Below are 104637 nucleotides of genomic sequence, written 5' to 3' on the forward strand. Positions count from 1 at the left end.
TCGCGCACCGTGTCGGCGCGCCGCGCCGTCACCACGACCTGATGGCCGTTATGCAAGGCCGCCCGGGCGATTTCGCGACCGATACCGGTAGAGCACCCGGTAATCAACCAGCGAGCCATCTCAGTTGGTTCCCTCGGGCAGGCGACGAAGATAGGCCGTTCGGCGGGCCGCCAGCTGGGCCGCCCGTTCTTCGAAACCCACCGAACGCAAGTGCGGCACTTCGCTTTCCAGTGCGTCGAGCTTGACCACCCGCCCCCGCGCGCCGAGGTCTTCGTTCGGTCCGTCGGCGCCAAACTCGGCCATCCGCAGCGTCAATATCCCTTCGGTCAGGCCGTCGGAGTCGATCCAGTTCGCCAGTCCCGGATCGGTCGCGCAGATAACGTAGGTGTACGTGCCGTCATCGTTGGCCACGGACTGGGCCTTGTTCAGGCTGCCAGTGCGGTCGACGATATCTAACGTGGTGCCCCAGATATTGCTGAGCGGCACCGTGAAGTACTCGGCGCCGCCGTCGCTGACGTCGACAACGAACGCCTCATCCGGGCCGAGGTCGAACCGGCCCATCACATACACCTGGTTGCGCATGGCACCGACCTTGTCTGCGGTCCATGCGAGATTGAAGTGATTAGGCGGCATCTTGTAGATGCCATGGCTGAGCTTCCCGCTGAAGTCAGCGAAATACGCCATCATCGCCGCGGTGGCGTCGGCTTGCTCGTCGACGGTACGTGGCGGCACCGATGGGGCGGCGCCGATTCGCTCCACCGCAAGATGATTGGGATCGTCACGATCCCAATTCAGCAGCACATCACGGATATAGAACTCGTGCGCTGCCGCAGTGGACTGCACGTGGTTGGGCCGCCCGTTGGCCGGCTCCGAGTCGACGGTGATGGTAAAAGACCCATCGGAATCCACCTGCATCGTCCGCCCATTCAGAACGTCGACGGTTCCCATGTTCGCGTCCCACAAGGTGAAGTAGTTCTCGACCATCCGGTGCTCGCCGACGCGGCCGCGGATCTCGTAGCGTTCATCGCCTGATATCGGGATCACCCGGTAAACACTGTCGGGATTGTCGATACCCCAACGCGTTCCGAGGATGGCGCGGCCAGCGACCGGATGTGCCAGCCGGGTGATGCAAGTGACCTTGGGGCGCAACGTGTCCTGGTTGGACGACCATACGGCAGCCGAGAACATCACCTCGGCGAAGGCGGCCTCAAAGCGTGCCCGCATCGCGTCCGACGGCTTGGCACGGCCAAGCCAGTTCTCGGCGACACTGCGGTAGGCGGCCTTGACGGTCGGGTGTTCGGTCAACTCCAACGCGGCCAACTCGTGTTCGTGTTGGGTCGTCGTGGCAACCGGGTGGTCAGTCACTAACTCCTCCTTGTACTGCGGTACGTGGCCGGAACCGCGTGTTGTAGGCGGCGAAGCGCTCGTCGATCTGGGGCCCACGAAGACCGTAGGTTTCGAGGGTATAGGTGGGTCGGTTCGGCTCGCGGGGTCGGACGGCGAGCCATCGGTGCATCGCGTTTTCGGCATCGGCGGTCAGGTCCACGCCGACGGCCTTATAGACCCGAGCGACTTGGCGGACCGGGTCGGCCAGCAGATCGTCGAACTCGATGTCGGTGACACGGTCGGCCTCGTCTGCCCAACTGGCCCGGGTGGCCATGGCCTGGTCATTGGTCCCACCCATTCGCTGTAGCCACTCGGCACCGACGCGGTGCAGATCGACGGTGTCTGCGTGCATTGCGTGCAGGGTGGCGTTCAGACTCGCGCCGGAAGCTATGGTGTCGCGCGGTTCGCGATGCATGTGCACGATGTGTACGTCGGGAAACTGTGCGCGCAGCGTTGCCAGATAGCCGAGGTGCGCGGGCGATTTGAGCACCCAGCGCTTCGTAGCCGTGCCGCGTTGGTGCTTCTGCCATTGCAAGAACTGGAGCATGCGGTGCAAATAGCCGTAGGCGGGGCTGAAGTCCTGGGTGTCGATCCAGGATCGGTACACCGGCAGGTGCGCCCCGGATTCCGGTACGTGCGACAGGAAGGCATCGGATAAGAAGACGATTTCCTCTTCGGGCTCGCGCGCGTACATCGGGTGGATCGCGAACAGGTCAGGGGCCAGCTCACGTGTCTTCGCCTCGCGGGCTTCGCTGATCGCAATGCGCGGGTCTTCGCCGCGGAAGTGATAGCCCAGCTTCGGTGCGACTTCTACGACCTCCCATCCGTAGGCACACTGAAATCGCGGATCGGCGGCCAGTAGTCGCTGTACCAGTGTGGTACCGCTGCGCATCATGCCGGTGACCACGATCGGCGCGACGATCTCCTCGTCGGTGATCTCCGGATACCGTCGGATCCATTCCTGTGCCCGTAGCCGCATCCGCAGACTGTGCACGAGTCCTGACCGAAGAATGTATGCTCCGACCTCGTTCAGCGGCGCGGCTGTGTAACTGTCCAGCAGTACCTCCATCGGTTCCTCGAACGGTGAAGGGCCCCAGTCGGATAGGTTTTCCTTCAGCACGGCCGTCGACATCACCTGTGCTGCACCGAAGCCGGAGTTGGCCATCGGTTAGAACTTCAGGTGCCGGCTGGTGTCGCCGACCTGGTCGACGAACATGATGCGGGTGTCGAACCACCACATCCCGTCGATCCGGTGAAACGTGTCGCGATAGCGGCCGGTGACGATCACCTGTAGCGGCAAGTCGGGGGTTGCCTGCGTGACGGTGTAGTAGCAGCGGCTCTCTGCGGTCCCGGCGGTCTCGTCGACGATGATCTGCACATTGCTGGTGTTGTGCTTGGTCTTGGGCGTGCCGTCGTCATAGAGCCGAGTCGCCATCTCGTACATCTTCCGGACCCCAGCCGTACCGCTGAAAATGGTCTCCGGCGGGCCGTTCTCGATACCGCAGATCCGTCCGTGGGCGAACAATCCCGCCACTCCGTCCAGATCGCCCGCGTCAAGCCGCTCCGCGTAGGTATAAATCAGGTTCTCGATCAGGCGGGCGCTGTCGGTCATGTCACGGAATGGTGTTGCGGCAGCGGAGTTCGAACGACGTCTGCATCGACTGAGCCTCACATCCCAGTGAATCCTGTTTCGACGTAACTAACCAGCGACAGAACGCTCTGTCAATCCCGCGTCAGCGGCACGGAGCGACGCGGCTACTCTCGACACGTGGCTGCACAGTGGTCGCCGACGCGACTTGGAGATCTGACCGGCAAGCGGGTCATCGTGACGGGCGCAACCAGCGGCGTCGGCCTGGGTACCGCCCGTGCCCTCGCCAACGCGGGCGCGCACGTGATCATGGCGGTGCGCAACACCGAGTTGGGCGCACAACGCGCCGCCGAGATCGGCGGCGCGACGACCGTGCTCAAGCTCGATCTGGCCGACCTGTCCTCGGTACGGGCATTTCCCACACTGCTCGACGGCGACATCGACGTGCTCATCAACAACGCCGGAGCGCTGACCGACCATCGGGCCGAAACCGCCGACGGCTTCGAAATGACCATCGGCACAAACTTTCTGGGCCCCTTCGCATTGACCAATTTGCTGTTCGATCGACTGCGGTCACAGATCATCAACGTGGGTTCGGATGCTCATCGAGGCGCCCAACTGCGGGTCGAGGACATGCATTTACGTCAGCACAAGTGGACGGTGATGGGCGCCTACGCCCGATCCAAACTCGCGGTCATGCTGTGGGGCCTGGAACTGGATCGCAAACTGCGCGCGGCGGATTCACCGATCGTCACCCAACTGACCCATCCCGGCTGGGTGTCGTCAAACCTGTCGCAGGTCTCTGACAAACCGCTGCTGGCACTGGCGGATCGCGCCGTCAAGGCGGTCGCCGGCGTGTTCGGCAACGATATCGACGCGGGTGCGGCGCCCACGCTGTATTGCATCAGCGAACCCATCCCGCCCGGAAGCTACGTCGGTGTCGACGGCAGATTCGGACTGCGTGGTGGCCCGGTGCTGATCGGCCGCTCGGCCCTGGCGTGTGATTACGAGGCGGCCGCCCGGGTCTTCGAATTCGCCGAGCAGGAGACCGGCACCAAGCTGCCGGTCTGACCAAGCTAGCCGAACCAACGGTGGGTGACGTGGACGACAACACCATGTGGGCACATATCGACGCCGAGCGCGCAGGCGTCGCCGGCATGCTAGCGGACCTCTCGCCAGCACAGTGGATGACGCCATCGCTGTGCGACGGCTGGACGATTCGCGATGTCGCGGTGCATCTCACTCAGGCACACGTGAGCCTGGCTCGCGCCATCACGCTTGCCGTGCGATCGGGTTTTCGCTTCAACACCGCGACGTACCGCGCGGCAGTCGAGGATCCCCGGACCCCCGAGCAGGTTGTGGCGGCGCTTCGGGCGATGGTGGGATCGCGGCGGAAGCTGCCGGTCGCGTTCCCGCTGCTCGATGTCCTTATCCACGCCCAGGACATCGCCATTCCATTGGGGATAGAGCGGCCCATGCCGATCGATGCCGCGATCGACACCGTCGAACGCTTGTGGGCCATGCGGTTTCCCACTAACCCGCGACGGCAGTTCAGCGACGTTTCGCTGCGCGCAACCGATTGCGAATTTCAGGTAGGGCACGGGAAGCGCATCGACGGACCCATCAAGAACATCGTTCTTGTGCTTGGCGGCCGCAAAGCTGGGCTGACTGGATTGTCTGGTGCCGTCGACGCGATTCGATTCGACGTCTAGCGCTTCAGCTGAGCTTTGCGCGCACCCACTGGATGGTGCCGAGGTTCTTGGTCCGCACACTGACGAAGCCGCGGTCTTCCAGGAGGTTGCCGAGCTCGTCGTCGTCGAAGCCGTGGGCCCCGGCAGTGGGCAGCATCCGCAACAGCCGGCCGGCCCGCCCTGCGGTAGGGACCATCACCGCGAGTCGCCCGCCGGGCCGCAGCACGCGGCCCATCTCCGCCAAGGCCGCCGCCGGGTCCGGTATCAACTGCAGGACGGCCATCGAAACCACCGCGTCCACCGTGTCGTCGCGCAGTGGCAGTCGCTGTGCGTCGGCTCGCAGAAACCCAACTTGTGGCCCGGATTCGGCGCGCACCGCGCGTGTCAGCATCGGCTCGGACACATCGACCCCCAGCGCCAGTCCACCGGGGCCAGCGGCCCGGGCCAGCGAGGCGGTGACATTGCCCGGGCCGCTACCGACGTCCAGAGCAGTCCCGCCGGGCGGAATGTTCAACCACTCGACCGGGTGCTGCCAGGCTGTGAGCAGCCGACGTGCCACCGCCTGAGCGTTGTCATAGAGCATTGACCCGATCCGTGACGCCCACACCGCCTGGATCACACCGGTGTTCTTCGGTGCGACCGCTGCCGCAGGTTGGTTGCCGAGCAGATCGAGATAACCGTTGCCGACGTCGGGTTCGGCTGGGGGATCGATCAGCAACTCCAGCGCGCGGCGCAATGCCGGCGACAAGGCGTTATTGGAATCGGCCATTGGCAATCCTTCGAAAAAGAAACTCGTTCGCAGCCTACGCGCGGGGCCGGCCTCTGCCAGACTCACAACATGACCGCGGTGCATCGGTTGCTCGACGAGTACCGGGCCTCCGGACGCATCTTCACCGCGAGTGGAGTTTCGTCGTTCGTGCTCGACGACGGTCCCGGGGATGCGCCGCCAGTGGTGTGCGTGCACGGGGTGCCGGCGTCGGCGTATCTGTACCGCAAGGTGATACCAGCGCTGGCGCGGCACGGGATGCGCGGCATCGCCGTCGACCTGCCCGGGCTCGGCCTGGCCGACCGGCCGGACGATTTCGACTACAGCTGGAGCGGTCTTGGCCGGTGGCTGCTGTCGGCGATCAATGCGCTCGAGTTGGACCGCTTCCATGTGGTGCTCCACGACATCGGCGGACCCGTCGGCTTCGAGCTGGCGCACGCGGCGCCGAACCGGGTGCTGTCGATGACCTTGCTCAACACCATCATCGCCGTGGAGACCTTCCACCGACCGTGGCCGATGGAGCCGTTCGCACACCGCGGTCTCGGCGAAGCCTGGCTGCAATCGATGCGCATTCCGGGCGCCTTCGAGTCGATCATGCGACTGGTCGGGGTCAGTCGACAGGTGCCGATCAGCGAAATCACCTGCTGGAAGCCGTTGTTGTTCGGCGACGACGGCGGTCGGGCGTTTCTGAAGATCATGCGGGGCTTCGAGCTGACGCCGGAAAGCCAGCGCCGCTACCTGGGCGCCGTGCGCAATGTCGGGTATCCAGTCCAGATCATCTGGGGCGTGCGGGACCGCATGCTCAATTGGCACCGGCACGGCGTACAAGCCCAGCTGGCAACCGGCACCCAGAGCGTTACCTTGTTGCCCGCCAAGCACTTTCTGCAGGAAGACTGCCCGGAAGAGATCGCTGCGGGGGTGCATCGGTTCATCGAGCGGAGGACCGATGAACGTGGCGGCTAAGGCCATCGATCGGCTGGCCAACCCGACGCGCATTACGGATCTCGACAGGTTGCGCAGCGCCGTATCGGGTAAGACCGTCCTGGTGACCGGGGCGTCCTACGGCGTGGGCGAGGCCACCGCCCGGCGGCTAGCCGCCGCCCAAGCGACCGTGCTGGTGGTTGCCCGCTCGGCGGAACGACTGACCGATCTCGTCGCATCGATCACCGCCGGCGGTGGACGAGCATGCGCCTACCCGACCGATCTGACCGACGAGGCGGCCATCGACAGGCTCGGGGAACAGATCGCCGACGAACATGGCGCGCTGGACATCGTGGTGAGCAATGCCGGTAAATCGCTGCGCCGCTCGCTGCACCACCAGTACGACCGACCGCATGATTTCCAGCGCACCATCGCGATCAACTACCTCGGCCCGATTCTGCTTCTGCTGGCGGTGCTTCCGGCGATGCGTGAAGCCGGCGGCGGGCATATCGTCAACGTGTCCAGTGTCGGCGTCCGCGTCCCACCCGGGCCGCAGTGGGGCGCCTACCAGGCGTCCAAAGGAGCGTTCGACCTCTGGCTGCGCAGCGTCGCACCGGAATTGCACGCCGACGGCGTGGAGGTGACCTCCGTCTACTTCGGGTTGGTTCGTACCAGGATGATCGAGCCGACACCGATTTTGCGCAGGCTTCCGGGGCTGCACCCCGACCAGGCCGCCGACGTGATCGCAAAAGCCGTGATCCAACGGCCCCGCACGATCGCGCCGGCCTGGACCGGGCCCGCCGAATTGGCGTCGGTGGCGTTGGCCGGGCCGATCGATCGGGCCGCGCGGCTGTGGTCCCGTTACGTCGTCGATTCGGGGCAAGGCCGGCCATGCCGGTCCTAAGCGTGGTCGGAGGCGCCGGTCGCGCGCTGTTGCGCTCTCGGCTGCTGATCCCGCCCGGTCCGGTCGCAGCGGCCCGGCTGCTCAACGAGGCGCGGCGAGGCGGCACCAATCCCTTCACGCTGCTAGCGGTCACCTCTGCTCGCTGGCCGAACCGGACCGTGGTGATCGATGATGACGGCCCGGTCAGTTATCGCGAAATGCGTTCCAGCGTCGAGGCGTTGGCCGCGGAGCTGTATCGCCGCGGCGTGCAGCGCGGTCAGGCGGTCGGGATTTTGTGTCGCAATGGCCGCCGATTCGTCCAGTCGGTGTTCGCGGTCGCGCTGGTCGGCGCTGACGTGGTGCTGGTCAACACCGAATTCCGCAGTACGGCACTAGCCGCGGCGTTGAGCGCGCACGACATCCAAACCGTGGTCTGTGACGCCGAATTCATCGAACAACTGCGCGCTACCGGTGAGTCGGTCACGGCGGTCGACCCGACGGCGATTCAAGCTCACGGGTCTGGTTCGCGGCCCACAGTGGCGCGGGCCGGCCGGATCGTGTTGCTGACCTCCGGCACGACCGGCAAACCCAAAGGTGTGCCCCGGGCCCCGCGGATCAATCCAGGGGTGCTGGGCGTAGGCGTGACGATCCTCGATCGCACCGGGCTGCACACCGGAACGCGAATGGCGGTGGCCGTACCCATGTTTCACGGGCTGGGTTTCGGCATGGTGATACTGACTGTGGCCCTCGGCGGCACGATCCTCACCCGCCGGCGCTTCGATGCCGAGGCAATGTTGGCGCAGGCGTCGTTGTATCGCGCAGATGCGTTTACCGTCGTGCCGATCATGTTGGCGCGCATTCTGGAGCTGCCGCGATCCGTGCGAGCGCGAAATCCGCTGCCGTCGCTGCAGGTGGTGCTATCCAGCGGAGCGCGGCTCGAACCGGGCCTGGTGCGCCGGTTCAGCAAGGAGTATGACGACGTGCTCTACAACGGTTACGGGTCCACCGAGGTCGGCATCGGTGCACTGGCAACACCCGCCGATTTACGGGACAACCCCGAGACGGTGGGCAGGCCGTCCATCGGGTGCCCGGTGCGCATCTTCGACGACGACGACAAGCCCGTCGGTCCACAGGTCATCGGACGGGTCTACGTCGGCGGCGAGCTGACCTTCGAGGGCTACACCGGCGGATCGACCAAAGCCGTGCTGGACGGCATGACCAGCACCGGCGACATGGGTTATTTCGACGACTCGGGGCGGCTGTTCATCGTCGGCCGCCAAGACGACATGATCGTGTCGGGAGGAGAGAACGTCTATCCCCGCGCAGTGGAAAACGCGCTGGCTGAACACCCCGGCATCGCGGACATCGCGGTCGTCGGCGTGCCGGACGAACAGTTCGGTCATCGGTTGGCCGCATTCGTGGTGCCGCGGGAGGACAGCGACATCGACGAGCCGGAGGTGCGGGAGTATCTGAAAGACAAGGTCTCTCGCTTCGAGCAGCCGAGGGACATTCGCATCGTCGGCGCCATTCCGCGTAATCCGGCCGGCAAGGTGCTGCGAAACGAACTGCCGCAGGTCTAGTCGACGACGCGCAGCGGCGGCGGGGGCGCCTCGTCGTCTTCAACCGCCAGTTCGCCATCGGTGGTCTTGATCAGCCAATTGGGGGCCACCACCGAGACAGCAGTGGCCGCCGCGGTGGCACCGGCCACGCCCGTCCACGCCACCGGCCCCAACGGCGTGCAGCCGAAGAAGTGGCTGACGCCGGGGGTTTGGACCACGGCGACCAGCACGGCCGCGCTGCCCAGCGCCGTCGCCACCACCAGTGGGCTGTGCCGACGCGCCAGCAGCGTCTGCGCCAACTGTGTGCTCACCAGGGCAGTCAAACCCATTGTTGCGGTGCGTCTTTGAGTGCCAGGCGTCCAGCGTCCGATCGCCCACGCGGCGGTGGCACCGGCGGCGGTCACGCCGCCGCGGGTCAGGATCTGCCGCATCAGCGGCACGTCGAGCGATGGTGTCGGCTCGGTGAGTATCGCGCGCTGGTACGCGCGCCGCGTAACGTCCAGGTCCTGGTCGCTTTGATCGACGGTTTCCTCGGGCTGCGGGTACTGCGGGGTGACGGCCACCGCAAGGGCGGGGAACATGTCGGTGAGCAGATTCACCAGTAGCAGCTGGCGGGTCCCGACCGGCGCACGGCCGGTGCCCAACGCGGTCCCGATGATCGTGAACACCACTTCTCCCACATTGCCGCCAACCAGGATGGTGAGCGCATCGCGCACCGCGCCCCACATACCGCGGCCCTCGACCAACGCGTCGAGCAACACACCCAGGTCGTCTTCGGTCAAGACGATGTCGGCGGCGCCGCGAGCGGCCGACGATCCGCGTCCGCTGACCCCGATACCGACGTCGGCGACCCTGATCGCAGCGGCGTCGTTGGCGCCGTCGCCGACCATCGCGGTCACCTGCCCGCCGCGCTGTAGCGCGGTGACGACTTGCACTTTCTGTTCGGGGCTGACCCGGGCGAAAACCTGGACATCCGCGGCGAATTCAGCGCGGGCATCCTCGTCGAGAGCGGCCAGTTCGGCGCCGGTGACCACCCGCACGTCCTCTGGCAGACCAAGCTGGCGGGCAATCGCCCGTGCGGTGACCGGATGATCGCCGGTGATCAGCACGACTTTGCGCCCGACCTCCTGCAGCGCTTCGATCAGTGGTTGGGCCGACGGTCGTGCAGTGTCGGCCAGGCCGACGTAGCCGATCAACTCCAAGTCGCGTGCGGCAGCGTCGACATCGTCGGCGTCGGTATCGGCGTCGTCGGTCGCGTCGGCGTCCCAGTGTCGTCGCGCTACCGCCAGCACCCGCAGGCCTTGCTCGGCAAGGTTGTGCACCAGCGACTCGGCATGGCGGCGATCATCGTCAGGGTCGTCGAACCGGCAACGCGGCAGGATCTGCTCGGGTGCTCCCTTGAGCACGAGTGTCGGCGCATCCCCGTTCATGCTGCCGATCGCGGCAGCGTAGCCGCGGCTGGATTCGAACGGCACCTCCGCGATCGTGATCCATTCGGAATTCGCCTGTTCTGGAAGCGAATTCGCCGCGGATAGGACCGCTTCGTCGGTGGCGTGGGCGTGACCTTGCCCGTTCTGGGGCGTCGGGCAGGCCAGTGCGGCGGCCCGGATCACGCCGGCAGCCCGCGGGTCGGCGGGGTCCGGGAATGGGCCCTGCGGGTGAGTGGCGGCCGGTACGGCGCGGACCACGTGCAGATGGTTCTCGGTGAGCGTGCCGGTCTTGTCGAAGCAGACCGTCTCGACGCGGCCCAGCGCTTCGATGGTGCGCGGAGCTCGGACCAGCACTCCGCGCGCCGACAGCCGGCGCGCCGCCGCGAGTTGGGCGAGCGTGGCCACCAACGGCAGGCCTTCCGGGACGGCGGCCACGGCGATCGCGATGCCGTCGGCGACGGCTTGGCGCAGCGATGCCCGGCGCAACAACGCCAACCCTGTCACCGCGGCTCCACCGGCCAGCGTCAGCGGCAGCACCTTGTTGGTCAGCTCCCGCAGCCGTGCCTGCACCCCGGCCGCGGATTCGACGTCGGCGACTGCCGCGAGAGCGCGATGCGCGGCAGTGGCGACACCGGTGGCCACAACGATCGCGCGGGCATGTCCGGCCACAATCGTGCTGCCCTCGAACAGCATGCTGGCCCGGTCCTGATCGGCCGCGGCGACGGGTTCCACCTGCTTGTCGACCGGCAGCGATTCACCGGTGAGCAACGACTCGTCGACCTCGAGGTCCTCGGCCACCAGCAGACGCGCATCTGCCGGCACGACGTCCGGAGCGGCCAGGTCGATGATGTCGCCGGGCCGTAGCGAACTTGCGGGCACGGTGACGGTCCGGTCGGCGTGGCGCGCGGCCTCCAACCGGCGCCGCGACGTCGCCACCACCGGGACGACCACGCGGCGGGCGAACTGGTCCTGCTCGGCGAACAACTCGGCTGCGGCGTCCTCGGCGCGCAACCGCTGCACACCGCCGACGAGCGCGTTGACCGTCATCACCCCCGCGACCAGCAGGGCGTCGACGTTGCTGCCCACAATCGCCGACGCCGCGGCTCCCACCGCCAAGATCGGTGTCAGCGGATCGGACAGCTCGCTGCGGGTCGCGGCCAGCAACCGTCCCACGCCCCGGGCCGGCTGGCGCAGCGGCGCGAGAAGCGGGTTATAGGACAGGTCGTCGAGAACGCGCCGCCACGGCGGCGCGCCCGGTTCGGCGGTCAACGGCCGCGACCGACTGGCCAGCCGCGAATACACGATCTCGGGGTCCAGTGCGTGCCAGGCGGTCAACGGCTGCGGGGTGGGATCGGGCAGTCGCAGCACATTGCCGGCCGCCAGGGCCCCGGACATCAGCGCGGTGGCAGCGGCGGCGTTGACCGGATTGAGCCACCGCCGTACCGCAAGCGGGCTGCCGCCGCGCGGGTCGCCGGTGACCACCAGCAGCCCGGCCAGGGTGCTGCCGCCCTTGGCGAGTCGCACGGCCGATTCGCTGGCCCGCCGCGCTGCGGGAACGGCCGACAGGATCCGGACAACCGCGGCCAGATCGGTACCGGTGATGATGTCGGCGGTCCACGGGGTGGCCGCGGCGGGATCGTCGAGAGCCACCCCGACATCGGCGATCGCCAACGCCGCCAACGTGTCGGTCGACGCGAAGTCCCGGTGCAGCGCGGTGACCAGCAATACCGGTCCCCGGTCGGCACGCAGCTCACGTACCAGTGGCAGCAGCGGAGTCCCGCATGGATGGGCGGTACCCACGCTGGCGGCCAGGTCCTCGGTGCCGGCTACATGCCGAAGCACTACTCGGGTGCCCGTCCGCTGCGCGGTTTGCAGCAGCGGGATCGCGTAGGGATCGACCTCCCATGCCACGTCGACGCTGCCCACCTGCTCGCCGTCGACCACAAGATCGGCACGTTCGAGGCCCTCCGCCGGCGCCGCCGACGGCCCCCTGGCCGGAAGCCATCGCAGCCGCGCCCCGGTGGCCGGCAATTCGTCGGGGTCGGGATCGGGCGCCTGCTCGCCGTGCAGCAGCGCGTCGGCCACCTCATAGACCCGGTCGTCATCCCACCCGGCGGCATGGCCTTGCGCCCGCAATACGGCGCGGGCGTCACCGCGCAGCGCCGCGCCGTCGATGAGGATCACTTTGACCCGGTCGAGCCGCCGCAGGGCTCCCGGGTCGGGAACCAGCTGGCCGGCATTGGCCAACCCGCGGCCCAGGATCGCGGCAAAAGTCTGCCGGCCGAAATGCGCTGCTTTGGGGATGGCCGCCAGGATCGCGTCGGCGACCTCTTCGGCCCGTCCGCCGGCCAACAAGGCACCGGCGGCGGCGACCAGCGAGGCATTCGCCGCCTGATCGGCGTATTCCTCGACCGGCCCGGCCATGGCTCCCTTCGCGGTGTCGATCGCGGCGTCGATGGCGGCATCGACCACGACGTGCGACGCCTCGCCGGCAGCCGCGGCCGCCCAGTTGTGCCGCGGTACGTGTGAGCCGGACCCGGCCGATGAAATGACCGGAACAACCGGAGCCTGAGGCCGATCGGGTGAGGCGAGGTCGGGCTCGCGCTCGCGCCACGTGCGTCGATGCGCCGCCGCCTCGGAAATCTGCAACCCGCGTTGCGCCAAATCGAGCAGCGGTGTGCCCACCGATTGGCTCAGCCCGTGCGCCACTGCGGTCGAGGCGCTGAGCGCGATATCGGTGCCCACCCGCCCCAGCCGTGACTCCAACAGGGAAACCAACCGGGGTTGGTGGTTGATGACGGCCGCCGCGGCCTGGGCCGTTCGCGGTGCGGCCGGCAGGCGGCCCAACCACCCGGCCACCACCGCTCCGAGTGCCACCACATCCATCGCCGCGGCGGTCAACGGGAGAAGCAATGCCAGCGGGTCACCCGGATCGGCGAAGACCGCGGTGCGCGGTGACCGCGGACCGGCCGCGGCGCCGTCCACCGACGTTGCGAGAGTCTCGCGCACCGCTTCCCAGATGCGGTCACTGTCTGCGTAGGTCTTGTGTTCGACGACCAGTCGGCCCAGTGCGCCCTCGACATGGGCAGCAACGACACCCGGGATCGTGCGCACCGCGTTCTCCACCGCCGCGGCGTGTTCCTGCCAGCGGGTGAACGGCAGTAACGGATCCAGGTCAAGATGTAGCCGCCGCCCGGTGTGCCAGGCCACCGAGGGCTGGGCATCGTTCGGCTGCGCGCCGTTACCGGAGTCGCCCGTTCCGAGCACCCGACTCGTCGACTGACTCACCGATCGCACGACGGGGGCCGTCAGCATGTGAACCGCACCCGCCGTCATCGCCGCACCCTGCACTCCAGCCCGCAGCATCCGGCCTGCTCCGTCGGTCATGCCACCAACCACAGTGGCCACGCCCGGAACCCTCATCCCGCTACCCCTAGATCACATTTGCGCGCCCGTGAGAACCCACGACGCTTACCCCGCACTCTCCATAGATAGTCCTCGAGCAGCACATGTGCCGTTACAGCTCGACTCCGCCGTCAGTTCTTGACCCCCACGGTGATCAAATCCGAGAGGATCTTGGTCCACTTCGGCCGCCGCACCCGGTGTTGCTCACTGATGGTGAATCCGGCGTTCTCGAACAGCCCACGCATCTCCGGCGGTGACGGGTTGTGGGAGGGATTCCACCGGTTGGCCGACAGGCTGTGCAGCAGCAGCGGCTGTCGCGGGCTCAGCGTTGCGACCGCCGCCAGTCCGCCGGGCGCCAGCACGCGGTGAAACTCGCGCAATGCCGCCGGCTGGTCGAAGAAGTGAAACGCCGAGGTCGTCACGACCGCGTCGAGCGCACCATCGTCAAACGGAAGATGCTCGGCCGGTCCTTTCAGCCAGCGCACCCGGTTCGACCGCGTCCGAGCCTGCGCGAGCATCCCGTCGGACATGTCGACGCCATAGACTTCGTCGGGGCGCAGTTCACGCTCGATCCGGTCGGCCAGAACGCCGGTGCCGCAGGCGATGTCAGCCACTCGACGACAACGGTGGGCAACGAGCTGCTCGATCACCTCGTCTTGGGCCGGCCGGTAGACCCACTGCTGCAGCACTGGCAGGTTGTAGGCGGGTGCTGCGAAGCTCCAGAACCGGGTGACGGTCTCGTTGAAACCGCGTCGTCGAGCCGTGGCCATGATTCACCCTACCCAGGTGCGGAACTCGCCACCTCGCTGAGCCAGGCCAGCAGCCGTCGCCACAACAGCAGGCGCGTCGATGCCATGTTGTGGCAGTGCGCGCTACCAGGAACGATGAACGTGGTGATGTCGGGGCTGCGACTGTAGAACTGCGCCTCGACCCGCGGATCCGGTGAGACGTCGACCTCGCCGTAGCCGAGGAAAACCGGCACTGCTACCGACGCCGCTTCCTCGGCGGCCACGCCCGGGATCGCCGCAGCCGAAAAACAGCGCGGTGCAACCGATATCGTCGTTGAGGTATCTGCGGTCAACACCGCAGCCGGGACGTCGGCGAGGTGGAACCAGCTCTGTAGCCAATCGCGTGAGGTTTCCGTGTACTGCTCGGGAATCATTCCGGCGAACTGCTCGATGAGCATCGCGCGTCCTTGGGCGGTGCCGGCCGCCGCGATGAAGTCCGGGTCGAGGTTCAGTGGTGCGACATGCTGGTTGGTGCAGCCGAGGATGGCCAGCCCCGCGTAACTGGCGGCGGCGGCCTGCTGCAAGATCGCCAGATAGCCGCCCAGAGAATGCGCCACGGCGACGGGAGGTGCTGTGCTGTGGGTGATTTCGGGCAGGCCGGCGACCGCGCAGTTTAATGCCGCCGCGATATCGGCCAATGCGATGTCACGGGCCGGCCGGGTGCTGTCACCGGTGCCGAGCGGGTCGATCGCTACCACCGAACAGCCGCGCTGGACGGCGTAGTCGGCGAAGTTGTAGCCGAGATGGCCGGGCACGTCCAGGTGCCAATAGGCCCGGTTGTATGTACCGCCGGGCAAGCAGACCAGCACAGTTGGGTTCGGTGTGGCGGCGGAGTAATAGGTTGCGGCCAACGAGGCCGGTTCGCCGACCGCATCGGTCACATCGAGGCGCAGCGGATGCGCAACAGGGGGACACGACGGTCGCATGCGGGGATGCTATCGGGTATGGCGACCAACACCGATCGCTATCGCATCGCGCGGGACCACGTCCTCGCCGGTAATGGACCCGACGGCGCGTTTTCCTGGCCGCAGCTCACCGGCCGTTTCAACTGGGCGACCGACTGGTTCGACGCAATCGCCCGGGGCAACGACCGCACCGCGCTGCGGATCGTCGAAGAGCACGGTGCCGAGCAACTGATCAGCTTCGCCGAGTTGGCCGAACGCTCTGACCGGGTCGCGGCATGGCTGGACGGTCTCGGCGTCGGTAAGGGGGACCGGGTCATCCTGATGCTCGGCAACCAGATCGAACTCTGGGAATCGATGCTGGCCGTCGCCAAGCTCGGGGCGATCATCATGCCGACCACCAACGCGCTCCAACCGGCGGATGTCGCCGACAGAGTGAGCCGTGGCGCGGCGCGCGCGGTGATCGCAAACACCGCCGACACCGTCAAGTTCGACGACGCCATCGGCGGCTACACCCGGATAGCGGTGGGCGCTCGGGTCGACGGGTGGCATTGCTATGCCGAGGCCTCCAATCTGGGCGGTGTGCATTCTTTTACCGCACGCACCGACGTCAACGACCCGCTGTTGATCTACTTCACCTCCGGCACCACAAGCACACCCAAGCTGGTGCAGCATTCGCAGGTCAGCTATCCGGTCGGGCATCTGTCGACGATGGCGTGGATCGGGCTGCGACCTGGCGATGTGCACATGGCCATCGGTTCACCGGGTTGGGCCAAGCACGCCTGGAGCTGCTTTTTCGCGCCGTGGATCGCCGAGGCGTCGATCTTCGTCTACAACTATCACCGATTCGATGCCGCAGCGCTGCTGACTCAGCTGCGTCGCGGGAACGTGACGACGTTCTGTGCGCCACCGACGGTGTGGCGCATGCTTGTTCAGGTCGATCTGGGTGCCAGGCCCGACCAGCTGCGAGAGATCGTGGCCGCCGGTGAGCCGCTGAATGCCGACGTGATCGCGCAAGTGCAACGCGCTTGGGGACTGACGATCCGCGACGGTTACGGGCAGACCGAGACCACGCTGCTGATCGGAAACCTTCCGGGCCAATCCGTCAAGGCCGGTTCGATGGGACGCCCGCTGCCCGGTGTGCCGGTGGCATTGGTCGATCCCGTCAGCGGGCAGCCCGCCGACGAGGGCGAGATCTGCCTCCAACTGAGCGCTCAGCCGGTCAACGTGATGACCGGCTATCTTGGTGATGCGCAACGCAATACCGCGGCAATGGCCGGCGGCTACTATCACACCGGTGACGTCGCGCGTCGCGATGCCGACGGCGCTATCACCTACATCGGTCGCACCGATGACGTCTTCAAGTCGTCGGACTACAAGGTGTCGCCGTTCGAACTGGAAAGCGTGCTCGTCGAACATCCCGCGGTCGTCGAAGCGGCGGTCGTACCCCAGCCTGACGACACCAGGTTGTGCGTGCCGAAAGCCTATGTCTCGCTGGCCGTCGAATGGGAGGCCAACGCCGACACGGCCCGAGTGATCATGGAGCACGTGCGCGACCGTGTTGCCCCCTACCTGAAGGTGCGGCGTATCGAGTTCTTCGAACTGCCGAAGACCATCTCCGGCAAGATCCGCCGGGTGGAGCTGCGCCGCCGCGAAGAGGCCCTGGCGGGCGGGCCGATCACCACCGAATACCGCTACGAGGATCTAATCCGATGAAAGCCTATGACGCCGGTCCGACCGATGTCCCGATCCTGGAGGAGACAATCGGGGCTAACTTCGAGCGCACCGTTGCGACGAAGCCCGACGCCGAGGCGCTGGTGGACGTCACCGGCGATCGGCGATGGAGCTACGCCGAACTCAACACCGAGATCGACCTGATAGCACGGGGATTGATGGCGCTGGGCGTGGCGAAAGGTGAACGCGTCGGTATTTGGGCGCCCAACTGCGCCGAGTGGGTCATCGTGCAGTACGCCACAGCCAAGATCGGCGCCGTTCTGGTCAACGTCAATCCCGCCTACCGCACCCATGAACTGCGCTATGCGCTGAATCAGTCCGGCGTGCGCACCCTGATCGCGGCCACGGCGTTCAAGAGCTCGGACTACCGCGGCATGATCGAGGAAGTGCGCCCGCAATGCCGGGATCTGCAAGACGTTCTGTTTCTCGACACCGACGACTGGACCAGGTTGCGGGACGGGGCCGAACGGTGCACCGACCATGAACTGCGGACGCGGCTGCGCGCGTTGCGCAACACCGACCCGATCAACATCCAATACACCTCGGGAACCACCGGCTTCCCGAAGGGTGCGACATTGTCGCACCGCAACATCCTCAACAACGGATTCTTCGTCACCGAATTGCTCAGCCTGGGCCCGGCCGACCGGCTATGCGTTCCGGTGCCCTTCTACCACTGCTTCGGCATGGTGATGGGCAATCTGGGCTGCACCACCCACTGCGCCACGATCGTCATTCCCGCACCCGGTTTCGACGCCGAAGCGACACTGACCGCCATTGAACGCGAGCGCTGCACCGGTGTCTACGGCGTACCGACGATGTTCCTCGCGATGCTGGCTCACCCGGCCTTCCCCGGCACGGATTTGTCGTCGCTGCGCACCGGGATCATGGCGGGGTCGGTGTGTCCGGTCGAGGTGATGAAGCGCTGCATGGCTGAAATGAACATGGCCCAGGTCGCCATCGCCTACGGCATGACCGAGACGTCGCCGGTGTCTTGTCAGACCCTTATCGACGACGATCTGGACCGGCGCACCGCGACGATCGGACGTGCGCATCCGCACGTCGAAATCAAAATCATCGATCCCGACACCGGCGACGTCGTCGACCGGGGCCAGCCCGGCGAGTTCTGCACGCGCGGCTACTCGGTCATGCTGGGCTACTGGCGCGAGCAGGACAAGACAGCCGAAGTGATCGACGCCGACGGGTGGATGCACACGGGCGATCTCGCGGTCATGCGTGACGACGGCTACTGCCGCATCGTCGGACGCTTGAAGGACATGATCATCCGCGGCGGTGAGAACGTCTATCCCCGCGAAATCGAAGAATTCCTCTACACCCATCCCGACATCGAGGACGCACAAGTCATCGGCGTGCCCGACGACAAATACGGCGAGCAGATCTGCGCCTGGATCCGGATGAAACCGGGACGCGCCCCACTGGACGCCGCAGCCATCCGCGCCTTCGCCACCGGCAAGCTGACCCACTACAAGATCCCCCGATACGTCCACGTCGTCGACGAATTTCCGATGACCGTCACCGGCAAGGTCCGCAAAGTCGAGATGCGCGAGGAAAGCGTGCGGTTGTTCGCGCCCGAGTAAGCCTCCTTCCGCGAAGCCGAAGCCAGGGCTGCGATCTTGCCCCGATCACGACCCTGGCTTCTGTCTGGCGGTGCTCGCTTGGTTGACTTCTGGGATGCCGTTGCTGTCGCTGCCCTTTATTGCCGACCCCATGGCACGACTATTCGCCGCGGTGGCCGGTGGCACCACGCCGCCCGCGGAGCTGCGGTTCGACGACATCCCGGGACACACCAGGGACGCGGCGATTCCCAGCCGTCATGGACCACTCCCGGCGACGATCTACCTTCCATCCGCCGATGCCAGGCCGCCGGTATATGTCAATGTCCACGGCGGAGGATTCGCCGTCGGCCATCCCGAGCAGGACGACCCGTGGTGTCGCTACCTGGCTGCCCACGCCAAAGTCGTTGTGATCAACCCGGATTACGCATTGGCGCCCCAGCACCGCTTCCCCGTTGCAGTCGAACAGATCTACGACGTGGTGGCCTGGGCGGCGTCGCCTGACCGGGATTGGGACGGCACCCGGCTTTGCGTTGGTGGCCAGAGCGCCGGCGGCAATCTGGCCGCCGCAGCCGCCCGCCTTGCACTGGAAAACGGTGCTCCGAAGATCAAACTGCAAGTGCTGCACTACGCGCCGGTGGATCTGGTGACGCGGGCCAAACACAAGCACACACCCGCGGGTCGCAAAGCGGTCTTCCAGCCGTGGATGGGTGACATCCTGGACGCCGCGTATATCCCTGACCCGCTGCAACGGCGTGATCGGCTGGCGTCACCAGGATGGGGAACCAACGCCGACAACATCGCCGGTATCGCGCCCGCAGTTGTGGTCACCGCGGAATTGGACCGCCTGCGGGACGAAGCTATCCACTATGCGCGCAAACTCGAGTCCGCCGGTTCGCTGGTCGAGCACTACGACGTCGGCGGAGTCGACCACGGCTACAACATCCTTGGTGACTCAACGGACATCACCGCCAAGATGTACGACTTCATCGCAGGCCACGTCGTCGCCGCGGTAGGTTAGCCCATTGTGAGCTGGTGGATCACTCAGGTCGAGCGGACGCTGACCGAAGATGTGCCGGCGACGCCGGAGCAAGTTCGCGACTTCTATGTGGATCTGAACAACATCAGAACAGTGCACCCGCTGGTCGTTGCGGTACGCACGACACTGCATCGCGAAACCGACGACGGCTACGAACAGGTTTACCGGGTGACCGATCGAATCCCGCTGGGGCGGTTGAATCTACGTGTCAGTTACTGGGCACGGCTCCAGGTCCCCCGCCGGGGCGATGTGATCACCGAAGCGCGGCAGTTCCCGCGGGTTCGCCTGGGCGGCCGGGTGTCCTTTGAGTCGACGGCTACCGGCACTCGCGTCATCGAACGCATCCAGATCGCGGCGCCCCGTCCGCTGGCCGCGATCACCACGTGGGAAGCAGTCAATGCGCACATCGCGATGCTGGCGGGCATCCGCGACCACTTTCAGCCAGTCGCCTGAAGCGCCAGCCGCAGCTCGCGCTTCAGCACCTTGCCGTAGCTGTTCTTCGGCAACTGTTCTACAACCACATACCGCTTCGGGCGTTTGAAGCGCGCGATGCGCTGCAACAGATGTGCATCGAGTTCGTCGGCGTCTGCCGAGCCGACGACGAATGCGACCACGATCTCACCCCACTCCGGGTCCGGTGCGCCGACGACGCAGGCCTCCGACACCGCGGGGTGCTCCAAAAGCGCCTCCTCCACCTCGCGCGGATAGATGTTGCTGCCGCCACTGATCACGACATCCTTCGAGCGGTCACGCAGCGTGAGGCAGCCTCGCTCATCGAACGAACCCAGGTCACCGGTATGCAGCCAGCCGCTCTGCAACGTGTCGTGAGTGGCTGCCGCGTCGTTCCAGTAACCGGACATGACGACGTCGCCGCGGCAAACGATCTCACCGATTTCTCCGGTATCCGCGGGTGTACCGTCGTCGCGCAGCACTGCGACCTCCACGCCCGACCGCGGATATCCGACCGAACCCAATACCGCGTCGTCGACCATTGCGTAGTCAGTGCGGCGTAGGCCGGTGATGGTCATCGGGGATTCGCCCTGGCCGTAGATCTGCGTGAAGATCGGCCCGAACGCCGCGATCGCCTTCTTGATGCCGTCCACGTACATCGGACCACCGCCATAGATGATCGTTCGCAGCTGACTCGGACGCGCGCGGCCGGTGTCCGTCAGGCGCTGCACCATGGTCGGGGCGAGAAACGCGCTGCAACCCGGATGGTGGTCACCTAGATCCAGGAACTCGTCGGGGTCGAAGCCGCCGCTTGCCGGCACTACTTGGCGGGCCCCGCGCAGGACGTAGGCCGGGATGTAAAGCCCGGAGCCGTGTGACATCGGCGCTGCATGCACCAAGCTGCAGTTCTCGTCGGGGCTGTCGATGTCGGCGAGGTGGGCCAGAGTCATCGCGGTCAGGCTGCGATGGGTGAGCATGGCGCCCTTTGCCCGGCCGGTGGTGCCGCTGGTATAGAACAGCCAGGCCAATGCCGATGGATCTGTGTTCGGCGGCGTCGCGGCTGAAGCAGCTATACGATCCGAATAACCTTGGCCACCAATCGTTTCGATTGGAACATCGCCGCTCGGGGCAAGCTGGGCTGCCACGGTCGCCGAGGCGAAAACCTGGCAGATGCCGCCGTCGTCGAGAATCTGCATCATCTCCCGCGGGTGCAGCTTGTAGTTGATGGGGACAGCGATGCACTCGGCGGCCCAAATCGCGAATAACAGTTCGACGATCTCCGGACGGTTTTCACTGACAATCGCAATTCTGCTGCCGGACGGGCAGTGTGCCTGCAGCGAACCTGCCAACTGCAACACGCGTTGCCGCAGTTCTCGCCAGCTGCAGAAGCACCGCTCGCCGTGATAGACCGCCCCGCGATCCGGAAAGCGCCGCGCGGCTTGGTCCAGCAACGCGAACAGATTCACCGAGCCGTCCATTGCGAGGTCAGTGCGACCTCCGACAGGTATTTGGTGGAGGACCAGCCGCCATCGACCACGATCGTCTGGCCGTTGATGAAACTGCCGCCCGGAGAGCACAAGAACGCGACAGCACTGGCAACGTCGTCAACCGTGCCCAGCCGCTGATGCGGCGTCATCTCGAGGTTCATACGGCGGAATCGCTCGTCCTGTAGCCGCTGTTCGGTCATCGGCGTCTGGATCACCCCGGGCGCCACCGCGTTGCAACGAATTCCTTGCGACCCGTACTGGCAGGCGATGTGGGTGGTCAGCGCGGTCAGACCACCTTTCGCCGCCGAGTAGGGCCCGCCGCGAAGCCCGCCTACGACCGCGAACGTCGAGGTGATGTTGATGATGGCCGAGCCGGGCTGCATATGCGGCAGGACATCCCGGGCCAATCGGAACGGCGCACGCAGCATCACGCCCAGGAAGTAGTCCAATGTCGCGTCGTCGGTTTCGTGCAGCGGCGTGGGGCTGCCCACCCCGGCATTGTTGACCAGAAAGTCAATGTGCCCCCAGCGGTCGACAGCGGTATCCACGATGCGGCGCGGCGCGGCGTCCTCGGTCAAGTCGACGGCAACGGTGGCGATCTGGTCCGAATTTCCGACGGTGGTAGCCAATTCGGCGAGCTTGTCGGCGTTTCGCCCCGTCGCCAGCACGGCCATGCCCATCTCGGCGAATTTGGTCGCGCAGCCAAATCCGATGCCGCCGGTGGCTCCGGTTACGATCGCAACCCGCATGTCACTGCTCCGTACTCATCAGTGCCGCCTTGATCTGATGCTTCAACACCTTGCCCGCGTCGTTTCGGGGTAACTGCGCCCAGCTGACCACCTGCTCAGGCGCTTTGAACGTCGCCAGCCCCCGCTCCTGCAGAAAGTCGCGGAGTGCGGTGACGTCGGGCGCGGGTGGATCGGAGGGCACGATGACGGCGCAGGCGCACTCGCCGGTGCGGTCGTCGGGTAAACCTACGACGGCGACCTCGGCGATGCCGGGATGGGTGATCAGGATGTCCTCGATCTCCTTAGGGGCGATGTTTTCGCCGTTGCGGATGATGATGTCCTTGGCGCGACCAGTCACCACCAGGTAGTCATCATCGACCCAGTGCGCGAGGTCGCCAGTGCGGAAGTAGCCGTCGGCATCGAAAGCCTCGGCCTCGTCTTCGGCATGCAGATATCCGATCAGCATTTGCGGCCCGCGTGCGCGGATTTCGCCGTCGCGGAGCGTGATCTCGGCGAAGCCGGCGTGGCCGTCGGTAACCGCGGCCTGCTGGGCGTCGAGTGGCGAGCCGACCGTGGTCACGGGGACCTCGGTTGAGCCGTATACCCGGGTGACGACGGCCTGCTCGAAATAGGCTGCGGCGCTCTCGATCAGTGGCGGTGGCACCGATGCGCCACCGCAAACGAACAGCCTCAAATCCGGCAGCCGGGTATCGGCACGCCGCGCGGCCGCAAGTATCTGCTCCAAAAACGGTGTCGCGCCGGCAATGTGGGAACAGCGCTCGGCCTGCATCAGCTGCACGGCGGCGTCGGCGTCCCAGCGGTCCATCAGCACCGCTGTGGTACCCAGTATCAGCGGGCATTCGAAGGCGTAGATCGAGCCGCCGATGTGCGCGATCGGTGACGGCACCAAAAACGTGTCACCAGGACGTACTTGCCAGTAGTCACGGATCTGGCAAATCAACGCGTGCATCGAGTTATGACTGTGCAGAACGCCTTTCGGACGACCTGCCGTTCCGGAGGTGTACAGGACCATGCGTACGGCATCCGGGTTCAGCGCCGGCAGCGCGGCAGGTGGCGTCTGATGGTGCAGCAACGACTCGAACGAGGTGTGAGCACCGTCGCCACGCTCATGTACCGCGACCACCTGTGGGGGAGAATCCAACTGGGCCGTCACCCGATCCAGCATCGACAGATAGTCGTGGCGCTCGGACCCACTGGGCACGAAGACCATTCGACTGCCGCAGTCTTCGAGGATGAAGGTCAGCTCACGATCCCGCAGGGACGGCAGAATGGGGTTCACCACCATTCCGGCGATCGTCGCGGCCAGGTAGATGACCGTGGCCTCGTGCCAGTTGGGCAGCATGAACGACACCACGCTGCCGACCGGCATCCGCTCCACCATGGCCTGCGCGAGCGCCGTCGATTGGGCGTAGAGCGTCCGGCAGTCCAGCCGAGTTTGCCCGTCGACCACCACGATTCGTTGCGGTGTGCGCTGCGCGGCCTCGGCCAGCGAATCAGCCAGCGTGTCCGCGACCCACCACCCGCGGGCATACATGTCCGTCGCGCGCGCGTCGTCCCGGCGGATTGTTCGACCAGCGATCATGTTTGCGATCACCTTAGCCCCGGACACGTCGCATCGTCATCGAGTGGCGAAAGCGCGCTGCCGGGTGGGTATTGATGGTGACCTGCGCGACGTCGCCGTCCGACGTGGTGTAGGTGCGGTGCACTTCGAGCCCCGGTGTTCCGGCGGCGACATTGAGCTCGCCGGCCAATGCCGGTGAGATGAGCACGGCGGCGATCTCTTGGCGTACCTCGACGATGCTCAGCCCGAAGAGATCTTCGATCAGCGGGAAGATCGGACCGGTATGGCGTTGCAAGAGTCTGCCCACGGCGGCGAACGCCCGGTTGATGTAGTACTCGGTCCGGCAGACCGGGAACTCGGCACCCTCCACCTGACGGAAGCCGTACACGGCCAGCCATTCTTCTCCGCTGATCAGGCCGGTCCGGGTTGCCAGCTCGCCGTTGATCACCATCATCTTGGTGGAATCGATGGCGAATTGCGCTCCAGTGGCAAACGCCAGCAGGTCATTGATCGACACCACGTCTTGCATGTAGGAGTCGGAGGACGGCCGGGGAACGACGAGCGTGCCGGCTCGCGGCCGGGAGGCGACGAGGTTGTCGTCTCGCAGGCGTCTCAACGCTTCACGGATGGTGTACCGGCTGACCGAGAACCGTTCGCACAGTTGGTGTTCGGTGGGAAGCTGCGATCCAACCGGATAGACCCCGTCGACGATCTCTTTGCGCAGGGTCCGTGCGACCTGCAGATAACGATGGTCGGTTGGTTGAGTGTCAGGCATGGTGGTCCACTTGGCGCAGGGCGAGCACGCTGCCGTCGCCATCGGCTGACAGATAGAGCGTGCCGTCTGATCCGGCGGCGATACCGGCGAACGGGCCTTGAGGGCCGGAGAACGGTGGCATGCCCCGCAGCGGTTTGGGCACCACGCCCGCGGGCGGGCCGACCGGCAAGTCAGCGGCGATCGTGCGACGGCTGCGGTCCTGAAGATCGAACGCGATCAGCGCCTTGGCGCCGGCGTCGACGACATACAGCTGCCGGTCGTGCACCAGGATGCCCTGGGGCCGCTGTAGACCGTCCAGCATGGTTTCGGCGCGGGATCCGTCGAGCTTGACCACTCGCCCGGCACCCGCTTCCGAGACGAGGTAACCGCCGTCGGGTGCGATCGCCACACCGACCGGCTCGCGCAAATCGGAGCCGATCACCGCAATCTGGTCGCCGCGGATCGACAACACCCGCCCCGTTCCGAGTTCGGCGACCACGACGACGTCGTCACCGGGGCCGACCACCACGCCGTAGAGCTGATCGAATCCGTCGGCCAGCACTGCGGTTTCGCTGTCGCCCGGCCGATACCGCGCAACCTGTCCACCCGAGGTGGTGACGACAAACTCGCCCGGGCCCGTTGCCGTCACACCGCGCAGGAACCCCGGGTAGCCGGGGGTGAACAACATGCCCACGGTCCGCAAATCGCCGGCACGGCCCAACGTATAGAAATACGTGCCGTCGGCGATGTAGAGCTCGCCGTCAGCGCCGACGGTCAGATCCAATGGCCAATTCAATCCGCCGGGCAACACGGTCTGCGTCCGGCCACCGTCGAGGACTTCAGTGATCTCGCCGGTGAAATTCGAAACGAACAGCCGGTCGCCCACAAACGTCAGGTTGTCCAGGCCCGGGTTGAGCGTGGCCAGCACCGTGGAACCGCCGGTGCGCGGATCGATCCGCAGCACCTGGCCGCTGTGCACCTGAGTGGAGACGAGCTGGCCCTGGCCGTCGAACTTCACCGCATCCGGGACGCCGAGACCCGCGGCGACTCGCTGCGGCTCGCCGCCCTCGGGGTCGATCCGCCAGATCTCATTGGCGCCCATCACCGGGAAATACAGCAAGCCGTCCGGGCCGACCTCCATGGCATTGGGCGACGGCACATTCTCCAGCAGCACTCGCGGTGCACCGCCGTTGAGGTCGAGTTCGAGCAGCCGTCCCCCCTCGCGGCATTCGCCAATGAACAGCCGGCCCTGATGGAATGTGATGCCGTTGGCCGAGGGGATATCGTCCCGCAACACTCGGGTGCGCCCGTCGGCGCTGCGCGCACTGACCCGGCCGTCCATGACCTCGGTGGCGTAGAGATTGCCGCCCGGATCGAAGGCCACATCGTCGGGAGCAATGATGTCTCCGCCTTTGGCACTGACGGTGCTCAGTTGCCCGGACCCAATGTCAAGGGCGCTGATTTGGCTGCCGGTCACTTGCGCGATGTAGACCCGGCCGTCGGGGCCGGTGCGCAGGCCGTTGGCGCCGAACAGTCGACTCGGCGGCGTGAGCCGGTCCAGCGTCCAGCCTTCGGCGAGGCCGGGCACAGTACCGACCGGATAGCGGCCGTCTTGCAACGTCATCGGCGATGTTCTCCTGGTAGTCGGTGGCTGGAAGGCTAGCAACCACAATTGGTCCATACAAGAGGCTCGCTTGCCGCGCATTAATGCTGTTGATGTCCGGCCAAGGCAGCTTCGACCGCCATCCACCGAGCGCAAAACCGCATCCTTGACCACGCAGCACGACTGATGAATCATGTTCTGCGTAACTTAGAATCAGATTCTCAATGGGTAGCGGGAGAAAGCATCTTGTCCAGACAATTGGCGGTCAAAATCTGGCGAACCGGAGCGAGCTGACCATGGCCGTGAAGGTGTACGAGCGGATCCTCGACCTTTTCGAGGCAGAGGGCATCACCACGCTCTTCGGCATCCCGGACCCGAATTTCGTTCACCTGTTTCATGCCGCGGAAGAGCGCGGCTGGGATGTCGTGGCGCCCCATCACGAGGAATGTGCCGGGTTCATGGCCGACGCGGTGTCGCGGATGACCGGAAAGCCCGGCCTGTGCATCGGCACCCTGGGGCCGGGCCTGGCCAACCTGGCCGGATCAATGATGTGCGCAAAAGTCGAGAATTCGCCGGTCATCTTCTTAGGCGGGCAGCGGGCCCGCATCACCGAGCAGCGGGTGCGACGCGGCCGCATCCAGTTCGTCTCTCAGATCCCGCTGCTGGCGCCGTCGGTGAAGTACGCGGCCAGCATCGAATACGCCGACCAGACCGACGAGATTGTCCGCGAAGCGCTGCGCAGCGCACAGACGGGCACACCCGGCCCGGCCTACATCGAATACCCGGCGCACGTCATCCTCGAAGAACTCGACGTGCCGGCGCCGTTGCCGCCGGACGCCTACCGGCTGGTCAACCAGGGCGCCAGCGCGCAGATGGTCGACAAGGCGGTGGAGCTGATCAGAAAGGCCGATCAGCCGATTCTGTTGGTCGGCCACGCCGTGCAATGTGCCCGGGCCGGAGAAGCGGTGGAGGCGCTCGCCAAACTCGTGAATTGCCCAGTGATCCAGACGTCTGGCGGAACCGCGTTCATCAAGGGCATCGAAGATCGCACCTTCCCCTACGGGTTCTCGCCGTCGGCTGTCGAGGCGGTGGTGCAATCCGATCTGTGCATCGCCATCGGAACCGAGCTCGGCGAGCCGGTGCACTACGGCAAGGGCCGGCATTGGGCCGCCAACGACGGCAGCCGGAAGTGGATCGGCGTCGAACTCGATCCCAAAGCCATCGGCGTGAACCGGCGGATCGACGTCCCGCTGGTCGGAGACTTGCGGGCAATCGTTCCGCAGCTTGTCGAGGCCCTCAAGGATTCACCACGCAGCGCCTCAGCCGAACTCGACGACTGGGTGGCGCGGGATGCCGCACGCATCGCAGAGCTTGGGAAATCCGCCCCGTCTGGAACACCGTTGCACACCGCACGTTTCGTGGTCGAAGCGACAAAGGTCTTCCCTCAGGACGGGATCCTGGTCCGTGACGGCGGCGCCACGGTCATTTTTCAGTGGACCTATTCGCAGGCCAAGCCGCACGACGTCATCTGGAACCAGAACTTCGGCCACATCGGAACCGGCCTGCCGTATGCCGTCGGGGCGTCGGTTGCCGACGGAAAGAAGCGGCCGGTCATGCTGCTCACCAGCGACTCGTCTTTCATGTTCCATATCTCGGAACTGGAAACCGCTGCGCGCCTGGGTCTGCCACTGGTCTGCGTGGTGGGCGTGGACCACCAGTGGGGACTGGAGGTGGGCGTGTACAAGCGCACCTTCGGCCAGGGATCGCTCGAAACCGGCGTGCACTGGAGCAAGGATGTGCGATTCGACAGGATCGCCGAGGGCTTCGGCTGCCACGGTGAATACGTCGAACGCGCCGAGGACATCGGGCCGGCGATCGAACGGGCTTACGCCAGCGGCAAAGCCGGTGTCATCCACGTGCCGATCGACCCCAAGGTCAATTCCGAGGAGATGCCCAGCTACGACGAATTCCGGACCTGGTACGCCGAAGGAACCCAGTGATGCGTGAATACCTCAAGCTCTACATCGACGGCCAGTGGGTCGAGCCGGCCGAGCCGAACATCGTCGACGTCGAAAACCCAGCGACCGAACAGGTTTGCGGGCGGGTAGCGCTTGGCTCCAGCGCTGATGTCGACCGGGCGGTCGCGGCGGCCCGGCGGGCTTTCACCAGTTGGTCGGTAACCAGTAAAGAGGAAAGGCTCGACGTTCTGGTTCGGATTCTCACCGAATACCAGCAGCGCGCTGACGATCTCGCCTCGGCGATCACCGAAGAGATGGGCGCGCCGGCCACACTCGCTGCCGGTCCTCAGGTCGGGTTAGGACTCGGGCACCTGAACACCTCCATCGACGTGCTGACGTCGTACACCTTCGAAGAGCAGCGCGGTGCGACGCTGATCGTCAAGGAGCCGATCGGCGTTTGCGGCCTGATCACGCCGTGGAACTGGCCGATGAACCAGGTTGCCGTCAAAGTCTTCCCAGCGCTGGCGACCGGCTGCACGGCAGTGCTCAAGCCCTCGGAGATGGCACCGTTCTCGGCCCAGATCTTCGCCGAGATCCTGCATGCCGCAGGCGTTCCGGCCGGCGTGTTCAATCTGGTGCAGGGCGACGGCCCGGGCGTGGGCGTAGCACTCGCCGGTCATCCCGATGTGGACATGGTGTCGTTTACCGGCTCGACGCGGGCCGGCATCGAAATCGCCCGCAACGCTGCGCCCACCGTCAAGCGCGTCACCCAGGAGCTGGGTGGGAAGGGACCCAACATCGTTCTCGATGACGCGGCCTTCGCCGAGCACGTCAGCGCCGGCGTCACCAGCATGATGAGTAACTCCGGGCAAACCTGCAGCGCGCCGTCGCGCATGCTGGTGCCCAACACCCGGATGGCCGAAGCCATCGACATCGCCAGGGAGGCCACCTCGAAGCTCACCGTCGGCGACCCCGCTGCAGATGCCGCGTTGGGCCCTGTGGTTTCCGGGGCCCAGTACGAGAAAATCCAGGCGCTGATCCAGAAGGGTATCGACGAGGGCGCCACCCTGGTCACCGGCGGCACGGGACGCCCCGACGGACTGGAAACGGGCTACTACGTCAAGCCAACGGTTTTCGCCGAGGTCGGCAACGACATGACGATTGCCCGTGAGGAAATTTTCGGGCCGGTGCTGTCGATCCTGGGTTACGACAGCGTGGACCAGGCCGTCGAGATCGCCAACGACACCGAATACGGCCTCGCCGGCTACGTCGCCGCCGACGACGTCGAGAAGGCTCGGGCAATTGCGCGCCGGCTCAAGTCGGGATGGGTGGTGATCAACGACGGGTTCGATTTCCACGCGGGTTTCGGCGGCTACAAGCGCAGCGGCAACGGACGCGAATGGGGCGAGTTCGGCTTCGACGAATACCTGGAGACCAAGGCGATCCTCGGCTACGCACCCGAAACCGCCGGCTGAAAGCAAGCCATGGGTAACCTCCTGAATCTCGAGGGCCGCATCGTCGTGGTGTCCGGTGCCGGTGGTGGCGGTATCGGCACCACCGTGACCGCCATGGCCGCCGAGGTGGGAGCCACCGTGGTCGCGGTGAGCCGATCGAAAGAGAACCTCGATCAGCACATCGCACCGCTGGCACGACAAGGGCTTTCGGTCGTGCCGGTGGCCGCCGACGCGTCGACCGACGACGGCATTGCCACAGTCATCGACCAGGTGGGTTCCATCCCGGGTGAGCTGTATGGACTTGTCAACGTCGCGGGCGGCGCGGCGCCGTCGACGTGGATGCCGTCGACCCGGGTGAGCCGAACCGATTGGCGAGAGCTGTTTGCCGCCAACCTCGAAACCACGTTCTTCATGAGCCAGGCGGTGGCCGCGGAGCTGAAGAAACACAGCAGGCCCGGTTCCATCGTCTCGATCGCCTCGATCAGCGGCATGAACACTGCACCGTTTCACATCGCCTACGGCACGGCCAAGGCTGCGGTGGCGGCGATGACCCGCACCATGGCGGTCGAACTGGCGGCGGACGGCATCCGGGTCAACGCGGTCGCGCCGGGCGTCACCGAGACGGCGGCCTCACGCACCTACGTCGACGACGATCCAGACCGCGATCGTCGGGCGATTGCGATGGGGCGGCGCGGTCGGCCCGAGGAACAGGCCGGCGCCATCCTGTTTCTGCTGTCCGATCTGTCGAGCTACATCACCGGACAGACACTCCTCGTCGACGGCGGCCTGAGCCTCAAATGGAGCCATCTCGACGCGGACAACACCTCCCTGTTCCTCAAGGACGAATCGTTCCGCGCAGCGATAAAGCGTTGGGAAGATGCATGATACGAGTTCGAGAAGCGAGGACGCAGTGACGACCAACGGCGAAGAGCTGTCCGCGCCCGTGACGATCGGCGTGGACGCGTACATCTCGGAGCAATACGCGCGGGCCGAGCGTGACAAGCTGTGGCGGAAAGTGTGGCTGCAGGTCGGCCGGGTCGAGGAGTTGGCCGAGGTGGGCAGTTATCTCACCTATGACATCCTCGACGATTCCATCATCGTCGTGCGCACCGGGGCAGGCGAGTTCAAAGCCCACCACAACGTCTGCATGCACCGCGGCCGCCGCCTGATCGACACTCCACCGGGCGCGAAGAACGGCTGTGGGCGCGCGCGGAAGTCGTTCGTTTGCGGGTTTCACGGCTGGACTTACGGCTTGGACGGCGCCTGCACCTACATCCGCGAGCAACCCGACTGGCAGAACACGCTGACCGCCGAGAACACCCATCTGGCAAGCGTGCGGGTCGACACCTGGGGCGGTTGGCTGTGGATCAACATGGATCCCGAGTGCGAGTCGCTGATGGACTACTTGCATCCGGCCGCGAAAATCCTCGACCCGTTCGGCTTGGAGAACATGCGCTACAAGTGGCGCAAATGGCTGCAGTTCGACTGCAACTGGAAGGTCGCGATGGAGGCCTTCAACGAGACGTATCACGTCGCGACAACACATCCGGAGTTCAACAAGTTCGGCGAATTCAAAGGCTGGGCCAAGGCGCAGGGCAAGCACAGCAACATCGGCTACGAGGCTCCCGAAGAACTCGAGGCGACCAAGTCCAAAGTCCGGCTCGGCACCGGTGCGGACCCTCGCGTGTCGACCGCCGAAATGCAGCTCTACACACTGCAGGAAACCAATGCCACCACCACCCAGACGCTGGTGGATGCCGCCATGCGGCTGGTCGACGAGTTGCCCGAAGACACCCCGGCCGATCAGGTCCTCGAACACTGGTTGTCATCGGCGCGCCGTGACGACGCCGCCCGCGGTGTGGTTTGGCCGACGATCCCGCCCGACATTCTGGGACAGAGTGGAACCGCATGGCAGATCTTCCCGAACTTCCAGATCGGTCAGGGCCTGACCAGCGCACTGTGCTACAGCGCCCGCCCCGACCCGAGCTATGACCCGAACAAGTGCATCTTCGAAGTCGCGGTGTTCGAACTGTTCCCGAAGCGCCAAGAGCCGCAGACCGAATGGGTCTACACCCCGGTTGGTGACCCGAACTGGCTCAGTGTGCTACCGCAGGACTTCTCCAACATGGCCGCGGTCCAGCAAGGCATGAAGTCTCTTGGCTTCCCCGGCACCAAACCCAACCCGTATCGCGAACGCAGCACGGTCAATCTGCACTACCAGCTGTCGAAATACATGGGCACCGGCGAACCAGAGGAGCTCGTATGACCTGTGAGTCGACAGACACCCCGGATGACATCGACATCCCCGCGCTGCGCGAAAAGTATCGGCAGGAACGCGAGAAGCGACTGCGTACCGAGGGTTCCAAGCAATACATCGAGCTCGAAGACGACTTCGCCGGCTACTACGAAACCGATCCGTATACGCCGATCACGCCCCGCGATCCGATCAGTGAAGACATAGACGTCGCGGTATTGGGCGGCGGCTTCGGCGGTTTGCTCGCGGCTGCCCACCTGAAGAAGGCCGGCGTCGACGACGTCCGCATCATCGAGCTGGGCGGCGATTTCGGCGGCGTCTGGTACTGGAACCGCTATCCGGGCATCCAGTGCGACAACGAATCCTACTGCTACATCCCAATGCTCGAAGAGCTCGACTTCATGCCCTCGAAGAAGTTCGCCGACGGCGCCGAGATCTACGAGCATTGTCGGCGGATCGGCAAACACTTCGGTCTCTACGATTCCGCGATCTTCTCCACCCAGGTGCGCGCGCTGCACTGGGACGAGGAGCTCAAGCGCTGGCGGATCAGCACCAACCGCGCCGACGACATCCGCGCGCGGTTTGTCGTGATGGCTTCGGGTCCCTTTCACCGGCCCAAGCTGCCCGGTATCCCCGGGATCAAGGACTTCAACGGCCACAGCTTCCACTCGTCGCGCTGGGACTACGGCTATACGGGCGGGGACGCCGCCGGTGGACTGGACAAGCTGGCCGACAAGCGTGTCGCCGTCATCGGCACCGGCGCCACGGCGATTCAGATCGTGCCGTTTCTGGGCCGCCATGCCCAGCAGCTGTACGTGTTTCAGCGCACCCCGTCGTCGGTCGACGTGCGCAACAATGCGCCAACCGACCCCGAGTGGGTGAAGTCCCTACAGCCGGGCTGGCAAAAGGAGCGGCAGCGCAACTTCCACTCCTGGACATTCGAGGGGATGGCACTGGGACAGCCCGATCTGGTCTGCGACTTTTGGACCGAACTCGGTCGCAATACGGCGACACGGGTGCTGGCACTGGAGGACCCGGCGTCGATGACTCCGGAGCAGTTCATGGCGATTCGGGAGGAAGAAGACTACAAGGTCATGGAGCGGCTGCGGCGCCGCATCGACAGCATCGTCGAAGACCCGCAGACCGCCGAGGCGCTCAAGCCCTACTACCGGTTCCTCTGCAAGCGGCCACTTTCCAACGACGAATACCTCTCGACGTTCAACCGGCCCAATGTGACCCTGGTCGACGTGTCGTCGTCCAAAGGGGTGGAACGGATCACCCAGAACGGGCTGGTGGTCAATGACGTTGAGTACGAAGTCGATTGCATCATCTACGCCAGCGGCTTCGAGATCACGACCGAGCTCAGCCGGCGCTATTCGATCGATGCGATCGAAGGCCGCGACGGGTTGTCGCTGTTCGACTACTGGGATGACGGCTACAAGACACTGCACGGGATGACCAGCGCGGGTTTCCCCAATCAGTTCTTCACCGGCTTCACCCAAGTGGGCATCTCCGCCAACATCGCCGCCAACTACGAGCTACAGGGCGAGCATATCGCCTACATCGTCGCCGAAACCCTGGCCCGCGGCGCCACGACGGTGGAGCCGAGCCATGAGGCTCAGGACATTTGGGGTACGACGATCCGCGAGACCGCAATTGACAACTCGGCGTTCGACGCCCAATGCACGCCCGGCTACTACAACAACGAAGGCGGCGGCGGGGGAGAAGGCATTCGGTCACACCTCGGCGAGCCTTATGGACCCGGCTTCTACGCCTTCGGCGACTTGTTGGCGCAATGGCGCGACACGGGTGATCTCGACGGCCTCGTGCTGGGAACGTGAATGGCTGAACTGAGATTCGACGATCGGGTGGCCGTCGTCACCGGCGCCGGCCGTGGGTTGGGCCGCGCCTACGCCCTGCTGCTCGCGAGCAGGGGCGCCAAGATCGTCGTCAACGACACCGGCGGCAGCCTGACCGGCGACGGCGCCGATCCTGGCCCCGCCGATGCGGTGGTCGACGAAATCCGGGCAGCCGGCGGCGAGGCCGTGGCCTGCACCGAATCGGTGGCAACCGCCGCCGGCGGCCAAGCCGTCGTTGCGGCGGCACGGGATCGCTACGGTGGCATCGACATTCTGATCCACAACGCGGGCACCGTTCGTCGGGCATCGCTCGCGGAGATGACCTACCAGGACTTCGACGCCGTGCTGGATGTCCACTTGCGGGGTGCCTTTCATGTCGTGCGGCCCGCCTTCCCGCTCATGCGCGACGCGCACTACGGACGCATCGTGTTGACGTCGTCGATCGGCGGGCTGTACGGCAACCACGGCGTCGCCAATTACGCCGTCGCCAAGGCCGGCATCATCGGCCTATCCAACGTCGTCGCGCTCGAAGGAGCCGCGGACAATGTGGTCTGCAACGTCATCGTCCCGTCTGCGGTCACCAGAATGGCCGAAGGCCTGGATATTTCGGCCTACCCGCCGATGGATCCCGAGCTGGTGGCGCCGGTGGTGGGGTGGCTGGCTCACGAAGCCTGCTCGATCACCGGGGAAATGCTGATCGCCATCGCGGGTCGGGTAGCGAAGGCGGTCATCAGCGAGACCCCAGGCGTATACCGACCGTCGTGGTCGATTGAGGACGTCGGCGACCAGATGGCCGCGATCGGCGAGGCAGCCGCGCCGGTGACGTTTCCGGTGGTTCCGGACGGCCACGTCGATCACATTCGCTACAGCTTCGCGATGGCACAAGGAGCGCGTCATGCCTAGCGCCAACAACCGAACCGGTCCGCTGGCCGGCGTGCGGGTCGTCGATCTGACCGCGATGGTGATGGGACCGTATTGCACTCAGATCATGGCCGACATGGGTGCCGACGTGATCAAAGTTGAGCCGCCGGAAGGGGATAACACCCGCTACATCTCGGTCGGGCCCGAACCGTCGATGAGCGGCGTGTTCGTCAACGTGAATCGCGGCAAGCGCAGCGTCGTGCTCGACCTGCAGTCACAGCCCGGAAAGTCAGCGCTGCAAGCACTGGTCGCGACCGCTGACGTGTTCGTTCACTCGATGCGGTCCAAGGCGATTGCCCGCCTCGGGTTCGGTTACGACGACGTGGCTGCGATCAACCCAGCCATCGTCTACACCAACTGTTACGGGTATGGCCGGCGCGGCCCGGACCGGGATTTACCCGCCTACGACGACACCATCCAGGCGGCCTGCGGACTGCCGGCCGTTCAAGAACAACTGACCGGTGAGGCCAGCTATGTGGGAACCATCATGGCGGACAAAGTTGCCGGGCTGACGGCGCTCTACGCCACGATGATGGCCCTGTATCACCGCGAACGCACCGGTGAAGGACAAGAAGTCGAGATCGCCATGTTCGAGACGATGGCGTCATTCATGCTCGTCGAGCATGCCAACGGCGCGATGTTCGATCCTCCGCTCGGCCCGGCGGTCTATCCCCGCACGGTGGCGCCCAATCGTCGGCCGTACCGCACCAGTGACGGGTATGTCGCGGCGCTGATCTACAACGACAAGCACTGGTCGGCCTTCATCAACGCGGTGCGACCGCCGTGGGCCGACGCCCAATACGCCACGCTCGAGCGGCGGGCACGTCAGATCGACACCGTCTATGCGTTGGTGGCGGAAACACTCAAGGAGCGGACAACCGCCGAATGGTTGACGCTGTTCCGGGAACTGGAGATACCCGCGGCGCCGCTGAGTGCCCCCGCCGACCTGTTCGACAACCCACACCTGAGGACGGCCGGGTTTTTCCAGACGGTGGAAACGCCGCATGGGCCGGTGCGTTTTCCCGGTGTGCCCACTTGGTTTTCGCGTACCCCGGGCCGGGTCACCGGCCCCGCCCCCCAACTGGGTGCCGACACCGCCGACGTGCTCGATGAACTCGGCCTGGCTGCCGACGCCAAATAGCCTCGACCACCTCCTCGCGTTGACCTGAACTGGACGTTGAGGCCACGCGTGTCATTCCCGTGACGCGGTGCCGTCGCACCTAAACTGACCTTGATCCAGCAGGGAGGGGCAGCGACGTATCAGCGCCAACGACGGCACCGACGAGGCAGGCAGTCGGCGCGCACAAGAGGCCAGCATGGGACCGGCCGGGGAAGGCCCTGGGCCGGTTCGTTGTGCTGAGCGGCCTCGCTGGGTTGCCCCAATCCGGCGCGCCGCGCGGCTGGCGAGTACGCGCGGTAGCGATCGCAGCCGACGAGAACAGCGCCGCCCGGGAATTCCGGCGCTGGACGGCCTGCGTGCGATAGCAGTCGCATTGGTGCTCGCCGACCACGGCGGCATTCCCGGATTGGCCGGTGGGTTCCTGGGCGTCGATATCTTTTTCGTGCTCAGTGGTTTTTTGATCACCTCGCTGCTACTCGACGAGCTCGGCCGAACTGGCCGTATCAGCCTGGGCGACTTTTGGATTCGGCGGGCGCGGCGGCTATTGCCGGCGCTGGTATTGATGGTGCTGGCCGTCGCGGTCGCCCGGCATCTCTTTCCGCCCGACGCGGTTACAGGGCTGCGCGACGAGGCTGTCGCCGCATTCTTCTGGGCGGCGAACTGGATGTTCGTTGCGCAGCAGACCGACTATTTCACCCGGGGCGCACCGCCCTCACCCTTGCAACATGCCTGGTCGCTCGGTGTAGAGGAGCAGTACTACATCGTGTGGCCGCTGCTGCTGATGGGGCTGGCGGTGATATTGGCGGCGCGCGCACGCCGCCGAGGCAGGTTGGCCACCGTGGGCGGCGTTCGGCTGGCCGTTGTCCTGCTCGCCACGACCGGCGCACTGACATCTGCGGCCCTCGCCGTCCTGCTCGCCTCGGATGCGTCACGTGACCGGGTCTACTTCGGCACCGACACCCGGGCGCAGGCGCTGTTGACCGGCGCGGCCGCGTCGGCGCTTCTGGTGGGCGATTGGTCGTCGCTGAACCGCGGTTGGTCGCTGATCCGGACCCGTTGGGGCAAATGGGCCGCCCGACTGTTGCCGGTGATCGGCCTTGCGGCGTTGGCCGTAGCCGTCCACTACGCGACCGGCAACGCCCATGAGTTTCGCAACGGTCTGCTGGTGGCGGTGGCAGTGGCCGCCGTCCTGGTCGTCGCACCGGTGGCATTGGACCAGCGCGGGCCCGTCGCAACCGTGTTGTCTTGGCGTCCCCTGGTGTGGCTGGGCACCATCTCCTACGGCGTTTATCTGTGGCACTGGCCGATCTTTCTGGTGCTCAACGGCGAGCGGACCGGCTGGTCGGGGCCTGCGCTGTTCGCTGTCCGGTGTGCAGCCACGGTGGCACTGTCGGCCGCATCCTGGTGGCTGATCGAACAACCGATCCGCAACTGGCGACCGCTGCGGGTACCGCTACTGCCACTGGCCGGAGCTACCGCCACCACCGCCGCCGCAGTGACAATGCTGGTCGTTCCGGTCGGTGTCAAAACGGGCGGAGTTTCTGATAGCGGCCTGCCGCCCGGTATTTCGTCCGTCGCGGTCGTTTCACCGTCACCGCCGGGCGGCACTCGGCCCGCGCGGGCAGTAGCGCAGCGAGACCCGCGCCGGCCATTTACCGTATCGGTGTTCGGCGACTCGATCGGCTGGACGTTGATGCACTACCTCCCCCAGACCCCGGGCTTCGATTTCGTCGACCACACCGTCATCGGCTGCAGCATGGTGCGCGGCGGTCCCTACCGGTATCTCGAACAGACCTTGGATCAAAAAAGCGAATGCGAATCCTGGCCGAGCAGATGGGCCGCCCAGATTGCCGAGGACCAACCGGATGCCATCTTGCTGGTCGTCGGACGCTGGGAAACAGTGGATCGGGTGAATGAGGGACGTTGGACCCATATCGGTGACCCGGCATTCGACGCCTATATCGCCGGTGAGCTGGATCGCGCAATCGGCATTCTCAGCTCCACCGATGCGCCGCTGACGGTGGCTAACCTGCCCTACAGCCGGCAGGGCGAAAAGCGGGACGGTAGTCTGCATCCAGAGGATCAGCCCGAGCGGGTGGACCAATGGAACGCATTGCTGCGCCGCACTATTGGACAGCGTGCCGGTGTCGGAATCCTCGACCTGAACAAGAAACTGTGCCCCGAAGGCGTCTACACCGCCAAAGTCGACGGGATCCCGGTGCGTAGCGACGGCGTGCACCTGACCGCCGAGGGCGTCGAGTGGCTGATCCCGTGGCTCGAGGAATCGCTGCGGTAGGCGCTACTCAGTTAGGTACGGCCGCTGATCTCCATGCTGCCGGACTCGCGGGCAAGGAAGTTGACACTCATGTAGCCGTTGTCCGGGTGGCGCACATAATCCAGGTAAGGCTGGGTGTCGGCCATGTCGGTATTGTCAGCAACGAGAAGGCTTCCCGGTGACAGCTGGGGTTCTAGCAGCTTGACCACCGGCAGATACAGCTCCTTCCATCCGTCGAGCAACACGAAATCGACCGGCCCGTCAAGGCTCTTCAGCGTTTCGAGCGCGTCGCCGTCCAAGACGGTGATCAGGTCATCTAGCCCGGTTTCGGCGAAAGTCTGTTTTGCCGTCGCGATCTTGCTGGCACTGAGTTCGGTTGTGACGACTCGGCCGACACCGTTGTCACGCACCGCCGCCGCCAGGTGAATCGCCGAAATACCGAAAGACATCCCGAATTCGACAATGGTGGTCGGCCGGGCTGCCCGCACCAGTGCATACAGCAGCCGACCTGCCTCCGGTGTTACCGGGATGTAGAACTCGCTCATCGCGTCCGCGCGTTCTTGGGCGCCGGCGGACTGCCCGAAGTCACCGCGGCGTTCGCGCAACTTGGGCAGCTGATCGCTGGCCGCCGTGTACATCCGGTCGAGGGCAGCCGCGACGCCGGAATTCTGCAGGGTAGTAGCCATGGCCACGAGCGTAGGCGACACCTTTTTCGCCCTCCGTTTGACGGGCACCGGAGTTGGTGCCACCATGGAACGGCAGCATCTCGGTAGGTGAGGCGTCTGCACGGATATAGGCCACTGACCCCGAACGTCGAGAGACGCCCCGGGTCAGGACAGCTCTTCCCGGCTTAAGGGTTGAGCCCAAGTGGCTTCCGGATGGTGATCCGGATACGCCGTGCAGTGCCGAAGCTCCGACGAGAGGGATGCGCGTCCGCGGGTTTTCCGTCGGGCGTTCTTTCCTCGCTGTGCGTGCACTGTAGCGACACCCGCGTGTGTCCTGGCCGTGAGGAGGTGAGGGCGAGATGAGTCCCAGCGATAGTCCTTATCCGTATTCGATATCCATTTCGTCCCGACCCGGTCGCGGCATTCCTGCAGCCTGAGCCTCCCCCTGTGCGGGGTCTACTCCAGGCCGCCGGACAGCCTGCGGTCCGGCCGGGCTGCCGGCAGGAGATGATCATGGCATTTGTTGTTGCACACCGTATTTCGCCCATGCTGCACGCCAGCCGCCGGGTGACCGCTCGGTGGCGGGCACGCCGCAACCTGACTCCGCAGGAGCGGGCGAACCTGTATGTATCGCGGATGGCCCCGGCCGTCATCACGGCCTCTTTGGGTGGGCATCCGTCCCACGGCAACGCCTGCTGACACGTCGAATCGCACTGGCTACGGCGGCAATTGAAGCCGCCGGGTTAGCGCGCGGCCTGCAACTCAGCTGATCAGTTCTGCCAGAAAGGGAGACGCCGATGACGTCATCCTCCACTGAGGTACGCCGCGACACCGGCGCCGCGGTGGCCGTTGAGACCGCTGCGCTGGACTCCGCGCATGTCGGCGACATCGTCGGCGCGTTCGGGCGTATCGGCCGCCACGACAATGGAATTCGGCACAGCCGCTGGCAGCGGCTGCGAACGCTGATGGTCATCAGCGGGCCCGGGTTAATCGTGATGGTCGGCGACAACGATGCCGGCGGTGTCGCGACGTACGCGCAGGCCGGGCAGAACTACGGGATGGGCCTATTGTGGACTCTCGTACTGCTGATCCCAGTGCTCTACGTGAACCAGGAGATGGTGCTGCGGCTTGGTGCGGTCACCGGAGTCGGGCATGCCCGGCTGATTTTCGAACGGTTTGGGAAGTTTTGGGGTGCGTTCAGCGTCGGTGACTTGTTGTTGCTCAACGCGCTGACGATCGTCACCGAATTCATCGGTGTCGCATTGGCTCTCGGGTTTCTGGGCTGTCCGAAGGCTGTGGCGATCCCCGCCGCCGCGGTGTTGCTGTTCGCGGTGGTGGCCGGCGGCTCGTTTCGGCGGTGGGAGCGGCTGATGTTCGTGCTGATCGCCGTGAACGTGTTGATCATCCCGATGGCGCTGATGGTGCATCCGACGCTGGATGTCACGGCCCGCGGACTGGTGCCGCAGTTTCCCGGCGGGATGAACTCCACGGTGTTGCTGCTGATCGTCGCGATCGTGGGCACCACCGTGGCGCCGTGGCAGCTGTTCTTCCAGCAGTCCAATGTCGTCGACAAACGCATCACGCCCCGCTGGATCCATTACGGCCGCGCGGATCTGATCCTGGGCATTGTCGTGGTGATGGCCGGCGCGGTAACGCTGATGGCTTGCACCGCCTTCGGGTTCGCCGGAACCAAGCATTTCGGGCATTTCACCGACGCGGGCGCGGTCGCGTCCGGCCTGTCACACCACGTCGGCGGCACGGTCGGGGTGCTGTTTGCGATCGTGTTGTTGGACGCGTCGCTGATCGGCGCTAATGCGATCGGGTTGTCCACGACCTACGCCATCGGCGATGCATTCGGCAAGCGGCACTCCCTGCACTGGAAGATCTCCGAAGCACCGCTGTTCTACGGTGGCTATGCCACCATCCTGGCGGTTTCGGCTGCCGTCGCGTTCAGTCCCGACCATATCCTCGGTCTGATCACCCAGGGTGTGCAGGCGCTCGCCGGTGTCTTGTTGCCGTCGGCGACCGTCTTCCTGGTCCTGTTGTGCAATGACCGGCCGGTGCTTGGCCCCTGGGTAAACAGTGTGCGGCAGAACATTTTCGCGTGGACGACGGTGTGGTCTTTGGTGTTGCTGTCACTGGCGTTGACGGCCTCGACTCTTTTCCCGGGCCTGCCCACTGCTGTGCTGAAGGCCGGCTTGCTCATCGGCGCGGTAGCCGGGGTTTTAGGCGGCGCGACGGTGATCGCTATTGCGCGCCGTTCCGCCGATCAGCGCACCGCGGAATCGGTGGCAGCCACGTTCGGTGGGTTGAGCACCGGCGAAGTCGAGGAGCTCGACGACATCGGTACGCTGACGCGCGCCGAACGGCACGCCGTCCATCGTGAGTACCGCGCGAACTGGCGCACACCGGCATTGACGACGCTGGCGCGTCCGGTCATGTCACCGGCCAGGAGGGCCGGGTTGTTCACCCTGCGCGCGTACCTGGTGGTCGCGGTGGCGCTGGTTGTCGTCAAAATCGCCCAGGCGGGTATGGGCTGAGCAGCGCGGGCATTGACTGTGAAGTGACGGCGGAAATTTCGCCGAAATCCCGCCAACGATTCACACTCAATGCTCGGGACGCACCGCGCCCGCCGACTGCTGCGGCAGCAGCACAATCTTGCCGTGGGTATGCCGCTGCTCGAGCTGTTCGTATGCCTCGGCGACCCGGTCGAGGGGATAGGTCGAGGCGATGTCGAAGTCAATCGCACCGCTGACAACCAGGTCCGCCATTTCCGCCAACACCGCCGGTGTCGACGCGTCCATGCTGCCTTCGGTTTTCGCGCCGACTTCCGCTGCCTTGGCGAACGAAATGATGGTTTCGATCCGCTCCGGTGCCACACCGAGATCGACGGCCAACTGGACATAGTCTGGCCCGAACAAGTCGATGAACGCGTCGATTCCGTTCGGCGCGGCGTCTTGCAGCCGAGCGGCCAGCCCCTCGCTATATCTGATCGGAGTCACGTCGTGGGTGCGTAGCCAGTCGGCGTTGCGTTCCGAGGCGATACCGAGCACTCGCGCTTTGCGTAACGCCAGGAGCTGCACTACCAGGCTGCCCACTCCTCCGGCGGCCGCAGACACCGCAACGGTTTCACCCGGTTCCGGCGCGACTGCCCGAACGGCGGCATAGGCGGTCACACCAACGACGTACAGCGAACCGGCGACTTCCCACGATAATTCGGTGGGTTTGGGAATCAGCTGGTCCACCGGGACGACGGTGTGGGTGGCCTGGCTGGATCGGCGCAAGCTGAAGCCCAGCACCTCGTCCCCGATCGCGAAGTCGGTCACCCCGGTTCCCAGACCGGCCACCACCCCGGCCAAGTCACTGCCTTGGCCGGAGGGAAACGTCGCGGGGAACATCTCATGCATTGCTCCGACCCGGATGCCGGCCTCGCCCGGGTTGATCCCCGCGGCGCGCACTTCGACGAGCACCTCGCCATTGTCCGGCGACGGCATATCGATCTCAGCCACGTACAACTCTTCACGCCCGCCGTAGCGGTCGAAACGAACAGCGCGTGCTTTCTCAGATGGCATCGTGGACTCCTGCCTAGCGCTTCCCTCTGGGGCGCGAACCGGTCATGCAAGGGTTCGCCGATCGCTTCAACGGCGTTGCCACCGAACCCAATTTCGGGCTGTTCTGATCAGGCCACCACTTCGATCGGGTCACCGATGTGCACGGTGTCGAAGTACCAGGCGGCATTGTCCGGGCTCAGGTTGATGCAGCCGTGGCTGACGTTGGCGTATCCCTGTGAGTCCACCGACCACGGCGCGGAATGCACGTAGACGCCGCTCCAGGTGACGCGCACCGCATAGGAGGCCGTGATCTTGTAGCCGTCCGGCGAATTCAATGGAATCCCGATGGTGCGCGAATCCATCACGACGGTGCGCTCTTTGCCCAGCGCGGTGAACGAACCGATCGGTGTCGGGCGGCTGGGCTTGCCCATCGACGCCGGCATCGTGCGCAACACCTCGCCGTCGACGCTAACCGTGAATGTATGCGCGGAAATCGAGGCGACGGCCAGCACTTCCGAGCCAGTCTCGAAGCCGGTCGACAGGCCGTGCACGTCGACGGCCACGTGGCTGTGCGACGGCCAGTAACTGTCGGGAATGAATTGGACGGCGTCGTCGTCCACCCAGTGGAAATGCCCGCTCGTGTGCCTGGGCGAACTGACTTTGATTGTGCGCTCGATGGCGGCGCGGTCGGTGACCGGTCCGGTGAACGTGACGACGATCGGATGAGCCACACCCACCGTTTGACCGTTGGCAGGCTGGATGGACGCGACGCCGACGGCGGGGTTAGGCGGCGCAATCGCGGCCATGCTCGGGCTGGCCGAGCCCGCCACCCCCATCGCGGCAACAGCCACCGTGGCCAACACATATCGAACCGCTTTACGCACGGTCTTCACCCTCCGAGATGGTGCGATCGACCGCACCGCATTTTGTTTTCATACATCTACCCGTCCAGGGTACCCAGCAAACCCAATACGAGCCCGACATCAGCCGTTATGCAGGCCTGACCGCAGGGCGGTAAACCGCTCGCAAGGTCAAGGCGGCCCGCGGACTCGATATCGAACCCGTCGGAATAGTCGCTGTACGCACGCCCTGTGTTACACCGAAGGTTATGAGCGATCCGTACACGTGTCCGCGGCCGGGTTCAGCGGCGTTGGTGCTGATCGATGTGCAGCGTGACACCTATGCCGACGGCGGGCAACTGCGCGTCGCAGGAACCCGGGAAGTGATCCCGGCAATGGCCCGGCTGGCTGCGGCGTTTCGCGAACGCTCGCTCCCGATCGTCCATGTCGTCCGGCTTTATCGGCCGGACGGTTCCAATGTCGACCTGGTGCGGCGGCAGTCAGTCGAACAAGGTGCCCAACTCCTGGCGCCCGATAGCGCGGGCTCGCAGATCGCACCGGAGTTGTTACCCAACGCCGTTGAGTTGGACCACCACCTGTTGCTGCGCGGCGGCCTCCAACGACTGGGCACCTATGAGCACGTGATGTACAAACCCCGGTGGGGCGCTTTCTATCAAACCAAGCTCGAACAACATCTGCGCGACAGTGGCAGTGACACAGTGGTTTTCGCGGGCTGCAACTTTCCGAACTGTCCGAGGGCCTCCATCTACCAGGCGTCCGAACGCGACTTCCGGGTCATGTTGGTGTGCGACGCAATGTCTGGCCTCTACGACCGGGGCATCGAGGAATGCCGTCGGATAGCTGTTGATGTTCGAGATTCGTCGGCGACGTTGGCGTGGCTCGACGGAGAGCTACCGTGACTCTCAACAAGCTGGTCGGCTCGGTCGCCGAAGCGGTCGCCGACGTCCCCGATGGCGCCAGCCTGGCCGTCGGCGGCTTCGGGTTAGCCGGTATCCCATGGCTTCTCACTGAGGCACTGCTGAGCCAGGGCGCTGGCGACCTGACGATCGTCTCCACCAACTGCGGTGTCGACGGCGCCGGCCTGGGGCTGCTGTTAGACGCGCATCGGATCAGCCGGGTGATTGCCTCGTATGTGGGCGAGAACAAAGAATTCGCCCGCCAATACCTGGCCGGCGAACTCACCGTCGAGCTCACCCCGCAGGGCACCCTCGCCGAGCGGTTACGCGCCGGCGGCAGCGGCATCGGCGCGTTCTTCACCCCCACCGGCGTTGGAACCCTGGTCGCCGACGGTGGGCTGCCGTGGCGCTATCACGTGGACGGCAGCGTCGCATTGGCCTCGCCGCCCAAGGAAGTCCGCAGCTTCGGCGGCAAGCAGATGGTGCTCGAAGAGGCGATCGTCACCGATTACGCGCTGATTCGCGCCGCGGTTGCCGACAAGGCCGGCAACTGTCGGTTTCACGCGGCGGCCCGCAACTTCAACCCGCCGGTCGCGATGGCGGGTCGTGTCACCGCCGTCGAGGCCGAGCGGATCGTCGATGTCGGCGAACTGCGCCCCGACGATGTGCACCTGCCGGGTGTCTTCGTCCATCGGGTTGTCGCACTGACCCCAGAACAGGCTGCGCGCAAATACATTGAGAAACGCACTGTCCGGCGGGCGGGGCCGCAATGACCTGGACCCGCGATGAAATGGCCGCCCGCGCCGCGCAGGAACTGCGCGACGGCGATTATGTCAACCTTGGCATCGGCCTGCCGACCCTGATCGCCGACCACATTCCCGACGGCGCCGACATCACGTTGCACGCCGAGAACGGCATCCTGGGCGTCGGCCCGTTCCCGTTCGAGGAGGACGTGGACCCGGATCTGATCAACGCAGGCAAGCAGACTGTCTCGGTCCTTGCCGGTGCATCGTTCTTCGATTCCGCAACCAGTTTCGCCATGATCCGCGGCGGCCACGTCGACGTCGCCGTGCTGGGTGCGATGCAGGTCGCGATGAACGGCGATCTGGCCAACTGGGCTGTCCCCGGGTCGATGGTGAAGGGGATGGGCGGTGCGATGGACCTGGTCGCCGGCGCCCGTCGGGTCATCGTCCTCATGGATCACGTCACCAAAACCGGTGCGGCCAAACTGGTTTCCGCCTGTCAGTTGCCGCTGACCGGGCGTGGTGTGGTCACCCGGATCATCACTGACCTGGCCGTACTCGACGTGTCAGGCACCGGCTTCACGGTGGCTGAACTGGCGCCGGGCCTGGAGATCGCAGACGTCGCCGCCAAGACCGACGCGCCGGTGTTCTAGCCGGCGGCCTTCACCCGGGTAGCCGCTGACTCCGGCATCGGTTCATAGCGGGCGAACGACCGGGTGAAAGAGGCAGCGCCGTGCGACAGCGAGCGCAGGTCGATGGCGTAGCGGGTCAACTCCACTTGTGGCACTTCGGCTTTCACTACCGTTCGGTCGTTGCCTGCGGTGTCGGTACCCAATACGCGGCCGCGCCGTCCCGACAGATCACTCATCACCGCGCCGACGAGATCGTCGGGCACCAGCACCGAGATCTCGTCGATCGGCTCGAGCAGAGTCACTTTGGTCGCCGCAGCGGCTTCCTTGAGTCCCAGTGAGCCGGCCATCTGGAACGCAAAATCCGACGAGTCGACGCTGTGTGCCTTGCCGTCGAGCAGCGTGACCCGGATGTCGACGACCGGGTAGCCGGCGTGCACTCCTTTTTCCATCTGCGCGCGGACCCCCTTCTCCACGCTCGGGATGAACTGACGCGGCACTGCGCCGCCGACCACTTTGTCGACGAACTCGAAGCCCGAGCCCTCTGGTAGCGGTTCCACCTCGACGTCGCAGACGGCATACTGGCCGTGCCCGCCGGACTGCTTGACGTGGCGGCCGTGGCCTTTTGCCTTGCCGGCGAACGTTTCCCGCAGCGGCACCCGCAACGCCACGGTGTCCACCGTCACGCCGTAGCGGTTGGCCAGGCCGTCGAGCACGACGCCGGCGTGTGCCTCGCCCATGCACCACAGCACGACCTGGTGGGTCTCGGGATTCTGCTCGATGCGCAGGGTCGGATCCTCGGCGGCCAGCCGGCCCAGTCCGACCGACAGCTTGTCCTCGTCGGTCTTGGCGTGCGCTTGGATCGCGATCGGTAGCAGTGATTCGGGCATGGTCCAAGGTTTGAGCACCAGCGGTTCGGCTTTGTCGGAGAGGGTGTCGCCGGTCTCTGCCCGGCTGAGCCGGCCGATCGCGCACATGTCGCCGGCCAGTACGACCGGCGCGGGCCGCTGCTGTTTGCCGAGCGGAAACGACAGCGTGCCGATGCGCTCGTCCTCGTCGTGGTCGAGGTGGCTATTCCCGTCACCAAAAAAAGATGCAAAATGGCCCGACACGTGAACCGTCGTGTCGGGCCTGATGGTCCCGGAGAACACCCGGACCAGACTCACCCTGCCGACGTAGGGGTCCGACGTCGTCTTCACCACCTCGGCAAGCAGTGGCGCATCGGCGTCGCAAGTCAACGTGGCGTGCGAGGCGCCCTGCGGGGTAAACACCTCCGGCAGCGGATGTTCCAGCGGGGACGGGAATCCGCGGGTGGCGATCTCCAGTAACTCCAGCGTCCCGACGCAGGTTGCGCTGCACACCGGGATCACCGGGAAGAACGAACCCCGCGCGACCGCCTTCTCCAGGTCGTCGATGAGCACCGACTCGTCGATTGTCTCCCCGCCCAGGTAGCGCTCCATCAACGATTCGTCCTCGGACTCCTCGATGATCCCCTCGATCAGGGCACCCCGGTGTTCCTCGATCTGATCGGCATACGCGGGGTCCGGTGAATGGGTGGTTCGCTTGCTGCCGTCATACTCGTAGTGAGTCTGCGACAGCAGGCCGATAAGACCGCTGCCGGCCGGCAGGTACAGCGGTAAAACCTTGTCACCGAACGCTTCTTGAGCAGCCGACAGCGCGTTCTGGTAGTTGGCGCGGGCATGGTCGAGCTTGGTGATGACCACTGCACGCGGCATACCGACCTGGCTGCACTCCTGCCAAAGCGACTTGGTCGGCTCGTCGAGAGCCTCGTTGGCGGCGATCACGAACAGCGCGCAGTCCGCGGCGCGCAGACCGGCCCGCAACTCGCCGACGAAGTCGGCGTAGCCGGGAGTGTCGATGAGGTTGACCTTGATGCCGTCGTGTTCCAGCGACGCCAGGGCAAGCCCCACCGAGCGCTGCTGGCGGATCTCGGCCTCGTCGTAGTCGCACACCGTGGTGCCGTCGGCGACGGTTCCGGGTCTGGACAGCACACCGGACGCGACAAGGAGGGATTCGACGAGGGTCGTCTTGCCGCCGCCGGACGGGCCGACCAGCACCACATTGCGTACGGCGGCCGGACTGTCCGCGGTGGGCGCTGATCCGGCTCCTTGGGAAGTATTCGCCTTGTCTGCCATGACGGGTTTCTCCTCATACGCCGCGCCTCGGGCCTACTAGGTCACCATTCTCTTTGCGTCCGCGCAGCACAAGAGGAGAATTCAGGCGTGCCAGCTGCTCCAGCGGCTCACCGCAACCGCGATAACCGGACCGTTCAACGGAACCGATTGATACTGGGAGTATTTGGCGCGCAGCAGGTTGTAGCCCAGCTGTAGCGTGTCGTCGTCGCGGTGGATCGCCGCGATTCCGTCGATGCGGACCCACCACAACTGTGCCCAGTCGTCGCTGTAGTGGTCGGCGAGCACACTCACGTGTGGGCTGTTCTCGATGTTGGCCAGTCGGCGCAACCGCGTCGTGCTCTTCGGCTTCGCGTCGACGGCGGTGTAGACGACCTCGTCGCGCACCGCGAACACCACCGGCACCAGGTGCGGCGTCCCGTCAGGTGCGACCGTGGCCAGCCGGGCGACCGGCGCGCCCGCGAAGCGGGCCTTGGGGTCGAAGTCGACCACCAGGCCAGCCTAGGGGTGGGCTAGGCCGCTCACCAGCAAACCGTCGCGATCGCCGAGACCGGCCTGGGCCGTTTGCCCGGACGGTGCCGTGGTTACTCCCTATCGCGTGTCTTGGACCCGGATGCGGGCTACGGTGAAGTGGACTAGTTCGCGCCGTCGCAATCCGACGCTCGAAGAATTCGGGTGGGTGTCCACCTTGCAGGAGGTATCGGGATGAGCGGATCACACCGCCGAACGCCCTGGTGGCGGTCGTGGTTACTCGAGGTGGCGGCGGTGGTGGGACTGGTCGCTGCGTTGGCGGCTCCGGTAGCGCCGGCCTATGCCACGCCGTTGGCGCCGCCCGGTCCGTCGGCGCCGCCGGCCGACCCGTTGGCGACTGTCTCGCAGGTGGGGCCGCAGATCGTCGACATCGACACGAAGCTGGGATACCAGAGCGCGGTCGGCGCCGGGACCGGCATCGTGATCGATCCCAGCGGGGTGGTGCTGACCAACAACCACGTCATCGCAGGTGCGACCGACATCAGCGCCAGAGCCATCGGCAACGGGCAGACCTATCCGGTCGAGGTGATCGGCTATGACCGCACCCAGGACATTGCGGTATTGCAACTCGGCGGCGCGGCCGGATTACCGGTCGCCAATATCGGTGACTCGTCGGCGGTCAAAGTCGGCGATCCGGTCGTCTCGCTCGGCAACGCCGGTGGTGTCGGGGGAACGCCGAGCGCCGTGTCCGGCAAAGTTGTCGCGCTGAACCAAACGGTGTCGGCGTCCGACTCGTTGACCGGTAGCTCCGAGACGCTCAACGGTTTGATCCACGTCGATGCTCCCATCCGTCCCGGCGATTCCGGGGGCCCCACGGTAAACACCAATAACCAGGTGGTCGGCATCAACACCGCCGCATCCGACAACTACAAACTCGGCGGCGGTCAAGGTTTCGTGATTCCGATCAATCAGGCCATGGCCGTCGCCGGGCAGATCCGCTCGGGGGCTGGGTCGCCGACCGTGCACATCGGCCCGACGGGTTTCATGGGTGTCGGGGTCAACGACTCCAGCGGCGGTGCGGGCGCGGCGGTGCTGCGGGTGGTGTCGAATGGTCCTGCCGCCCAAGCCGGGATCAGCCAGGGCGACGTGATCACTTCGATCGACGGCGCCCCGGTCAACTCGGCGACCGCGTTGACGAATTTGCTTGACCAGCATCATCCCGGCGACACCATCAGTGTGGGTTTGCAGAATGGTGGTACTCAGCGCGCGACTAACGTGACGCTGGGGGAAGGGCCGCCCGGCTGATATCAGTGCAGCTGACACATCGTCGGCGGGGCTCAAATATGGGGCGCTGCAGATGATTCCGTGCGTCCGACGGAGGGTACGCATAAGACTGTGGATTTGACGAAAGAGGCACAAGAACACGATCCGTCCGAGGGCAGCCGCGTCGAGGCGGGCGTCGTCGAGCATCCCAGTGCTGACGATTTCGCCGACGCCCGGGTGATGCCCGCTGACCCAACGTGGTTCAAGCATGCAGTGTTCTATGAGGTGTTGGTACGGGCGTTTTACGACGCCAACGCCGACGGCTGCGGCGACCTGCGGGGCCTCATCGACCGGCTGGACTACCTGCAATGGCTCGGCGTCGACTGCATCTGGCTACCACCCTTTTACGACTCCCCGTTGCGCGACGGCGGATACGACATCCGAGACTTTTACAAGGTGCTTCCGGAGTTCGGCACGGTCGACGATGTGGTGACGCTGGTCGATGCCGCTCACCGGCGGGGTATCCGGATCATCACCGACCTGGTGATGAATCACACCTCCGACTCGCACCCCTGGTTTCAGGAGTCCCGGCGCGACCCCGACGGACCGTACGGTGACTACTACGTCTGGAACGACACCAGCGATAAATACCCCGACGCGCGGATCATCTTCGTCGACACCGAAGAGTCCAATTGGACTTTCGATCCGGTACGGCGCCAGTTCTATTGGCACCGATTCTTCTCCCACCAGCCGGATCTGAACTATGAGAATCCGGCCGTGCAAGAGGCGATGATCGACGTGCTGCGTTTCTGGCTGGACCTCGGTATCGACGGGTTCCGGATGGACGCCGTGCCGTACCTCTTCGAGCGGGAGGGCACCAACTGCGAGAACCTGCCCGAAACTCACGCCTTTCTCAAACGCGTCCGCAAGGTGGTCGACGACGAGTTTCCTGGCCGGGTGCTGCTGGCCGAGGCCAACCAGTGGCCCAGTGACGTTGTCGAATACTTCGGCGACGCCGGCACCGGTGGCGACGAGTGCCACATGGCGTTCCATTTTCCGCTGATGCCCCGCATCTTCATGGCGGTCCGGCGCGAGTCGCGGTTCCCGATTTCGGAGATCCTGGCGCAGACGCCGCAGATCCCGGACATGGCGCAGTGGGGCATCTTCCTGCGCAATCATGACGAGTTGACGCTGGAGATGGTCACCGACGAAGAGCGTGACTACATGTACTCCGAATACGCCAAGGATCCGCGGATGAAGGCGAACGTCGGCATCCGCCGCCGCTTGGCGCCGCTGCTCGACAAGGACCGCAATCAGATCGAATTGTTCACCGCGTTGCTGCTGTCGCTACCCGGCTCACCGGTGCTCTATTACGGCGATGAGATCGGCATGGGTGACGTCATCTGGCTGGGGGACCGCGACGCGGTGCGCACCCCGATGCAGTGGACACCGGACCGCAACGCCGGCTTCTCCGCCGCCAACCCCGGCCGGTTGTATCTGCCGCCCATTCAGGACCCCGTTTACGGATACCAAGCCGTCAATGTCGAGGCACAGCGGGACACCTCGACGTCTCTGCTCAACTGGACCCGCACCATGTTGGCGGTGCGCCGGCGGCACGAGGCTTTCGCCGTCGGGACTTTCAACGAGTTGGGCGGGTCCAACCCCTCGGTGCTGGCGTATGTGCGGGAAGCCGATGACGACGTCGTGCTGTGCGTCAACAACTTGTCGCGGTTTCCGCAGCCCATCGAGTTGAACCTGCAGCACTGGGCTTCCTACACGCCGGTCGAACTGACCGGGCAGGTGGGTTTCCCGCCCATCGGTCAGTTGCCCTACCTGCTGACCTTGCCGGGCCACGGGTTCTATTGGTTCCAGCTGTCTGAGTCAGAGGAGACGCCATGAATTTGCCGTTCGCCCAATGGCTTCCCCAACAACGCTGGTATGCCGGACGTCGACGCGAGATCGTCGCCGCTGACCCCAGCCGGATCGTCGGCCTGCGCGATGACCTGGACCTGGTACTCGTCGACGTCACCTACACCGACGGTTGGTCGGAGTGCTATCAGGTGATCGTCAACTGGGGCAGCGGACCGGTTGCCGAATACAGCGCGGTCGCCACCATCGGCACCGACAACGATCGCACCGCCTACGACGCGCTCTACGATCCGGACGCGGGCCGATTTCTGCTGTCGCTGATCGATTCCTCGGCGACCCGCGGCGAGGTGACCTTCGCCAAAGAGCCGGACGTCAAGCTGCCCCTGGAGGCGTGGCCACGGGTGGCAGACGCCGAGCAGAGCAACACCAGCGTGATTTTCGAGCAGGACGCCATCTTGAAGGTGTTCCGCCGGGTCAGCAGCGGCATCAACCCCGACATCGAGCTGAACCGCGTACTGGGCCGCGCCGACAATCCGCACGTAGCCCGATTGCTGGGTTCCTACGAAACGCAGTCGGACGGTGAGCCCTGCCCGCTGGGCATGTTGACGGCCTACGCGGCCAACTCCGCGGAAGGTTGGGCGATGGCCACCGCCAGCGTGCGTGACCTGTTTGCCGAAGGCGACCTGTACGCCCACGAAGTCGGCGGCGACTTCGCCGGCGAGTCCTACCGGCTCGGTGAGGCGGTCGCGTCGGTGCACGCCACGCTGGCTGAGCAGCTCGGCACCTCGCATGCCGCGTTCCCGCTGGAGACGGTGCTGGAGCGGCTGGCGACGACGGCTGCGACGGTGCCCGAACTCGAGCAGCACGCCGCCGCGATCGAACAGCAGTTCCGCGAGCTCGCCGGGGAGACCATCACTGTGCAACGCATACACGGCGACCTGCATCTGGGGCAGGTCCTGCGCACCCCGGAGTCGTGGCTGCTGATCGACTTCGAGGGGGAGCCGGGTCAGCCGCTGGAAGAGCGGCGGGCGCCGGACTCCCCGTTGCGCGACATCGCCGGTGTGCTGCGGTCATTCGAGTACGCTGCCTGCGGTCCGCTGGTCGACCAGGCCGACGACAAGCAGCTCGCCGCCCGCTCCCGCGAGTGGGTGGAGCGCAATCGCAGCGCATTCTGCGACGGGTACGCGGCCGCGTCTGGCGTCGACCCTCGCGCTTCGGCGGCGCTGCTGGCGGCCTACGAGCTGGACAAGGCGGTGTATGAGACGGGCTATGAATCCCGGCACCGGCCAGGCTGGCTACCCATCCCATTGCGGTCGATCGCCCGGCTGACCGCCGCCTGACGCGGCGATCGCAAACTCGGCGGAGCCGAGTGCAGCGGGTCGCCGTTAAACCTACGCGATCGCAAACTCGGCGGAGCCGAGTGCAGCGGGTCGCCGTTAAACCTACGCGATCGCAAACTCGGCGGAGCCGAGTGCAGCGGGTCGCCGTTAAACCTGATCCGCCCGCGCTGCGCGCAGTTCACTTATCTGGAAAAATGTCCACCGTGATCAATGTGCGCCAAATGTATGACAGCGAGGCCAAGTTGTCGTGGGTCTTGTCCGCCTTGGCCGGACTGTTGGGAGCGACGGCGTTTTCCCACTCCGCCGGATACTTCGTCACGTTCATGACGGGCAACGCCCAGCGCGCGGTCATGGGGTACTTCGCGGAAGAAGAATGGGCAGCGTCATCGCCATGGCTGGCAGTGTCGGCCACACTGCTGATGGTGTCCTTTGTCGTAGGCGTGGTGAGCGCGACGTTGTGCCGGCGCTACATCTGGCCGGCACAGCCGCACGGCGCGACCTTGCTGACCACGCTGGCGCTGGTGTTCGCTACCTTGCTCGACCTCATTCTGATGGGCGGCCCCGAGCTTCCGTTGCCGTTTCCTCCGATCCTGGTGGTGACCTTCGCTGTCGGCACATTGAACACCACCTTCGTCGACAAGAACGGCGAAACGTCGATCGGTTTGAGCTACATGACCGGGACGCTGGTGAAGCTGGGACAAGGAATCGAACGCCACATCACCGGGGGAAAACTCACAGACTGGCTGGGATATTTTCTGCTGTTTGCCAGCTTTGTCGCCGGCGCTGCGGTCGGCGGGTGCATCAGCCTGGTCGCCGGCGGCACCTACATGCTGGCGATCGCCAGCGTGGTGTGCGCACTGACCAGTGCATACACATTTTTCTATGCTGGCCGTCGCGCCCTGTGGACTTAAAATCGCGAAATCGCTGCCGCCAGGTGCATATTCGGTGCGGGTGAGCGCAATATCTTTTCTCAGGTGCGGCGCGGGATGACCAGTCGTCCGCCTGTGACGAGGGATGCGGATTGCTTGAGCCGTTGCGCCCGCACGCTGATGTCGTAGCCCCCGACATCGGCGATGGCCGAGAGGTTTTCGGTCAGGTAACGGTAGAGATCGTCGGCGTCGCGGCAGATCACCACGGCCATCAGGTTATTGCGGCCGCCGACGGCAGCGGCGAAAGCGACCTCGTCATGAGCTGCAATCTGTTCGCCCACGCGGTGGATGTGTTGTGGTGCAATCGTGAGCCACAACATTGCATTGAGGTGAAAACCGAGTCGCTCGCCCAACACGTCGACGTCATAGACCAAGGTGCCCGCGGTTTCCAGCGCCGCAACGCGCCGAGCTACCCGTGCCATCGACCATCCGGTCCGTTCGGCCAAGAGTGCCTGCGTGGCGCGGCCGTCTTCGGCGAGCGCGTCTAGGAGCGGACGGTCCTGGGCGGTAGGTGTGATCAGCCGCCCCGGCACTACCTGAGTGATCGGTTCGCCCAGGATCTGATGCGCCTGCTCGCTGCTCAGCTTGTGACCGTAGCCGGTCCACTGTGCTGTCGCCGGTTGGCCGAATGCGTGCAGAACGAGGTCGACGCTGACGTCGATCACGGAGGTGGTTCGTGGAAGTTGTTGCAGCAGCAGGCCTTCCCGATTCTCACCGACCGGCGCGCGGATGACGCAAACCAGCTCGGTCCAGCCCGAGAGGATATTGGCATGGGTGACCTCTGGGCGCCGCGCCAGCGCGTCGCCCAGCTGGGATATGCGGTCGGGTTTGGCGCGGATGCGGGCAATCCACTGTGCTTCGCCGTAGACCTGGGGGTTCACCAGTCCGACGACGCGCACCACGCCGGCGCGACGCAACCGCTGGTAACGGCGGGCGACGGTTTGCTCGGATGCCCCGACGACCCCGGCGATGCGGCGAAAAGACACCCGCGGCGACAACTCCAGCGCGTGGAGGATTTGCGCGTCTAGAGCGTCTGACATGCACAAAGTATGCGATATTTTCGCGTTCCGCGAGGATTTATCTCGGTTTCGAGCGCGCACATAGGCATTGCGGTGCCGTCGCTGCAAGTCTGGGTTGGGGTGGTCGAGCGACACTCAAGCCTGATAACGAAAGGACTGCTATGCAAATCGGAATCGGCTTGCCGAATCATGTCGCCCGCGTGCGCGGCTCGTTGATTTCCGAATGGGCACACCACGCCGAGCAACGCGGATTCGCCAGCGTGGCCAGCATCGACCGCGTGGTTTATCCCAGCCTCGACTCGATCGTCGCCCTGTCCGCTGCGGCCGGCGCTACCCGCGACATCGGCCTCGTCACCAACGTCCTACTGGCCCCGCTGTATCCCGCCACATCGTTGGCGAAGCAGCTGGCCAGTTTGGCCGACATTGCCGGGAACCGGCTCACACTGGGTCTAGGGGTGGGCGGTCGCACCGACGACTACACGGCCACCGGCGCGGACTTCCATCAACGCGGGCGAGTTTTGGACCGGACCGTTGAATTGATGCGTCGTGCCTGGCAAGCCGACGTGGTCATCGGTGACGTACCACTGTGCCCAGCGGCTGTGCGGATACCCGTATTGTTCGGCGGGGCGTCACCAGCGACCCTGCGGCGAGTGGCCACGGTGGGGGATGGCTGGGCCGCCGGCGCGGTCCGCGACTATGCGAATCAGTCGTCATTCGCCGACGAGGTGCGCGATGCCTGGCGAAAGGCGGGTCGCGCGGGTAAGCCGTGGCTGAATGCCAGTGTGAATTTTGCGTTCGGCGACGCGGCGACAGTGGAAGGCGCGTACGCCAATCTGCGCAGCTACTACGGCTTCGTGCCCGAGTATGCCGAGCGCAACGTTGCGGACATGCTGACCTCGGCGCAAGACGCCGTGAGCACCGTGCGCGCCTACCGCGACCTCGGCTTCGACGGGCTGCTGTTTCACCCGAGCGTCGCCTCGCTCGACCAGCTCGATCACCTCGCCGACGCGGTGCTGTGAACGCCAGAAATAGATCGGCAGCAGCGCCGGGGGTGCGCTGCTGCCGATCGTTAGGCGGTTGTGTCAGGCCGGGTTTGGTGCCCCGTTCAACACCGCCTGGATGTCGGGCTTCATGGCCACCAGTTGACTGTTCCAGTAGCCCCAGTCGTGTGTTCCGTTGGTCGGGAAGTTGAACACACCGTTTCTGCCGCCCGCGGCCGTGTAGTTGTCGCGGAAGGCTTCGTTGGTGCGCAGCGTGAAGCTCTCCAGGAACTTGGCCGGCATGCTGTCGCCGCCCATCTCGTTGGGTGTGCCGTTACCGCAGTAGACCCACACGCGAGTGTTGTTGGCAACCAACCGCGGAATCTGGACCATCGGGTCGTTGCGCTTCCAGGCCGGATCGCTCGACGGACCCCACATGCTGTTGGCGCTGTAGCCACCCGAGTCGCTCATCGCCAGCCCGATCAGCGTCGGCCACCAGCCCTCGGATGGGTTCAGGAAGCCCGACAGCGACGCCGCATACGGGAACTGTTGGGGGTAGTAGGCCGCCAGGATCAGCGCCGAACCGCCCGACATCGACAACCCGACTGCCGCGTTGCCAGTCGGCGAAACACCCTTGTTGGCCTGCAGCCATGCCGGCATTTCGCGGGTCAGGAACGTCTCCCATTTGTAGGTGTAGTTCTGACCGTTGCCCTGCGACGGCTGATACCAGTCGGTGTAGAAGCTCGACGTCCCGCCGACCGGCATGATCACCGAAAGACCTGACTGGTAGTACTCCTCGAACGCTGGAGTGTTGATGTCCCAGCCGTTGTAGTCGTCCTGGGCGCGCAAACCGTCGAGCAGGTAGACCGCGTGCGGCCCGCCGCCCTGGAATTGCACCTTGATATTGCGGCCCATCGACGGCGAGGGGACCTGCAGGTACTCGACCGGCAGGCCCGGTTTGGAGAACGCCCCCGCGGTCGCCGAGCCGCCGACGGCGCCGACCAGGCCGGGCAACAGAGCTGCCCCGATGGCCGCGATCGTCAGCCGACGCGGTAAACGTGTTGCCGCGTCACGCAACTTCTCAACGAACTTCATAGCTCCTACCTATCCCAACTTTTATCTGCCGCAACATGCGGTCGAATAGCTGTCCGTCGCAGTCAAACACAGCAATGCGGCGTGTCCGGTTTGTCGCCACGGGGTGTGATGTCGCGGTTAACTAACGATTGAGCCTCGGCGCGGACTCGAAGATAACGATTACATTGCGGCGCCGGTGCCAGCCGCAATTCGTGCTGGTGGCAAGGTCTTTCGGTGGACGACGCGCCGAGCTACGTGTGCACCGGGTGCAAGACCACATCCGTCAAGGCGCCGTTGCTTGCGGTAGCGGTCATGTATGTGCATGTCGGTTGACGGCGCCGATCCGTCGGCGAACCGGGATTCAACAGTCGCAGACCGGTTTTCGTCGTGGTGTCCCACGGGATATGACTGTGGCCGAATACCAGCACGTCGGTGTCTGGATACATCCGCGACATCCGCGCCTCCCGGCCGGCTGTGGGACCGGTCTCATGGACCACCGTGAACCGCAAGCCGCCGAGCACCACGTCGGCACGTTCGGGCAGCCGCGCGCGTAATGGCGGCCCGTCGTTGTTTCCCCAGCAGCCCACCAGGCGAGCCGCTGTCGACTCCAGCTTTTCCAGCAGGTCAACTGCTACCCAATCGCCGGCATGCAGGACGACGTCGGCGGCTCTCACCTCTTCCCATATCCGTGCCGGCAGGTCGCGGGCGCGCATTGGGACATGCGTATCGGCGAGCAGCAGTAGCTTAGTTGTCGTCGCTGCGGGCCTCCGCTCCGGTTTCGCCGACGTCGAGGGCGTCATCGGGGTCTGTCCGCCCGACGTACGTGCCGTCGTTCTTCTCGTCGCCGGCCCGTGAGCGACCCTCGTGCTCTTCGGGCTCCACGTCCGATTCGTTCTTATGGCCCTTCGATTCGGCCATGTCGTCGTCCTTCCACTGCCCTTGCACTAGTCAACAGCGTGACTACCCGCGTCGGAATCCAACCGAAACACCCAGAGCATGGGATGCCAGTATTGAATGGCACCCCAAGCAGAGGAGACCACCGCATGCGCACCTTCGAGTCAGTCGCCGACCTCGCCGCCGCAACGGGGCAAAGCATCGGGCAAAGCGAGTGGGTGACCATCACTCAAGAGGACGTCAACCTGTTCGCCGATGCGACCGGGGACCATCAGTGGATTCACGTCGACCCGGAACGAGCGGCCAGTGGGCCGTTCGGCAAAACCATCGCCCACGGGTTCATGACGCTGGCTCTGCTGCCTCGGCTCCAACACCAGATTTACACGGTCAACGGCATCAAGCTCGCCGTCAACTACGGCCTGAACAAGGTTCGGTTCCCGGCACCGGTGCCGGTCGGGTCCAAAGTTCGTGCCCAGAGCACGTTGGTCGGTGTCGAGGACCTTGGCAAGGGTGCGGTACAGGCGACGATGTCGACCACCGTCGAGATCGAGGGGTCCGAAAAGCCGGCGTGCGTGGCCGAGAGCATCGTTCGGTACATCTCGTAGGCTCAGGCCATGGACGCTGAACTGGCATCCTGGCTAGCCGCCGGGCAGCATTTCGACTACCTCGGCTTTGACATCTTCTACCGCATGGCAGGCAGTGGGCCTCCACTGCTGCTGATCCACGGTTACCCGTTCAACTCCTTTGACTGGGCACCGATCTGGTCGACACTGACGCAACGTTTCACGGTCGTCGCACCGGACATGATCGGCATGGGCTTCTCGGCAAAGCCCATCGCTTACGAATACTCGGTGCACGACCACGCCGACATGCACGAGGCGCTGTTGGACCGCCTGGGAATCGGCAACGCGCACATCATGGCGCACGACATCGGCGACTCGGTGGGCCAGGAACTGTTGGCTCGTCACGAGTTTGGACAGCCCGCCTATGGCGAGTTGAGCATCGACTCGATCACCTGGCTCAACGGTGGCATGTTCGTCGAAACCTACACGCCGCGGGCGGCGCAGAAACTGATGTCCCGAACTCCGTTGGGCGACATCTTCAGTCATGTGCAGAATAGTCCGCTGTCTCGTCGGCTGCTGGAACCGACGCTGCGCGAGATGTTTGGTCCGCACACCAAACCGACACGGCACATGATGGACGTGTTCAATCAGATCTTGGATTACAACGACGGCCGCCGCGTGCTGCATAGGGTCGGCCGCTTCATCAATGACCGCTACACGCATCGGAATAGGTGGGTACGTGCGATGCGCCAGACCGCGGTCCCGATGCGTTTGATCGACGGGCCGGTCGACCCCAACTCCGGCGCGCACATGGCGCGCCGCTACGCGGAGGTGATACCCCACCCCGACGTGGTGATGCTCGCCGACGACATCGGGCACTGGCCGCAACTCGAAGCCCCCGATGCGGTGCTGACCCACTTTCTGGCCCACATCGACCGCGTCACCACCAGCAGTTAGAACTCGGCGACCGCGTGCTCGAGACGTTGCGCCAGTCGGGCCTCAGCTTCGGCTCGCCTGGTGGGCAGATGCTGCGACGGGAAAGGCGTTGAGACCGGCTGATATTCGCGCAGCGTACGGCGGGCGACCGTCATCTTGTGCAGTTCGGTGGCGCCGTCGGCGATACCCAGTGACTCCGCGGCCACCATCATTTTGACGAACGGCATCTCGTTGGAGACGCCCAGCGCGCCGTGCAGGTGCATCGCGCGCTGCACAACATCGTGCAGAACCTGGGGCATGGCTACCTTCACCGCCGCGATGTCGCGGCGCACCTTCTGGTAGTCGTGGTGTTTGTCGATCAACCATGCGGTGCGCAATACCAGCAGCCGGAATTGCTCGATCTGAATCCAGCTGTCGGCGATCTTTTCCTGGGTCATCTGCAAGTCGCCCAGCCGGCCCAGCCGGGTCTGGCGCGATACCGCCCGCTCGCACATCATGTCGAAAGCACGCCGAGCCAGTGCGATCGTGCGCATCGCATGATGAACCCGGCCGCCGCCGAGTCGGGTCTGCGCAATCGCAAACGCCTGCCCTTCGCCGCCGAGCACATGGTCGGCGGGCACCCGGACGTCGGTGTAGCGGACATAACCATGGCTGCCGTGTGAATCGGTGCCGACACCCACGTTGCGGACGATCTCCAGTCCGGGCGTCTCGGCCGGGACAATGAACAGCGACATCTTGTCGCGGGTGCGGGCGTCGGGATTGGTGACCGCCATGACGATGAAAAACGTGGCGTGTTTGGCGTTGCTGGAGAACCATTTCTCGCCGTTGATCACCCAGGAGTCGCCATCACGCTCGGCGCGGGTGACGAACATCCCCGGGTCGGACCCGCCGTGCGGTTCGGTCATCGAGTAGCAGGAGCTGATTTCGCCGTCGAGCAGCGGCTGCAGATAGCGTGCCTTCTGCTGCTCGGTGCCGAAGAGCGCGATGATCTCGGCATTGCCGGAGTCGGGCGCCTGACAGCCGAACACCGACGGCGCCCAGCGGGAACGGCCGAGGATTTCGTTGAGTAACGCGAGCTTGACCTGCCCGTAGCCCTGGCCGCCGAGTTCGGGAGTCAGATGGGCGGCCCACAGTCCCTGGTCCTTCACCTGCTGTTGCAGCGGCCGCAGGATCGCCATCGTCTCGGGGTTCTTCTTGTCGTACGGATCGAGTGCGACCAAATCGAGCGGCTCGAGTTCGTCGACCATGAATTCTTCGACCCAGTCCAGCTTTTGCTGATATTCCGGGTCGGTTTCAAAGTCCCACATCGTCAGCCTTTCGGAGGGTCAGGTGTGGCGGGTGTAGCGGTCCCGCAACTTGGCCAGGGTCGCTTCGATGCCGGCGGCATTACGTTTGGCCAAGCCGGCTCGCTCATAGAAGTGCAGCCGGTCCTTCACCGGTCCGGTGTCGCGGTAGTCGAACGTCTCCGTCACTTGGGTGATCGTCGGCGAGATCGCGGCGAACTCCCATCGCCAGTGATGCCCGGCCGGATGCGACCACTCGACAAGGCGGTCCCGTTCGACGGCGGTCACAGTGCTGGTGAGCCGGTAGCGCAGTCCCCAGAACCGCACCTTGGTGGAGAATCGCGCGCCTGGCGCCAGCTGACGAGGACCGTCAACACCGGCACCGACGGTTCCTGAGCCGTCCAACTCCTGATGCCGCCGCGGATCTGCAACCAGCGCGAACAATTCCGCCGCGGGGGCGTGAACCTCGACGGTGCGGCTGACCTGAGCGGGTCCGGTATCGACGGGAGTGATGGTCATGATTGCTGCCGTCCTGACGGTACATCCATCTGGTGGCCCGCCGCTAACCTGGTCCGGTGACGATGCAGGCACGCCCGGCACACAAACCCGATATCCCTGCGCTGGGACAGACTCTGGGCCGCGCGTTCTACGACGATCCGGTCGCGACGTGGATCATGCCCGATGACAGATTGCGGGCGGGACGGCTGCACGGGTTTTTCGCCGCGATGACCCGGCACCATCACCTCACCGGCGGGGGCGTCGAGGTCGCGTGTGACGGGCCTGCTATCGGCGCGGCGGCGCTATGGGATCCGCCCAATCGGTGGCAGCACTCGCTTCGTGAGCAACTGGCGATGTTGCCGTCGCTGGTGCGCGGCTTCGGCTTGCGGCTGACGGTTGGCCGCAGGCTCGCCGAACTGCTGGACTTGATGAAGCGCCACCACCCGCAAGAGCCGCACTGGTACCTGGCCACCATCGGAAGCGACCCCACGGTCCGCGGTCGCGGGTTCGGCCAGGCCCTGATGCGTTCGCGGCTGGATCGCTGCGACGCCGAGCACTGTCCGGCGTATCTGGAATCAAGCAAACCGGACAACGTGCCGTACTACGAGCGTTTCGGCTTCACCGTCACCGGTGAGATGGTGCTACCCAACGGCGGACCCACGCTGTGGCCGATGTGGCGGGCACCACAGTAGTGGGACTATCCGCCGAATCGGCATAGCCCGTTTAGAGCGCGGAGCCCACGGGCAACCGTTGGCCATGCCTACCGACCAAGCCGGCGACCTCGTCGACCCATCGGATTTCCCGGAAGAAGGCGGTCCCGGCGACACGCTGAACCCGAGCGAATCGACCGACTCCGACGAGGTCCGCAACGACGACGGTGACATCGTCGTCGACCCGCCGGAGCAGTGGAGCGAGGCCGACAAGTTCGGAATGACCGAGCGCGAGGAGGAAGAGGGCGAATCCCTCGACGCCAAACTCGCTGCCGAAGAACCGGATGTGCCCGGCGGTGCAGCTCTCGATGACCGGGGCCCGCACCGCGCACACCGGGGCCAGATCGATGACACACCGGAGGACGGCGACTCGCTTTACGACGTCGTCGACGAGTGAGCGGCTCAAAGGCTGCTCGTTGCCACGCCATCTGCCGGCCGCGTCGTGTCCTGCAGCGTCACCCGAAATTGCATCGCCCGATAAGGCCAACCGTGGGCGGTGTTCCACTGCGACACCACCAGCCCGACACCGCGTGCCACATCCAATTGAGAACCGGGCAAGACGTACCCGCCGTACAACTGCGCGACGCGGTTGCCCGCATGATCTTCGGAGTCCCAGGCGCACCCGATGACCGGCAGCTGCAGCGGTGAATTCCCTACTGCGGTAGGAGAGTCGATCACCCGGTAGCCCAACGCGTACTTCGAGGACAGGAAACCACCAAGGAGCCATTTGCCGGATGTCAGCCGTCGCAACGACAGCTCACCCCAGGTTTCGCCGTCCGGAGTGATCGGAGTCGGTGCATTGCCCCACGACCAGCGACCGTCGCGGCGGCCCCACGAAGAGTACTTGGACCGTGTGCCGAGGTGGGCCGGGCGAACCCGTCGCAAGATGATGCCTTTGTCGCGCTGAAACCCGGTGGAGACGACATACACCCAGCCGTCGTCGGGATCGTAGTCCCAGGACCAGCATTGTGCGTGACCGTCATGGAGGTCGGCCGGGAATCTCGTGCGGTCGCCCAAGTGCCGCCAGGAAATGCCGTCGTCGTCCGATTTCCAGATCTCCGTCCAGACGACGTTGCCGAAACCGCGGTTGACGATCGCGTGCAGATACAGGGCATCGCCTACCCGCAGCAGATCCGACGGGATCACCGTGCTGATGCCCCGGCGCGGCGCGGCACCGTCGCGGTGCGTGTAGTGCCACAACTGGCGGGCATAATCCGGGTCGGTGCCCCCGGCGCGGTGGTATCGGATTCGGTGAGCAGCGTCTCCGGTACCGATCAGGATCACCGGTGACCGCCAATCACCGAGGCCAACCTTGTTGCCGGAGAAGGTATCTCCGAACACCGACACCAATGCGCCGTTGGGTGCCAGTACTGACGCCCCCAAGTCGGCGCACGTCACGCCCCACCGGTCGGTGATTGCGGGGCCGGTGATGTCGGCCAGCTTGCCGTCCGCCCGCCGTCGCGAGCTCACCTCGACCACGGGGTGACTGGCCTTTCTCGGCGCTGGCCGTCGACGATGACGTCCACCTGTTCGTCGAAGAAGGCGACACGGTCTCGCACGGGCTCGGCCTCGCCCAGCGGTTCGTGGTAGGTCCAGGCCACGTCCGGTGGGCCGTCGGGCACCGAGAAGTACGACGCCCGGCCCTTGTAGGCGCAATAGGTGACGGTCTCACTGGGCCGGAGGTCGGCGACGACGTCGGCGCGCGGCAGGTAATACCGGACCGGCAGCAGCGTCTCGAACAACAGCAGTGGTCGCGACGAAGCGGCCAGCACTTTGCCCTCGGACTCGATCCGGATATGCCGGGTACTGGCCAGGATGTCGATGCGTTTGAACGGGTCGTGCGGGTGAGCGACGATGGGCTCGTCCTCTTCACGCCACTGGAAGGCATTGAAATCGAGGATGAGATAGCCGGCTAAATCAGCGTCGTCCGGTTGCGACGCGGCCGCTTTGGCGCGGGCGCCGTCGACGACGACGTCGAATGCGGTGCCCGCCGGTTCCAACTGCGCCACCACATCTGATTGGGGCAGCGCGTACGTCGGGACCACTCGGCCCGGCTCCCACACCAGCCATCCGTTGCGTGTGTCGGCGACCAGTTGATCAGCGAGGTACACCGCAAGTCGCTTTTCGGTGGGCTCGTAGCGCAGGGATTCGAGGGTGCTGCCCAGCAGATCGCGCATTTTGATTGCCATGGACCCATCATCACCCGGCGACGCACCGCTCAGGGGCGGCTGCGCCAGCCCGCGATACCCACTGCAATCATTCGCAACTGCTTGACTGCGGTCCGGCGGATCTCGTCGATGGCATCGGCGCCCTGGGCGTCCTCGATCGCCTCGGCGATCACGATCATCGAGTTGACGAACAGGGTGGCCAGCACATTGAGGTCTTCGGTGCTCCACGTGTTCGGCCCATTGAAGCGGGCGAGATCGGTGGCCAGTTCGGAGGTGAGCAGCCGAAGTTCGGTGCGAATCGCATAACGCAGCACGGTGACGCCGCTGGAGCGCTCCCGATAGATGAAACGCCAGTGCTCGCGCTTTTCGGTGATGCTGGCGATCACGATCTCCACCGACGACTCGATCACCCGGTTGGGATCGAGTTTGCCGGCCCGGGCGCCACGCAGCATGTCGCGCAAGGTTCGAAACGACTCATCGATCAGCACCAGGCCCAGCGCTTCCATCGACTCGAAGTGACGGTAGAACGCAGCCGGCACAATCCCGGCCTCCCGGGTCACCTCGCGCAGGCTCAGGCTGCCGAAGCCGCGGTCGCTGAGCAGTTTGAGCGCCGCGGCGATGATGGCGCGCCGAGTGGCCTCCTTGCGTTCTTCGCGGGAGGGACTTTCCCGGCTCCGGCCGCGGCCCGACCGGTGCGGCCGCGAACTGGGCGTACGGTCGTTCACCGTGTGAACCCTACCACAATGCAGCTGAAATACTTGACGACCTGCAGCAACCGGCCGCACGGTGTACATATGTTCACTCAAACTTCGGCCCGAGCTATTACCAAGCGGGTTTTAACTTCCGACCTGGCTGACTTGCTCACCGGTCCGCACGGCGTCGACCGGTACACCGAACTGCTGACGCCGACCTGGACGCGGGGCGAGGCCCGCGCCAAGGTCATCGACGTACGGCGGACCACTCCGCGCAGCGTCACCCTCGTCCTGGCGCCCAACGCGGCGTTTCGCCAAACTGCCCGGGCACGAAACGCCGGCCAGTACGTCAACGTCACCGTCGAGGTCGACGGCCGTCGGCACACCCGCTGCTATTCCCCGGCCAATGCCGAGAACACATCGCACCTCGAGCTGACGATCGGTCATCACGACGGCGGGGTGGTTTCCTCCTACCTGTACAAGCACGCCCGCCCCGGCATGGTGGTGGGCTTGGGAAGCGTCGGCGGTGACTTCATCCTGCCGACGCCGCGGCCTCGGCGCATCCTGTTCATCTCCGGCGGCAGCGGCATCACGCCCGTGATGGCGATGCTGCGCACCCTGATCGCCGAGGGACACGACGGGGAGATCGCGTTCCTCCATTACGCACGCACCCCTGAGGAGGCCTGCTACCGCGATGAGCTCGCCGCGACTCCGCGGGCGCGGGTGCTGCACGGCTACACCCGATCGGGTGTCGGCGACCTGGACGGCCGGTTCGGACCTGAACACCTGGCGACCGCGATGGCCGAACCCGACGCGGTGTTCGTCTGCGGGCCACCGGCTTTGGTTGCCGCAGTGCGAGAGCACAGCGCAAACGTGTACTCGGAAAGCTTCGTGGCACCAACAGTTGACGCGCCTACCCGGCCCTCCGGTGGCCGAGTGGCGTTTGCGGACAGCGGGATTGAGGTCGTCGACGATGGCCGGCCGTTGCTGGAGCAGGCCGAGTCGGCCGGCCTCACGCCACAAAGCGGATGCCGGATGGGCATCTGTCACACCTGCACACGCCGGAAAAGCTGCGGCGTCGTGCGCAACCTGACCACTGGAGCGGTGTCGACCGGTGCCGACGAGGACGTGCAGATCTGCGTATCGGTTCCCGTCGGCGACGTCGAGATCGATCTGTAGACCGATAAGGAGCAGTCATGTCACAGCCCAGGATCACCCTGACTCCCGAGCAGGCCGAGGAATTCGGCCGCGAGCTCGACGCGATCAAAGAGAGCGTGATGGCCGATCTCGGCCAGCGCGACGCCGACTACATCCGCCGCGTCATCAAGGCGCAGCGCGCGCTCGAGGTCGGTGGACGCGCGCTGCTGTTCGCCGGCATCCTGCCGCCGGCCTGGTTGGCCGGTACCGCGATGTTGGCGGTGTCGAAGATCCTCGACAACATGGAAATCGGCCACAACGTCATGCATGGCCAGTACGACTGGATGCGCGATCCGGCGATCTCCGGGCGTACTTTCGAATGGGACACCGCCTGCCCGGCTGACCAATGGCGGCACTCGCACAACTACATGCACCACACCTACACGAACATCGTGGACATGGATCGCGATATCGGCTACGGCATCTTGCGGATGAGTGAGGACCAGCCGTGGCAGCCCTACTTCCTGGGCAATCCCGTCTACGCGTTTCTGCTGATGGTGCTGTTCCAGTACGGCGTTGCGCTGCACGAGCTGGAGACCGAGCGGATTCGGGCCGGCGAGATCAGCCTGGCCGACAAACGCGAAATCCTGCAGGGCATTTGGCGCAAGACCCGCCGCCAGGTGCTGAAGGACTACGTCGCCTTTCCGCTATTGGCGGGGCCGTTCGCTCCGTTCGTGTTCGCAGGTAACCTCTCGGCCAACCTGATCCGCAACGTCTGGTCCTACATGATCATCTTCTGCGGGCACTTCCCGGACGGCACGCAGGAATTCTCCATCGAAGAGACGCAGAACGAGTCCCGCGGCATGTGGTACTTCCGGCAGATTCTTGGCTCGGCAAACCTGACCGGCGGCAAGCTCTTCCACCTGTTATCCGGCAACTTGTCGCATCAGATCGAGCACCATCTCTTCCCCGACATGCCAGCTCGGCGCTACGCGGAGATTGCGCCGCAGGTGCGTGAGATCTGCCGGCGCTACGGCATCCCCTACAACGCGGGTTCGCTGCCACGGCAGTTCGCCACGGTAGTGCGCAAGATCGTCAAGTTGGCTGTGCCGCCGAAGAAGCACGACGCCATGGCCACCCCAGCGCCCGTCGCCGCCTAACGTGAAATTGCGTCCAGGGTTGTGGTTTTCGACAAATCACAGCCCTACGCGCAATCTCGATGCCTGATACGCTGCCAACCCATGGTCGCTATGCCCGCACTCGACGGCGTTGAGCACAGGTTTGTCGACCTGGCCGACGGCGTCACCATCCACGTCGCCGACGCCGGCCCGGCCGACGGGCCGGCGGTGATGCTGGTTCACGGCTTTCCACAGAACTGGTGGGAGTGGCACGCGATGATCGGGCCATTGGCCGCCGACGGCTATCGGGTGCTGTGCCCGGATCTGCGTGGTGCGGGCTGGAGTTCGGCTCCGCGTTCGCGCTATTACAAAAGCGAGATGGCCGATGACTTGGCGGCTGTGCTGGACCAGCTGGGGGTGGGGCCGGTGAAACTGGTCGCTCACGACTGGGGTGGTCCGGTCGCGTTCATCATGATGCTGCGCCATCCGGCAAAGGTGACCGGGTTCTTCGGGCTCAACACCTCGGCGCCCTGGGTGACGCGCGACCTCACGACAATCACCGACGTGTGGCGGTTCTGGTACCAGATCCCGATCGCGCTGCCAGTCATCGGGCCCCGAGTGCTCGGCAGCCCGAAGGGCCGCTACCTGCGGACAATGCTCGGGTGGGGCGGCTCGGCAGTACCCAAAGACGATGTCGGCATGTACGTCGAATGCATGCAGGAACCGGGGCACGCGGTTGCGGGGTCGCGCTGGTATCGCACATTCCAGACCAGCGAAATGCTGCAATGGCTGCGGGGCGAATACGACAACACCCGGGTCGACGTCCCGGTCCGCTGGCTGCACGGCACCGACGACCCGGTGCTCACGCCAGACTTGCTTCGCGGCTATGCCGACCGCGCAAGCGATTTCGAGGTCGAGCTGGTCGACGGCGTTGGCCACTGGATCGTCGAGCAGTGCCCCGATCTGGTGCTGGACCGGCTGCGCAAATTCCTTAAAACGTGAGCGGGGGCACTGCTCAATCGACGCCGATGGTCACCTCGGTCGCCTTGATGAACACCGTTGCGGGCTGACCGGCCGCCAGACCGAGATTGACCGCGGCGTCTTTGGTGATCGAGGAGGTCACGACCTGATCGCCCCCGTCGAGCCGAACTTTCACGGTTGCCATCACAGCGCCGAGGTCGACATCGGCGATGGTTCCCTTGAGCTGATTCCTGGTCGATAGCCGCATCACGGGCCTCCCATTCATCGGTAATCTTCGACGAAGCCTAAGCGGGCGCACCGGCCGACGTTAGCGTTTCAGCGGCGCGCGCCCAGCAACGCCACCGATGCGTCCACTGCGGGTGCGACGATCTCGCGCACATCGTTGCCGTCTTCGACGGCAAGCGCAGTCAGTTCCCGCAGGCCGCCCAACAAGATCACCGCCATCGACGGTGTCAGTGGTGCCAGGTCGGAGCGGCGGAATCCGGCACTGCCACTGAGATCGACCAGCAGAGTCGTCAGCAGTTCGAGTCCGCGCCGTTGGACCGGACGGGCGACCGCGCCAAGCGAGGGAAACTCCCGAATCCAACTCAACGTGACTGCCGGGCGCGACTCGATGTGGCTGACATAGGCCTCGACAGCCTGCCGAATCTGGTCGCGCCAGTCGGCATTCGGATCGACGGCCGTCCGGATATCGTCGGCGAGCTTCTCGTTGTCCGTATGCAACAGTTCGAGGAAACACTGTTCCTTGCTGGGAAATTGGTCATAGAAGGTTCGCTTCGACGTGCGGGCATGCCGGACGATGTCGGCGACGGTGGTGGCGCGGTAGCCACGCTCGCCGATCGAGGCGGCAAGGCCATCGAGTAGCCGACGCCTGAACGGGTCGATATCGAGACAAGCCGCGTCACGGACTGCTGCCGTCACCACCGCGCCTCCTCTCGGTGAGCCCTTGCCAGTCGTTGGTACCACACGGTACCGTACCGAAGTACGCCCGCGGTACCCGTGCGTACCACGCCGATGTTGGGAGTGCACCAGTTATGAGCTCCGTACAGAGCGAAGCGACCGCCGCGCAGCAGGCGGCCAAAATCCCGCCGGGGCCACGTATCCCAAAAACTCTGCAGGGCAGCGCATTTGTCATCTCACGGCGCCGGACCGTGCAACAGATGGCACGGCGTTACGGTGAGATCTTCAGCCTCAACGTCCCGGTGTACGGCCGAACCGTGGTGGTGTCCAACCCGCAGTTGGCAAAGCAGGTCTTCACCACTAATCCAGACGATCTCGGCAATATCCAACCCAACCTGAGCCGGTTCTTCGGCCCCGGTTCGGTGTTCGCCCTCGATGGTGATGACCACCGCGTGCGACGCCGACTGCTGGCGCCGCCGTTTCACGGCAAGAGCATCAAGAACTACGAGAGCATCATCGAAGAAGAGACGCTGCGCGAAACAGCCGACTGGCCCGAAGGCCAGGCGTTTCCCACGCTGCCATCGATGATGCGCATCACGCTCAACGCCATCCTGCGCGCGGTTTTCGGCGCCGAGGGCGCCGAGCTCGACACGTTACGACGCATCTTCCCGCCATGGATCACCCTGGGCTCGCGATTGGCAACGCTGCCCCAGCCATCTCGGACCTACGGGCGTTACACGCCGTGGGGGCGGCTGGCGGAATATCGGCGCCAATACGAGGCGGTCATCGACAAGCTGATCGCCGACGAGCGTGCCGACCCGAACTTCGAGAAACGGAACGACGTGCTGGCGCTGATGCTGCGCAGCACCTACGAGGACGGGACAGCCATGTCGCGCAGTGATATCGGCGACGAACTGCTGACACTGCTGTCTGCCGGACACGAAACCACCGCCGCGACGCTGGGCTGGGCATTCGAACGACTGAGCCGGCATCCCGACGTGCTGGCGGCGCTGATGGCAGAGGCCGAGAGCGACGACAACGAACTGCGTCAGGCGACGATCCTCGAAGTGCAGCGCAACCGGACGGTCATCGACCTGGCCGGCCGACACGTCTACGCGCCGGCTTACGAGCTTGGCGAGTGGGTCATTCCGCGCGGTTCGTCGATTCTGGTCAGCATCGTGCAGCTGCACACCAACCCTGACGTCTTCCCCAACCAGGAGCGCTTCGACCCGCGCCGCTTCATCGACGCCAAGCCGTCCAGCTTCGCCTGGATTCCATTCGGCGGCGGTGCTCGGCGCTGCGTGGGCGCCGTGTTCGCCAACATGGAGATGGATGTTGTTTTGCGAACCGTGTTGCGGCACTTCACGATTGATACTACCGATGCTCCGGGCGAACCATGGCATTCCCGCGGCGTTGCCTTTACGCCGAAGCGCGGCGGACAGGTCGTGGTGCGGCGGCGTTAAAATTGGCGGTCATGACTGCCGAGGCCAACGAGCTCCTAGACATGATGAACGGCGCGATGGCCAACACCATCCCGATCGCGCACAAGATGGGTGTGAAGGTCGTCGAGGCCCGACGAGGCTACGCGGCCACCACCGTGCCCGTCGAGGGCAACGGCAACCATTTCGGCGTCATGTACGCCGGAGTATTGTTCACCGTCGCCGAAGTCCTCGGCGGAATCGTCGCCCTGACCACCTTCGACAGTGCCAAGTACTTTCCACTGGTCAAAAACGTCGACATCCAGTTCGTCGGTATGGCGCGCTCAGATGTGCGCGCCGAGGCCGGCCTCGATGACGAGACAATCGCACATATCGATGCCGAAGCAGCCGAACGAGGCAAATGCGACTTCACGCTCGAGGCTGTGGTGACCGACTCCGACGGCCAGACCGTCGCCACCACCCGCGGGCTCTACCAATTACGCGCGCACAGCAGATAGTTCTGCTCGGCAAGCTACCGCTCGACGCCTGCCGTTCGTGGCAGCTTCCAGCCGGGGCGCGCGAAGTGGCAGGTGTATCCGCCGGGATAGCGCTCCAAGTAGTCCTGATGCTCCGGCTCAGCCTCCCAGAAGTCGCCGGCCGCGGTGACTTCGGTGACCACCTTGCCCGGCCACAACCCGGACGCGTCGACGTCGGCGATGGTTTCCAATGCGATCCGCTTCTGCTCCTCGTCGAGGTAGAAGATCGCCGACCGGTAGCTGGTCCCGACGTCGTTGCCCTGCCGGTTTTTAGTGGTCGGGTCGTGGATCTGGAAGAAAAACTCCAGCAGCGTGCGGTAGTCCGTGCGGTCGGGGTCGTAGCTGATTTCGATGGCCTCGGCGTGGCCTGGGTGGTTGCGGTAGGTGGCGTTGGCGTTTTCGCCGCCGGTGTAGCCCACCCGCGTCGAGATCACGCCGGGCTGCTTGCGGATCAAATCCTGCATGCCCCAGAAACAGCCACCGGCCAGGATCGCTCTGTTATTACTCGTCATGGTTGCCCTCCTGATTCGAGCATAGGAACCGCTCGACAAACATCAATAGAACGTGTTCTAGTTTTGGCGTGACAACCCGCATCTTCACTCGCGACGAACTCTCCGCCGCCTTCCAGACCTTCGAGCAGACGGTCGAGCGTGCCGCCGAGACGAAGGACTGGGACGCCTGGGTGGAGCACTACACGCCCGACGTCGACTACATCGAGCACGCCGCCGGAACGATGAAAGGCCGTGACGAAGTGCGCGGCTGGATCCGTAAGACGATGACGACGTTCCCGGGCAGCCACATGACCGCTTTCCCGTCGTTGTGGTCGGTCATCGACGAGGCAGGCGGCCGGATCATCTGCGAGCTGGACAACCCGATGGCCGACCCCGGTGACGGCACGATTATCAGCGCCACGAACATCTCGATCATCACCTACGCCGGCGACGGGCAGTGGTGCCGTCAAGAAGACATCTACAACCCGCTGCGCTTTGTCCAGGCGGCGCTGAAGTGGTGCCGAAAAGCGCAGGCGCTCGGCACGCTCGACGCTGACGCCGCCAAGTGGATGGATCAATACGGAGGACAAGCATGAACGCACAGCCGAAATTGGTGATCGGCGCCAACGGCTTTCTGGGCTCGCATGTCACCCGCCGGCTCGTGGCCGACGGTGCCGACGTGCGGGCCATGGTGCGGCCGACTGCCAACACCCGCGCCATCGACGACCTGACCGTCAGCCGCTTCCACGGCGACGTCTTCGACACCGCCACGCTGCGCGAGGCGATGGACGGCTGTGACGTCGTCTACTACTGCGTCGTCGACACCCGGGCATGGTTGCGCGACCCGTCGCCGCTGTTTCACACCAATGTCGAGGGGCTGCGCAACGTACTGGAAGTCGCAAGGGACGCCAACCTGCGGCGGTTCGTCTTCACCAGTACCTACGCGACGGTAGGACGGCGACACGGGCACGTAGCCACCGAAAACGACCAGATCGGTCGGCGACGCGTCACCCCCTACGTCCAATCGCGGGTCCAGGCCGAAGATTTGGTGCTGCAGTATGCGTCGGAAGCCGGTCTGCCCGCTGTGGCGATGTGTGTCTCGACGACCTATGGCAGCGGTGACTGGGGCCGGACCCCACATGGCGCCTTCATCGCCGGAGCGGTGTTCGGCAAGCTGCCGTTCCTGATGAACGGCATCCAACTGGAAGTCGTGGGTGTGGACGACGCCGCCAGGGCTTTGATTCTGGCCGCCGATCGCGGACGCGACGGTGAGCGGTACCTGGTCTCCGAACGGATGATTGCGTTGTCGGATGTCGTGCGCATCGCTGCGGACGAAGCCGGTGTGCCGCCGCCGCAGCGCTCGATCTCGGTGCCGGTGCTCTATGCGCTGGGCGCGATGGGCAGCCTCAGGGCCCGCCTCACTGGTAAAGACGCCGAACTCAGCCTGGCGTCGGTGCGGATGATGCGCGCCGAAGCCGAAGTTGACCACAGCAAGGCGGTCCGCGAACTGGGTTGGGAGCCAAGGCCAGTCGAGCAATCCATCCGCGAGGCGGCACGGTTCTGGGCTGAGTTGCGGAATGCCAAGGGCAAGAGCACGACTGCGGGCTGAACACCACGCCGACCGCTGTTCAAAGCACTCGCAGCCCCGGTATGCGGCTAGCGTCGGATGAGTGACCACCGGAAAAGTCCGTGCTGATCTGAGCGGCGCCCCACAGACGATGCTGGCGACCTTGTATGCCAAGGCGTTGGACGCCGACTTCGACAATCCGATTCTGGGGGATCGCTATGCCAAGGCGATCGTCGAACGCATCGACTACGACTGGACAAAGACCACCATCACCGCGCGCCGGGCCCCGTCGGTGACGACCCGCTCCGCGCATTTCGACAACTGGACGCGGCAATTTCTGGACGCACATCGGCGAGCGGTGGTGCTGCACGTGGGCTGCGGTTTGGACAGTCGGTTCTGGCGGGTGCGGCCCGGCCCCGAGGTCGACTGGTATGACATCGACTATCCCGATGTGGCCGCGCTACGCAGTCAGCTCTATCCCGCGGGCGACCACTACCACGTCGTCGCCGCCTCGGTCACCGATCCGGCCTGGTTGGCCGGCATTCCCAGCGACCGGCCCACCCTGATGATCGGCGAAGGCCTGACCATGTATCTGACCGAGCACGATGGCACCGCGCTGCTGCGTCGGGTGGTCGAGCGGTTCGGCCGCGGCGAGCTGCAGTTCGACGGGTTCAACTGGCTCGGCATCAAGTCACAGGTGCTCAACACCGTCGTACGCCGGTCGGGATCGACATTGTCGTGGGCAATCAACGGGCCCGACGACATCGTTGACGCTGTCCCCGGAGTGCGGCTGTTGGCTTGCCAACGCTGGTTTGAGTCCTCCACGTTCGCACAGCTCCCACGCTCATCCCGGTTGATGGGCAAGGTCATGTCGCTGGTTCCGGCGGTGGCGAACATGGCGCAGTATCACCGATACGCATTCGGAACGGCCTGACACCGGGGGAATCTTCTCCGCCATCAGATGTTGCAACTCCTATCCACACCTGAGGAGATGTCACCATGAGCCACCGGCCTGTCTTGGAACCCACCGCCGGGCACCCGATCACGATTACGCCGACCGCGGGCCGGGTCCGCGTCCGGGTCAACGGGGAGATCATCGCGGACACAGGCGCAGCGCTTGGATTGCGAGAAGCCACTATCCCTGTGGTGCAATACATTCCATTTGACGACGTGGTGCAGGAGCTGCTGACCCGCACCGACACCACCACCTACTGCCCGTTCAAAGGTGACGCCAACTACTACAGCGTCACGACCGCGGCCGGCGACACAGTCGACGACGTGATCTGGACCTACGAGCAGCCCCATCCCGCGGTCGCGGAGATCGCCGGTCATGTCGCGTTCTACGCCGACAAGGCCGACATCAGCATCGAAGCCGACTGAGGCGCGTTATGGGCCGGCGGCGGCGAACACCTGCGCCGCCAACCGGGTGTCGCTGTATTCGCGCAACGACGTGATCAGCCCGTCCCGCGTTTCGACGATGAAAACGAACGGGCTGTCGTAGCGCACCCCGTCGGAGGTGATGCCGTCGCCCTGCGCCTCGATCACCACGTTCTCACCGTCGTTGAAGCACCGGATGAGATCGAAGGTGAGCTGGAGGTTGTGTTTGCGTCGTTCGACCTCCCGCCGGAGCGCCGCCTGGTCCACCGTTTTTCGGGTGATGATGCTCCAGTAAGTGAAGTCGTCGCTCAGCAGCGTGAAGCACTCGTCCACGTCGCCGCCCTCGGAGAGGCATTGCAGAAACATCCACGCCAGCTCGGCTTGCGGATCGTCGAACGGGGTGGTCATCAGGCCATCCTGACTCGGAAGACAGCAAGGGGTCAATTGTCCACGGCGGAACCTATGATTCATGCGAAGTGAAAAGCGCTCGCACAATCACATTCCCGGGTGTGGTCAGCCCGGGAATCACGCTGGCACCGCTGCGTAGAGGGCCGGGCGATCCGTGTTTTCAGATTTCCGAGGACGGTGCGATCTGGCGGACCAGCCTGCTGTCCAGCGGGCCTGTCACGGCGCGGATCAGTCGGGCAGCTTCGGATGCCGTCGATTGCACGGCATGGGGAAGCGGTGCCGCGGAGTTCCTCGACGCGCTGCCGGCCCTGCTGGGCGCTGACGACGACGCGTCGGATTTCCAACCGCGCGACCCCACGGTCGCCGCAGCCCACCGGCGTGTTCCGCACCTGCGGCTGGGGCGCACCGGGCAGGTGCTCGAAGCGCTCATCCCGGCGGTCCTCGAGCAGCGCGTGCCCGGGGCCGACGCGTTCCGGTCCTGGCGGGTATTGGTGACCAAGTTCGGCACGCCACCACCGGGACCGGCACCGGGCCGGATGCGGGTGCCGCCGTCCGCCGAAGCGTGGCGGCGCATCCCCTCGTGGGAGTTTCACCGCGCCAACGTCGACCCCGGCCGGGCCCGTACCGTCGTCGGCTGTGCACGGCGGGCGGCGTCGCTGGAACGGCTGGTGTCACGACCGGTGGCGCAGGCCCGCGAAGCACTGACCTCGCTGCCGGGCGTCGGTGTCTGGACTGCGGCCGAGACCGCTCAGCGAGCGTTCGGCGACTCCGATGCGTTATCGGTGGGCGACTATCACATTCCCAAGATGATCGGCTGGACGCTGCTCGGGCACCCCATCGTCGACGACGTCATGGTCGAGTTGATGGAGCCAATGCGCCCGCATCGGCACCGGGTGGTCCGCATACTCCAAGCCAGCGGATTGGCTTACGAGCCGCGGCGCGGGGCGCGGCTTCCGGTGCAGGACATCCGCTCTCTTTAGCCGCCCCGAGCAGTCGAAACGGGCGCTTGCGCGTTATCGCACAAGGACGCCGGTGGTTACCCGCGACGGTCATCGGGTATCCGGGGCCGGAAGTGACCGTGTCCGAACGACCTAAGGGAGCAATCGATGACGCAGTTCACTGTGCCCGGCCTGACCGACAAGCAGGGCGCACAGGTCGCCGAGTTGCTGCAGCGGCAGCTGAGCACTTACAACGATCTCCATCTGACCCTGAAGCACGTTCACTGGAACGTTGTCGGCCCCAACTTCATCGGCGTGCACGAAATGATCGATCCGCAAGTGGAATTGGTGCGCGGCTATGCCGACGAGGTGGCTGAGCGTGTCGCGGCCCTTGGTGGCTCCCCGCAGGGCACGCCGGGTGCGATCATCCGCGACCGCAGCTGGGACGACTATTCGGTGGGGCGTGACACCGTGCAAGCACATCTGGCCGCGCTCGACGTGGTCTACACCGGCGTGATCGAGGACGTTCGCCGAGCCATCGACGAGACCGAGGAGCTCGACAAGGTCACGCAGGACATCTTGATCGACCACGCCGCCGAGCTGGAGAAGTTCCAGTGGTTTGTGCGGGCGCACCTGGAGAATTCCGGCGGCAAGCTGGCGCACGAGGGTTCTCCCACCGAAAAGGGTGCCGCCAGCGCGGCGCGCAAGAAGACCTGACCGATGGAATAATCGGACCGCAGTCCGGTTATAGCGGGTAGCTCTGCGTCAAGGAGGTACCGTTGCCCGCCGTAACCACCGACACCCTGACCCTGCCGCGCGTCTCCGCCGCGGCGCCCACTGACACCGAACGCCCGGTGCGGTCGATCACCTCCGGCCCACGAGGTTATGAAGGCGAGGGGTTTCCCGTCGTCAGGGCGTTCGCCGGGGTCAGCATGACGGCACTGGATCCGTTCGTGCACATGGACCAGCTGGGCGCCGTCGAGTACCTGCCCGGCGAACCGAGAGGCACCGACTGGCATCCGCACCGTGGATTCGAAACGGTCACCTACATGATCGACGGCCGGTTCGCCCACCAAGATTCGCATGGCGGCGGCGGTCTGATCAGTGACGGCGCTACCCAGTGGATGACGGCGGGGTCGGGCATCCTGCATATCGAGACACCGCCAGCTGAACTGGTCGAAAGCGGCGGCGCCTTCCACGGCGTTCAACTGTGGGTGAACCTGCCGAAAGCGGACAAATTCGCCGCGCCCCGCTATCAAGCCATCGAGGGCGGCGACGTCAAACTGTTGGCGTCCGACGATGGCGGAGCGCTGATCCGCATCATCGCCGGCGACGTCGACGGCCACCGCGGTCCTGGCCGCACTCATACGCCGATTACCTTGGCACACGCCACAATCGAGCCTGGTGCCCAGCTGAACATCCCGTGGAACCGCGACTTCAACGCATTGGTCTATGTGCTGTCCGGGCGGGGATCGGTTGGACCGCAGGGACACCCCATCCAGCATGGTCAATTGGCAGTCCTGGGCCCCGGCGATCGGCTGACCGTTACCGCCGCGACGTCCCAAGACGCGCCCGCGCCGGCGTTGGAGGTGCTGATCCTGGGCGGCCGTCCGATTCGAGAGCCGGTGTTTCACTACGGACCGTTCGTGATGAACACCAAGACAGAAGTGATCGAGGCGCTCGAGGACTTCCGTGCCGGCAAGTTCGGCACCGTTCCACCCGACGCCTTGATGCCACACGTGCCCCGGCGCCCCTCGCTCGGCTAACTCCGGCCGACCTCGACCATGCGGTGCCGCGACCTGCAGCTGGCAAACTGATCGACACCGGCGAACGTCGATCCTCAACTGCCCGGCCGTACCGTCGTTCGGCAAGCGCCGATGCCACCGTCGCGAGCTAGGGTGCTCATCGGCAGACGTCGTTCGACGCGCTTAGAAGCGGTTTGGGTGTGCGGACCGCCCGTCGCCGCGGGAAGCCGGCAGTGTGAACTGGTGGCACAATCGAGGATGTGCCGCATCCCGCGAGCCGGGGGCCCGGTCGTCCCCCTGCAGCGAAAGCGGCCGACACCCGTAAGCGCATCGTGCTTGCGGCTCGTGACGTGTTCAGCGAACGCGGATATGAGGCCGCCACCTTCCAGGCCATCGCGCTGCGCGCCGATCTCACCCGGCCGGCGATCAATCACTATTTCTCGAGTAAACGAGCCCTGTATCGCGAGGTCGTGGAGCAGACCAACCAGCTGCTGATCGAGGCGGGCTTCGCGCGGGCGCAGGGCGAGACGACGTTGACCGGGCGGATTTCGGCATTCCTCGCTGCCGCGCTCGAAGCAGACTCCGAAAACCGTTCGGCAGCGCGTTTTTTGGTGACGTCCGCGCTGGAATCGCAGCGCCACCCGGATCTGAAAAGCACTGACGAGGATTCGATGCGAAGCATCCGCGAGTTTCTCGCCCGGATAAGCACCGACGCGATCGAGGCCGGCGAACTCACCGCCGATACCGATCCCGAGGCGCTGACCGAGGTGCTGCTGGCGGTGCTGTGCGGCGTGGGGTTCTACTCCGGCTTCGTGGAAACCGCCCACGAGATGCACGCGGTCATCACCGGGTTGGCGCGGCTGTTGTCCGGCGCGCAGTGGCGCCAGCAGTAGGCGTGCGGGCAGTGATATAACGCACAGCGGCATATAGGTTGCCTAACTTATTAGGTAGCATGGGCCGCGGCATGACTGATCTGGGCGAAGCGCACTGTGCACGAACCGCAGGGGATAGCTGGGACATCATCGAAAGTGTCGGCGCCACCGCGGTAATGGTCGCCGCCGCCCGTGCTGTCGAGACCGGATCGGCCGATCCGCTGATTCGCGACGAATTCGCCCGCGTGCTGGTCTCAGCGGCGGGGGCCGGCTGGATGCAGTTGGCCAGCCCGGATCTGGATTGGATCGGCGACGACGAGCCCGGCCGACGAGCGCACCGAGTAGCTGTCGATTACCAGGCTGTTCGCACCCATTTCTTTGACGAGTACTTCGCCGGCGCTGCCCGGGACGGCATCCGGCAGGCGGTGATCTTGGCCGCCGGGCTCGATTCGCGCGCCTACCGGCTGGATTGGCCGGCGGGCACCACCGTCTATGAGATCGATCAGCCCAAAGTCCTGCAGTACAAGACCAGCATCCTGGAATCGGCGGGTGCGGTTTCCCGCGCTGTGCGCCAGCCGGTCGCAGTGGACCTGCGGGACGACTGGCCGGCTGCGCTGGATGCAGCCGGCTTCGACCGCACCCAACCCACCGCATGGCTGGCCGAGGGTTTGCTGCCCTACCTGCCCCCCGATGCCCAGGACCGGCTTTTCGAGATGGTCACTGCGTTGAGCGCACCCAGCAGCCAAATCGCCGTCGAAGTATTCAGCTTTGACGCCACCAACGAGCGGCGTCGGGCAGCCCGACGCGCGCGCTGGGCGCGCATGCAGCGGCTCGGTTTGGACGTCAACGTTGAAAGCCTGACCTACCGCGAAGGCGACCGTGCCGACGCCGCGCAGTGGCTGAGTGACCACGGCTGGCAGGTCCGCGCGGTGAACAATCGCGACGAAATGACCCGGCTAGGCCGACCGGTACCCCAAGACCTGCTCGAAGAGAGCATCGTCAGCACCCTGGTGCGCGCGCGACTCACGCCCACCAGCTGACCGACCAACGCATTCGCAGAAACGGAACCACGATGAGCACCTTGCGCAGCCACGACGACACCTGGGACATCACCACCAGCGTCGGCAGCACCGCCGTGATGGTGGCCGCCGCCCGAGCCGTCGAGACGGACAGCCCTGAACCACTTATTCGTGACCCCTACGCGAAACTCCTTGTCGCCGGCGCGGCCACCGGGGTCTGGGAAGCCATGCTCGATGATTCGATGGTCGCCAAGCTTGAGGCCGCCGACCCGGAAACGGCAGCGATCTTCCACCACATGCGCAGCTACCAGGCGGTACGCACCCACTTTTTCGACGCCCACTTTGCCGGCGCAGTGGCCGCCGGAATCCGGCAAGTCGTGATCCTGGCCTCCGGGCTGGACTCCCGCGCCTACCGGTTGGACTGGCCGGCCGGTACCACGGTGTACGAGATCGACCAGCCCAAGGTGCTGGCCTACAAGTCCGCGACGCTGGATGCGCACGACGTCGCGCCCTCGGTGGACCGTCGGGAAGTGCCGATCGACCTGCGCCAGGACTGGCCTGCCGCGCTACGCGGCGAAGGCTTCGACCCGGCGGCGCCCACAGCCTGGTTGGCCGAAGGACTGTTGATGTATCTGCCCGCCGACGCCCAAGACCGGCTGTTCGCGCAGATCACCGAGCTGAGCGCACCGGCAAGCCGCATCGCTGCCGAAACCGCGGCCCGCCATGGCGACGAGCGGCGCCAGGAAATGCGGGAGCGGTTCGAGCGGGTGGCCGACGAGCTTGGCTTCCAACAGAGCGTCGACGTCGGGGAGCTGATCTACCACGACCCGAATCGTGCCGATGTCGCCGAATGGCTGGGCGGCCACGGCTGGCAAGCTACGTCGCAGCACTCGCTCGACGAGATGTCCCGACTGGACCGAACGGTGCCGGGCGTACCGATGGCTGACGACAAGGACGCGTTCTCGTATTTCGTCACCGCCGAGCGCGGATAGGCCGCGGCTGGCGGGCACCTGTTGCCCAACCGTCCGGTTGATTAGGATTGGGCTTCCGCCGGTCAGGAAGGGGACGCCTGTGACCACCGAAGCCGCCGCAAATACCACCACGACGCCAGGCAGTGATGTCGCGCAGACGGTCGCTCGCCTGCGGGAAACGTTCTCGACTGGACGAACCCGAAGTCTGGAATGGCGGCGCAGCCAGCTGCGTGGCCTTGAGCAGATGATGACCGAAAACGAGTCGACGATCGCCACGGCGCTCGAAAAGGACCTCGACCGCAAACCATTCGAGGCGTGGCTGGCCGACAGCGCATCCACCGCCGGCGAGGCGCGGTACGCCGCCAAACACGTCAAAAAATGGATGCGGCGCAAGTATCGGCTCCTCGAGCTCGCGCAGCTGCCCGGCCGCGGCTGGGTGGAGTACGAGCCCTACGGCACGGTGTTGATCATCGGCGCCTGGAACTACCCCTTCTACTTGACGCTCGGACCGGCTGTCGGAGCGATCGCGGCCGGAAACGCCGTGGTACTCAAGCCGTCTGAAATCGCGCCGGCTTCGTCGGCGCTGATGTCCGACCTGGTGCCGAAATATCTGGATAGCGACGCGATCGCGGTGGTTGAGGGCGACGGCGCGGTCAGCCAGGAGTTGATCGCCCAGGGCTTCGACCGGGTATTGTTCACCGGCGGCACTGAGATCGGCCGCAAAGTCTACGAAGGCGCGGCACCGCATCTGACGCCGGTCACACTCGAGCTGGGCGGCAAGAGCCCGGTGATCGTCGCAGCCGACGCTGACGTCGACGTCGCGGCCAAGCGGATCGCCTGGATCAAATTGATGAATGCCGGCCAGACCTGCGTGGCACCCGATTACGTGTTGGCCGACGCGAAGATCCGCGACGAGCTCGTCGACAAGATCGGTGACGCGATCACGAAGTTCCGAGCTACCGAACCGGCCGGAATGCGCATTGTCAACCAGCGTCAATTCGACCGGCTGACCGGCTATCTGGCCGACACCAAGGGAACGGTCGCTTTGGGCGGCGTGTTCGACGCGGCGGCTTTGCGCCTTGCGCCCACGGTGGTCGTCGATCCGGACCCGGACGAACCGCTGATGACCGGCGAGATCTTCGGTCCGATCCTGCCGATAATCTCGGTTCAATCCCTGGACGACGCAATACGTTTCATCAACTCACGGCCCAAGCCGTTGTCGGCGTACCTGTTCACCAAGACCCGGGCCGTCCGTGAGCGGGTGATCTCCGAAGTGCCGGCGGGCGGCATGCTGGTCAACCATCTGGCATTCCAGGTGACCACCGCCAAGCTGCCGTTCGGCGGAGTCGGCGCCTCGGGCATGGGTGCCTACCACGGACGTTGGGGTTTCGAGGAATTCAGCCACCGTAAAACGGTGCTGACCAAACCGACCCGACCCGATGTGTCGAGCATGATCTACCCGCCGTATACAGAGAAGGCGTGGAAGTTGGCGCGCCGACTGTTCTGAGATAACCAACATCCGAATTAGAGCGCCTGGCGACGAGGCGGGCCGTGCTGCGGCCTGAGAAGTAGCCGGGAAATCGATCCGAAAGGAAGTCCATGCCTGGAGTGCAAGATCGTGTCATCGTCGTCACCGGAGCCGGCGGGGGACTAGGGCGGGAGTACGCCCTGACTCTTGCGCGCGAAGGCGCCAGCGTCGTCGTCAACGACCTCGGCGGAGCCCGCGACGGTACCGGCGCAGGTTCTGCGATGGCCGACCAGGTGGTCACCGAGATCAAAGACGCAGGCGGGTGCGCGGTCGCCAACTACGACAGCGTTGCCGAGGAGAGCGGCGCGGCCAACATCGTCAAGACAGCGCTGGACGAATTTGGCGCTATCCACGGCGTGGTGAGCAATGCCGGGATTCTGCGGGACGGCACCTTCCACAAGATGTCGTTCGAGAACTGGGACGCCGTGCTCAAGGTGCATCTCTACGGCGGGTACAACGTGATCCGGGCGGCGTGGCCGCACTTCCGTGAGCAGAGCTTCGGCCGGGTGGTCGTGGCGACCTCGACCAGTGGCTTGTTCGGCAACTTCGGCCAGGCCAACTACGGGGCGGCCAAGCTGGGCCTGGTGGGTTTGATCAACACGCTGGCGCAAGAGGGCGCCAAGTACAACATTCACGCCAATGCGCTGGCGCCGATCGCCGCGACGCGGATGACCCAGGACATCCTGCCGCCCGAGGTCTTCGAAAAACTCACACCGGAATTCGTGGCGCCGGTGATTGCCTACCTTTGCACCGAGGAGTCGGATGACACCGGGTCGGTGTTCATCGTCGGCGGCGGCAAGGTGCAGCGCACGGCGCTGTTCCAGAACGACGGCGTGACCTTCGAGAACCCGCCGTCGGTCGACGACATCGCCGGGCAGTGGTCGACGATCACCGACCTGTCGGGAGCGCAGCAGGCCAAGTTCTCGTTATAAGCAGCTGGCCGTGAAAGCCTGTGTAGTACGCGAACTCTCAGGCCCATCGGGCATGGTGTATACCGACGTCGATGAAGTCAGCGGTAACGCGGACACGGTGGTCGTCGACGTTCACGCCGCCGGGGTGTGCTTTCCCGATTTGCTGTTGAGCAGAGGCGAGTACCAGTTGAAGCTGCCGCCGCCGTTCATCCCCGGCATGGAGGCGGCGGGTGTCGTGCGGTGGGCGCCGGAGGAGTCCGGTGTCCGGGTGGGCGATCGGGTGTCGGCGTTCGGGGTGCTCGGCGGTTTCGCCGAGCAGGTGGTCGTGCCAGTCGACAACGTGATACCCAGCCCCGCGCAACTCGATGACGCCGAAGCGGTGTCGCTGCTGGTGAACTACAACACGATGTATTTCGCGCTGACTCGTCGAGCGGCGATGCTGCCGGGAGACACGGTTGTGGTGCTCGGTGCGGCCGGTGGGGTGGGCACCGCAGCGATTCAGGTGGCCAGGGCGATGGGCGCTGGCGAGGTGATCGCCGTCGTTCATCGAACTGGTGCAATGGAATTCGTCGAATCACTGGGTGCCGATGTGGTCTTGCCATTGACCGATGGTTGGGCGCAGGCGGTGCGCGACGCCACGGATGGTCGTGGCGTGGACATCGTCGTCGATCCAGTCGGCGGCGCGGCTTTCGATGACGCCATCCGAGTCTTGGCCGTCGACGGCAAGCTATTGGTGATCGGCTTTGCTGCGGGCGGCATTCCCACCGTCAAGGTCAATCGGCTACTGCTGCGCAACGTCAGCGTGGTGGGCGTGGCCTGGGGCGAATACCTCAACAAGGTCCCAGGCTCTGCCAAGCTGTTCGCCTGGGGCCTTAATGAGTTGGTATCGCTGGGGCTCAAACCGCCCCCGCCGCAACGCTATCCGCTGTCGGATGGGCCTGCCGCGCTGCAGCGCCTAGCGGACGGCGGCGTGCTCGGCAAGGTGGTTTTGGAGCCGTAGTGAGCACCGCCGGGGTGGCCTTGGTCGCGCTAGCGATCGCCATCGGCCTCATCGGCGTCATCGTGCCGCTGCTGCCAGGGTCGGCGCTGGTATTCGCGGCTATCGCGGTGTGGGCTGCGGTCGAGCGGACGGCCACGTCGTGGGTGACACTTGGCGTCGTTGCCGCGCTGCTGGGTGTTGGCATGGTGGTCAAGTATCTGTGGCCGGTGCGTCGGATGCGCCGTGCCGAGGTGGCGACGTCGAGTCTTGTCGTCGGTGGCTTGCTCGGCATCGTGGGTTTTTTCGTGATCCCGGTACTGGGGTTGCCGATCGGCTTCGTGGGCGGCATCTATCTGGCTGAGCTGACGCACGGCCGCGACCGGCGAACCGCATGGGTAGCCACCGTGCATGCATTGAAAGGCGTGGCGCTGTCCGTGGGTGTGGAACTGACCGCCGCGCTGCTCGCCACTGTGGTGTGGATTGTCGCGGCCGCTTTCTGGTGAGCCGCAGCGGGCGCAGTTCGTGAGTATCAGCAGGGTATGGGCGGGTGCCGAGACTAATTGGAAGTAGCGTATGGCCTGGGTCGACCGAGCTCAATCTCGCATCGGAGGTGCTGTAGATGCTGTCGTCCGGGTCGATGGTGGCCGGATACCGTATCGAACGCATCTTGGGTGTCGGCGGGATGGGCGCGGTGTATCTGGCCGCCAATCCGACCCTGCCGCGCTTGGACGCACTCAAGGTGCTCTCGCCCGAGCTGTCACGTGATCGTGATTTCCGGGCCCGCTTCACCCGTGAGGCCGATGTGGCCGCCGCGCTGCAGCATCCCCAGATCGTGTCGGTGTACAACCGCGGGCAGACCGATGACGGCCAACTGTGGATTGCCATGCAATTCGTCGACGGCACCGACGCCGACGACGCGCTGCGCGCTGGAACGATGACACCGCAGCGCGCCGTGCACATCATCACCGAGGTAGCCAAAGCTTTGGACTTCGCCCACGAACGTCACGTCGTGCACCGCGACGTCAAGCCGGCGAATTTTCTGCTCTCCGGGCCAGTAGGCGCCCACGAGCAAGTGCTCTTAGGCGATTTCGGAATCGCGCGCGCCCTCGACGACGTCGGTCTGACCGCAACCGGGTCAGTGATGGCCACTATCGCCTACGCGGCGCCGGAAGTGTTGTCCAGCTGGCGGTTTGACGGCCGTGCCGACATCTACTCGTTGGGATGCACACTATTTCGGCTTCTGACCGGCAAAACCCCGTTCTCCGGCAGCAATGGGCCGGCCGCGGTGATGCTGGCTCACCTGCAACGGCCGCCGCCACGCGTCACCGACTTTGTGCCCGGGTTGCCGCCGGCCCTAGACCACGTGGTCGCCACCGCGATGGCGAAGGATCCCGGTGCCCGATTCGCCTCCGCGTCCGACTTGGCCCACGCAGCCGCAGCCGCGCTGCGCGACCCCACGCTGACGGTACGAGTGCCGCTACCGGCGGTGCCGACCGCCGACGTCGTCTCCTACCCGCACATGCAGGGCGACGGCAGCGCACCGTGGTGGCAGAACGCGGCACCGCGCACCACGCACAGCCCCGTCGCACCGCCACCCCAACGGCGACGGCGCACCGCCATCGGCGCCGGCATCGGCGCGGTGGCGCTGGCTGCGGCAACAGCGGTCGCCGTGGCGGTGTGGCCGGATGCCCACGACAGCACCCCGCGTGGCTCCGCCGCGCAGCCCCCTACGACACCAGCGCCGACATCCGTATCGGCGCCAGGCCTCCAGCCCGCCGCCACCGACATCGACCCCGACCAATTACGCCCCATCCTGCTGACTGCCGCCGAGCTTCCCCAATCCGGCGGCGCACCGATGGCGCTCGAGCAAGACAACACCGGCCTGGCAGACGACGCCGGCACCGTCTCCCCGGATGACCAGCAGTGCCTCAACGCGTGGGTGCCCGCCCAACAGTCGGTGTACCACGCAACGCGATCCGCCCCGAATGTTGTCGTCACCGGGGCCGCGATCCAAACCCTGCGCGGTATCAACCAGAAACCCTGGCAAGATGGCGTGGTCCAAGCCGTGGTGTCGTTCGCCACCGCAGATTCGGCCAACGCCTTTTACGTCCGCCAACGCGGCGCAGTGGAGCTGTGCGGCGGCAAGACAATCACCGTCCTCCCGTCCGGCGAGGCGCCGCAAACCTGGGAGTTCACCCACCCAGTGACCACCACCGGCGTTTACACCATCACCGCCGCTTTGCAGGGCGAGAATGGCACCTGCCAACACGGGATAATGCCGCGCGGCAACGTAATGATCGACATCCGGCAATGCCGGGCCAGCGGCGGAACCGACGTCGCCGCCTTGGTTCTCGCGACCGCCGCCAAGGTGCCACACCAGTGAGGAGGCGCCCCATGTCCACGAACGCCCTCGGACTTACCGGAGTTGTGCTGTGCGCCGCTGCGATCTCGGCCGCGTGCGCGCACACCACCGACGGTGCCCCAGTCCTGCCACATGTCCGCACATCGGCGCATGCCGGTGCACCCAACCCGACGACGTCGCCAGTGCCGGCAGCTGCCACCTCTGACGAAGAGCAGATTCGCCGAACCGTCTTGGCTTTCGGAGATGCGTACAACACCGAGAATTGGGACGTCTACACCGAATTGATGTGTGCGCCGATGCGTGCCCGATTCACCGGTACGGTGATGGATTACCTCAAAAAAGATCGGACCAACACCGGCGTTACGACGGTGTCCATCACGTCGGTCTCCGTCGACGGCGATAACGCCACAGTCGGCATGGATTCGCACAACGAAGCCCTAGGATCGGCATCGGTCAACATGCAGGTGAAGCGCGAGGAGGACGGGTGGAAAATCTGCCAAACCTACTGATGACCGCCATAGAACGCCCACTCAAGCCAGAAGACGGGTGGAAGGCGTGCAAGTTAAAGTAGCAGCGACACTACCTGTACGCCTTGGTCTTTCGGTGCTGTCGAGTGCGTTCTTTGTCGCGGTGGTCGGCTGCAGCAGCACGACCGCCGGTGTGGCTACCACACCGCCCGCTCCACCGGTCAGTTCGGTCAACGCGTCGCTGCTGGACCCGGGCCGATTTCCGACGAAGCCGCAACCGCCAGCCGGCGCCGCCGGCTCTGAACAGGCTGGGCGCCTCGCAGAGGGTCGCCGCATGGCTAACTACACAGTCGGGCCCTGGCAAGTGGATCCCGCCCTGAACTCGCACCTAAGCGGAGACGTCGCCGTCATCGACAGCTACGACCAGGTGGGCCAGGTGCTGTGGCCGTGGGTTGCCGGCGGCGCCTGGGGGCAACCCTTGCTCGTGGGATTCACCTCCGAGCGCCACAGCGCTGCAGGCCCGCAAAAGTCACTGCGCAACGCCGTGCTGCGCTTCGCTGACGACCGCGCGGCATCGGCTGTTGCGCAAAGCTTTCACGACAAAGCCATGTCTTTTCCCCGCCTCGAAGACTCCATGCCCGTCGTGACCGAACCCGAGCAGGCCACCCCCATACCCGCCCATCCCGACGCGCACGGCGCACTGATCACCTACCAGCAAGGCGCCGAACGACTCCAGGAGCTGATCGTAGCCACCGCACATGGCCCCTACGTCCTCGTCCAAGTCATCCACTGCGCAGCGACGCCAGACTGCCCAGCACAACTAGCCGCACACACCCTCGACTTGCAACTTCCGCTGATCGACTCCTTCACGCCCACCGACCCCACCCAGTTCGCCACGTTGCCGCTCGATCCCACCGGCCTCGTAGCGCGCACCCTTCCCCTGCCACCTGACGAGGCCACACCCACGACAGGAGCCGCCTACGAGCCAGCGGGTGCGCTGCACTTCGAAAACGACCCGGCCACCGTCGGGCCGGCTCTCAACGCCGCCAAGGTCGACGAGGTGTCCATCAACCGCGCGACGATCTATCAGGCCGCCACCCCCGAAGCGGCTCAGACGCTGCTCCAGGTTTACAGCGACACGCTGTCCGCAACCAAAGCCGCCAAACCCGCCGACGGTGTGCCCGGCCTCCCGCAGAGCCGCTGCACGCTTATACCAGGAGCCGGCGGACTCATTCCGCACCACTGGTGTCTAGCCACCGTCGAGAATTACTTGATCAAAACCGTTGCACGCCAACTGGACACCGCCCACCAGCAAGCCGCCGCCCAGTACCGCATCCTTGCCGACAGTTAGATCCCGCAATCAGCCCAGCAGTGTTTCGCGAAGCCGATCGACGTCAGACTCGGTGATGCCCGCATCACGCAGATAGCCATCCAACGAGCCGTAGGTCTCGTCAATCGTGCGGCGCGCCGCATCCAGATACTCCTCGCGCACACCGAGCACCTCATCGGAAAGTCGCGCTTCGGTGAATGTCATGACCTCGGGCGTCAACTCGCCCTCCGAGCGCTGCTGGATCATTTCCAGGATCCGTCCTCGAAGCTGCGGCGCGGCGTCGTTGCTGCGCAGGTAGTCGGCCAGCACCGCGTCTCGGTCGATACCGATCGCTTCCAACACCACCGCGACCATGAAGCCGGTGCGGTCCTTGCCGGCGAAACAATGCGCCAGCACCGGGCGCCCGGCGGCCAGCAGCATGACGACCCGGCGCAGCGCCGGCTGCGCGCCGTTGTAGGTGGGGAACCGCCGGTACTCGTCGACCATGTAGCGGGCAGCCGCGTCGGCGACGGACTCTTCGCCCGGCTTCTCGGTCATCATCCGCTGCCACGCATGCTCGTGTGGCGCAGCGCCGTCCGTCTCCTCGGCGCCGAGGTCGGGGATTGGCAGCAGGTGAATGTCGACGTCGCCGGGCACCCGGCCCGGACCGCGGCGTTCGACTTCGCGCGGCGAACGCAAATCGGCGACATCGGTGACGCCCAGCCGGCGCAACGCGTCACGCCCGGCATCGTCGAGCCGGCTCAGCTCACCGGAGCGGAACAACCGGCCGGGACGCACTCCGGCCGACACCGCGACGTCACGAAAGTTGACCGCGCCGGACAGCTCACGAATCTCGGTGGTCACTACGTAACCGCCGCAGCGAAAGCGCTCTTCTCGCGACCGATTTCGGCCCGCGCGATCGATCGCATGTGCACCTCGTCGGGTCCGTCGAAAATGCGCATCGCCCGATGCCACGCGTAGAGTCGGGCTAGTGCGGTGTCCTCGCTGACCCCGGCTGCTCCGTGCACTTGGATGGCGCGGTCGATGACATTGCAGGCCACTTGCGGTGCCACCGCCTTGATCTGCGACACGAGCAAGTGGGCCGCCTTATTGCCGTGCTGGTCGATGGTCCACGCCGCCTTCTCGCATAAGAGCCTGGCTTGGTCTATTTCGTTGCGGGACGCGGCAATTGCCTGCTGGACGAGACCTTGGTCGGCCAGTGGACGGCCGAACGCGATCCGGCTGTTCGCGCGGTGCACCATGAGCGCCAGCGCACGTTCGGCTCCGCCGAGCGCACGCATGCAGTGGTGGATGCGGCCCGGCCCCAGCCGCGCTTGAGCGATCGCGAAGCCGCCGCCTTCTTCGCCGAGCAGGTTCGTGACGGGAACCCGGACGTTGTCGTAGATGATCTCGCAGTGCCCGGGCTGGTCCTGGTAACCGAAAACCGATGTCGAGCGGAGCACCGTCACACCCGGTGTATCGGTGGGAACCAGGACCATCGACTGTTGCTGGTGGCTGGCCGCCTCAGGGTTGGTGCGGCCCATCACGATCAGAATCTTGCAGCGCGGATCGGCTGCCCCGGACGTCCACCACTTACGGCCATTGATCACGTAGTCGCCGCCGTCGCGCATGATCGAGGTCTCGATATTGCGGGCGTCGCTGCTGGCGACCGCCGGCTCGGTCATCGAGAACGCGCTGCGGATCTCGCCGGCCAGCAACGGCTCCAGCCACTGCTTGCGCTGTTCCTCGGTGGCGAACAGATGCAGGGTCTCCATGTTGCCGGTATCGGGGGCCGCGCAGTTGAGCGCCTCGGGCGCGATCTCGAGGCTCCAGCCGGACAACTCGGCCAGCGGGGCATACTCCAGGTTGGCCAGGCCCGACTCGGCCGGCAGGAACAGGTTCCACAGGCCCGCGGCTTTGGCCTTGGTTTTCAGTTCCTCGATGATCGGTGGAACGGTGTGATCGTTCGGACCGGCTTCGTGGCGGTAGCGGTCGTACTCGGCCTCGGCTTCAAAGACGTGCTCGGTCATGAAGTCGGACAGCCGCTTGTGATAGTCGCTCGCTTTGGCTGACATCGCGAAGTCCATGCCGTCACGATAAGCCACGGTGACCTGGCGCGAGCAGACGCATAGGTCCCCGGACACGCTGAGAAAAAGGGGCGTTTGCGTCTGCTCGCGGTCGAAGCAGGATGGACGTCATGACCGAGACACGTCCCCCGTTTCCGCCGTTCACTCTCGAAACGGCGATCCAGAAGGTCCAGTCCGCCGAGGACGCCTGGAACACCCGCGACCCGGAGAAGGTCGCCAGCGCCTACACGGTCGACTCGCAGTGGCGTAACCGCGACGAGCATGTCGTCGGCCGCGACGAGATCGTCGCGTTTTTGACCCGTAAGTGGCAGCGCGAGCTGGACTACGTGCTGCGCAAGAGCCTGTGGGCTTTCCAGGGCAATCGCATCGCCGTCCGGTTCCAGTACGAGTGCCGCGACAACGCCGGCCAGTGGTATCGCAGCTACGGCAACGAACTCTGGGAGTTCACCGACACCGGTCTGATGGCGCGGCGGGAAGCCAGCATCAACGACGTCGCGATCGAGGCGTCGCAACGCCGCTACTTCGGTCCCCGCCCAGAAACGGAGCGCGGCCAGGACATCCCGCTCTGGTGATGCCGCCGCCGTCTGCTCGCAGGGGGTCCGCGACGGCCAGTTAGGGTGAGGGCCGATCCACTGGGGTAGGGCAAGTACAAGGAAGCCGATGGCAGAAACGCAGACGACGGTCGGGGTGGTCGCCGAATCCGGGGCCGACGAGCGGCGGGTAGCGCTGGTGCCCAAGGCGGTCGCACCGCTGGTGAAAAGCGGCGTCGCCGTGGTCGTGGAGTCGGGCGCGGGTGAGCGGGCGCTGCTTCCCGATGATCTGTACACCGAAGCCGGCGCCACCATCGGCGACGCCTGGGCCGCCGACGTCGTCGTCAAGGTCGCACCGCCCAGCGCCGACGAGGTAAGCCGGCTCAAGAGCGGGCAGACCCTGATCGGCTTCCTCGCCCCGCGCAACCCCGACAACCAGGTCGAGGCGCTGACGAAGGCCGGCGTCCAGGCGTTCGCGCTGGAATCGATCCCCAGGATCTCCCGGGCGCAGGTGATGGACGCACTGTCGTCGCAAGCCAATGTCGCCGGCTACAAGGCGGTGCTGCTGGCAGCCTCGGAGTCGACCCGGTTTTTTCCGATGCTGACCACCGCGGCAGGCACGGTGAAACCGGCCACCGTGCTGGTGCTCGGGGTGGGCGTGGCCGGCCTGCAAGCACTGGCGACGGCCAAACGGCTGGGGGCCCGCACGTCGGGCTACGACGTGCGGCCCGAAGTGGCCGACCAGGTCCGGTCGGTGGGCGCCCAGTGGCTCGACGTCGGGATCGACGCGTCCGGCGAGGGCGGCTACGCCCGTGAGCTCACCGACGAAGAGCGCGCCCAGCAGCAGAAGGCGTTGGAGGAGGCGATCAGCGGGTTCGACGTGGTGATCACCACTGCGCTGGTGCCGGGCAAGCCCGCGCCGCGGCTGGTGACCGCCGCCGCGGTGGAAGGGATGAAGCCCGGCAGTGTCGTCGTCGATTTGGCCGGTGAGACCGGCGGCAACTGCGAGCTCACCGAACCGGGCGAAACCGTCGTCAAAGAGGACGTCACGATCGCGGCTCCGTTGAACTTGCCGGCGACGATGCCCGAGCACGCCAGCGAGCTCTACAGCAAGAACATCACCGCGCTGCTGGAACTGCTCGTCAAGGACGGTCAGCTGGCCCCGGACTTCGACGACGAGGTCGTCGCGGCGGCCTGCGTGACGCCTTCTGGAGAGGACAGCTAGATGTACGACGAACTGTTGGCCAACCTGGCGATCCTGGTGCTGTCCGGATTCGTCGGGTTCGCCGTGATCTCCAAAGTGCCCAATACCCTGCACACCCCACTGATGTCGGGCACCAACGCCATTCACGGCATCGTGGTGCTCGGTGCGCTGCTGGTGCTCGGGCGTATCGAGCACCCGACGCTCGCCCAGCAGATCATCCTGTTCGTCGCGCTGGTGTTCGGAACGCTGAACGTGATCGGCGGTTTCATCGTCACCGACCGGATGCTGGGCATGTTCAAGGGCAAAAAGCCGGTGCCGGCCAAGTCTGAGGAGTCGGCGGCGAAATGAACTACCTGATCATCGTCCTCTACATCATCGCGTTCTCGATGTTCATTTACGGTCTGATGGGCTTGACCGGCCCCAAGACCGCGGTGCGCGGCAACTGGATCGCCGGGATCGGTATGGCTATCGCGGTGGCCGCCACCCTGGTCCTGATCCGCCACACCGATCATTGGCCGCTGATCATCGCCGGTCTGGTGCTTGGTGTCGTGCTCGGTGTTCCGCCGGCGCGGCTGACCAAGATGACCGCGATGCCGCAACTGGTGGCGTTCTTCAACGGCGTCGGTGGCGGCACCGTGGCGTTGATCGCGCTCTCGGAATTCATCGACACCACCGGGTTTTCCGATTTCCAGCACGGTGAGGAACCGACCGTGCACATCGTGGTGGCGTCGCTGTTTGCGGCGATCATCGGGTCGATCTCGTTCTGGGGTTCGATCATCGCGTTCGGCAAGCTGCAGGAGATCATCTCCGGGCGGCCGATCGGGATCGGCCGGGCGCAGCAACCGCTGAACTTGCTGCTGCTGGCGGCGGCGGTCGCCGCCGCGGTGGTGATCGGGTTGCACGCCCATCCCGGCAGTGGCGGCGTGCCGCTGTGGTGGATGATCGGCCTGCTGGCCGCCGCCGGTGTGCTGGGTCTGATGGTGGTGCTGCCGATCGGCGGCGCCGACATGCCCGTGGTGATCTCGATGCTCAACGCGATGACCGGGCTGTCGGCGGCCGCCGCCGGGCTGGCGCTGAACAACACCGCGATGATCGTCGCCGGCATGATCGTCGGCGCCTCCGGGTCGATCCTGACCAACCTGATGGCCAAGGCGATGAACCGCTCCATCCCGGCGATCGTCGCGGGCGGGTTTGGCGGTGGCGGAGCGGCCCCGGGTGGCGGCGACGGCGGCGACAAGCACGTCAGGTCCACCTCAGCAGCCGACGCCGCGATCCAGATGGCCTATGCCAACCAGGTGATCGTGGTGCCCGGCTACGGGTTGGCGGTCGCCCAGGCCCAACACGCGGTCAAGGACATGGCCAGCATGCTGGAAAACCGCGGAGTGGAGGTCAAATATGCGATCCACCCGGTGGCCGGCCGGATGCCGGGGCACATGAACGTGCTGCTGGCCGAGGCCGAGGTCGACTATGACGCGATGAAAGACATGGACGACATCAACGACGAGTTCGCCCGCACCGACGTCACGCTGGTCATCGGCGCCAACGACGTCACCAACCCGGCGGCCCGCAACGAGGCGTCCAGTCCGATCTATGGCATGCCGATCCTCAACGTGGACAAGTCCAAGTCGGTGATCGTGCTCAAGCGGTCGATGAATTCAGGATTCGCGGGCATCGACAACCCGCTGTTTTACGCCGAGGGCACCACGCTGCTGTTCGGGGACGCCAAGAAGTCCGTGTCAGAAGTGACCGAAGAGCTCAAAGCGCTCTGACGAACAGCCGCAAAGAATCCCTGTGTCGCATCGAAACAGGGGCTTTTGTGTCGGTTGGCGGTGCTTAGACCGGGGGATAGGCCGGCGGCGGGTAGCCGTTACCGTCGACGACGCCGCGCAGACCCCAAGGCACATACCGGAAGAAGAACTCGACCTCGTCGGAAAAGTCGTAGTCGGGATTCGGGTCCATCTGACCACCTCTTCGAGTTGCCTCTTGCTTCGTGGAGCAGTCTAGTCCCATCGGTCAACGTCGCGACAGCCAACACTTAAACTGTCCAACTAGTTGATTGACACCCGGAGACCCTCCGGACCTGCTGATAGTGAGTAGACATGCCATCCGAGAACGGGCAATCCCGCCGCGAGGAGCTGCTGACCGTGGCCACCAAGCTGTTCGCTGCGCGCGGCTACCACGGCACCAGGATGGACGACGTCGCCGATGTGGTCGGCCTGAACAAGGCAACCGTGTACCACTACTACGCCAGTAAGTCATTGATTCTCTACGACATCTACCAGCAGGCTGCCGAGCGCACGTTGGCCGCTGTGCACGACGACCCGTCGATGTCCGCGCGCGAGGCGCTGTATCAGTACACGGTGCGCTTGCTCAACCAGATCGCCGCCAACCCGGAAGGGGCGGCGGTGTATTTCCAGGAACAGCCCTATATCACCGAGTGGTTCACTGAAGAGCAGGTCGCCGCGGTCCGCGAGAAGGAAACCCTGGTCTACGAGCATGTGCACGACCTCATCGACCGCGGGATCGCCAGCGGCGAGTTTTACCCGTGCGACTCCCACGTGCTGGCGTTGGGCTACATCGGGATGACGCTGGGCGCCTACCGATGGCTGCGGCCCAGCGGACGCCGCACGGCCAAGGAAATCGCCGCCGAATTCAGCACCGCGCTGCTGCGTGGCCTGATCCGCGACGAGACCATCCGCGCCGAATCACCGCTGGGTGTCAAAACCGAAATCGAAACAGCCGGTTGAAGTTTTTGACCGCCGGGATCACGCCCAGCAGTTGATACAGCACCCGCTGCGGCTTCAGCGGGATCGGCGCATAGTCGACGATCGGATAGGTCTCGACGAGGCTCAACCGCGGATTCCATTGGCTGAATTCGCGGCCGTCCCTGGTTCCTGACTTGACGATCCCCGAGGTGAAGATCTTGGACATCCGCGGCCCCCATGGCGACCCCAGGTCGGCCAGCAGTTCTCCGCAGGAGAACCGATCGATGACTCGCTGGGTCAACGCTCGCACTTCGGCTTCGGTCAAATACATCAGCAGCCCTTCGGCGATGATCAGCCCGGGACGATTGGCGGGTACCTCGTCGAGCCAGTCCGGGTCGGTCACCGACGACCCGATCATCCGGTAGCCGTCGCTGTCGTCGTACAACCTGCGCCGCAGGTCGATGACCTGCGGGACGTCGACGTCGAACCACTGCACGGCAGCCGGCGGCCGCAGCCGGAACACTCTGGTGTCCAGGCCGCAGCCCAGGTGCAGTACCACCGCATCCGGATGACGGGCCAGGAAATCGGCCGTCCAGGTGTCGAGCTTCTTGGCGCGCAGCGCGACGAGGAACTGGTTGCCCCACGGGTGAAGTGACCGGTGCATCCGGGCGAAGTCGTAGTCGATCCGGTCGACGGCCTCAGCTGCCGCCCGGTCACCCAGAACCGGCTGCGCCAACCGGCTTTCGTAGGCGCGCAGATACAGCGTGCACAGGTTGGTCCACTCCACCGATCCCCATGGCACTGCAGTGAAGTCGATCTTGTCCGACATACCCCTCCATCTTGAGGGGTCGGCGCGCATCGTCGATGGCCGACCCGCAGACTGATTGCCATGGCTGAAATCTTCGGGTTGGACGGAAAGGTCGCCGTGGTGACCGGCGGCGGCCGCGGTATCGGTGTGATGATGGCGCGCGGCCTGCTGCAGGCCGGCGCAACGGTGTATCTGTCCAGCCGCAAGGAAGCCGAGCTGGAGGCGGCCGTCGCGGAGTTGTCCGCTCACGGCGCGGTCCATGCCGTCCCCGCCGATCTCGGCACCTCCGAGGGGGTGCAGGCGCTCACTGCGGCGCTGGCGGGCCGGGAGGACGCGATCCACGCGTTGTTCAACAATGCCGGCGCGGCGTGGGGAGCGCCGTTCGCCGAGTTCCCGGAATCCGGCTTCGACAAGGTCTTCAACGTCAACGTCAAGGGACTGTTTTTGTTGACCCGCGCACTGGTGCCGATGCTGACCGCGGGGGCAACCGATGACGATCCGGCGCGGGTGATCAACACCGGCAGCATCGATGGGATCGTGGCCCCCGAACGCGGCAGGGACAACTTCTCCTACAGCGCCAGCAAGGCTGCCGTGCACATGCTGACCACGCATCTGGCCGGTGAATTGGCGCCGCGGATTCTGGTCAACGCAATCGCGCCCGGCCTCTTCCAATCCCGGATGACCAAGGAGTTGTTGCGTGCCGGACCGGCCGCGGTGGGCTCGCTGTTGCCGCTGGGGCGGATCGGCCAGCCCGACGACATGGCCGGCATCGCGGTATTTCTCGCCAGCCGCGCCAGCTCCTACATCACCGGTGCGGTGATTCCCGTCGACGGCGCCGCCAGCGTCATTCGCTAGGCCGCTGGGGCCTTGACTGATCGGCCCACCCTCAGGCGGCCAGGTGCTTGTCGAGGAACACGATCTGGTCGGCCACAACGCGCTCGAAGGCGGCGTCGACGTAGATCGCGAAATGGCCCTCGGGATAGGTCTTGACCTCACCGCGGGGCGCTTCGGAGGCGTAGCGCAGGGTGGGGCGCGCGGGCGCCACCGAGTCGGTTTCGCAGACACAGAACAGGATTGGGCACCGCACCCGTGCGGCCAGCCGGCCCGGCCGGTAAGTCAAGATCTTCAAGCCGATTCGGGCGGCGACCTGGTTGGGCAACTGTGCCCCCTCGGGCACCAGCCGCATATACCCGGGATATGCATCGGGCGTGTTCATCAATGCGACCTCGCCGGGATTGCCTGCTGCGGCGACCATTACCGGCGGCTTTCCCAGTCCGGCGGCAACCAAATCCCGAACTCCCAGTGCGGTGATGCGCGCGGTGGTCAACGGGTTGAGCGTGCGCGCCGACGCGAGACCGTCGGTAAACGGACATTGCGCGACGACGGCGGCGATGCGCGGCAGCCGGGCGGCCGTTGCGATCACGTGCCCGCCGCTAAACGACGTGCCCCACAAGCCGATTCGATCGCCGTCAATGTCAGCGAGGGTGCGGGCATAAGCTACCGCGGCGACCCAGTCTTGTAGTTGCATTCCGATGTCGAGGAGTTGGCGCGGTTGACCCTCGCTGTCGCCGAAGTTGCGGTAGTCGAACACCAGACACGCGTAACCAGCCGCACTGAAGCGCTCGGCGTAGGCGTCGAGCCGCATCGTGCGCACCGCGCCCAGCCCGTGCGCCATCACCAGCAACGGAGCGTTGCCGGCGGTGTCCGGCCGGTAGAGCCAGGCGCTGACCCGGTCATGCCCGGAGTTGAACCAGACATCATCACGTTGCACCATGTGCCGCATCATTCCGTACCGTGGCGTGATACGAAAGACTGCGGAGGATGCGGTGAAATCGACTTTGCTCTCGCGGCGAGACCTGGACTTCTTGCTCTTCGAGTGGTTGCGAATCGACGAGCTGACCAAGCGCGAACGTTTTGCCGAGCACTCTCGTGAAACGTTCGCCGACGTGCTCGAGTTGTGCGAGCAGTTGGCGACGCGTTATTTCGCACCGCACAACAAGAAAAGCGACGCCCAAGAGCCCAGTTTCGACGGCTCGACGGTCACGATGATTCCGGAAGTGAAAGAAGCGCTGGACGCGGTGGCCGGCGCCGACCTGCTCGGCGTGGGCATGGACCACGAGCTGGGCGGGGCCCAACTGCCGGCGACCGTGGCGCAAGCGGGCCTCGCCTGGCTCTCGGCGGCCAACGTCAGCACCGCGGGCTACCTGATGCTCACGATTGCCAACGCGAATCTGATCGCCAAGTTCGGCACCGCCGACCAGGTGGCGCGCTTCGTCCAGCCGATGCTGGCCGGCCGGTTCTCCGGGACTATGTGCCTGTCCGAGACGCAGGCGGGCTCCTCGCTGGCCGATATCACCACCCGCGCTGAACCCTGCGACGACGGCGGCTACCGGCTGTTCGGGTCGAAGATGTGGATCTCCGGCGGGGACCACGAACTGACCGACAACATCGTGCACCTGGTGTTGGCCAAGATCCCCGGCGGCCCCGCCGGCACCAAGGGCATCTCGCTGTTCATCGTTCCCAAGTACCTCGTCGGCGACGACGGTGCGGTAGGTGAGCGCAACGACGTCGTGTTGGCCGGTCTCAACCACAAGATGGGTTTTCGCGGAATCACCAACACCGTGCTGAACTTCGGCGAGGGCGCCTTCCGGCCCGGCGGGCAACCGGGCGCCGTCGGCTACCTGGTCGGCGAACCGCATCGCGGCATTGCCCAGATGTTCCACATGATGAACGAAGCCCGGCTCGGTGTCGGCATGGGCGCGATCGCGTTGGGCTACACCGGATATCTGAAGTCGCTACAGTACGCCCGTGAGCGGCCTCAAGGGCGGCCGCCGACAGCGAAAGACCTAGCGGCACCGCAGGTTCCGATTATCGACCATGCGGACGTCAAACGCATGTTGCTGGCCCAGAAATCTTACGTGGAAGGCGCCATGGCGTTGGCGCTGTACTGTGGCAGGCTCGTCGACATCCAGCACAGCGCAGAATCGGCCGACGAACTCGACGACGCCACATTGCTGTTGGACATCTTGACGCCGGTCGCCAAAAGCTGGCCGTCGCAGTGGTGTCTGGAAGCCAACAACCTCGCGATCCAAGTCCACGGTGGCTACGGCTACACCCGCGAGTACGACGTCGAACAGCACTACCGTGACAATCGCCTCAATCCGATCCACGAGGGGACGCATGGCATCCAGAGCCTGGACCTGTTGGGCCGCAAGGTCGTCCAGCGCAACGGCGCCAGCCTCGCTGCGCTCAACAACGCGATCTCTGAAAGCGTCCGTGCCGCCGATGCGGCCGGCGGCGAACTGGCCGAGTTCGCCGCACAGCTAGGCGCCGTGAGCCAGCGCTTGAGTGCCGTCACGGCGACGATGTTCGGATCCGGCGACATCGACGCGGCGTTGGCCAACAGCGCGATTTACCTCGAGGCCTTCGGGCACATCGCGGTCGCCTGGATGTGGCTCGAGCAGATGTTGGCCGCCCGCGACAAGACCGGCGACTTCTACGACGGCAAGCGCCAGGCCGGCTGTTACTTCTTCCGTTACGAGTTACCTAAGACCGCACCACAACTCGATCTGTTGGAGAGCCTGGACCGCACCACGTTGGAAATGCGCCCGGACTGGTTCTGACCGATGAGTGTTGCGCAGGCGCTGGCGGCGGTGGTCGGCGCCAGTCACGTCAGCACCGAGCCCGATGTGCTGGCGAGTCGCAGCGTAGACCACACCGGCCGATACCAGGGCCGCGCCACTGCGCTGGTACGGCCGGGCTCGGCCGATGAAGTCGCCGAGGTTTTGCGGCTGTGCCGCGATGCCGGGGCGCACGTCACCATCCAGGGCGGGCGCACCTCGCTGGTAGCCGGCACCGTGCCCGAGTACGACGATGTGCTGCTCGCCACCGAGCGGCTGTGTCAGGTCGGCCAGGTCGACACCGCCGAGCGTCGCCTCCGGGCCGGGGCAGGTGCCACGTTGGCGGCGGTGCAGCGGGCCGCCGATGCTGCCGGACTGCTGTTCGGTGTCGACTTGGCCGCACGTGACACCGCCACCGTCGGTGGCATGGCCTCCACCAACGCCGGCGGGCTGCGCACCGTGCGTTACGGAGATATGGCCGAGCAGGTGGCCGGACTGGATGTCGCGCTGCCCGACGGGACGGTCGTGCGCCGACACAGCCGGGTGCGCGCCGACAACACTGGCTACGACCTCGCGAGCCTGTTCGTCGGCGCCGAAGGCACATTGGGTGTCATCACCGGGCTGGAACTGCGACTGCGCCCCACCCCGTCGCATCGGGTGACCGCAGTGTGCGGATTTGCCGAATTGTCGGCGCTCGTCGATGCCGAACAGCGATTTCGCGACCTTGACAGCATCGCCGCTTTGGAACTTGTCGATGGCCGAGCCGCCGGGCTGGCCGGTGAACGGCTGGGCATCGCGACACCGGTGGCCGGCGCCTGGTTGCTGTTGGTGGAACTGGCGGCCGACCACGACCAGACCGAGCGGCTTGCCGACACATTGGCGGGCGTCACGATGTGCGGCGAGCCTGCAGTGGGCGTCGACCTGGCTGCGCAGCAACGGTTGTGGCGGGTCCGTGAATCGACGGCTGAGATCCTCGGTACGTACGGGCCGCCGCTGAAATTCGATGTGTCGCTGCCGCTTTCGGTGGTTGCTCGGTTCGCCGCCGACGCGGAGATGCTGATTCGCCGCCGCGCTGCCGATGCCATCCCGGTCCTGTTCGGGCACATCGGCGAGGGCAACCTGCACCTCAACGTATTGCGCTGTGGGGTCGATCAGGAACGCGAGATCTACCCGGCGATGATGCAGTTGATCGCCGACTGCGGCGGCAACGTCAGCTCCGAGCACGGCGTCGGGAGTCGCAAACGCCGCTACGTCGGTATGTCCCGCGAGCCGAGCGACATCGCAGCGATGCGGATCGTCAAGTCGGCCTTCGACCCGACGGGCTACCTCAACGCGGCGGTGCTGTTCGACTGATACCCACCGCGTGCCGCAACTGGGCGAGGAATTGATCGGCGTCGTCGCTTCGCACGATGTAATGCGAGATCGCCACCCGGATCGCGGTCGCGGCCTTCACCGCGCCACCCGGCCCTGGCATGAGCCGCTGCAGGCCGGCCCGCATGACCGGTATGACACGCGAGAATTCGGTGATCACGTGCTCGGGTTCGATGTCGACCATGCGCACTCCGGTGTAGGAGTGCTGATAGTCGACGATGAATCGCAGTGCGGCATCGAGCTTGTCGACGCCTTTGAGGCCGGCCGTCGCCCGGCTTAGACCGCTGTCGAAGGTTTGCCGCTCATAACGCGAGAACGCGGACAGTAATTCGTCTTTCGACGGAAACCAGCGGTACAGCGTCGGGCGGGAAACACCGGCTTGGCTGGCAACGTCGGAGAGGCTGAGCTTGCGCTTGCCGTTGCGACCGAGTACCTCGGCGGTGGCCGCAAGGATCCGCTGCTGGGTCGAGGTATCGCCCCCGGACATCGTGTCCACATCCGAACCTTTACAAAATATTGTTGAAGTGTCACGCTGTCGTGGTGCCACCCTCAACGGCGTCTGTGATTCTAGCCGTGAGCACCGGGGATCTCGGCGTAAAGCGGGACAGATCGTGAGGACTCGATGACCGGCTACAGCGCTTTCGACATCACCTCGCACCAATTCTGGAGCCAGCCCTTCACCGTCCGGGACGAGACTTTCGCCCGGTTGCGCGCGGGTGACGGGTTGACCTGGCATCCGCCACTACCGTCGTTGTTTCCGGTGGAAGAGCCGGGGTTTTGGGCGCTGACCCGGCGCGAGGACATCGTCTACGCCAGCCAGCATCCTGAACTGTTCAGCTCCGCCCAAGGCGTGGCGCTGGATCCGATGCCCGCCGAAGTCCAGCGCATCGCAACCTTTTTCTTGACGATGGACCCACCGCAGCACACCGTGTATCGGCAGCTGATCAGCTCGGCATTCACACCGCGCAACATCCGGCTGATCGACGACCAGATCCACAAGAACGCGGTCAGCATCGTCGACGACCTCGTCGGTGCGGGCGACATCGACTTCGTCGCGGCATGTGCGGCGCGGCTGCCGATGATGACGATCGCCGACATGCTCGGTGTGGCACCCGCGGATCGCGAAACCGTCGCGAAGGCCGCCGAGAAGCTGTTCAGTATGAGCGACGACGAGTACAGCACGCTGGAGGAGCGGGCCGCCGACACCGTCAACGAGATGATCTTCTTGAGTAACTGCGGCATCGAACTGGCCAAATTCCGGCGGCGCCATCCCGCCGATGACTTGATGACCAGCATCGTCAACGCCGAAGTCGACGGCCACCGGTTGACCGACGAGGAAGTGGGCGCCTTTTTGGTGCTGCTAGCGTCCGCCGGCAACGACACCACCAAACAGACCACCACGCACGCGATGATGGCACTGGCGGCCAACCCCGCCCAGCGCGACTGGCTGGTGGCCGACTTCGACGCGCGAATCGGTTTGGCCGCTGAGGAATTCGTGCGTTGGGCGACGCCGGTGATGCAGTTCGCGCGCTTCGCCACGACCGACACCGAGATCGCGGGCCAGCCGATCAAAGCCGGGGACAAGCTGGGGCTGTTCTACTGCTCGGCCAACCGGGACGAAAACGTGTTCAGCCAACCACACACCTTCGACCTGCAGCGCTCACCCAACCCGCACCTGGGCTTCGGTGGCGGCGGTCCACATTTCTGCCTGGGCAACCGGCTGGCCAAAACCGAGTTGCGCCACCTGTTCCACGAACTACTGACCCGCCTGGAACGGATCGAATTCGGCGAACCGGATTTCCTCTACAGCAATTTCGTGCACGGCATCAAGCGGGTCTCGGCGTTCGTCCGCTAGCTAACCGCGGCGGCGCACCAGCACCGACTGCTGGATGCCGCCGATCGCGCCGCGTTCGTCGAACAGCGTGCCGATCGTCGTGCCGATTCCGTCGGGCCCGTAGTTGGTTTCCGCCCGGATCCCGATCCAGTTGCCCTCGGGGATTCGGTGCACATGAACGACGAGGTCGGTGTTGAGGAACGTCCACTTCCTGATGTCGAGTTTGGCTCCGATGCCGTTGGCGTCGTCAGCTACCGCGAAGAGCCGCTCCAGCTGTGTCATCGTCTCGCCCTTGACCAGATCGACCGTCGGGCTTATCCACGACTCGCCGGGTCCGTCGTTGAGCGGCGGGGTCAGCCAACGCCAGTCGAGGCTGTGCACATAGTTGCGGTCCCAGTCCTTTTCGAGGTTGCGGCTGCGCGCCTCACCGAGCGGCCGCAGCGGTGGTGCGGCGGCGTGCGCCACATCGTGGGTGTCCTGCTGCGCCAGCCGCCAGCCGCTGGCGCGGGCGACCGGCCGGGGCCGGCCGTCGGGGCCCGGGGCCAGCATTTCGGTGCTGACCAGCTCGATCTGTTTACCGGAGCGCTCCAGTTGCGAACGAACCCACAAGTCGCCCTCGGCGGGAACGGGTCCGAGCAGGTCGACCACGACCCTGCTCAATCGGGTGTCGTCGCGTTGGTCGCACCGCTCGAGGCCGCGCACCAACAGCGCCGACACCGGTGCGGCATGCTGGATTACCGCTGACCACGTACTGCGTACCAGATCGGTCGCGACGAACTTCTCGCCCAGCGGGTCGGCGGCGTCGATCAGTTCGTAATAGGAGTCGGTCATCGTTCACCTTTCAGGGCAGTCCGGCGCCGGGGATGTCGACGGTGACCGTGTCGAGGCGGGAGAGCCGAGTGCCGACCAGCCGTTTGGGGTAGGCGTCGGTGCTCGACAGGAGAAACAGCGTGCGGCGCTCGGGCCCGCCGAGCGTGCAGGCGATCGCGGCGCGCCCCTCCATTTCGATGCGGTCAGTAACGTTGCCGCCATGGGTAATTCGTTCAAACTGGCATGCCAACGTCATTGACGTCCATACCCCGCCTGCGGCATCGAGCGCAATACCGTCGGGCGGGCCGTCGAGGTTGTCGGCGAATACGTGCCGGTCGGAGAGCCCGCCGTCGTCGTCGATACGGAATCCGGTGAGCCGGCGGCCGATCGACTCTGCGACGATCAGCCGCCGCCGGTCCGGGGTGATCACCATGCCGTTGGGAAAGTCGAGATCGTCGGCCACCACAGTCACCGAGTCGTCGGGGTCGAGCCGCACGATGACGCCGCCGTTGAACGCTTGCGAGCCGATGTAAGCACGCGCGGCATCGTCGACGACCATGTCCCCGAGCCCGGCTGGCACGGCATCGGTGAGATCGGCTGCGGTGGTGATGGTTTCGCCGTCGTAGCACAGCACGAGTCGGTCTTCGGCGGAAGCGATCAGTAAGGATCCATCGGGCCGGAAACCCAGCCCGGACGGCGTGTGACCGGGCAGCGGCAGCGTCGTCATCGACCCGCCCAGCGTGACGGTGTGTACCGCCTCGCCCAGCATGTCGGAGAACCACAGCAGGCCTTCGAACCAGCGCGGGCCTTCCCCGAAGCAGAACCCGTTGGCCAGCGGCGTGGGCGTCATCCGAGTTCTCGACCTACGGCAGCGTGGTACGCATCGATGTAGGCGGGGTTGACGATCCGGAAGAACGCATCCGGGAGCGGGGTCTCTTTGTCGGCTTCGATCGTCATCGTGCGGGTGAACAGCGTGACGCCCTGTCCCGGGTTGGTGAAGTGATATTCGATGGTCATGCGGCCCGCCAGGCCGCCGTTGCCGTCGTGATCGTGCCCCAGCCGCCCGACCGAGTTGAACACAAACAGCTTGGGCCGCATGGCGATGGCCAGATGCCAGGTGAACAGCTTGTCGCCGGCGGGACCTGCTTCCACCCAGGTGTCACCGACCTGCAGCGGAACCTGCGGCAGATCGCCGATGTGCGCGCTGCCGGGGTAGGTCTTCGTCCAGTTGGCCGGATTGGTGACGAAGTCGTAGACGGTCTCGGCGCAGTGGGTGAATGCCGTCTGGGAGCTCGTGGTGACGATGCCCAATCTCGTGCCTTTCTGCTCGGCCGACCGACTTGGCCGATAGCTTTACATATATGTTCCAAAGTGTCACGCTGTAGGCCATGACGACCGAAGCCGATCAGACCCAATGGTCAGTGTCCGGACTGCTCGACCTGTTCGACGTGCAGACCGACGGTACCGACCGGTTCACCGGTGACACCGGACTTGCCGGCGCGGACGAGCGTCAGGTGGTCGAGGGTACGCAGGTGCTCGCACAGGTGATTGTCGCTGCGGCCAAACGGTTCCCGGAGAAATCGGTGCGTTCTGCGCATGCGGTGTTCGCCCGCGCCGTGACGGTGGGCCCGCCGGTCGAGCTCGAGATCGATGTCGTACACGAAGGGCGGTCGACTGCCACCGCAGTCGTGGCTGCCGTGCAGAACGGTCGGCGCTGTGTGACGGTGACCGTGCTGGCTGACGTACCCTCGGCCGATGTCATCAGCCACCACCTGCCACGGCCGGAGGTGACCGCGCCCGCCGACGCCAACGTGTCGGAGATGCCGATGATCGGACGACAGGTGCGGCTGGTCGACGTGGTCGATGTCAACAGTCCCGACGAGGTGGGACCGCCGGAGTTGTATGCCTGGCTGCACTACGACCCGATCCCCACGCGCGACGACCTGGCCAAGGCATTGATCGCCTACTTCACCGGCCACCTGGGCATCTCGACCACGATGCGCGCACATGCCGGAATCGGCACCAGCCAGTCGCATCTGACGGTGTCCACCGCGCCGATGACCGTGACGGTCAGCTTCCACGAACCCGCGCGCTGGGCCGGCTGGCTGCTCTACACGCACGAAAGCACCCAGGTCGGCGCCGGCATGTCGTATGTCCGCGGCGCGGTGCACACCGAGGACGGCGAACTGCTGGCGTCGTTCACCCAGGAAGCGTTGATCCGGCCGCTGCGCCAGACCGATACCGGGATCGCGGTGCAGTCGCGGCTCTAACAGATGTGTGCCTCACCTGCCGAGCCTGCGCCTACCGCGCCGAGACTGCATACACAGCGCAAATTTTCGC

Annotated in this window: 103 protein-coding genes and 1 riboswitch; of the genes, 63 read left to right on the top strand and 40 right to left on the bottom strand. The window is 65.3% G+C overall.

The window, feature by feature from the left end; translation table 11 throughout:
- From AC5Y49_RS21340 to AC5Y49_RS21355, 4 genes are all read right to left on the bottom strand, one after another.
- Window positions 1-119 (bottom strand): SDR family NAD(P)-dependent oxidoreductase (locus AC5Y49_RS21340; protein WP_499891150.1); only part of this gene is annotated, 119 nt, incomplete at its 3' end.
- Between the two features lies 1 nt (window position 120).
- Window positions 121-1365, bottom strand: a complete 1245-nt coding sequence (locus tag AC5Y49_RS21345; protein WP_499890916.1) for a hypothetical protein — start codon at window positions 1363-1365, stop codon at window positions 121-123.
- On the bottom strand, window positions 1358-2551 hold the full coding sequence (locus AC5Y49_RS21350; RefSeq protein ID WP_499890918.1) for a sulfotransferase family protein: 1194 nt from the start codon (window positions 2549-2551) through the stop codon (window positions 1358-1360). The genes AC5Y49_RS21345 and AC5Y49_RS21350 overlap by 8 nt, the downstream gene beginning before the upstream one ends.
- Before the next feature lie 3 nt (window positions 2552-2554).
- Window positions 2555-2998: a nuclear transport factor 2 family protein gene (locus AC5Y49_RS21355; protein ID WP_499890922.1), complete on the bottom strand. Its 444-nt coding sequence runs from the start codon at window positions 2996-2998 to the stop codon at window positions 2555-2557.
- A 156-nt stretch (window positions 2999-3154) separates the two neighbouring features.
- Here AC5Y49_RS21355 and AC5Y49_RS21360 point away from each other — a divergent pair, with 156 nt between their 5' ends.
- Both AC5Y49_RS21360 and AC5Y49_RS21365 read left to right on the top strand, forming a co-directional pair.
- Complete coding sequence (locus AC5Y49_RS21360) at window positions 3155-4045, top strand: SDR family NAD(P)-dependent oxidoreductase (protein WP_499890925.1); 891 nt, start codon at window positions 3155-3157, stop codon at window positions 4043-4045.
- A gap of 29 nt (window positions 4046-4074) precedes the next feature.
- Entirely contained in the window at window positions 4075-4686 is a 612-nt protein-coding gene (locus AC5Y49_RS21365; protein ID WP_499890929.1) for a maleylpyruvate isomerase family mycothiol-dependent enzyme, read from the top strand.
- Window positions 4687-4690: 4 nt separating this feature from the next.
- On the opposite strand, the gene AC5Y49_RS21370 is transcribed toward AC5Y49_RS21365, so the two are convergent.
- On the bottom strand, window positions 4691-5434 hold the full coding sequence (locus tag AC5Y49_RS21370; RefSeq protein WP_499890933.1) for a methyltransferase domain-containing protein: 744 nt from the start codon (window positions 5432-5434) through the stop codon (window positions 4691-4693).
- A gap of 69 nt (window positions 5435-5503) precedes the next feature.
- On the opposite strand from AC5Y49_RS21370, the gene AC5Y49_RS21375 reads away from it, so the two are divergent.
- The 3 genes from AC5Y49_RS21375 to AC5Y49_RS21385 are packed head-to-tail and all read left to right on the top strand — an operon-like array spanning window position 5504 to window position 8815.
- Window positions 5504-6394: an alpha/beta fold hydrolase gene (locus tag AC5Y49_RS21375; RefSeq protein WP_499890937.1), complete on the top strand. Its 891-nt coding sequence runs from the start codon at window positions 5504-5506 to the stop codon at window positions 6392-6394.
- On the top strand, window positions 6378-7256 hold the full coding sequence (locus AC5Y49_RS21380) for an SDR family NAD(P)-dependent oxidoreductase (RefSeq protein WP_499890940.1): 879 nt from the start codon (window positions 6378-6380) through the stop codon (window positions 7254-7256). The genes AC5Y49_RS21375 and AC5Y49_RS21380 overlap by 17 nt, the downstream gene beginning before the upstream one ends.
- Complete coding sequence (locus AC5Y49_RS21385; protein ID WP_499890942.1) at window positions 7244-8815, top strand: AMP-binding protein; 1572 nt, start codon at window positions 7244-7246, stop codon at window positions 8813-8815. The genes AC5Y49_RS21380 and AC5Y49_RS21385 overlap by 13 nt, the downstream gene beginning before the upstream one ends.
- Here the strand turns inward: AC5Y49_RS21385 and AC5Y49_RS21390 are convergent.
- The 3 genes from AC5Y49_RS21390 to AC5Y49_RS21400 form a co-directional block, all read right to left on the bottom strand.
- The gene (locus tag AC5Y49_RS21390) at window positions 8812-13647 is read right to left on the bottom strand and encodes a cation-translocating P-type ATPase (protein WP_499890944.1); all 4836 of its coding nucleotides are present in this window, start codon (window positions 13645-13647) and stop codon (window positions 8812-8814) included. The two genes, AC5Y49_RS21385 and AC5Y49_RS21390, sit on opposite strands and share 4 nt — an antisense overlap.
- Before the next feature lie 113 nt (window positions 13648-13760).
- The gene (locus tag AC5Y49_RS21395) at window positions 13761-14399 is read right to left on the bottom strand and encodes a class I SAM-dependent methyltransferase (RefSeq protein ID WP_499890945.1); all 639 of its coding nucleotides are present in this window, start codon (window positions 14397-14399) and stop codon (window positions 13761-13763) included.
- Between the two features lie 8 nt (window positions 14400-14407).
- On the bottom strand, window positions 14408-15343 hold the full coding sequence (locus tag AC5Y49_RS21400; protein ID WP_499890947.1) for an alpha/beta fold hydrolase: 936 nt from the start codon (window positions 15341-15343) through the stop codon (window positions 14408-14410).
- A gap of 18 nt (window positions 15344-15361) precedes the next feature.
- Between AC5Y49_RS21400 and AC5Y49_RS21405 the strand changes: the two genes are divergently transcribed.
- From AC5Y49_RS21405 to AC5Y49_RS21420, 4 genes are all read left to right on the top strand, one after another.
- Window positions 15362-17035: an AMP-binding protein gene (locus AC5Y49_RS21405; protein WP_499890949.1), complete on the top strand. Its 1674-nt coding sequence runs from the start codon at window positions 15362-15364 to the stop codon at window positions 17033-17035.
- Window positions 17032-18648 (top strand): AMP-binding protein, encoded by a 1617-nt coding sequence (locus AC5Y49_RS21410; RefSeq protein WP_499890951.1) that lies wholly within the window; start codon window positions 17032-17034, stop codon window positions 18646-18648. Before AC5Y49_RS21405 ends, AC5Y49_RS21410 begins: the two co-directional genes overlap by 4 nt.
- Window positions 18649-18742: 94 nt before the next feature.
- Complete coding sequence (locus tag AC5Y49_RS21415) at window positions 18743-19645, top strand: alpha/beta hydrolase (protein WP_499890953.1); 903 nt, start codon at window positions 18743-18745, stop codon at window positions 19643-19645.
- A gap of 6 nt (window positions 19646-19651) precedes the next feature.
- Complete coding sequence (locus AC5Y49_RS21420; protein WP_499890954.1) at window positions 19652-20116, top strand: SRPBCC family protein; 465 nt, start codon at window positions 19652-19654, stop codon at window positions 20114-20116.
- Here AC5Y49_RS21420 and AC5Y49_RS21425 read toward each other — a convergent pair.
- The 5 genes from AC5Y49_RS21425 to AC5Y49_RS21445 are packed head-to-tail and all read right to left on the bottom strand — an operon-like array spanning window position 20101 to window position 26288.
- Window positions 20101-21591 (bottom strand): AMP-binding protein, encoded by a 1491-nt coding sequence (locus tag AC5Y49_RS21425; RefSeq protein WP_499890956.1) that lies wholly within the window; start codon window positions 21589-21591, stop codon window positions 20101-20103. The two genes, AC5Y49_RS21420 and AC5Y49_RS21425, sit on opposite strands and share 16 nt — an antisense overlap.
- Window positions 21576-22349, bottom strand: coding sequence for an SDR family NAD(P)-dependent oxidoreductase (locus tag AC5Y49_RS21430; RefSeq protein WP_499890958.1), 774 nt, complete (start codon window positions 22347-22349; stop codon window positions 21576-21578). The genes AC5Y49_RS21425 and AC5Y49_RS21430 overlap by 16 nt, the downstream gene beginning before the upstream one ends.
- 1 nt (window position 22350) lies before the next feature.
- Entirely contained in the window at window positions 22351-23931 is a 1581-nt protein-coding gene (locus AC5Y49_RS21435; RefSeq protein WP_499890962.1) for an AMP-binding protein, read from the bottom strand.
- A 13-nt stretch (window positions 23932-23944) separates the two neighbouring features.
- Complete coding sequence (locus AC5Y49_RS21440) at window positions 23945-24685, bottom strand: GntR family transcriptional regulator (RefSeq protein WP_499890965.1); 741 nt, start codon at window positions 24683-24685, stop codon at window positions 23945-23947.
- Window positions 24678-26288 carry an SMP-30/gluconolactonase/LRE family protein gene (locus AC5Y49_RS21445; RefSeq protein ID WP_499890967.1) on the bottom strand — a complete coding sequence of 537 codons (1611 nt, stop codon included), beginning with the start codon at window positions 26286-26288 and terminating at the stop codon, window positions 24678-24680. Before AC5Y49_RS21445 ends, AC5Y49_RS21440 begins: the two co-directional genes overlap by 8 nt.
- 275 nt (window positions 26289-26563) lie before the next feature.
- Here AC5Y49_RS21445 and AC5Y49_RS21450 point away from each other — a divergent pair, with 275 nt between their 5' ends.
- The 8 genes from AC5Y49_RS21450 to AC5Y49_RS21485 all read left to right on the top strand — a co-directional run bounded on the left by AC5Y49_RS21450 (window position 26564) and on the right by AC5Y49_RS21485 (window position 38129).
- Entirely contained in the window at window positions 26564-28267 is a 1704-nt protein-coding gene (locus AC5Y49_RS21450) for a thiamine pyrophosphate-binding protein (protein ID WP_499890970.1), read from the top strand.
- A complete protein-coding gene (locus tag AC5Y49_RS21455) occupies window positions 28267-29700 on the top strand; it encodes an aldehyde dehydrogenase family protein (RefSeq protein ID WP_499890972.1) in 1434 nt (477 codons plus the stop codon). The genes AC5Y49_RS21450 and AC5Y49_RS21455 overlap by 1 nt, the downstream gene beginning before the upstream one ends.
- A 9-nt stretch (window positions 29701-29709) precedes the next feature.
- Window positions 29710-30564, top strand: coding sequence for an SDR family NAD(P)-dependent oxidoreductase (locus AC5Y49_RS21460; protein ID WP_499890973.1), 855 nt, complete (start codon window positions 29710-29712; stop codon window positions 30562-30564).
- A gap of 25 nt (window positions 30565-30589) precedes the next feature.
- Entirely contained in the window at window positions 30590-31945 is a 1356-nt protein-coding gene (locus AC5Y49_RS21465) for an aromatic ring-hydroxylating oxygenase subunit alpha (RefSeq protein ID WP_499890976.1), read from the top strand.
- Window positions 31942-33774: a flavin-containing monooxygenase gene (locus AC5Y49_RS21470; protein WP_499890977.1), complete on the top strand. Its 1833-nt coding sequence runs from the start codon at window positions 31942-31944 to the stop codon at window positions 33772-33774. Before AC5Y49_RS21465 ends, AC5Y49_RS21470 begins: the two co-directional genes overlap by 4 nt.
- Window positions 33775-34695 carry an SDR family NAD(P)-dependent oxidoreductase gene (locus tag AC5Y49_RS21475; protein ID WP_499890979.1) on the top strand — a complete coding sequence of 307 codons (921 nt, stop codon included), beginning with the start codon at window positions 33775-33777 and terminating at the stop codon, window positions 34693-34695.
- Window positions 34688-35854: a CaiB/BaiF CoA transferase family protein gene (locus AC5Y49_RS21480; protein ID WP_499890982.1), complete on the top strand. Its 1167-nt coding sequence runs from the start codon at window positions 34688-34690 to the stop codon at window positions 35852-35854. The genes AC5Y49_RS21475 and AC5Y49_RS21480 overlap by 8 nt, the downstream gene beginning before the upstream one ends.
- Window positions 35855-36095: 241 nt before the next feature.
- On the top strand, window positions 36096-38129 hold the full coding sequence (locus AC5Y49_RS21485) for an acyltransferase family protein (RefSeq protein ID WP_499891152.1): 2034 nt from the start codon (window positions 36096-36098) through the stop codon (window positions 38127-38129).
- Window positions 38130-38140: 11 nt separating this feature from the next.
- Here the strand turns inward: AC5Y49_RS21485 and AC5Y49_RS21490 are convergent, their stop codons facing one another.
- Window positions 38141-38794 carry an O-methyltransferase gene (locus AC5Y49_RS21490; RefSeq protein ID WP_499890984.1) on the bottom strand — a complete coding sequence of 218 codons (654 nt, stop codon included), beginning with the start codon at window positions 38792-38794 and terminating at the stop codon, window positions 38141-38143.
- Window positions 38795-38866: 72 nt separating this feature from the next.
- Window positions 38867-39040, top strand: a riboswitch (M-box (ykoK) riboswitch).
- A 246-nt stretch (window positions 39041-39286) separates the two neighbouring features.
- Here AC5Y49_RS21490 and AC5Y49_RS21495 point away from each other — a divergent pair.
- A complete protein-coding gene (locus tag AC5Y49_RS21495) occupies window positions 39287-39472 on the top strand; it encodes a hypothetical protein (RefSeq protein ID WP_499891171.1) in 186 nt (61 codons plus the stop codon).
- Window positions 39473-39570: 98 nt separating this feature from the next.
- Window positions 39571-41313 (top strand): NRAMP family divalent metal transporter, encoded by a 1743-nt coding sequence (locus AC5Y49_RS21500; protein WP_499890986.1) that lies wholly within the window; start codon window positions 39571-39573, stop codon window positions 41311-41313.
- A gap of 66 nt (window positions 41314-41379) precedes the next feature.
- Here the strand turns inward: AC5Y49_RS21500 and AC5Y49_RS21505 are convergent, their stop codons facing one another.
- Window positions 41380-42345, bottom strand: coding sequence for an NADP-dependent oxidoreductase (locus AC5Y49_RS21505; RefSeq protein ID WP_499890989.1), 966 nt, complete (start codon window positions 42343-42345; stop codon window positions 41380-41382).
- A 107-nt stretch (window positions 42346-42452) separates the two neighbouring features.
- Window positions 42453-43208, bottom strand: a complete 756-nt coding sequence (locus AC5Y49_RS21510) for a L,D-transpeptidase (RefSeq protein ID WP_499891154.1) — start codon at window positions 43206-43208, stop codon at window positions 42453-42455.
- 224 nt (window positions 43209-43432) lie between these two features.
- Between AC5Y49_RS21510 and AC5Y49_RS21515 the strand changes: the two genes are divergently transcribed.
- The 3 genes from AC5Y49_RS21515 to AC5Y49_RS21525 are packed head-to-tail and all read left to right on the top strand — an operon-like array spanning window position 43433 to window position 45476.
- The gene (locus tag AC5Y49_RS21515) at window positions 43433-44083 is read left to right on the top strand and encodes a cysteine hydrolase family protein (RefSeq protein WP_499890991.1); all 651 of its coding nucleotides are present in this window, start codon (window positions 43433-43435) and stop codon (window positions 44081-44083) included.
- Entirely contained in the window at window positions 44080-44853 is a 774-nt protein-coding gene (locus tag AC5Y49_RS21520; protein WP_499890994.1) for a CoA transferase subunit A, read from the top strand. Before AC5Y49_RS21515 ends, AC5Y49_RS21520 begins: the two co-directional genes overlap by 4 nt.
- Complete coding sequence (locus AC5Y49_RS21525; protein ID WP_499890999.1) at window positions 44850-45476, top strand: 3-oxoacid CoA-transferase subunit B; 627 nt, start codon at window positions 44850-44852, stop codon at window positions 45474-45476. The genes AC5Y49_RS21520 and AC5Y49_RS21525 overlap by 4 nt, the downstream gene beginning before the upstream one ends.
- Here the strand turns inward: AC5Y49_RS21525 and AC5Y49_RS21530 are convergent.
- Both AC5Y49_RS21530 and AC5Y49_RS21535 read right to left on the bottom strand, forming a co-directional pair.
- Window positions 45473-47608, bottom strand: coding sequence for an elongation factor G-like protein EF-G2 (locus AC5Y49_RS21530; RefSeq protein WP_499891003.1), 2136 nt, complete (start codon window positions 47606-47608; stop codon window positions 45473-45475). The genes AC5Y49_RS21525 and AC5Y49_RS21530 overlap by 4 nt on opposite strands.
- An 81-nt stretch (window positions 47609-47689) precedes the next feature.
- Entirely contained in the window at window positions 47690-48097 is a 408-nt protein-coding gene (locus AC5Y49_RS21535; protein ID WP_499891005.1) for a TIGR03668 family PPOX class F420-dependent oxidoreductase, read from the bottom strand.
- 213 nt (window positions 48098-48310) lie between these two features.
- Here AC5Y49_RS21535 and AC5Y49_RS21540 point away from each other — a divergent pair, with 213 nt between their 5' ends.
- The 4 genes from AC5Y49_RS21540 (at window position 48311) to AC5Y49_RS21555 (ending at window position 53459) form a co-directional block, all read left to right on the top strand.
- Window positions 48311-49381, top strand: coding sequence for a S1C family serine protease (locus tag AC5Y49_RS21540; protein ID WP_499891006.1), 1071 nt, complete (start codon window positions 48311-48313; stop codon window positions 49379-49381).
- Window positions 49382-49471: 90 nt separating this feature from the next.
- Window positions 49472-51238, top strand: coding sequence for a maltose alpha-D-glucosyltransferase (gene treS, locus AC5Y49_RS21545; RefSeq protein ID WP_499891007.1), 1767 nt, complete (start codon window positions 49472-49474; stop codon window positions 51236-51238).
- Window positions 51235-52548: a maltokinase N-terminal cap-like domain-containing protein gene (locus AC5Y49_RS21550; protein WP_499891010.1), complete on the top strand. Its 1314-nt coding sequence runs from the start codon at window positions 51235-51237 to the stop codon at window positions 52546-52548. Before treS ends, AC5Y49_RS21550 begins: the two co-directional genes overlap by 4 nt.
- Before the next feature lie 194 nt (window positions 52549-52742).
- The gene (locus AC5Y49_RS21555; protein ID WP_499891012.1) at window positions 52743-53459 is read left to right on the top strand and encodes a YoaK family protein; all 717 of its coding nucleotides are present in this window, start codon (window positions 52743-52745) and stop codon (window positions 53457-53459) included.
- Between the two features lie 59 nt (window positions 53460-53518).
- Here the strand turns inward: AC5Y49_RS21555 and AC5Y49_RS21560 are convergent, their stop codons facing one another.
- Window positions 53519-54517 (bottom strand): Lrp/AsnC family transcriptional regulator, encoded by a 999-nt coding sequence (locus AC5Y49_RS21560; protein WP_499891016.1) that lies wholly within the window; start codon window positions 54515-54517, stop codon window positions 53519-53521.
- Window positions 54518-54657: 140 nt separating this feature from the next.
- Between AC5Y49_RS21560 and AC5Y49_RS21565 the strand changes: the two genes are divergently transcribed.
- Window positions 54658-55515, top strand: coding sequence for an LLM class flavin-dependent oxidoreductase (locus AC5Y49_RS21565; RefSeq protein WP_499891018.1), 858 nt, complete (start codon window positions 54658-54660; stop codon window positions 55513-55515).
- Window positions 55516-55578: 63 nt separating this feature from the next.
- Here AC5Y49_RS21565 and ag85C read toward each other — a convergent pair whose 3' ends face one another.
- The 3 genes from ag85C to AC5Y49_RS21580 form a co-directional block, all read right to left on the bottom strand.
- Window positions 55579-56571, bottom strand: a complete 993-nt coding sequence (ag85C, locus tag AC5Y49_RS21570) for a diacylglycerol acyltransferase/mycolyltransferase Ag85C (protein WP_499891023.1) — start codon at window positions 56569-56571, stop codon at window positions 55579-55581.
- A 230-nt stretch (window positions 56572-56801) separates the two neighbouring features.
- On the bottom strand, window positions 56802-57350 hold the full coding sequence (locus tag AC5Y49_RS21575) for a metallophosphoesterase family protein (RefSeq protein WP_499891026.1): 549 nt from the start codon (window positions 57348-57350) through the stop codon (window positions 56802-56804).
- Window positions 57295-57468, bottom strand: a complete 174-nt coding sequence (locus AC5Y49_RS21580; protein ID WP_499891028.1) for a hypothetical protein — start codon at window positions 57466-57468, stop codon at window positions 57295-57297. The genes AC5Y49_RS21575 and AC5Y49_RS21580 overlap by 56 nt, the downstream gene beginning before the upstream one ends.
- 125 nt (window positions 57469-57593) lie before the next feature.
- Between AC5Y49_RS21580 and AC5Y49_RS21585 the strand changes: the two genes are divergently transcribed.
- Window positions 57594-58049: a MaoC family dehydratase gene (locus AC5Y49_RS21585; RefSeq protein WP_499891031.1), complete on the top strand. Its 456-nt coding sequence runs from the start codon at window positions 57594-57596 to the stop codon at window positions 58047-58049.
- 9 nt (window positions 58050-58058) lie between these two features.
- A complete protein-coding gene (locus AC5Y49_RS21590; protein ID WP_499891036.1) occupies window positions 58059-58964 on the top strand; it encodes an alpha/beta fold hydrolase in 906 nt (301 codons plus the stop codon).
- Here AC5Y49_RS21590 and AC5Y49_RS21595 read toward each other — a convergent pair.
- The gene (locus AC5Y49_RS21595; protein WP_499891038.1) at window positions 58961-60250 is read right to left on the bottom strand and encodes an acyl-CoA dehydrogenase family protein; all 1290 of its coding nucleotides are present in this window, start codon (window positions 60248-60250) and stop codon (window positions 58961-58963) included. The two genes, AC5Y49_RS21590 and AC5Y49_RS21595, sit on opposite strands and share 4 nt — an antisense overlap.
- Window positions 60251-60268: 18 nt before the next feature.
- Window positions 60269-60745 (bottom strand): SRPBCC family protein, encoded by a 477-nt coding sequence (locus AC5Y49_RS21600; protein ID WP_499891042.1) that lies wholly within the window; start codon window positions 60743-60745, stop codon window positions 60269-60271.
- 56 nt (window positions 60746-60801) lie between these two features.
- Here AC5Y49_RS21600 and AC5Y49_RS21605 point away from each other — a divergent pair, with 56 nt between their 5' ends.
- Window positions 60802-61416, top strand: a complete 615-nt coding sequence (locus AC5Y49_RS21605) for a GNAT family N-acetyltransferase (RefSeq protein ID WP_499891045.1) — start codon at window positions 60802-60804, stop codon at window positions 61414-61416.
- Window positions 61417-61480: 64 nt separating this feature from the next.
- Window positions 61481-61831 carry a hypothetical protein gene (locus AC5Y49_RS21610; RefSeq protein WP_499891047.1) on the top strand — a complete coding sequence of 117 codons (351 nt, stop codon included), beginning with the start codon at window positions 61481-61483 and terminating at the stop codon, window positions 61829-61831.
- A 5-nt stretch (window positions 61832-61836) separates the two neighbouring features.
- Here the strand turns inward: AC5Y49_RS21610 and AC5Y49_RS21615 are convergent, their stop codons facing one another.
- From AC5Y49_RS21615 to AC5Y49_RS21625, 3 genes are read right to left on the bottom strand one after another with little or no spacing between them, the layout of a single operon-like run.
- On the bottom strand, window positions 61837-62904 hold the full coding sequence (locus tag AC5Y49_RS21615; protein ID WP_499891051.1) for a glycoside hydrolase family 183 protein: 1068 nt from the start codon (window positions 62902-62904) through the stop codon (window positions 61837-61839).
- A complete protein-coding gene (locus tag AC5Y49_RS21620) occupies window positions 62901-63623 on the bottom strand; it encodes a DUF427 domain-containing protein (RefSeq protein ID WP_499891055.1) in 723 nt (240 codons plus the stop codon). Before AC5Y49_RS21620 ends, AC5Y49_RS21615 begins: the two co-directional genes overlap by 4 nt.
- A 29-nt stretch (window positions 63624-63652) precedes the next feature.
- Window positions 63653-64327 carry a TetR family transcriptional regulator gene (locus AC5Y49_RS21625; protein ID WP_499891059.1) on the bottom strand — a complete coding sequence of 225 codons (675 nt, stop codon included), beginning with the start codon at window positions 64325-64327 and terminating at the stop codon, window positions 63653-63655.
- A 69-nt stretch (window positions 64328-64396) separates the two neighbouring features.
- Between AC5Y49_RS21625 and AC5Y49_RS21630 the strand changes: the two genes are divergently transcribed.
- The 3 genes from AC5Y49_RS21630 (at window position 64397) to AC5Y49_RS21640 (ending at window position 67551) form a co-directional block, all read left to right on the top strand.
- The gene (locus AC5Y49_RS21630; RefSeq protein ID WP_499891062.1) at window positions 64397-65473 is read left to right on the top strand and encodes a ferredoxin reductase; all 1077 of its coding nucleotides are present in this window, start codon (window positions 64397-64399) and stop codon (window positions 65471-65473) included.
- A gap of 17 nt (window positions 65474-65490) precedes the next feature.
- Complete coding sequence (locus AC5Y49_RS21635) at window positions 65491-66591, top strand: fatty acid desaturase family protein (protein ID WP_499891068.1); 1101 nt, start codon at window positions 65491-65493, stop codon at window positions 66589-66591.
- A gap of 81 nt (window positions 66592-66672) precedes the next feature.
- Entirely contained in the window at window positions 66673-67551 is an 879-nt protein-coding gene (locus AC5Y49_RS21640; protein ID WP_499891071.1) for an alpha/beta fold hydrolase, read from the top strand.
- Window positions 67552-67564: 13 nt separating this feature from the next.
- On the opposite strand, the gene AC5Y49_RS21645 is transcribed toward AC5Y49_RS21640, so the two are convergent.
- Window positions 67565-67777 (bottom strand): TOBE domain-containing protein, encoded by a 213-nt coding sequence (locus tag AC5Y49_RS21645; RefSeq protein ID WP_499891073.1) that lies wholly within the window; start codon window positions 67775-67777, stop codon window positions 67565-67567.
- 68 nt (window positions 67778-67845) lie between these two features.
- On the bottom strand, window positions 67846-68451 hold the full coding sequence (locus AC5Y49_RS21650; protein ID WP_499891075.1) for a TetR/AcrR family transcriptional regulator: 606 nt from the start codon (window positions 68449-68451) through the stop codon (window positions 67846-67848).
- Window positions 68452-68564: 113 nt separating this feature from the next.
- Here AC5Y49_RS21650 and AC5Y49_RS21655 point away from each other — a divergent pair, with 113 nt between their 5' ends.
- Both AC5Y49_RS21655 and AC5Y49_RS21660 read left to right on the top strand, forming a co-directional pair.
- Window positions 68565-69893 carry a cytochrome P450 gene (locus tag AC5Y49_RS21655; protein WP_499891077.1) on the top strand — a complete coding sequence of 443 codons (1329 nt, stop codon included), beginning with the start codon at window positions 68565-68567 and terminating at the stop codon, window positions 69891-69893.
- Window positions 69894-69904: 11 nt separating this feature from the next.
- Window positions 69905-70366, top strand: coding sequence for a PaaI family thioesterase (locus tag AC5Y49_RS21660; protein ID WP_499891079.1), 462 nt, complete (start codon window positions 69905-69907; stop codon window positions 70364-70366).
- Window positions 70367-70380: 14 nt separating this feature from the next.
- On the opposite strand, the gene msrA is transcribed toward AC5Y49_RS21660, so the two are convergent.
- The gene (msrA, locus tag AC5Y49_RS21665; RefSeq protein ID WP_499891082.1) at window positions 70381-70896 is read right to left on the bottom strand and encodes a peptide-methionine (S)-S-oxide reductase MsrA; all 516 of its coding nucleotides are present in this window, start codon (window positions 70894-70896) and stop codon (window positions 70381-70383) included.
- A gap of 68 nt (window positions 70897-70964) precedes the next feature.
- On the opposite strand from msrA, the gene AC5Y49_RS21670 reads away from it, so the two are divergent.
- The 4 genes from AC5Y49_RS21670 to AC5Y49_RS21685 all read left to right on the top strand — a co-directional run bounded on the left by AC5Y49_RS21670 (window position 70965) and on the right by AC5Y49_RS21685 (window position 73822).
- Window positions 70965-71471: a nuclear transport factor 2 family protein gene (locus AC5Y49_RS21670; RefSeq protein ID WP_499891087.1), complete on the top strand. Its 507-nt coding sequence runs from the start codon at window positions 70965-70967 to the stop codon at window positions 71469-71471.
- Window positions 71468-72484, top strand: a complete 1017-nt coding sequence (locus AC5Y49_RS21675) for an NAD-dependent epimerase/dehydratase family protein (RefSeq protein ID WP_499891092.1) — start codon at window positions 71468-71470, stop codon at window positions 72482-72484. Before AC5Y49_RS21670 ends, AC5Y49_RS21675 begins: the two co-directional genes overlap by 4 nt.
- A 109-nt stretch (window positions 72485-72593) precedes the next feature.
- Window positions 72594-73376, top strand: a complete 783-nt coding sequence (locus AC5Y49_RS21680; RefSeq protein ID WP_499891156.1) for a class I SAM-dependent methyltransferase — start codon at window positions 72594-72596, stop codon at window positions 73374-73376.
- Window positions 73377-73441: 65 nt separating this feature from the next.
- Window positions 73442-73822, top strand: coding sequence for a DUF427 domain-containing protein (locus tag AC5Y49_RS21685; protein ID WP_499891095.1), 381 nt, complete (start codon window positions 73442-73444; stop codon window positions 73820-73822).
- Window positions 73823-73828: 6 nt separating this feature from the next.
- Here AC5Y49_RS21685 and AC5Y49_RS21690 read toward each other — a convergent pair whose 3' ends face one another.
- On the bottom strand, window positions 73829-74227 hold the full coding sequence (locus tag AC5Y49_RS21690) for a nuclear transport factor 2 family protein (protein WP_499891097.1): 399 nt from the start codon (window positions 74225-74227) through the stop codon (window positions 73829-73831).
- A 68-nt stretch (window positions 74228-74295) separates the two neighbouring features.
- On the opposite strand from AC5Y49_RS21690, the gene AC5Y49_RS21695 reads away from it, so the two are divergent.
- The 13 genes from AC5Y49_RS21695 to AC5Y49_RS21755 all read left to right on the top strand — a co-directional run bounded on the left by AC5Y49_RS21695 (window position 74296) and on the right by AC5Y49_RS21755 (window position 87370).
- Entirely contained in the window at window positions 74296-75207 is a 912-nt protein-coding gene (locus AC5Y49_RS21695) for a DNA-3-methyladenine glycosylase family protein (RefSeq protein ID WP_499891099.1), read from the top strand.
- A gap of 126 nt (window positions 75208-75333) precedes the next feature.
- On the top strand, window positions 75334-75882 hold the full coding sequence (gene dps / locus AC5Y49_RS21700; protein ID WP_499891101.1) for a DNA starvation/stationary phase protection protein Dps: 549 nt from the start codon (window positions 75334-75336) through the stop codon (window positions 75880-75882).
- A gap of 62 nt (window positions 75883-75944) precedes the next feature.
- Window positions 75945-76931, top strand: coding sequence for a pirin family protein (locus AC5Y49_RS21705; RefSeq protein WP_499891103.1), 987 nt, complete (start codon window positions 75945-75947; stop codon window positions 76929-76931).
- A 239-nt stretch (window positions 76932-77170) separates the two neighbouring features.
- A complete protein-coding gene (locus tag AC5Y49_RS21710; RefSeq protein WP_499891105.1) occupies window positions 77171-77803 on the top strand; it encodes a TetR/AcrR family transcriptional regulator in 633 nt (210 codons plus the stop codon).
- Between the two features lie 71 nt (window positions 77804-77874).
- A complete protein-coding gene (locus AC5Y49_RS21715) occupies window positions 77875-78822 on the top strand; it encodes an SAM-dependent methyltransferase (protein WP_499891107.1) in 948 nt (315 codons plus the stop codon).
- Window positions 78823-78854: 32 nt separating this feature from the next.
- Window positions 78855-79793 (top strand): class I SAM-dependent methyltransferase, encoded by a 939-nt coding sequence (locus tag AC5Y49_RS21720; RefSeq protein WP_499891109.1) that lies wholly within the window; start codon window positions 78855-78857, stop codon window positions 79791-79793.
- Window positions 79794-79872: 79 nt separating this feature from the next.
- On the top strand, window positions 79873-81279 hold the full coding sequence (locus tag AC5Y49_RS21725; RefSeq protein WP_499891111.1) for an aldehyde dehydrogenase family protein: 1407 nt from the start codon (window positions 79873-79875) through the stop codon (window positions 81277-81279).
- Between the two features lie 92 nt (window positions 81280-81371).
- Window positions 81372-82232, top strand: a complete 861-nt coding sequence (locus tag AC5Y49_RS21730) for an SDR family oxidoreductase (RefSeq protein WP_499891112.1) — start codon at window positions 81372-81374, stop codon at window positions 82230-82232.
- A 10-nt stretch (window positions 82233-82242) separates the two neighbouring features.
- Entirely contained in the window at window positions 82243-83211 is a 969-nt protein-coding gene (locus tag AC5Y49_RS21735; RefSeq protein ID WP_499891114.1) for an NADPH:quinone oxidoreductase family protein, read from the top strand.
- On the top strand, window positions 83211-83693 hold the full coding sequence (locus tag AC5Y49_RS21740; RefSeq protein ID WP_499891116.1) for a DUF456 domain-containing protein: 483 nt from the start codon (window positions 83211-83213) through the stop codon (window positions 83691-83693). The genes AC5Y49_RS21735 and AC5Y49_RS21740 overlap by 1 nt, the downstream gene beginning before the upstream one ends.
- Window positions 83694-83809: 116 nt before the next feature.
- Complete coding sequence (locus AC5Y49_RS21745) at window positions 83810-85573, top strand: serine/threonine-protein kinase PknH/PknJ (protein ID WP_499891117.1); 1764 nt, start codon at window positions 83810-83812, stop codon at window positions 85571-85573.
- 11 nt (window positions 85574-85584) lie between these two features.
- Window positions 85585-86061 carry an Rv0361 family membrane protein gene (locus tag AC5Y49_RS21750; RefSeq protein WP_499891119.1) on the top strand — a complete coding sequence of 159 codons (477 nt, stop codon included), beginning with the start codon at window positions 85585-85587 and terminating at the stop codon, window positions 86059-86061.
- Window positions 86062-86212: 151 nt separating this feature from the next.
- On the top strand, window positions 86213-87370 hold the full coding sequence (locus AC5Y49_RS21755; RefSeq protein ID WP_499891160.1) for a DUF7373 family lipoprotein: 1158 nt from the start codon (window positions 86213-86215) through the stop codon (window positions 87368-87370).
- Between the two features lie 9 nt (window positions 87371-87379).
- On the opposite strand, the gene AC5Y49_RS21760 is transcribed toward AC5Y49_RS21755, so the two are convergent.
- Both AC5Y49_RS21760 and AC5Y49_RS21765 read right to left on the bottom strand, forming a co-directional pair.
- Window positions 87380-88192, bottom strand: coding sequence for a tyrosine-protein phosphatase (locus AC5Y49_RS21760; RefSeq protein WP_499891121.1), 813 nt, complete (start codon window positions 88190-88192; stop codon window positions 87380-87382).
- Complete coding sequence (locus tag AC5Y49_RS21765) at window positions 88192-89403, bottom strand: acyl-CoA dehydrogenase family protein (RefSeq protein WP_499891165.1); 1212 nt, start codon at window positions 89401-89403, stop codon at window positions 88192-88194. The genes AC5Y49_RS21760 and AC5Y49_RS21765 overlap by 1 nt, the downstream gene beginning before the upstream one ends.
- 122 nt (window positions 89404-89525) lie before the next feature.
- Between AC5Y49_RS21765 and AC5Y49_RS21770 the strand changes: the two genes are divergently transcribed.
- From AC5Y49_RS21770 to AC5Y49_RS21785, 4 genes are all read left to right on the top strand, one after another.
- Entirely contained in the window at window positions 89526-89987 is a 462-nt protein-coding gene (locus tag AC5Y49_RS21770) for a nuclear transport factor 2 family protein (RefSeq protein WP_499891123.1), read from the top strand.
- Between the two features lie 88 nt (window positions 89988-90075).
- Window positions 90076-91170: a Re/Si-specific NAD(P)(+) transhydrogenase subunit alpha gene (locus tag AC5Y49_RS21775; protein ID WP_499891125.1), complete on the top strand. Its 1095-nt coding sequence runs from the start codon at window positions 90076-90078 to the stop codon at window positions 91168-91170.
- A complete protein-coding gene (locus tag AC5Y49_RS21780; RefSeq protein ID WP_499891126.1) occupies window positions 91171-91497 on the top strand; it encodes an NAD(P) transhydrogenase subunit alpha part 2 in 327 nt (108 codons plus the stop codon).
- On the top strand, window positions 91494-92918 hold the full coding sequence (locus tag AC5Y49_RS21785; RefSeq protein WP_499891127.1) for an NAD(P)(+) transhydrogenase (Re/Si-specific) subunit beta: 1425 nt from the start codon (window positions 91494-91496) through the stop codon (window positions 92916-92918). The genes AC5Y49_RS21780 and AC5Y49_RS21785 overlap by 4 nt, the downstream gene beginning before the upstream one ends.
- A gap of 64 nt (window positions 92919-92982) precedes the next feature.
- On the opposite strand, the gene AC5Y49_RS21790 is transcribed toward AC5Y49_RS21785, so the two are convergent.
- Entirely contained in the window at window positions 92983-93108 is a 126-nt protein-coding gene (locus AC5Y49_RS21790) for a hypothetical protein (protein WP_156657862.1), read from the bottom strand.
- 140 nt (window positions 93109-93248) lie between these two features.
- On the opposite strand from AC5Y49_RS21790, the gene AC5Y49_RS21795 reads away from it, so the two are divergent.
- On the top strand, window positions 93249-93896 hold the full coding sequence (locus AC5Y49_RS21795) for a TetR/AcrR family transcriptional regulator (protein WP_499891128.1): 648 nt from the start codon (window positions 93249-93251) through the stop codon (window positions 93894-93896).
- On the opposite strand, the gene AC5Y49_RS21800 is transcribed toward AC5Y49_RS21795, so the two are convergent.
- Window positions 93868-94683, bottom strand: coding sequence for a class I SAM-dependent methyltransferase (locus AC5Y49_RS21800; protein ID WP_499891130.1), 816 nt, complete (start codon window positions 94681-94683; stop codon window positions 93868-93870). The two genes, AC5Y49_RS21795 and AC5Y49_RS21800, sit on opposite strands and share 29 nt — an antisense overlap.
- A gap of 60 nt (window positions 94684-94743) precedes the next feature.
- On the opposite strand from AC5Y49_RS21800, the gene AC5Y49_RS21805 reads away from it, so the two are divergent.
- Entirely contained in the window at window positions 94744-95517 is a 774-nt protein-coding gene (locus AC5Y49_RS21805; protein WP_499891132.1) for an SDR family oxidoreductase, read from the top strand.
- Window positions 95518-95548: 31 nt separating this feature from the next.
- Here AC5Y49_RS21805 and AC5Y49_RS21810 read toward each other — a convergent pair whose 3' ends face one another.
- On the bottom strand, window positions 95549-96436 hold the full coding sequence (locus tag AC5Y49_RS21810) for an alpha/beta hydrolase (protein WP_499891134.1): 888 nt from the start codon (window positions 96434-96436) through the stop codon (window positions 95549-95551).
- 52 nt (window positions 96437-96488) lie between these two features.
- Here AC5Y49_RS21810 and AC5Y49_RS21815 point away from each other — a divergent pair, with 52 nt between their 5' ends.
- Entirely contained in the window at window positions 96489-98285 is a 1797-nt protein-coding gene (locus AC5Y49_RS21815) for an acyl-CoA dehydrogenase (protein ID WP_499891136.1), read from the top strand.
- A gap of 3 nt (window positions 98286-98288) precedes the next feature.
- Window positions 98289-99635, top strand: coding sequence for an FAD-binding oxidoreductase (locus AC5Y49_RS21820; protein WP_499891138.1), 1347 nt, complete (start codon window positions 98289-98291; stop codon window positions 99633-99635).
- Here the strand turns inward: AC5Y49_RS21820 and AC5Y49_RS21825 are convergent.
- Window positions 99610-100140: a TetR/AcrR family transcriptional regulator gene (locus tag AC5Y49_RS21825; protein WP_499891169.1), complete on the bottom strand. Its 531-nt coding sequence runs from the start codon at window positions 100138-100140 to the stop codon at window positions 99610-99612. The two genes, AC5Y49_RS21820 and AC5Y49_RS21825, sit on opposite strands and share 26 nt — an antisense overlap.
- 135 nt (window positions 100141-100275) lie before the next feature.
- Between AC5Y49_RS21825 and AC5Y49_RS21830 the strand changes: the two genes are divergently transcribed.
- Window positions 100276-101508 carry a cytochrome P450 gene (locus AC5Y49_RS21830; RefSeq protein WP_499891139.1) on the top strand — a complete coding sequence of 411 codons (1233 nt, stop codon included), beginning with the start codon at window positions 100276-100278 and terminating at the stop codon, window positions 101506-101508.
- On the opposite strand, the gene AC5Y49_RS21835 is transcribed toward AC5Y49_RS21830, so the two are convergent.
- From AC5Y49_RS21835 to AC5Y49_RS21845, 3 genes are read right to left on the bottom strand one after another with little or no spacing between them, the layout of a single operon-like run.
- Window positions 101509-102318, bottom strand: coding sequence for a thioesterase family protein (locus AC5Y49_RS21835; RefSeq protein ID WP_499891141.1), 810 nt, complete (start codon window positions 102316-102318; stop codon window positions 101509-101511).
- Window positions 102319-102328: 10 nt separating this feature from the next.
- On the bottom strand, window positions 102329-103147 hold the full coding sequence (locus AC5Y49_RS21840) for an SMP-30/gluconolactonase/LRE family protein (RefSeq protein ID WP_499891144.1): 819 nt from the start codon (window positions 103145-103147) through the stop codon (window positions 102329-102331).
- Complete coding sequence (locus AC5Y49_RS21845) at window positions 103144-103608, bottom strand: SRPBCC family protein (RefSeq protein ID WP_499891146.1); 465 nt, start codon at window positions 103606-103608, stop codon at window positions 103144-103146. Before AC5Y49_RS21845 ends, AC5Y49_RS21840 begins: the two co-directional genes overlap by 4 nt.
- Before the next feature lie 77 nt (window positions 103609-103685).
- Here AC5Y49_RS21845 and AC5Y49_RS21850 point away from each other — a divergent pair, with 77 nt between their 5' ends.
- Window positions 103686-104567, top strand: a complete 882-nt coding sequence (locus AC5Y49_RS21850; RefSeq protein ID WP_499891148.1) for an acyl-CoA thioesterase — start codon at window positions 103686-103688, stop codon at window positions 104565-104567.
- The last annotated feature ends 70 nt before the right edge of the window (window positions 104568-104637 follow it).

This window comes from Mycobacterium sp. NGS62 (assembly GCF_059812285.1).

What these genes read in the sequence shown, in the direction of transcription:
- AC5Y49_RS21350 (WP_499890918.1), bottom strand. Translation starts at nt 2,551, where the DNA reads ATGGCCAACTCCGGCTTCGGTGCAGCACAGGTGATGTCGACGGCCGTG.
- AC5Y49_RS21355 (WP_499890922.1), bottom strand. Translation starts at nt 2,998, where the DNA reads ATGACCGACAGCGCCCGCCTGATCGAGAACCTGATTTATACCTACGCG.
- AC5Y49_RS21370 (WP_499890933.1), bottom strand. Translation starts at nt 5,434, where the DNA reads ATGGCCGATTCCAATAACGCCTTGTCGCCGGCATTGCGCCGCGCGCTG.
- AC5Y49_RS21375 (WP_499890937.1), top strand. Translation starts at nt 5,504, where the DNA reads ATGACCGCGGTGCATCGGTTGCTCGACGAGTACCGGGCCTCCGGACGC.
- AC5Y49_RS21380 (WP_499890940.1), top strand. Translation starts at nt 6,378, where the DNA reads ATGAACGTGGCGGCTAAGGCCATCGATCGGCTGGCCAACCCGACGCGC.
- AC5Y49_RS21385 (WP_499890942.1), top strand. Translation starts at nt 7,244, where the DNA reads ATGCCGGTCCTAAGCGTGGTCGGAGGCGCCGGTCGCGCGCTGTTGCGC.
- AC5Y49_RS21390 (WP_499890944.1), bottom strand. Translation starts at nt 13,647, where the DNA reads ATGAGGGTTCCGGGCGTGGCCACTGTGGTTGGTGGCATGACCGACGGA.
- AC5Y49_RS21395 (WP_499890945.1), bottom strand. Translation starts at nt 14,399, where the DNA reads ATGGCCACGGCTCGACGACGCGGTTTCAACGAGACCGTCACCCGGTTC.
- AC5Y49_RS21400 (WP_499890947.1), bottom strand. Translation starts at nt 15,343, where the DNA reads ATGCGACCGTCGTGTCCCCCTGTTGCGCATCCGCTGCGCCTCGATGTG.
- AC5Y49_RS21405 (WP_499890949.1), top strand. Translation starts at nt 15,362, where the DNA reads ATGGCGACCAACACCGATCGCTATCGCATCGCGCGGGACCACGTCCTC.
- AC5Y49_RS21410 (WP_499890951.1), top strand. Translation starts at nt 17,032, where the DNA reads ATGAAAGCCTATGACGCCGGTCCGACCGATGTCCCGATCCTGGAGGAG.
- AC5Y49_RS21415 (WP_499890953.1), top strand. Translation starts at nt 18,743, where the DNA reads ATGCCGTTGCTGTCGCTGCCCTTTATTGCCGACCCCATGGCACGACTA.
- AC5Y49_RS21425 (WP_499890956.1), bottom strand. Translation starts at nt 21,591, where the DNA reads ATGGACGGCTCGGTGAATCTGTTCGCGTTGCTGGACCAAGCCGCGCGG.
- AC5Y49_RS21430 (WP_499890958.1), bottom strand. Translation starts at nt 22,349, where the DNA reads ATGCGGGTTGCGATCGTAACCGGAGCCACCGGCGGCATCGGATTTGGC.
- AC5Y49_RS21435 (WP_499890962.1), bottom strand. Translation starts at nt 23,931, where the DNA reads ATGATCGCTGGTCGAACAATCCGCCGGGACGACGCGCGCGCGACGGAC.
- AC5Y49_RS21440 (WP_499890965.1), bottom strand. Translation starts at nt 24,685, where the DNA reads ATGCCTGACACTCAACCAACCGACCATCGTTATCTGCAGGTCGCACGG.
- AC5Y49_RS21445 (WP_499890967.1), bottom strand. Translation starts at nt 26,288, where the DNA reads ATGACGTTGCAAGACGGCCGCTATCCGGTCGGTACTGTGCCCGGCCTC.
- AC5Y49_RS21450 (WP_499890970.1), top strand. Translation starts at nt 26,564, where the DNA reads ATGGCCGTGAAGGTGTACGAGCGGATCCTCGACCTTTTCGAGGCAGAG.
- AC5Y49_RS21455 (WP_499890972.1), top strand. Translation starts at nt 28,267, where the DNA reads ATGCGTGAATACCTCAAGCTCTACATCGACGGCCAGTGGGTCGAGCCG.
- AC5Y49_RS21460 (WP_499890973.1), top strand. Translation starts at nt 29,710, where the DNA reads ATGGGTAACCTCCTGAATCTCGAGGGCCGCATCGTCGTGGTGTCCGGT.
- AC5Y49_RS21470 (WP_499890977.1), top strand. Translation starts at nt 31,942, where the DNA reads ATGACCTGTGAGTCGACAGACACCCCGGATGACATCGACATCCCCGCG.
- AC5Y49_RS21475 (WP_499890979.1), top strand. Translation starts at nt 33,775, where the DNA reads ATGGCTGAACTGAGATTCGACGATCGGGTGGCCGTCGTCACCGGCGCC.
- AC5Y49_RS21480 (WP_499890982.1), top strand. Translation starts at nt 34,688, where the DNA reads ATGCCTAGCGCCAACAACCGAACCGGTCCGCTGGCCGGCGTGCGGGTC.
- AC5Y49_RS21490 (WP_499890984.1), bottom strand. Translation starts at nt 38,794, where the DNA reads ATGGCTACTACCCTGCAGAATTCCGGCGTCGCGGCTGCCCTCGACCGG.
- AC5Y49_RS21495 (WP_499891171.1), top strand. Translation starts at nt 39,287, where the DNA reads ATGGCATTTGTTGTTGCACACCGTATTTCGCCCATGCTGCACGCCAGC.
- AC5Y49_RS21500 (WP_499890986.1), top strand. Translation starts at nt 39,571, where the DNA reads ATGACGTCATCCTCCACTGAGGTACGCCGCGACACCGGCGCCGCGGTG.
- AC5Y49_RS21505 (WP_499890989.1), bottom strand. Translation starts at nt 42,345, where the DNA reads ATGCCATCTGAGAAAGCACGCGCTGTTCGTTTCGACCGCTACGGCGGG.
- AC5Y49_RS21515 (WP_499890991.1), top strand. Translation starts at nt 43,433, where the DNA reads ATGAGCGATCCGTACACGTGTCCGCGGCCGGGTTCAGCGGCGTTGGTG.
- AC5Y49_RS21525 (WP_499890999.1), top strand. Translation starts at nt 44,850, where the DNA reads ATGACCTGGACCCGCGATGAAATGGCCGCCCGCGCCGCGCAGGAACTG.
- AC5Y49_RS21530 (WP_499891003.1), bottom strand. Translation starts at nt 47,608, where the DNA reads ATGGCAGACAAGGCGAATACTTCCCAAGGAGCCGGATCAGCGCCCACC.
- AC5Y49_RS21540 (WP_499891006.1), top strand. Translation starts at nt 48,311, where the DNA reads ATGAGCGGATCACACCGCCGAACGCCCTGGTGGCGGTCGTGGTTACTC.
- AC5Y49_RS21550 (WP_499891010.1), top strand. Translation starts at nt 51,235, where the DNA reads ATGAATTTGCCGTTCGCCCAATGGCTTCCCCAACAACGCTGGTATGCC.
- AC5Y49_RS21555 (WP_499891012.1), top strand. Translation starts at nt 52,743, where the DNA reads ATGTCCACCGTGATCAATGTGCGCCAAATGTATGACAGCGAGGCCAAG.
- AC5Y49_RS21560 (WP_499891016.1), bottom strand. Translation starts at nt 54,517, where the DNA reads ATGTCAGACGCTCTAGACGCGCAAATCCTCCACGCGCTGGAGTTGTCG.
- AC5Y49_RS21565 (WP_499891018.1), top strand. Translation starts at nt 54,658, where the DNA reads ATGCAAATCGGAATCGGCTTGCCGAATCATGTCGCCCGCGTGCGCGGC.
- ag85C (WP_499891023.1), bottom strand. Translation starts at nt 56,571, where the DNA reads ATGAAGTTCGTTGAGAAGTTGCGTGACGCGGCAACACGTTTACCGCGT.
- AC5Y49_RS21575 (WP_499891026.1), bottom strand. Translation starts at nt 57,350, where the DNA reads ATGACGCCCTCGACGTCGGCGAAACCGGAGCGGAGGCCCGCAGCGACG.
- AC5Y49_RS21580 (WP_499891028.1), bottom strand. Translation starts at nt 57,468, where the DNA reads ATGGCCGAATCGAAGGGCCATAAGAACGAATCGGACGTGGAGCCCGAA.
- AC5Y49_RS21585 (WP_499891031.1), top strand. Translation starts at nt 57,594, where the DNA reads ATGCGCACCTTCGAGTCAGTCGCCGACCTCGCCGCCGCAACGGGGCAA.
- AC5Y49_RS21590 (WP_499891036.1), top strand. Translation starts at nt 58,059, where the DNA reads ATGGACGCTGAACTGGCATCCTGGCTAGCCGCCGGGCAGCATTTCGAC.
- AC5Y49_RS21595 (WP_499891038.1), bottom strand. Translation starts at nt 60,250, where the DNA reads ATGTGGGACTTTGAAACCGACCCGGAATATCAGCAAAAGCTGGACTGG.
- AC5Y49_RS21600 (WP_499891042.1), bottom strand. Translation starts at nt 60,745, where the DNA reads ATGACCATCACTCCCGTCGATACCGGACCCGCTCAGGTCAGCCGCACC.
- AC5Y49_RS21610 (WP_499891047.1), top strand. Translation starts at nt 61,481, where the DNA reads ATGCCTACCGACCAAGCCGGCGACCTCGTCGACCCATCGGATTTCCCG.
- AC5Y49_RS21620 (WP_499891055.1), bottom strand. Translation starts at nt 63,623, where the DNA reads ATGGCAATCAAAATGCGCGATCTGCTGGGCAGCACCCTCGAATCCCTG.
- AC5Y49_RS21630 (WP_499891062.1), top strand. Translation starts at nt 64,397, where the DNA reads ATGTTCACTCAAACTTCGGCCCGAGCTATTACCAAGCGGGTTTTAACT.
- AC5Y49_RS21635 (WP_499891068.1), top strand. Translation starts at nt 65,491, where the DNA reads ATGTCACAGCCCAGGATCACCCTGACTCCCGAGCAGGCCGAGGAATTC.
- AC5Y49_RS21640 (WP_499891071.1), top strand. Translation starts at nt 66,673, where the DNA reads ATGGTCGCTATGCCCGCACTCGACGGCGTTGAGCACAGGTTTGTCGAC.
- AC5Y49_RS21645 (WP_499891073.1), bottom strand. Translation starts at nt 67,777, where the DNA reads ATGCGGCTATCGACCAGGAATCAGCTCAAGGGAACCATCGCCGATGTC.
- AC5Y49_RS21655 (WP_499891077.1), top strand. Translation starts at nt 68,565, where the DNA reads ATGAGCTCCGTACAGAGCGAAGCGACCGCCGCGCAGCAGGCGGCCAAA.
- AC5Y49_RS21660 (WP_499891079.1), top strand. Translation starts at nt 69,905, where the DNA reads ATGACTGCCGAGGCCAACGAGCTCCTAGACATGATGAACGGCGCGATG.
- msrA (WP_499891082.1), bottom strand. Translation starts at nt 70,896, where the DNA reads ATGACGAGTAATAACAGAGCGATCCTGGCCGGTGGCTGTTTCTGGGGC.
- AC5Y49_RS21675 (WP_499891092.1), top strand. Translation starts at nt 71,468, where the DNA reads ATGAACGCACAGCCGAAATTGGTGATCGGCGCCAACGGCTTTCTGGGC.
- AC5Y49_RS21680 (WP_499891156.1), top strand. Translation starts at nt 72,594, where the DNA reads ATGCTGGCGACCTTGTATGCCAAGGCGTTGGACGCCGACTTCGACAAT.
- AC5Y49_RS21685 (WP_499891095.1), top strand. Translation starts at nt 73,442, where the DNA reads ATGAGCCACCGGCCTGTCTTGGAACCCACCGCCGGGCACCCGATCACG.
- AC5Y49_RS21690 (WP_499891097.1), bottom strand. Translation starts at nt 74,227, where the DNA reads ATGACCACCCCGTTCGACGATCCGCAAGCCGAGCTGGCGTGGATGTTT.
- dps (WP_499891101.1), top strand. Translation starts at nt 75,334, where the DNA reads ATGACGCAGTTCACTGTGCCCGGCCTGACCGACAAGCAGGGCGCACAG.
- AC5Y49_RS21715 (WP_499891107.1), top strand. Translation starts at nt 77,875, where the DNA reads ATGACTGATCTGGGCGAAGCGCACTGTGCACGAACCGCAGGGGATAGC.
- AC5Y49_RS21720 (WP_499891109.1), top strand. Translation starts at nt 78,855, where the DNA reads ATGAGCACCTTGCGCAGCCACGACGACACCTGGGACATCACCACCAGC.
- AC5Y49_RS21730 (WP_499891112.1), top strand. Translation starts at nt 81,372, where the DNA reads ATGCCTGGAGTGCAAGATCGTGTCATCGTCGTCACCGGAGCCGGCGGG.
- AC5Y49_RS21745 (WP_499891117.1), top strand. Translation starts at nt 83,810, where the DNA reads ATGCTGTCGTCCGGGTCGATGGTGGCCGGATACCGTATCGAACGCATC.
- AC5Y49_RS21750 (WP_499891119.1), top strand. Translation starts at nt 85,585, where the DNA reads ATGTCCACGAACGCCCTCGGACTTACCGGAGTTGTGCTGTGCGCCGCT.
- AC5Y49_RS21765 (WP_499891165.1), bottom strand. Translation starts at nt 89,403, where the DNA reads ATGTCAGCCAAAGCGAGCGACTATCACAAGCGGCTGTCCGACTTCATG.
- AC5Y49_RS21770 (WP_499891123.1), top strand. Translation starts at nt 89,526, where the DNA reads ATGACCGAGACACGTCCCCCGTTTCCGCCGTTCACTCTCGAAACGGCG.
- AC5Y49_RS21775 (WP_499891125.1), top strand. Translation starts at nt 90,076, where the DNA reads ATGGCAGAAACGCAGACGACGGTCGGGGTGGTCGCCGAATCCGGGGCC.
- AC5Y49_RS21780 (WP_499891126.1), top strand. Translation starts at nt 91,171, where the DNA reads ATGTACGACGAACTGTTGGCCAACCTGGCGATCCTGGTGCTGTCCGGA.
- AC5Y49_RS21785 (WP_499891127.1), top strand. Translation starts at nt 91,494, where the DNA reads ATGAACTACCTGATCATCGTCCTCTACATCATCGCGTTCTCGATGTTC.
- AC5Y49_RS21790 (WP_156657862.1), bottom strand. Translation starts at nt 93,108, where the DNA reads ATGGACCCGAATCCCGACTACGACTTTTCCGACGAGGTCGAGTTCTTC.
- AC5Y49_RS21795 (WP_499891128.1), top strand. Translation starts at nt 93,249, where the DNA reads ATGCCATCCGAGAACGGGCAATCCCGCCGCGAGGAGCTGCTGACCGTG.
- AC5Y49_RS21800 (WP_499891130.1), bottom strand. Translation starts at nt 94,683, where the DNA reads ATGTCGGACAAGATCGACTTCACTGCAGTGCCATGGGGATCGGTGGAG.
- AC5Y49_RS21805 (WP_499891132.1), top strand. Translation starts at nt 94,744, where the DNA reads ATGGCTGAAATCTTCGGGTTGGACGGAAAGGTCGCCGTGGTGACCGGC.
- AC5Y49_RS21810 (WP_499891134.1), bottom strand. Translation starts at nt 96,436, where the DNA reads ATGGTGCAACGTGATGATGTCTGGTTCAACTCCGGGCATGACCGGGTC.
- AC5Y49_RS21820 (WP_499891138.1), top strand. Translation starts at nt 98,289, where the DNA reads ATGAGTGTTGCGCAGGCGCTGGCGGCGGTGGTCGGCGCCAGTCACGTC.
- AC5Y49_RS21825 (WP_499891169.1), bottom strand. Translation starts at nt 100,140, where the DNA reads ATGTCCGGGGGCGATACCTCGACCCAGCAGCGGATCCTTGCGGCCACC.
- AC5Y49_RS21830 (WP_499891139.1), top strand. Translation starts at nt 100,276, where the DNA reads ATGACCGGCTACAGCGCTTTCGACATCACCTCGCACCAATTCTGGAGC.
- AC5Y49_RS21835 (WP_499891141.1), bottom strand. Translation starts at nt 102,318, where the DNA reads ATGACCGACTCCTATTACGAACTGATCGACGCCGCCGACCCGCTGGGC.
- AC5Y49_RS21840 (WP_499891144.1), bottom strand. Translation starts at nt 103,147, where the DNA reads ATGACGCCCACGCCGCTGGCCAACGGGTTCTGCTTCGGGGAAGGCCCG.
- AC5Y49_RS21850 (WP_499891148.1), top strand. Translation starts at nt 103,686, where the DNA reads ATGACGACCGAAGCCGATCAGACCCAATGGTCAGTGTCCGGACTGCTC.